Source organism: Sphingopyxis sp. LARHCG72, assembly GCF_052871675.1.
This window is the reverse complement of the sequence record NZ_JBIXJU010000003.1, coordinates 1-107729: the sequence shown is the minus strand read 5'-3', so window position 1 is coordinate 107729 and position 107729 is coordinate 1. Positions and strand designations below refer to the sequence as shown.

Below are 107729 nucleotides of genomic sequence, written 5' to 3'. Positions count from 1 at the left end.
GTTGATGACTTCGCTCGGGTGGTTGACGCGCTTGTAGCTCATGTCGGTGACATGGAGCAGGCCGTCGATGCCGCCGAGGTCGACGAACGCACCATAATCGGTGATGTTCTTGACGGCGCCTTCGATGATCTGACCTTCTTCCAGGTTCTGGATCAGGCCCGAGCGCTGTTCGGCGCGCGTTTCTTCGAGGATGGCACGGCGCGACACGACGATGTTGCCGCGGCGGCGATCCATCTTGAGGATCTGGAAGGGCTGCGGCAGGTCCATGAGCGGACCGACGTCGCGCACGGGGCGGATGTCGACCTGCGAACCGGGAAGGAACGCCACGGCGCCGCCGAGGTCGACGGTGAAGCCGCCCTTGACGCGGCCGAAGATGACGCCTTCGACGCGGGCTTCTTTGTTGAATTCTTCTTCGAGACGGTCCCAGGCGGCTTCGCGGCGAGCACGGTCGCGCGACAGCATGGTTTCGCCATTGGCGTTTTCGACGCGGTCGACATAGACTTCGACTTCGTCACCGACATTGATGTCGGCCTTCTGGCCCGGCATGGCGAATTCGCGAAGCGGCACGCGGCCTTCGCTCTTCAAACCAATGTCGATCACTGCCAGGTCGTTTTCGATCGCGGTCACGGTGCCCTTGACGACGCGGCCTTCAAAGCCGCCATCAGCACCACCCAGCGATTCGTCAAGCATCGCGGCGAAATCGTCGCGCGACGGAAAAGCCGTAGAGGCCATAGAGAGTTTCCTTACTTCATTTGTTCCGGCCAAGCGGTTGGTTCCGCTGGTCTTGTGGCCGATCCGTCCTGCCCGCCGGATGCGGAGCAAGACATCCTCCGGACGCTTCACGGGGCAAGGCATGGGCAAAGCAAAATGGGCGCGGCGGGTGTGTCCCGTCACGCCCGACGCCCGGTTTTGGGCGGCGGTTTGTCCGTGCCTCGACCGGCAAAAAACCCGTCGGACGGCGCGCGTATAGTCGCGAAGCCCGGCCGAAGCAAGGCGGAAACCGCGGTAAACCGCGTGGTAAGACCTTGCTTGTAGATTCTCCCACGCAATCGAGAGGGGTCTCCATGCAAGTGATGTCGCACGGCCAGTTCGCCGACCCGGCGGTCGAGGCGCGTTTCCAGGAAACGGCGCGCACGATGCGGCTGCCCTTCGTCCGCGTTTATGGCGTGCTCTTCATGCTTGTCGCGCTGGCCTATACGATCGCGAACCCGATGTTCGTCCATCCGCACGACACGGCGCGGCTGGCGCTGCTGCTCGGATGCACGCTGTTTCTCGCCGGCGCCTATATCGCCTCGACCTTCTGGTCCCAATATGTCGCGCAGCCGGCGCTCGATTTCGCCGCCTTGCTCGGCATCGTGTTCCTTGTCGGGCACATCAACCTGATCCTGTTCGACGAGCTGATCGACATGCAGGAGGAAATGCACGCGGTCGGGGTGATCAACCGGCTGGCGGTCAGCGCCTTTGCCGCGGTCGCGCTCGCGGGCCGTCCGCGACTGTTCCTGCTGTGGATGGCGCTCGATTTCACCGTGTTCCTCGCGACCGTGCTGCCGGTGCAGAGCCACGGCGCGGGGCTGTGGTACGCGCTGCTGAGCTATACGAGCGGGGCGGCGATCATGCTGGCGATCAACGTCGCGATCGACCGGTCGAGCCGCGGCGCTTTCGCACTGGCCGAAGCGCTGGAGGCCGAGCGCGCGAAGAATGAGGCGCTCGTCTACAATATGCTGCCGCATGCGGCGGTCGAACGCATCCGCGACGGGCGCGTCGTCGCCGACAGCTATGCCGACGCAAGCGTGATCTTTATCGACATGGTCGGCTTCACCCGGCTGGCGCAGCGCGTGTCGCCGGGGCATCTGGTCGAACTGCTCAACAATTTCTTCAACCATGCCGACCGCTGCGCCGCCGAGCATGGGGTGGAGAAGGTCAAGACGATCGGCGACGCCTATCTGGCGATTGCGGGCGGCAATGTCGTGAGCGGAAACAGCGCAGACGCGGCAATCGCCTTTGCACGCGCCGTGCTCGAAGGTGTGGGCGAGTTGCAACGCATCGCCGGGACCGATGTCGGGCTGCGCGTCGGCATCCACAGCGGGCCGGTGGTCGGCGGCGTGATCGGCGCGACGCGCATGGCGTATGACTATTGGGGTGAGACGGTGAACATGGCGGCGCGGCTGGAAAGCACCGCGCCCGTCAACGGCATCGCGATTTCGGAAAGCACCTGGCTGCGCACGACCGACCGCGCGGCCTTCGGGCCGCCGCATGACGAGATGTTGAAGGGGGTCGGCGAAACCTGCGTCTATCACGCCGCACCGGCGGCAGAGGTGGCCGATCTGACCGCGGTCAGCCGGGTCGCCTGACCTTTTCCTCGACGAAGGCGATCGTGGCGGCGAGCGCGGCGTCCCTGTCCATGTCGGTATTGTCGAGCAGCATCGCGTCGGGCGCGCGGACGAGGGGCGCGTCGGCGCGGCCGGTGTCGCGCGCATCGCGGGCGTGGACGTCGGCGAGCACGGCGTCGTAGCTGATTTCGACGCCGCGCCCGAGCATCTCGGCATGGCGGCGGCGCGCGCGCTCTTCGGGGCTGGCGGTCACGAACAGCTTGGCGTCGGCGTGCGGCGCGATGACGGTGCCGATGTCGCGCCCGTCGAGCACCGCGCCGCCCGGCTGGTTGGCGAAATCGACCTGCCGCTGGAACAGCGCCTTGCGCACCGCGGGATGGATCGAGGCGCGGCTGGCGAGGCTGCCGGTGCTTTCGAAGCGCAGTGCGGGGTCGTCCAGCAGGCTGTCGGGGAAATTGCACGCCGCGAGCGCGTCGGCGGCGTTGTCGGGGTCGCCATGGTTAAGCTGCGTCTGGTAGCCGACCGCGCGATAGAGGAGGCCGGTGTCGAGCACCGGCAGGCCGAAATGCGCCGCGAGCGCCTTCGCGATCGTGCCCTTGCCCGATGCGGTGGGGCCGTCGACCGCGATGATCATTGCTGAAGCCCGGCGAGCAACGCCTCGAAATTGGGGAAGCTCGTCGCGACGGGGGCGATGTCGTCGATCGTCACCGGCGCCTTGCTGACGAGGCCGGCGACCGCAAAGCTCATGCAGATGCGGTGGTCGAGGTGACCCGCGATGATGGCGCCGCCGGGCAGCGGGTCGCCGCCGGTGCCGTCGATGATCAGGCCGTCTTCGTTTTCCTCGACGCGCGCGCCGATCGCCTCGAGGCCGGTCGCCATCACCGCGATGCGGTCGCTTTCCTTGACGCGCAACTCGTCGAGCCCGGTCGTGACGGTGCGTCCCTCGGCCAATGCCGCGGCGACGAAGAGGATCGGGAATTCGTCGACCATGCTCGGTACGACGGCGGGGTCGACGGCGATGCCCTTGAGCGCGCTGTGGCGGACGCGAAGGTCGGCGACGGGTTCGCCGCCGACGGTGCGGGCGTTCATAAGGGTGATGTCGCCGCCCATCTGTTGCAGCACCTCGACCAGACCGGCGCGCGTCGGGTTGAGCCCGACATTGGCGATGGTGATGTCCGAGCCGGGAACGATCAGCGCCGCGACGATGAAGAAGGCGGCCGACGACGGATCGCCGGGAACGACGATCGTCTGCGGTTTCAGCTCGGCCTCGCCGGCAAGGCGGATGTGGCGCGTGCCGTCGCTGTCGGTCTCGACCGTCAGCTCGGCGCCGAAACCGCGGAGCATCCGTTCGCTATGGTCGCGCGTCGGCACCGGTTCGATCACTTCGGTGATGCCCGGCGTATTGAGCCCGGCGAGCAGCACCGCGCTCTTTACCTGCGCCGATGCCATCGGCAGGCGGTAGGCGAGGGGGATGGCGGCGGCGAGGCCGCGGACCATGAGGGGAAGGCGGCCGCCGGGCGATGCGCTGATGTCGGCGCCCATCTGCGACAGCGGATCGATCACGCGGCCCATCGGGCGGCCCGACAGGCTGGCGTCGCCGATGAATGTGACGGTGATCGGGTGGCTCGCGACGAGGCCCATGAGGAGGCGCGTCGAGGTGCCGCTGTTGCCCATGTCGAGCGCTTCGCGCGGCTGGAGCAGCCCGCCGACCCCGACGCCGTGGATGCGCCATTCGCCGTCGTCGCGGCGCTCGATGGTCGCACCCATCGCGCGCATGGCGGCGGCGGTAGCGAGCACGTCGTGCCCCTCGAGCAACCCCGTCACGCGGCTTTCGCCGACGGCGAGGGCGGAGAGCATCAGCGAGCGGTGCGAGATGCTCTTGTCTCCCGGAATCGCGATCCCACCTTTGAGCGGAACGGAAGCGGAAAAGCTGCGCGGCGTGGCGGTTTGATCGGTCATGGCGTGCGGCTTTTGACAGCGGCCTTGCAATCTGGCAAGGCGCTCGCCGATCTGACGGATAGCTATTCAGCTTCCGTCGCTTTTCCGATATTTTTATCCTGTTTCCAAAGGGTTACGAGGCATATATGATCAAGGCTGAATGGGGCACGAAGCGTAGCTGCCCGAAATGCGCAACCCGATTCTATGATTTGACCAAGGACGATCCGATCAGCTGCATCAACTGCGGCTATAACTGGATCCCGGAATCGGTGCTGAAATCGAAGCAGCCGATGCCGTTCGAAGAAGCCGAAAAGCCGGGCAAGGTCGTCAAGGAAGAGGTCGTCGCCGACGAGGATCTGGATCTGGACGTCGACGTCGACGAGGACAGCGATTCGCCCGACAACGACGTCGATCTGGGCGGCGACGACGACCTGGGCGTCGCGACGGGCGACGACGAGGACGACGAGGGCTGATTTTCCAGCGCGGGGCCAAAAAAGCATCGAAAGATGATTTGGCCCCTTGCATCACCCGATGGCGCTGCTAAAGGCGGCGTCCCGGTCGCAGCAGCCAAGGCAATTGGCGAGAGCGACACCGAAATGGCACGGGGCCTTAGCTCAGCTGGGAGAGCGCCTGCATGGCATGCAGGAGGTCAGCGGTTCGATCCCGCTAGGCTCCACCATTTCACAAAAAGGCCCGCGAAAGCGGGCCTTTTTTGTTGCGCGAAACCTTTTCTGCGTGCGCGGCCGGCTATTCGGCCGCCTCGTCCTTTTCGAACAAAGGCTCCATCTTGATCGGATCGGCGAGCGTGATGCGGTCGAGGATCGCCGCGGTATCGTCGCGGACCTTCAACATCAGGCTGCGCATCCGGCATTCGGCTTCGGGCAGGCAGTTCTTGCAATGCTCGTGCGCGTTGCGCGCGGCGCAGGGGACGAGCGCGAGCGAGCCGCGCGTCAGGCGGACGAGGTCGCCATAGCTGATGTCGATCGGGGGCAGCGCGAGCTGGTAGCCGCCGTCGCGCCCGCGCTGCGAGATGAGCAGCCCCTCGCGCGCCATTTCCGACAGGATCACGGTCAGGAATTTGGGCGGGATATTCTGCGCCTCCGCAATATCCGCGAGCTGGACCTGCCCCTTGCCCCAATGGTCGGCAAGATGCTGGAACGCACGGATCGTATAGCGGGTTTTCTGCGATAGCATGGCGGCGTTAGTGAGACATATTCAGCCTTAATTCAACCTGTCTGGATGACATAAGTTGCACGGTTGATGAAAATCACAGCGGGTGGCATGAACCGCGCATAATATGGGTCGCAGGCCAGCCCGGTTTCGGGCGCGACAAGGGTGGATATGATGATGCGTAAAATATTGGCGACCCCGACCGTTCTGGCGGCCTGTCTGCTCGCGGTGGCTCCCGCGCAAGCGCAGTTCGGGAGCTTGCTCCGCAAGGTGACGACCCCCGCGCCGAAGCCGAGCGAAGAAGGCAATGGCGGCTGTCCCAAGGGCAAGAAGGGCAGCAGCATCGGCCGGAATATCCTCGGCAATGTGATCAACGACGCGGTCGGCGACGCGGCGAGCAAGGCGGGCGTTTACAGCTATGTGCCGATTTCGGAGGTCAGCGGGACGCTGACCGACGCGATCGCGTGCCGGCTCGACCCCGCCGAGCAGGTCCAGGCCGCCGCGGCGACCGAGGAAGTGACACGCGGCGAAGAGGTCGGCGCGACCGCGAACTGGACGAGCGAAACGCGCGCGAACGTTAGCGGATCGTCGACCATCGCGGCGAAGAACGAGCTCGCCGACGGCACCCAGTGCATGAACGTCACCGACATCGTCATCGTCGAGGGCGAAGAAACGCGCGTGTCGAAGCGGATGTGCAAGGGACCGGGCCAGGCGCGCTATGTCCTTGCGGCGTAAGCTTGCCCGTATCGGGGTCGCGGCGGGACTGATCGCTTGCCTGACCGGCGCGGCAAAGCCCGCGGTCGACCCCGCGAACCCGACATGCCCGCTCAATCCCGACTGGTCGGCCAATCCGACGATGAAGCTCACGCCGGTCGCGAAGAAGGGCGGGAAGGTGCTGCTCGCCGAAGGGCGGATCGACGGCGGGCTGCCCGATCGGCTGAAAGCCGCGCTGGCCGCCAACCCCGACGTCAGCGAAATCTGGCTGCGCTCGCCGGGCGGCGACGCGCGCGCGGGCAATGCGGCGGGGCGGGTCATCCGATCGAACTTTGGCCTCGTCACGCGCATCCCGGCGGGCTGGGCCTGTTTCAGCGCGTGCAATTTCATCTTCATGGGCGGCCAGCCGCGCGTGATCGATCCGGGCGGGCTGTTCATCGTCCATATGTTCACGCGCACCGGCGACCGCAGCGCGATCGACATGAGCGTCGCGATGGGAACCGATGCGACCAAGGAACTGATCGGCGACATCGAACAGGATGCGGCGCTGCTCGCGAGCGAGGATAATGATTTCCTGATCCGCATGGGCGTGTCGCGCAAGCTGTTGACCGAGGTCATGTACCAGCAAAAGGCGCTGGCGAATGCCGAGGATAAATCGACGCGGCGTTGCCTGACGCAGGACGAGGTCAGGACCTATAACGTTGCAAATAACAACGAATAGGATAGGCTCGCTCTCAAATACAGGAGAGGCTGCCATGAACGAGATGACGCACGACCATGCGACGTTCCGGTCGATGATCGACGGGACGCAGGAAGATTGGGACATTATCGCGCGCGAGCAAAAGGAGTTCGCGCCGAACAATGGCAAGCGCATCCTCGACCATCTGAAGCTGCTCGGCGGCGATTACGGCGGCTTCCCGGTCGACCGGCTCGAACATTGCCTGCAAACCGCGACCAGGGCTCACAGGGATGGCCGCGACGAGGAATATGTCGTGATGGCGCTGCTCCACGACATCGGCGACACGCTCGGCGCGTTCAATCATCCCGACGTCGCGGCGGCGATCCTGAAGCCCTTCCTGTCAGAGGAAAATCTCTGGATCGTGCAGCATCACGGCATCTTCCAGGGTCATTATTTCTTCCACTATCTCGGGCTCGACCGCGACATGCGCGACCAGTTCCGCGATAGCCCGCACTATGCGGCGTGCGCCGAATTCTGCGAGAAATATGACGCGCCGGCGTTCGACCCCGATTATGAGAGCGAGCCTCTCGAATTTTTCGAGCCGATGGTGATGCGCCTCTGCTCCTATCCGCGCACGAGCATCTACAAGAAGGTGATGGTCGAGGAAGCGGCGGAGTAGGGGGGGGCGCGTGTTATCGTGATCCCAGCGAAAGCCGGGATCGATCGCGTCCGGAATGAGCGATAGCGGCCCCAGCTTCCGCTGGGGCGACGCCTTGGCTACTTCCCCTTGAACTCGGTCTTGCGCTTCTGCTGGAACGCCATGATGCCTTCCATCGCGTCGGCGCTGTTGCCCGCGATGAACTGGCCCTTCGCCTCGGCGTCGAGCGTGTCCGAATAGCTTTGCGACAGGCCGTCGCGCAGGATCTTGCGCATCGTGCCGAGCGCGAGGGTCGGGCCGTTCGCGAGGCGCGCCGCGAGCGCCTTTGCCTCGGTCATCAGGTCGGCATCCTCGACGCATTTATAGATGAGGCCCCAGTCGGCGGCCTGCTCGGCGCCGATCTTTTCGCCCAGCATCATCATTTGCGTCGCGCGCGGCAGGCCGATCAGGCGCGGCAACAGCCACGACGATCCGCCGTCGGGGACCAGCCCGATGTTGACGAACGCCTGAAGGAAATAAGCGCTCTTGCCCGCGATGGTGAAGTCGCCCGACAGGCCGAAGCTGCATCCGACGCCGGCGGCGGGACCGTTGACCGCGGTGACGACGGGGATGTCGAGGTTCGCGAGTGCGAGCAGCATCGGGTTATAATGGTTGCGCAGCGCCTTGCGGCTGTTGGCGCCGCCGCCGACCGCCGACCCGCTGCGATCGCCCGCAAGGTCCGCACCCGAACAGAAGCCGCGGCCCTCGCCGGTGATCAGCAGCGCGCGCGCACCCAGCACCGGCAGATAGTCGAGCGCCGCGCGGATATCGTCGGCCATCGCGGGCGGCATCGAATTCAGCCGGTCGGGGCGATTGAGCGTGATCGTCGCGACATGGTCGGTGACGTCGAACTTGATCGTGTCGAAGCTGGGAACATCGGTCATGGGGAAGAATCCTCTGCGCTCTCGTTGGTCTTTACCTTTACGTTCACGTAAAGTTGTGACCGATTTGCCGGGGGAGTGCAAGAGGCTTGGGCCGACGCCGGACGGAAGGGGAGAGGGGCATCGGTCGGCGGGCATCGCCCTCGGGGTGCCGTGCCTCAATAGTCGACGGTGTGGCCCCTTTCGGGCGGTTTGGGGTTCATATCGATCCAGAATGCCTCGACGAAAAGCGCGGTGAGGGGGAGGCAGAGCATGACGACCGGAATGATGGCGCGCTTGGCCCAAAAGGCCGGATTCTCGCTCCTGAGAACAGCGATGAGCACATAGGACAGCGAGAAAGAGATCGAAAGCATCGCCATCACGCCCAGGTAAATGCCATCGTCCCAGACCCGTCCATTCGCCCTGAGCGCGCCGATCCATATGAGCATGAATCCGAGCGTGCTGATCGCGCCGGCGGCCGAGAACAGCGCGAAGAGAAAGAAAATGACGCGTTCGAAACGCGAGATCCGTTCCCAATATGTTTGATATGCCATCGCGATCCCCCACTTGGTTGTGGAATGATATATCATAAATTGATCGCGGTCCATGCGCGACATGAGGTCGGCGCGCGCCGGCCGGTTCGCGGACCGGAACCGCTATTCCACGCCCAGCCGCACGAACCGCATACGGCCCTCGGTGCGGTGCAGAGTGAGTCCGCGCTCGGTCTTTTCCGCGCAGGCGCCGTCGAAATCGACGACGCCGATATCGTTGGGCTTGATGATCACGCGTAGCTTGCCACCGTCGGCTTCGGTCAGTTCGAAGGGCGGGGCGGTGATGCCATAGATGGGTTCGCGCACCTCGATCCGGCGCGGGATCCGCTTGTCGTCGTCGGGCATCGTCCAGCCATCGGTCTGGGTGTAGTCGTCGAGGGGGTCGCCGCTGTCGAACCAGATGGTGAAATCGACGCCGGCGATGGCGCGTCCGTTCGGCCAGGTGACCGCGATCGTGGGCACCGCGCCGTCGATTTCGCCGAGCGGGCCTTTCTCCATCGCCGGCGGCACCGGTTTTGGATCGGTGGTCAGGCAGACCATGTCGCCGCGCGCTTCCCAGCGGCCCTCGGCGCGCTCGTCGAGCGCGCCCGCGGCGAGAATATATCGAAAGCGTCCGTCGTCCCGGATCAGCAAGCCGCCGCCGACGTCGGGGCCTTCGGCGAGGCTATATTCGCCGACGAAGGGCGAATCCTGTGCGGCGGCGGGGGCGGTGAGCGCCGCGATCAGCGCGGCGGCGAGGAAGAAGGATCGCATGGCGGCGATCATGCGTCTGCGGGGGCCGCGATGCCAGCCCTTTCCACTTGCCCTGCCACCTGCTAACCGCCCGCGCCATGTCCCAGAACCGCCCCGACCGCCGCACCTTCGCCATCATCTCGCATCCCGACGCGGGCAAGACGACGCTGACCGAGAAGTTGCTCGTCGCGGGCGGCGCGATCCATATCGCGGGCGAGGTCAAGGCGCGCGGCGCCGCGCGGCGCGCGCGCTCCGACTGGATGAAGATCGAACAGCAGCGCGGGATTTCGGTCACCTCGTCGGTGATGACGTTCGAGCATCAGGGGCTGGTCTTCAACCTGCTCGACACACCGGGACACGAGGATTTCAGCGAGGATACCTATCGCACGCTGACCGCAGTCGACAGCGCGGTGATGGTGATCGACGCCGCGAAGGGCATCGAGCCGCAGACGCTGAAGCTGTTCGAGGTGTGCCGCCTTCGTTCGGTACCGATCATCACCTTCGTCAACAAGGTCGACCGCGAGGGCTTGCCGCCGTTCGAGCTGCTCGACGAGGTCGCCGACCGGCTCGCGCTCGACGTCTGCCCGATGAACTGGCCCGCGGGCATGGGCGGTCAATTCAAGGGGATTTACGATCTCGTCGAACCGGCGATCATGAAGCCCGGCGGCGATGCGTCGCGCATGTATGAGGGTGACCGGATTGCGGTCGAAGGGCTCGGCGATCCCGCGCTCGCCGCCGAGCTCGGCGCCGATGCGCTCGCGCACCTCAAGGAAGAAACCGAGCTGGCGTCGGCCTGCTATGCGGAGTTCGACGCCGCGGCGTACCGCAATGGCGACCTGACGCCGGTCTATTTCGGGTCGGCGCTGAAGGAATTCGGTGTCGTCGATCTGCTGTCGGCGCTCGCCAACCACGCACCCGGGCCGCAACCGCAGCCCGCCGAACCCGCGCCGGTGCAGCCGGGCGACGCTGCCGTGACCGGCTTTGTGTTCAAGGTGCAGGCGAATATGAACCCCGCGCACCGTGACCGCATTGCCTTCATGCGGCTCTGCTCAGGCAAGTTCGAGCGCGGGATGCGCCTGATGCAGGGCGGGACGGGCAAGGCGATCGCGATCAGCCGCCCGATGCTGTTCCTCGCGCAGGACCGTGAAATGGCCGAGGAGGCCTGGCCTGGCGATATCATCGGCATCCCGAACCATGGTACGCTGCGCGTCGGCGATACGCTGTCCGAACGCACCGACATCACGATCACGGGCCTCCCGAACTTTGCGCCCGAACTGCTGCGCCGCGTCGCGCTCGTCGATCCGACCAAGACCAAGCAGCTCAGGAAAGCGCTCGACGACATGGCCGAGGAGGGGATCATCCAGGTCTTTTATCCCGAGATCGGGTCGAACATGATCGTCGGGGTCGTCGGCCAGCTCCAGCTCGAAGTGCTGATCAGCCGGCTCGAGGCCGAATATAAGGTCGAGGCGAAGCTCGAACAGTCGCCGTGGGATACCGCGCGCTGGATCGCGAGCGACGATCCGGCCGCCTTGAAGGCGTTCCAGGCCGACCATCGCGGCGCGAGCGCGACCGACCGCGACGGCGCGCCGGTGTTCATGGCGAAGGACGCGTGGGAAGTCGGCTATGTGACGCAGCGCCACCCGGCGATCCGCTTTACCGCGACCAAGGAGCGCCGGTTCGCCGACGCGGGTTGATCGCATCGGCGATCTCCGTCACCATGACCGCCGGGTCGATCAGGGTGGGGGTATCGATGCGCAGATGGATTTTGGCACTCGCGGCGATCGCGGGCAGTGCGCCGGCAGCGGCGCAAGCGGTAGCGCTTCCGGTCGCGCCGGGTTTCTGGACGAACGACACGGAGAAATGCGCGACCGTCCATCACGGTTACGTCTTCGACGGAAAGCGTTGGGGCGCGCTCTATTATTACGGGCCGGGCGGTTCGATGGGACCGTCTGCCGAGCTCGAACCGATCACGCAGGCGCGGGTCGTGGCGGGCGGCTTCACCCAGATGCAGTTCGGCGGTTATGACGGCGCGGGCTATCTGCGGATCAAGTCGCTCGGCACCGACCGGGCGCTGTACCGGGTGGGGGCGCCGTTCCGCGACGAAATCCAGGAGACCGACGAGACGCTGGTCCGTTGCAGCCTCGCTTCGCTGTCGCCGAAGATGAAGGCGGCGATCAAACGTTTCGCACCCGCAGTCGTCAAATAGGACTGGGCGGATCGGCGCACGCGTCCCCGATCCGATGCCAAGGGATTGATCGCGCTCTGCGATTTTTCTACCGTCGCCCGGGTTTCGAAGGGGAGGGTGTCGATGCGCGGACCGGGATGGCTGCTTGTTGCCGGGATCGGGGTGATGGCGTCGCCGGCCATGGCGCAAAAGGATATCAGCCTGCCGATACCGCAGGGCTTATGGACCGCGGCGATCGATCCGTGCCACAGCACGACGCATCTGAACGTCTATGACGGCAAGCGCTGGGGCAGCGTCTATTATTATGGCGACAAGGATGAGCTGGGGCCGGAGGCGGCGTTCGACGATATCATTGAAACGCGTCCGGCGACCCACGATTATACCGAAATGCGCTTCGGCTTTTCGGGGGGTGCCTCCTATATCCATGTCAAACCGTTCCGCCGCGACGGCATGATCTATCGGACGGGAGGTCCGACCGCCGCGGGGTTCGTCGTGAAGGACGAGACCCTCTATCTGTGCGACTATTCGAAGCTGTCGAAAAAGATGCAGAAGGCCGTGAAGAGTCACGCGCCCGCGTTCGCCGCCGCGAAAAAATAAGCGCGGTCGACCCGTTCGAACCGGTTAAATCAGGCTGAGGAGGTCGGCGGGCGCCGCGTCCTCCTCTTCGTCATCTTCCTCCCCCTCGAACTTGCTCAAGGTCACGCCGAGCAGCCGGATGCCCTGTTCGGTGGGAAGCAGGGGCGCGAGGATCGCTTCGCCCGCGGCGAGCAGCGAGTTGCCGTCGAGGATCGGCGACGGCACCGATTTCGCGCGCGTGATCGTGCGAAAGTCGGCGTAGCGGAGTTTCAGCGTTACCGTGCGGCCGCGTGCGCCCTTCTTCGCGGCGCGATCCCACACCACGGTACAGACATGCGCGAGCGCCTCGCGGATTTCGGTGTCGGTGATCAGGTCGTTGAAGAAGGTGCGCTCACCGCCCAGGGATTTCAGCGGCCGGTTCGACTTGACGCGGCGATGATCGATCCCGCGCGCGAGGTTGTGGAGCCATTCGGCGCTGTTGCCGAAGTGGGTCGCGAGCCACATCGCGTCCTTGTCGGCGAGATCGGCGCCCGAAAAGACACCGAGCCCTTCCATCTTTGCCGCGGTCACCGGGCCGATGCCGTGGAAGCGGCGGATCGACAGCGTCTGGACGAACGCCGCGCCCTTGCCGGGCGGAATGACGGTGAGCCCGTCGGGCTTGTTCTGGTCCGAGGCGAGCTTGGCGATGAACTTGTTGTACGAAACCCCGGCGGACGCGGTGAGGCCGGTTTCCTCGCGGATGCGGCGGCGGATCAGCCGCGCGGTGGCGGTTGCGCTGCCGAGCCCGGCCCTGTCGGCGCTGACGTCGAGATAGGCTTCGTCGAGCGAGAGCGGTTCGACCTCGTCGGCATAGTCGCGGAAGATCGCGCGGATCTGGTGCGAGATATCGCGATAGACCTCGAAGCGCGGCGGTACGAAGATAAGCCCGGGGCACTGGCGCTTCGCGGTGATGCTCGGCATCGCCGAGCGGACGCCGAACTTGCGCGCTTCGTAAGAGGCGGCGGCGACTACGCCGCGGCGCGACGAGCCGCCGACCGCGACGGGAAGCCCGCGCAGCGCCGGGTCGTCGCGCTGCTCGACCGAGGCATAGAAGGCATCCATGTCGACGTGGATGATCTTGCGGACGGGGGTGTCCGCCATGTCATCGGGTCCATGGTCGTCGGCGTCTGGCACGCCGCATCTTAGCATGTTGCCAAGATGTTCTCAATGATGCGCTTGACGGCGGGCGGGCAAACTGGCAATCGCCGCCGACCTTGGAGACGCGGGTATAGCATAGTGGTAATGCTCTAGCCTTCCAAGCTAGCTAGGCGGGTTCGATTCCCGCTACCCGCTCCACTATCCCCTCACATTTTCGGCCACCTGTCGCGCGGGGCAGCCCATCGCGGCTTCGCTTGCCCCTGTTTTGGCACGCGGCCCGGGCTATAGGCTTGGCGATCGGGCCGAATTGTGGCTAACCGTTCGCATGTTTGAACAGACTTTCAAGAATCTCGACGATATTCTCCGCAAGGAAGCGGGCTGCGCATCCGAACTCGACTATACCGAACAGACAAGCTGGCTGCTCTTCCTCAAATATCTCGACGATCTGGAAGCAAGGCGCGCCACCGAAGCCGAGCTTCGCGGGCACGCCTATACCCCGATCATCGACGCCGCGCATCGCTGGGGCCTGTGGGCCGCGCCAAAGGATGCCGCCGGCAAGCTCGATCACAACCGCGCAAAGACCGGGCCGGACCTGATAGCCTATGTGAACCGCGAGCTGTTTCCTTATCTGGAGGGGTTCAAGGGCCGCGCCGCCAGCGTGGACACGATCGAATACAAGATCGGGGAGATTTTCGGCGAAATCCGCAACAAGTTCCAGTCGGGCTATTCGCTGCGCGACGCGATCGACGCGATCGACGAGCTGTCCTTCGGCAGCCAGGTCCAGAAGCACGAGCTTTCGGAACTGTACGAAGCCAAGATCAAGAATATGGGCAACGCCGGGCGCAACGGCGGCGAATATTACACCCCGCGCCCGCTGATCCGCGCGATGATCCGGGTGGTGAAGCCGACGCTGAACGATACGATCTACGACGGCGCGGCCGGGTCCTGCGGCTTCCTGTGCGAAGCCTATGACTATCTCCTGCCGCTGGCGAAGACGACGGCAGATCGCGAACGGCTCCAGAAACACACCTTCTTCGCCAAGGAGAAGAAGAGCCTCGCCTATGTCATCGGTACGATGAACATGATCCTGCACGGGATCGAAGCGCCCAACATCGTGCACACCAACACGCTGGCCGAACCGGTGCTGGACATTCAGGAGAAGGACCGCTTCGACGTCATCCTCGCGAACCCGCCCTTCGGCGGCAAGGAGCGGCCGGAAATCCAGCAGAACTTCCCGATCAAGACCGGGGAGACCGCCTATCTGTTCCTCCAGCACTTCATCAAGTCGCTGCGCGCGGGGGGCCAAAATGGACCGGGGCGCGCGGCGGTGGTGATCAAGAACACCTTCCTGTCGAACACCGACAATGCCAGCGTCGCGCTGCGCCGCGAGCTGCTCGAAAGCTGCAACCTGCATACCATCCTCGACATGCCCGGCGGCACCTTTCAGGGCGCGGGCGTCAAGACCGTGGTGCTGTTCTTCGACAAGGGCGAGCCGACGCGCAGCATCTGGTATTACCGGCTCGATCCCGGCCGCAACATGGGCAAGACCAACCCGCTGAACGATGCCGACATGGCGGATTTCATCGAGCGGCAGGCGAGCTTCGCCGACGGGCCGAACAGCTGGAGCGTCGCCGCCGACACGCTCGACCCCGCGACCTTCGACCTGACCGTGCGCAACCCCAATGCACCCGAAGCCGAAGCGCTTCGCAGCCCGCAGGAGATACTCGACGAGATTGCCGCGCTGGATGCCGAGAGTGCGGAGATTCTGGCGCGGGTGAGGGAATTGCTGTGACCATGACAGAGGTTGCGGCCCTTGGCGCGGTGGCTCGGTTTTGCGGCGGTGGGACTCCGTCGAAATCGCAGGCGTCTTTTTGGAACGGCGACATACCTTGGGTTTCACCCAAGGACATGTGGGTAGACGAGGTCACGACCGCAGAAGACAAGATTACTGCTGAAGCCGTTCGGAAGAGCGCGACCAACCTTGTTCCCACCCAGTCAATCTTGTGCGTCGTGCGCTCCGGTATTCTTGCGCGCAAATTTCCCGTGGCCCTTACCGGCAGAGAGGTGGCGATCAATCAGGACATCAAAGCAATCATCCCCGGCAAGAAGCTGGATGCTCGCTATCTGTTCTACTTTCTGAGAGCGTCAGAACCGGGCATTCTGGCGAGTGTCACAACAGGGGCGACAGTGCACCGAGTTGGCACGGACGCGCTGAAGGCCTTGGAAATCCCTCTGCCACCCCTCGAAGAACAGCGACGGATTGTAGCATTGCTGGATGAAGTTTTCGCCGCTATTGCTATTGCAACGGCCAACGCCGAAAAGAACCTTGCCAATGCGCATGAGCTATTTGATTCAGAACTCAACACCACATTTGGAAAGGCGCACCCAGATTGGCGGCGGTGTCTTCTGTCAGACCTGATGGACATCACGCATGGATTTGCATTCAAAGGTGAGGACTTCGAAGCCTCTGATGATGAAACCAAACCCATTGTACTTACCCCCGGCAATTACACTGAGAATGCAGAAATTTCATACTCGCCTCGCAATACGAAGCGCTTGGTTCACGGAGCGCCGCCTTCCGCGTTTAGATTTAGAGCAGGAGATTTGACGGTCGTCATGACCGACCTCTCTTCGAAAATGAAAATTTTAGGCCGTCCGGCATTTGTCGACGACGAAAATATCCTACACAATCAACGAATTGGGAAGGTTGTTTTTCGGGACAGCTCCATTGAGCCGCGTCTAATTTATTACGCGATGCAGACTTCAGCCTCACTATCGCGCATCCGGGACACCGCGACAGGTACGATGGTGAGGCATACTGCGCCGAAGCGGATTTTAGCCAATAGGATAGCCTATCCCCCGAATACTGGCGATCAGCGCGTCTTGGTCGAGCGTCTCGATGGAGTGCGTTTGCAGGCTAAAGCCCTGCGCGAGCTTCAGTTGGCGAAGATCAAGACGCTTGCCGCTTTAAAGGCATCCCTCCTGCACCGTGCCTTCACCGGCGAGTTAACCGCCACCGTGTCGGAAAACATCGCTGCATGAACGAAGCCGAGACCCGCGCCGAATTGATCGACCCCGCGCTGCGCGAGGCCGGTTGGGGTGTGGTCGATGGCAGCCGCACGAGGCGCGAGGTGATCGCGCCCGGCCGGATCATGGGCAAGGGCAAGCGCGCCCGCGCGCTGTCCTGCGATTATGTGCTGGTCTATCGCAACACCAAGCTGGCGACGCTCGAAGCCAAGGCGGCGACCAAAAGCTATACCGAGGGCGTCGGGCAGGCGAAGGACTATGCCGCTCGCCTCCAATGCCGCTTCGCCTATGCCAGCAACGGCCGGCAGATTTACCGCATCGACATGGCAACCGGCGCCGAAGCGCTGGTCGATCGCTATCCCACGCCGCAGGAACTGTGGGACGCCACCTTTGCCGATGCCAACCGCTGGCGCGACCGCTTCGCCGCCGTCGCATATGAAACCGGCGGCGGGCGCTTCGAGCCGCGCTATTATCAGCATAACGCCATCGAGCGGGTGCTGGAGGCGATTGCCGGCAATCGGGACCGCATCCTGCTGACGCTCGCCACCGGCACCGGCAAGACCGCCGTCGCGTTTCAGGTCGCGTGGAAGCTGTTCCATGCTCGCTGGAACCTCTCCGACTGGAAAGCGGCCGGCGAGACGCCCGGGGAGACCGGCGAACGCCATCCGCGCATCCTGTTCCTCGCCGATCGCAACATCCTCGCCGATCAGGCCTACAACAGCTTTTCTGCTTTCGACGACGGCGCGCTCGCGCGGATCACGCCGGGCGACATCAGGAAGAAAGGCGCGGTGCCGAAGAACGCCAGCATCTTCTTCACCATCTTCCAGACCTTCACCAGCGGCACCGATGAGAATGGGGATCCCGCGCCGTACTTCGGCGATTATCCGCCCGACTTCTTCGACTGCATCATCATCGACGAGTGCCATCGCGGCGGCGCGAAGGACGAAAGCGAATGGCGCGCGATTCTCGACTATTTCGCGCCCGCCGTGCAGATCGGCCTGACCGCCACGCCCAGGCGCAGGAACAACGCCGACACCTATGCCTATTTCGGCCAGCCGGTTTACACCTATTCGCTGAAAGAGGGGATCAACGACGGCTATCTGACGCCGTTCAAGGTCCGCCAGATCGGCACGACGATCGACGAATATGTCTATACGTCCGACGATGCCGTGGTCGAGGGCGAGGTTGAGGACGGCAAGCGCTACACCGAAGGCGATTTCAACCGTACGATCGAAATCCGTGCGCGCGAGGCCTATCGCGTCCGCACCTTCATGGACATGATCGACCAGCGCGAAAAGACGATCGTGTTCTGCGCGACACAGGAACATGCCGGGATCGTGCGCGACCTGATCAATCAGGTAAAAACCAGCACAAACCCCAATTATTGCGTGCGCGTCACTGCGTCGGACGGCGCGATCGGCGACCAGTGGCTGCGCACCTTTCAGGACAATGACAAGACCATCCCGACGATCCTGACGACCTCACAGAAGCTGTCCACCGGCGTCGATGCGCGCAACGTCCGCAACATCGTGCTGATGCGTCCGGTGGGTTCGATGATCGAGTTCAAGCAGATCATCGGGCGTGGAACGCGGCTATTCGACGGCAAGGATTATTTCACGATCCTCGATTTCGTGAAGGCCTATGAGCACTTCAACGATCCCGAGTGGGACGGCGAACCGCTAGAGCCGGACCCCCCGGGCGAGCCGCGCCCGCCGAAGCCCGAAGGCGAGCCACCCGAACCGCCGGTCATTGGAGAGCCGGAGCCTCCTAAGACCAAGTTGGTTATCAAACTGGCAGACGGGAAAGAGCGCAGTTTCCAGCATATCAGCGCGACGACGTTCTGGAGCGTCGATGGGAAGCCGGTGTCGGCGCGGCAGTTCATCGAAGACCTGTTCGGGAAATTGCCAGAACTATTCCGGGACGAAGACGAATTGCGCCGCCTCTGGAGCCAGCCTGATACCCGGCGCAAGCTGGTGGAGGGGCTGGCCGAACGCGGCTTTGTCGGGGAAACGCTCGCTGAAATCCGCCGTGCGGTGGATGGTCAGGACATGGATCTGTTCGACGTGCTGGCTTACATCGCCTACACGAAGCCGCCGCTGAGACGCGCGGAACGGGTGGAAGCCAATCGCGGTGAGATATTGGCACGCTATGAGGCCAAGCAGCAAGAGTTCATCGATTTCGTCCTGAGCCAATATGTCGAAGTGGGCGAAAGCGAACTGGACGGCGACAAGCTCCCCGCTCTGCTTCAGCTCAAATATGGTTCGCCGATGGACGCCATCGACAAGCTTGGCACGGTTGCCGATATTCGGCGCACCTTCAGCGGATTTCAAAGCGACCTATACCGGAAATAGCGCTGCCAAACTCAGGGTCGCAAAAGCTTCTGGGGGCCATTTTGGGGGCCATTTGAAAACCGCACTGATCTGGATTAGCGTAAAACAGCAATTTATCAGGTATTTTGCGGTTCCCGCTACCCCACCGATATCAGACATCGCTGACCCAAGGACCGGCGGGGTTCGATTGGCGGCCGCTTCGCTCTGGCCGTCTCCGGCTGCGCCCTCCGACTCCCCGCTACCCGCTCCAGGCTTCTCCAAAATCAGCCCGCAGGCGTGACGGCCAGCAATTCGACCGTGAACAACAGGGTCGCCCCGCCGGGGATCGGGCCCTTGCCGTCGGGGCCATAGGCGAGCTGCCAGGGGATCGCGAGTTCGACCTTGTCGCCGACGCCCATCAGCGCGACGCCTTCCTGCCAGCCGTCGATCACGCGATTGAGTGGGAAGGTCGTGGGCTCGCCGCGGCGCACCGAGCTGTCGAATTCGGCGCCGTCGGCAAAGGTGCCGACATAATGGACGGTGACGTCGTCGGTGGGGCCGGGGCGGGCGCCGCTGCCGTCGCCTGCGATCCGGCGCCAGCGCAGCCCGCTCAGCGTCACGCGCCAGCCGTCGGCGCCGTTGCGCTGGGCGAGCGCCGCCATCTGCTTGTTGAGGTAAGCGGTGCCCTGCGTCGGGGAGGCACCCGCGTCCTGCGCCGCGGCGGCGGCAGGCAGGCAAAAGGCAAAGGCGGCCGCGGCGAGCAGCCGGACGTGTGAAGACATGTGCATGAAAACTCCCTCGATCGTCCGTGCTTAAACGCATCGCGCACCCGATTGGCAAGCGCTTATCGGTCGGCGCCGCCGCCGGCAGCAGGAACTTTCCTCCGCGTCCGTCGTTTCGCTTTCGTACGCAACAATCAGAGACTTGAGGCGCGGCGATCGGTCGCTTCCCCCTCGAAAGCCGTTGGTTTTCGATGCCGGTGCCGCGCGCATTGAAGGAGATTCCAGATGTTCAAATGGGCCTTGATCTTCGCGGTGATCGCACTCGTCGCCGCGGTGCTCGGTTTTGGCGGCGTCGCCGGCGCTGCGGCCGGGATCGCCAAGATTCTGTTTTTCGTCGGCCTTGCTCTCGTCGTGCTGTTCCTGATCCTGGGGTCGGCGGCGGCGCGCAAGATTACATAAAAAATCGGGCGCGGCGGGAACCATCCGCGATCCGCCGCGTTTCACTTACCTGCTTGATCGAAAGAAAGAGTGGATATGACTTCTGTCTTCGGACGAAGTCTAGGGAGCCCCGCCGCAGAAATGCGACGGGGCTTACTCGTTTCGGCTCCTGTTTTGGGGCGTAAAAGCCGCGCGGACGTGGCTGTCTGGCATTCCCTGGCTTCAGTACCTTGGCGAACGAGAGACCGCTCGTGCGTCGGCTGACCCGCCGCGCATCCACGACGAACGCCCCGAACCGGCTGGATCGATCGCGGCGCACCGCACGTTGTTCGGCTCGGGTAGGGAGACGTTCCAGCAAATGGAGAATGACATGCGCATGCTCAAAAAGGCGGCAATATCGCTTGCGGCTCTCTCGGTCGTCGCGGCCCCTGTCGCGGCTTCGGCCGCGTCGGCGGCAGGCGGCGCCAGCGCCGTTTCGGTGACCGATGGTGAAAACGGCCTCGAAGGCAATTCGAGCTGGCTGATCGGCCTCCTCGGCCTGCTCGTCGGTGTCGGTGCGATCATCCTGATCGCCGACGACGATGACGACGCGCCCGTCAGCCCGTAATATCCTGTGAGCAGGAGGGTGGTCGGACGAGTTCCGGGTTGCCCTCCTGCTGCTTTCTATCGCCCTGCCGCGCTGCCCGAACGGCCTGGCCGTTCGTCCGGCCGGCGTCCTTGCCAGCCCGCTGCCGATTGCGGATTGGCAGAGCTTCCGGGACGGGCGATGGAGATTCGACAGGGATGACAGGGGGATATCGGACGGCAGCTGCGCTGGGCGTGGCGCTGCTTTGGGGATGTAGCGGGGCGGTCACAGGACAGGGCGAGGGTGCGGCGATCGCCGCGCAGGTCGCGCAGGAGGGGCAAGGAAAGCCTTACGCCCTGCTGGGCAGCGAGGTGTGGGATGTGCCCGATCCGGTGTCGGGGCGCGACTATCAGGTCTTCATCAGCCTGCCGCCATCCTATGCGAAGGATCCACAGCGCGCCTATCCGGTGCTCTATGTCACCGATGCCGACTATGCTTTTCCGGTGGTGCGGCAGATTGCGCGGCGGCTCAACGTCGAAGGTCCGAAGGTGCAGGATTTCATCCTCGTCGGGCTATCCTATGCCAAGGACGACGATCCGGTACGGAGCCGGCGGCGCGACTATACGCCGACCGCCGATGGCCCGAGCGACACGCCCGCTGGCACGGTGCATGGCGGGGGTGCGGCGTACCAGACCTATTTGCGCGATCACGTCCTGCCCTTTGTCGCGCGCCGCTATCGCACCGACCCGCGGCAGAAGATCCTGCTCGGCCATTCCTACGGCGCGCTGCTGGGCGCGCAGATATTGTTCACCGAACCCGGGATGTTCAGCGGTTACATCCTCGGAAGCCCGTCGCTGTGGTTCGGCAAGCGGCACATGTTCGCGCTGGAAAAGGCCTATGCCGCCGCGCACCGCGACCTGCCCGCGAACGTCTATGTCTATACCGGTGAATATGAGGGCGCGCGTGCGGCCGACCCGCGTTTCAACAAGACGGTGGATATGGTCGGCGACAGCGAGGCATTGGTCGCCACGCTCAAGGCGCGCGGCTATCCGGGGCTGCAGATCCGCGGGGATGTGCTGAACGACGAGGATCACGTCTCGGTGGCGCCGCGCGGCTTCACCAAGGGGCTACTCCACTTGCTGCCGGTGCCGCTTGCCGCCAAATGAACGGCGCGGCGTTTCTGCGACAATTTGCGACAATTTTGCGTCCATCCGGCACGGGGCTGGGACAAATCGCGCCTAGAAGGCTTTCATCGGGACCGGAACTTTCCCCCAAGAAGGTCCCATGAAGGAGTTCTTCAGGTGAACAAGAAGATCATATTTTTGACGCTGGGCGCCGCGTTGGTCGCCGCGCCCGTGCTCGCCGCCCCCGGCGGCGGCGCCAAGGGCGATGCCGACGGCAATGGCGTACTGACCCGCGCCGAAGCGCAGGCCCATGCGACGCAGATGTTCGCGAAAATGGATGCGAACAAGGACGGCAAGCTCGACGCCGCCGATCGCGCCGCGCGGCACGCCGAGATGCAGGCGAAGATGTTCGAGCGTCTCGATGCCAATAAGGACGGCAGCATCAGCAAGGCCGAATGGGACCAGCATGGTGCCGACCGTGCCGCGAAACGTGCCGAACGCGGTGACAAGCGCGCCGATGCGGGCGAAGGCAAGCGCGACGGCATGCGCGGCCATCACGGCAAGCGCGGCGGTCATCGCGGCATGATGTCGGGCAAGGCCGACACCAACGGCGACAAGGCGATCAGCCAGGCCGAATTCCAGACCGCAGCGCTCGCGCGCTTCGATGCGGCCGACGCGAACAAGGATGGTCAGGTGACCGCCGAGGAGCGTCAGGCGCAGCGCGGTGCATGGCGCGCCAAGCGCGGTGCGCCCTCGGCGGCGCCCGCCGGCGAATAAGCCATTTGGCAGGGGCCGGCGGTTACAAGCAGGCCATCCCCCCTCCCGGCATTGCCTTTGCGGCCGGTCCCTGTCAGCTATCGCCCACCGGTCCCCGCGGCCGGTGGGCGAACCAGTTTTGATGTGGATATCCGATGACCGATAGCGACACGCCCCGCATCCTGCTGATCGACGACGAACCGTCGATCCGCGAACCGCTGGGCGAATATCTGACCGCGCAGGGCTTTGCGGTGACCGACGCCGCGAGCGCCGCCGAGGCGCGCTCGGTGCTGCGCGCCCAGACGGTCGATCTCGTCGTCAGCGATATCATGATGCCCGGCGAGGACGGCCTGTCGCTCACGCGCCATCTGCGCGAGACGAGCAATATTCCCGTGATCCTGCTGACCGCGCGCGCGGAGGATACCGAACGGATCATCGGGCTGGAAATCGGCGCCGACGATTATGTCGTCAAACCCTTCAATCCGCGCGAGCTGGTCGCGCGCATCCGCACCGTGCTGCGCCGGACGCAGCAGGGCGGCCGCGCGCTCGACCCGGGCGGCACCTGCTACGCCTTTGGCGACTGGGTGCTGCGCGAGGTCGAGCGGGTGCTCGTCGATGCCGAGGGCAATGAGGTCGCGCTGTCGTCGGGCGAATATCACCTGCTCCACGCGCTGGTGCGCCATCCGCGGCAGGTGATGAGCCGCGACCGCCTGCTCGATCTTGTGCGCGGACGCGAGGCCGATATTTTCGACCGTGCGATCGACAATCTGGTCAGCCGCCTGCGCAAGAAGATCGAGGTCGACGCCGCGCATCCGCAGATCGTCAAGACCGTGTGGGGCGGGGGCTATACGCTCGCGTGCGAAGTCAAGCGCATCGGGCCCGCCGCATGAAGCTGCGCCTGTGGCCCCGCAGCCTGATCGGCCAGCTGGTTTTCGCGGTCGCGGTGGTGCTATTCGTCGCGCAGGCGGTCAACTTCGCGCTGCTCGCGCGCGGCCAGAAACAGCAATCGCTCGCGCATGGCGGCGGCATGGCGGTCGCGCGGATCATCGATGCGATGGACCGGCAGGAGCGCGCGCAAACCGACGTCGAGGCACGACGCAAGGACCGGCGCCGATCGCGCCACGAACCGAAGGTCTGGATCGATACCGTGCCGCCGCCGGTGCCCGGCCGTTCTGTCGCGCTTCCCGACCTCGCGGGCTATGTCGGCAATCTGCTGGCCGAGGCGAATATATCTTCGAAAGGCGTGCAGGCGTGGGCCTTGCCGCAGCCGCCGCGTATCGGGCGGACGCAATTGCCGGGGCGCACCGTGCTCGTCGTTGCCGAGATCGACGGGCGCTTTTACGGCGTGCGCAGCCGCATGCCGGGCGGCGGCAACCGCCTGCAGGGATTCCTGATCTGGCAGACGCTGTCGCTCTATTTCCTGCTTCTGGTTCCGGTCATGCTGATCGCCTGGCGCGCCGCGCGGCCGCTGCGCGACCTGACGCGCGCGGCGCGCGCGAACCCCGCGCTTCGCGATACCACACCGCTCGATGAGGAAGGGCCGTCGGACGTTCGCGACCTGATCAGCGCGTTCAACGCCTATCGCGCGCGCATCGCCGCCATGCTGTCGGACAAGGACCGGATGCTCGGCGCGGTCGGGCACGACCTGCGCACCCCGCTTGCGAGCCTGCGCGTGCGGGTCGAGGGCGTCGAGGACGACCGGCTGCGTGAAAAGATGGTCGCGAGCATCGACGAAATGACCGCGATGCTGAGCGACATATTGGCGCTCGCGCGGTCGGGGTCGGGAACCGAACCACAGGAGCGCGTCCCGCTTCGCGAACTGATCGGCGAGCTTGCAGCCGAATATGCGGAACGCGGCAAGGATGTGACTGCGGTCGGCGTTGCCGACGTCATGGTGCTGGTGCGCCCGATGCTGCTCAAACGCGCGCTGCGCAACCTCGCCGACAATGCGCTCGCCTATGGGCAGCGCGGCCGGCTTTCGGTGACAGCCGAGGCAGGGCGCGCGCGGATAATCGTTTCCGACGACGGGCCGGGCCTGACCGACGAACAGATACGGACCCTCGTCGAACCCTTCGCGCGCGGCGAACAGTCGCGCAACCGCGCGACCGGCGGCGCCGGGTTGGGCCTGTCGATCGCGCGCGAGATCGCCGAAGGCGAGGGCGGGGCGCTGACGCTCAGCAACCGCGCCGGCGGCGGGCTCGATGCGGTGATCGCGCTGCCCGTTCAGGCGTAGATGGCGATCGCCTGGCTGCCGCTGAGCACCGGCTCGCCGGCGCGGTTCCAAAGCATCATATCCTGCACCGACAGGCCGTTGCGCGCATAGCCGGTCTTCGCCGACAGGAGCCACCAGCCGTCGTCGGTTTCGGGCGTGCCGGTGAGCATGTTGACCGTCCAGTTCATCGAGCTGATCGGCCCGAATTCGCTGAACAGCGCCATCGCGGCGGGCGGCAATGCGTCGCCCATCGCGAGCAGCGCGACCGCGGGGTGACAGGCGGGTTCTTCGACGAAGCGCACCCAGGTCAGATATTCGCCGACCTCGCTTTTCCACGCGAAGCGCGGGCCGGTGGTCGGGCGCATGTCGAAATGGCGCGTGAAGCTGGGCCGCGCGTGATGGTCGGGAACCGGCGCGAGCGTTTCAGGATCGGGCGCGTCGGGCATGGCGAGGCGGTTGTGGTCGACGTGGCTCTTGCGGTCGCCCGAAAAGGCGAAGACCGCAGCGGTGCCGAAGCCCTGATCGCTCGACACGCCGGCGTCGATGAACAGCGAGGATTTCGACTGGCGCAACACGCGCGTCTCGACCGTGCAATCGCCGCCGACGGGGCCGACGAAGCTGATCTGCGCATAGCGCAGCGGGGTTTCGGTCGGGTGGAGCGCCATCGTGCCCGCGAGCGCGACCGCCGAGCTGATCCCGCCATAGGCGGTGCGGCCCTGCATCCATCCTTCGTCGATATGCGCCTTCGCTACGCCCTCTTCGGTGCGCAGCGTCGAAAGCAGCGCGTCGAGCGCGCTGGGAGAGGTCGTCATTGGTCTCTTATTCCTCGATCTGGAAAGTCAGTCCGGCGTTGGCGGTCAGCCGTTCGATCAGCGCATCGCCGAGCAATGCGCCCGGCGTCCACACGCCGCCTTCGCCCTTGTTCTCGAGCAGCGCGATACCCGTTTCGGCGAGCATCTTCGACGTCGAGCCATAGCCGGGATCGCGGTCACCCTGGACGCTGGCGCGCACCGATGTGCCGTCCTCATATTCGCCGATGAAGAGGATGTCGTAAAAACCATTCTCGCGCTGTTCCTTGCTCGGCCCTTCGCCGGGCTTGAGCTGCGCATCGCCGAACGGGTTCGCCTTTGCCATCGCCTCGGCCATCGCCTTTCCGGCGTCGCCGATCGTCGTCATCACCATCTCGTCATAGACGAGGTCCGCGCCCCATCGATGGCCGAGCAGGAAATTGGTGCGGTGGACATTCTTGGTGTTGATCGGCGCCATCACGAAGGGCGCGGTCCATGTGCCCGTCGCGCTGTCATATTCGGGGATCAGTCCGGTCGGTTGCGACGGTCCCTCGAAGCCCGGGGTCAGCGCGAAGGAGGATTTGAGCAGCAGCGCGAGCGACGGCTTTTTCGCGATGGCTTTCAGCGTTTCGGTGAGGCTGGCGACCGTGCCGCCCGATGCGCCGCCGGCCATCTTGCGGACGCGGCCCTTGACGCGCGGCGCGGGCTTGCCGTGGCGCTTCACCGCTTCGGCTTGCAGGAACAGCACGCCGAGGTCGAAGGGGATCGAGTCGAACCCGCAGCTGAAGGTGATGCGCGCACCCGACGCTTTTGCGGCGTCCTGATGTTCGTCGATCATCTCGCGCATCCAGCCGGGTTCGCCGCAAAGGTCGGCATAGGCAGTGCCCGCGCGGACGCAGGCGGCGACGAGTTCGCTGCCGTAAAGCTGGTACGGGCCGACGGTGGTGAGCACGACCTGCGTGCTCGCAGCCATCGTGTCGAGGCTTGCGGGGTCGCTCGCGTCGGCGACGATCAGCGGTGTTTCTTCGCTGGCGCCGATCAGGTCGCGCACCTCGGCGAGCTTGTCGAGGCTGCGCCCCGCCATCGCCCATTTGGGCGCATCCTTGCGATCCTTGTAGTGATGCGCGAGATATTCGGCGACGAGGCGTCCGGTGAAGCCGGTCGCGCCATAGACGATGATATCGAGATCGCGGTTCCCCGCCATGGCCATCCTCCCTTTACGTAAACGTCAAGGAGAGGCTAGCGCAGGCGGAGAAGCTTGCCAAGCACGAAGGCCTAACGGCGCCAGAAGGGACGTTTTTCGACCACATCGGGGGTTCCGATCGCTTCCGCACGGCCCTCGGCGCGCGCGGCGCGGAGTTCGGCGTCGGTCGCATGCTGCTGTGCGCGGTGCGCGGCAAGCTCGTCGCGGCGACGCGCACGCAGCGCGTCGTAGCTCCAGCGCGTGTGGCCATAGCCGAACAGGCAGAGCAGGCCGCCGGCGATCGCCAGATTCTTCATCGCCGCCATCGCCTGCACCGGGTCGGTGAACTCACGGTGGAAGAAAAGGATCGTGGCGAGCACGAAGCCGGCGAGCAGGATCGAAACGAGGCGGACGGCGATTCCGAGCGCGATGCAGACGCCCGCGACCAGTTCGAACAGCCCGACCGGGATGGCGAGCCCGCCGGGCAGGCCGCTGGCGGAAATCATCGCGCTGGTGTCGCTGACATGGATCAGCTTGTTGATTCCCGACACGACGAAAATCACCGCGATGAAGAGGCGGCCGATGAAGACGGCGATCATGGACATGGGCATTCCTTTCCCTGGCGCGCCCCGTCCGCTTGTGCAGACAGGACGCGCGGGAAGGCGGTCGGGTTCCGCCTAGCGCGGTGTGAAGGTCAGCGACGCCACCTCGCAACCGCCGCAATCGAGCGCGCGGAGCGTTGCGGTGCCGGGCCCGGCGGGCAGGTCGATATCGGCGAGTCTGACCTCCTGCCACGCCGCGCCGGCGGGGATCGCGACGCCGCGCTCGTCGATGCCGATGCGGCCGCCTTTTGCCGAGCGGACGCGCGCGGAGACGGTCCAGCGGCCGGCCTTTGCGACATTCGCGCTGTAGCGCATGAACTCGCCGGTGACGAAGTCGCTGACATAGGGGGTGCCGTCCGCGGCGCGCGCGATGTCAACACCATCGTTGCGATAGGTCGTGCCGTTGTTCCACGGCGTGCGTTCGCCGCCGGTCGCGACGTGATAATTGGCGTCTACGCTGTCGTGGTAGGCGACACCCGGCGCGCCGAGGTCGTAATCGGCGGCGGCGATGGTCAGCGGTTTTGCGTCCAGCGCGCGCGCGACAAACGGCTTGTAGCGCGCGTCGTGCGGCTGGCGGAGCATTGCATCGATAACGTCGGGTTTGGGGATGTTCCGGTCAAAGCGGGTGTTCTCTGCGAGTTGCATCATGGCGGCGAAGGCTTCGTCGGCGCCGGGTTTCGGGCCCTTGCCGGTCATCCATGCCACGATCTGCATCCAGCCGTCGCCGGCGACGATTTCGAGCGGTTGGTTGAAGCCGATTTTCTTCCATGGCCAGAAATTCCAGCCGATGCCGTCGCCCTCGACGAGCGCGATCGCGTCGCGATACCAGCCATTGCTGTTCTCGCCCGACTCGCCGAGCCAGATCGGGCGGTTGGTGCGGGTGCGCAGCGCCTTGATCTCGGCGATGCTCGCTTCGTCGTTGCGGTTCCAGTATTTATGAAAGCTCAGCACCATATTGGCGTCCCACACGGGCGGCAGTCCCTTGTAATTATTGCCCCAGCAATTGCCCTCGATGATCACGATATGCTGCTTGTCGACCTTGCGGATCGCGGCGGTGATCCGCTGTTGCAGGCTCCAGACCGCCTTATTCTCGGTCTCGTCGCAGCCATTACCCTTGCCGGGCGTGGCGAAGCTCCAGTTCGGCTCGTTGATGAGGTCGTAGGCGCCGATCCACGGCTCGTCCTTGTAGCGCGCGGCGAGTTTGCCCCACAGCGCGACCGTCTTGCGCTGATTCTCTTCGCTTTCCCACAGCGATGGTTTTGCCGGATCGCGGTCGGAGATGGCGAGATCGTTGCCCTGACCGCCGGGCGCGGCGTGGAGGTCGAGGATCAGGTAGATGCGGTGCGCCTTGCTCCATGCGAGCAGGCGGTCGATGCGCGCGAAGCCTTCTTCGTGCCATGTGTCTTCCCCGGCCTTCGGCTCCTTGTCGGCGGGCAGGGTGAGCTGGTCGAAATGGATCGGCAGGCGCACCGAGTTGAAGCCCCATTTCGCCATCGCGGCGATGTCGGCCCCGGTCGTATGATTGTCGAGCCAGGCGCGATAGAATTGCGCCGTGCGCTCCTCGCCGACGAGTTCGACCAGCTTCGCGCGAATCCTGTGCTGCTGCCCGACCTCGCCGAGCTTCAGCATATAGCCTTCCTGCAACATCCAGCCGCCGAGCCCCATGCCGCGCAGGATTACGGGTTTTCCCGAGGCATCGACGATCTGCGTCCCGTCGACTTTCAGCCAGCCTTCGGCGTGTGTAGTGGTCGAGGAAAATAGCGCGGCTAGCGCGAACGCGGCGGTGCGGAGTTTCATGACCTCATCCCCATTTTGCTATTTATGGGAACGTTATCAATTTTGACTGTCAGGGCAAGCGCGATAGCGTCTGTTGCGGGATCAAAGCTTGGGCAGCGTCACGCCCTTTTGCCCCATATATTTACCCGCGCGGTCGGCGTAGCTCGTCTCGCACGGCTCGTTGCCCTGCAGGAAGAGGAACTGGCACGCGCCCTCGTTCGCGTAAATCTTCGCGGGCAGGGGGGTGGTGTTCGAAAATTCGAGCGTCACATGGCCTTCCCAGCCGGGTTCGAGCGGGGTGACGTTCACGATGATGCCGCAGCGCGCATAGGTCGACTTGCCGAGGCAGATGACGAGCACGTCGCGCGGGATGCGGAAATATTCGACCGTGCGCGCCAAGGCAAAACTGTTCGGCGGGATGATGCAGACGTCGGTTTCGCGGTCGACGAAATTCTTGGGGTCGAAATCCTTGGGGTCGACGATCGTCGAATCGACGTTGGTGAAAATCTTGAACTCGGGCGCGACGCGCGCGTCGTATCCGTAGGAGGAAAGGCCGTAGCTGATACAGCCGTCGCGGCGCTGCGCCTCGACAAAGGGTTCGATCATGCCCTGCGTCTGGGCGGCTTCGCGAATCCAGCGGTCGGAAAGAATGGCCATGGTGTCTCTTGTCGGTCCTGTGGGGGTTGCGCAAGCGGTCAGTCGACGAGACCGAGATCCTTGGGCCCGAAGGCTGCGGGAAGCAGCTCGCTGAGCTTGTAGGACTTGACCGCGCTGCCGTCGCCCGACGCGCAGTGGACGAGGATGTCGGTCTTCGACCGCTCGGCCGCTTCATTGAGAACCTGGCGGCAGCGGCCGCACGGGTTGACCGGGTCGCTGCCGATCAGCGCGTCGCCATCGGGGCGGCCGCCGACGATCGCGACCTCGGCGAGTTCGCCGATCCACCCCTCGTTGGCGATCTTCGCGACCGCCGCGGTTTCGGCGCAGAGGGTGAGGCCATAGCTGGCATTTTCTACATTGGCGCCGGTGACGACGTCCCCGTTTTTCAGGAGCAGCGCCGCGCCGACGTGGAAGCCCGAATAGGGGGCGTAGGCGCGGCGCGCCGCGTCGCGGGCGGCGTCGATCAGGGCGTCGCGGGTGTCGGTCATTGCATTTCTCCTTGCGGGCGCAGCACGTTCCAGCCGACGGTGCCGCTGGCGCCCGACAGGCGAACATAGTTGTTTGCCTGCCACATCGCCCAGGGGTGCGCGCCATAATCGGGCTCGAAGAAGTCGCGGCGCAGCCAGGTGGTGCGCGCAATGCCCTCGGTCACCCTGTAATCGCTCTCGAACGCCGGACCGGGGGCAATCAGGCTGCGCTTGCCCATATGCGCCTCGATCTGCGCAAGGAAGGTCGCGAGTTCGGAGAGCAGCAAGGCGCGCGTCGGCCGGTCGGGGCAGCGGTCGTCATAGTCGAGCCAAACGACCGCAGGCAGTGCATCGGCGCGGCGCGGTACATGGCGGATGAAGTTCGCCGCCTGGTCGGTCGCGAGCTGGCAGAGGCTGTAGCGGTGGATCGCGCCCGCCTGTACCCCGGCTTCGCGCGCGGCGGTCATGTTGCGGGTGAATTGCGGGTCGATGCCCGCCGAGCCGTCGGTCCCCATGATGTAGGCGAAGTCGGCGCCGGCCGCCTTGATCGAACCCCAATGGACATCGCCATTGCCGGCGTCGATCGTGACGCCTTGCGTCGGATAGAGCGCGCGGTCGGGAATCCAGCGTGCCGCCCACCAGAGCGCAAGGCCCGCGGCGAGAAGGAGCAAGGCGATGGCAGCACCGATCCGGCGCAGGGTGCGCGCGATCGCGGCGCGCCACGCGCCGGCGGTTTTCGCCGCCTTTCCGCCCCTGATTGCCCCCGTCGCCATCGTCAGCCCTTGATGTGCAGCACGCAGATAAGTGTGAACAGCCTTCGCGCGGTGTCGAAATCGACCGCGATCTTGCCGTCGAGCCGGTCCATCAGCATCTCGGCCGCCTCATTGTGCAGCCCGCGGCGTGCCATGTCGACGGTCTCGATCTGCTGCGCGGTCGAGGTCTTGATCGCCTGATAATAGCTGTCGCAGATCGCGAAATAGTCGCGGATCGGCCGGCGGAAACGGCCGAGGCCGAGGATGATCGCCTCCAGCGGTGAGCCATCTTCGCGCGATATTTCAAAGATCAGCCGACCTTCCTCGACACGCAACATGAGGCGATATGGCCCGGCATAGCCGTCGGGGTGCCCGCGCTGCGGGACGAACTTGTTATCCTCGATCAGGTCGAAGATCGCGACGCGGCGCTCCTGCTCGACATCGGGATTGCGCCAGACGATCGACCCCTCGTCGAGTTCGACCGAAATGATCCGTTGTTTGGAAGGGTCTGCGTCGCTCATGCTGCAAGTGCTTCTACTTGCACGCGCACGAAGGGCAAGGGGGCGACTTATTCACAGCAACCCACAGCTATGATAAGCTGTCGGGCATCGCCTGTTGCGCCGCCCGAAGCGGTACCCCATGAGGGTCGCCATGCCAGAGCTAGCCCTGATTCCGACCCCGGCCAACACCGGGGATGAGCGCCAATTACCCCGCAATATCGAGGCCGAGGCCGCGTTTCTGGGCGCGATCCTGATCGACAACCGAGTCGTCGAGGACCTGCCCGTCGCGCTCAACCCCGAGCATTTCTTCGAACCGCTGCACGGCCGCATCTTCCAGCAGACGATGGCGCTGATCGAGCGCAACAGCATCGCGACCCCGGTGACGCTCAAGCCCTATTTCGAGGCCGACGAGGCGATGAAGGCGGTCGGCGGGGTCGGGTACCTCGCGCAGCTCACCGGCAGCGGCGCCGGCCTGATCGGCGCGCGCGACTTTGCGCGGCAGATTTTCGACCTCGCGCTTCTTCGCGAACTCGCGGGCGTCGGGCGGTCGCTCGTCGACAATGCGCTCGACACCAGCGAACGCGTCGACCCGCAAGCGCAGATCGAAGAAGCCGAAACCGCGCTCTACCGCGTCGCGGGCGGCGAGGCCGAGATGGGGTCCGTCAAGAATTTCAGCCAGGCGAGCCTCGTGGCGTTGCAGGCGGCCGAGCGGGCGCTCAATTCGGGCGGTCACCTGTCGGGGATCACGACGGGTATTTCGAGCATGAACGCCAAGATCGGCGGTATGCACAATTCGGACTTGATGATCCTCGCGGGGCGTCCGGGCATGGGCAAGACCTCGCTCGCGACCAATATCGCGTATAACGCCGCCGAGCGTTTCCGCCGCGACGAGGACGACGGCATCCCGCCCGAAAAGAATATGGGCGCGAAGGTCGCCTTCTTCAGCCTCGAAATGTCCGCCGACCAGCTCGCGACGCGCGTGCTCGCCGAACAATCGGGGGTGTCGGGCGAGGCCCTGCGCATGGGCAAGATCAGCAAGGAGCAGTTCCAGCAACTGAGCCGCGCGGCGCAGCAGCTCCAGACCTTGCCCTTGTTCATCGACGACACGCCCGGCCTGACGATCGCCGGGCTGCGCACCCGCGCACGGCGTTTGCAGCGACGTCATGGCATCGGCTTCGTCATCGTCGACTATCTGCAATTGTTGCAGGGTTCGTCGAAGAGCGGCGACAATCGCGTGCAGGAAATTTCCGAAATTTCACGTGGTTTGAAGACGCTGGCGAAGGAACTTCATGTACCGGTGATGGCGCTGTCGCAGCTCAGCCGTGCGGTCGAAAGCCGCGAGGACAAACGCCCGCAGCTCTCCGACCTTCGCGAATCGGGCTCGATCGAACAGGACGCCGACATGGTGCTCTTTGTGTTCCGCGAGGATTATTATGTCGCGGCGCGCGAACCCAAGCGCCCGGTCGAGGGCGACGATGTGAAGATCCACGCGCAGCACGAGGAATGGGCGGCCGAAATGGAGCGCGTCTTCGGGCTCGCCGAAGTCATCGTCGCGAAATCGCGTCACGGTTCGACCGGCAAGGTGCGTCTGCACTTCGAGGCGAAGACCACGAAATTCAGCGACCTCGCCGACGACAGCATGGCGTTCGAGGATTATGAGTAATTAGCGGTGCCCCTGCGAAGGCAGGGGGCCATCACGAGCGCTCTCGGTCAGAACTGCTCTTTGCAGTACGGACTGGAGATGGGCCCCTGCCTTCGCAGGGGCACACGCCACGCTATATCAGAACGCCGGGTCGTTCGCCGGATCGTCGCCCAGCGGCGTCACTTCGGTGTGGATGCCACACTCGGTCTTGTCCCAGCCGCGCCAGCGGCCCGAGCGCGGGTCTTCGCCCGGCTTGACCTTCGACGTGCACGGCGAGCAGCCGATCGAGGGATAGCCTTCGGCCTCGAGCGGGTGGCGCGGCAGGTCGTGCGCCTCGAAATAGGCGTCGAGTTGGTCGCGCGTCCAGTTGGCGAGCGGATTGAACTTCAGGCGGCCAGTGGTGCCGTCGAGCTCGAAGCGCGCGAGACCCTGCCGCGTCGACGACTGGAAGCCCTTGCGGCCGGTGATCGAGGTGTCGAAATCGGTGAGCGCCTTTTCGAGCGGCTTGACCTTGCGGATTTCGCAGCAGCCGTCGGGGTCGTACGACCAGCGGAGTTCGGTCGCGTCCTTCGCCGCCAGATCTTCGGGATCGGGCGTCAGGTTGACGATGTTGAGCTTCAGCTTCGCCGCCAGTTCGTCGCGATAGGCCAAAGTTTCAGGGAAATGCTTGCCGGTGTCGAGGAACAGCACCGGCATGTCGGGCGCGGCCTGCGCCACAAGGTGGAGCAGCACCGCGCTTTCGGCGCCGAAGCTCGACACGATCGCGCTCTCGCCGAGCAATCCCGCGCCGATCACGCTCGCGACGACCTCGGCCGCGTCCTGGCCGCGAAACAGGTTGTTGAGGCGGATGACGTCGGCCTGCGTGAAGCGCGGCGCGACGTCGATCCGGTCGCGGGTGCGATCTTCGCCGCCTTTGGGGGAAAAGGCGGTCACCTCAGCCATGCCTCAGCTTCCAGATCGGCACCGCGCCGTCGGCGGCGCCCTGATAATGTTCGGGCCAGCGCGACAGCGCCGCTTCGACATCGGCCGGGTTCAGCGCCTTTTCGGCCGCGAACGTGTCGAAGCCGCAGCGTTTCATATAGGCGATCTGGTCGACGAGGACGTCGCCCTGCGCACGCAGCTCGCCCGTGTAGCCCGCCTCGCGCAGGATGCGCGCCGAGGAATAGCCGCGGCCGTCGCGAAACTTGGGGAAGGCGACCTCGATCAACGCGAGCCGGTCGAGATGCGGGATCAGCGCGCGCGCGTCCTCGTCGGGTTCGAGCCGCACTGCGGTCGCGTTCGATTGCGACAGGAAGGCATCGAGGGTGACCGCGGGCTCTTCGCCGTCGCTGTGAATATGCTCAACCATAGATCGCCTCCTTGAAGGGGGCCATGCCGACGCGGCGGAAGGTGTCGACGAAGCGCTCGCCCTCGGCGCGTGTTTCGAGATATTTATCGGTGACGCGCTCGATCGCATCGACGACGCCATCCTCGTCGAAGCCGGGGCCGGTGATCGTACCGAGGCTGACGTCCTCGGCGCCCGATCCACCGAGCGAAAGCTGGTAGTTTTCGGTGCCTTTACGATCGACGCCAAGGATGCCGATGTGGCCGGCGTGGTGGTGCCCGCAGGCGTTTATGCAGCCCGAAATCTTGAGCTTGAGTTCACCCAGTTCCTTCTGGCGGCCAAGGTCAGAGAAGCGCGTCGCGATCTTCTGCGCGACCGGGATCGAGCGCGCGTTGGCGAGGCTGCAATAGTCGAGCCCCGGGCAGGCGATGATATCGCTGATCAGGTCGAGGTTCGGCGTCGCGAGCCCTGCGGCGTCGAGCGCCTGCCAGACGGCGTAGAGATCGGTTTTGCGAACGTGCGGCAGCACGATGTTCTGCGCATGAGTGACGCGCAGTTCATCGTGGCTGTATTTTTCGGCGAGGTCGGCCATCAGGTCGATCTGCGCCGAACTGGCGTCGCCGGGGATGCCGCCGACGGGTTTCAGGCTGATGTTGACGATCGCATGGCCCGAAACCTTGTGCTTCGCGACATTCTGGTCGAGCCAGACGGCGAAGTCGGGATCGCTGCGGTCGATGTCGTCGGGCGCCGATGCATCGAGCGGCGGCGGCGCGAACTGCGCGGCGATGCGGTCGAACTCGGCCTTCGGCGGGTCGATGCCGAGCGACTTCACATGCTTGAATTCTTCCTCGACCTGGCGGCGATATTCGTCGGCGCCGAGTTCGTGGATCAGGATCTTGATCCGCGCCTTGTAGATATTGTCGCGGCGGCCATAGCGGTTGTAGACGCGCAGGCACGCCTCGGCGTAGCTCAGCATGTCGTCGAGCGGCACGAAACCCTTGATCAGCGGCGCGATCATCGGGGTGCGGCCCATGCCGCCGCCGACGTAGAAGGCGGCGCCGTGCTGCCCGTCCTTCTCGACGATCTGGATGCCGATATCGTGGAGGCGCATCGCGGCGCGATCCTCGTCGGCGGCGATCACCGCGATCTTGAACTTGCGCGGCAGGTAGCTGAATTCGGGGTGAAAGCTCGACCATTGGCGGAGCAGTTCGGCCCACGGACGCGGGTCGGTGATCTCGTCGGCGGCGGCACCCGCCCACTGGTCCGAGCTGATGTTGCGGATGCAATTGCCGCTCGTCTGGATCGCGTGCATCTCGACCGAGGCGAGGTCTTCGAGGATCGCGGGCGCATCTTCCAGCTTGATCCAGTTATACTGGATATTCTGGCGCGTGGTGAAATGGCCGTAATCGCGGTCGTACTTGCGTGCGATATGCGCGAGCATGTGCATCTGGCGGCTGTCGAGCGTGCCATAGGGCACCGCGACGCGCAGCATATAGGCGTGGAGCTGGAGGTAGAGGCCGTTCATCAGCCGCAGCGGCTTGAACTGGTCCTCGGTGATCTCGCCCGCGAGGCGGCGCTTCACCTGATCCGAAAATTCGGCGACACGGGCGGCGACCATCGCATGGTCATATTCGTCATATTTATACATGTCAGATCACCCAGTCGCCGGCCGCAGGATCGGCGGGTTTCAATGTCAGGTCGGGGCGCACGGTCGGACCCAATGCGCGGATGCGGTCCTTGATATGCGCGGGGCGCGGGCCGTCGGGGGTCGCCTCGCCCGCGATGATATAGGGCGCGTTGACGCGGCGCGCGCCTTCCTCGGCGGCAAGGATTGCCTCGCCCGCCTCGCCGACGTCGGCGGCGTCCTCGATGTGCAGCGACCAGTCGGCCCCCGTCCACCAGGTGACAAATCCTGTTTTCAGGTCGTGGCCCGTGAGCAGCTTCATGTGAAATCCCTTATTTGAGCGGCGACGCCCGGCGTGCCGAGGCAGTCGAGCGCGTCGGCGCGCGCCGCGACCTTGCCGACGATGATGAGCGCGGGGCTTTGGACTTTCTCGCGTGCGACAAGGTCGCCGAGATCGGTCAGGAGCGTGCGGAGAACGCGGGCGTCGGCGGTGGTGCCGCGCTCGACGACCGCGACGGGCAGATCGGGAGAAACGCCGTCGGCGATCAGCTTGTCGGCGATCGCGGTGGCGGTTGCGAGACCCATGTAGATGACGAGGGTGCGGCCGTGGCCTGCGAGCCCCGACCAGTCCTGATCGGTGAGGTCCTTGCACTGGCCGGCGACGAAGCTGACCGCGCTTGCATCCTCACGGTGGGTGAGGGGGAGGCCCGCCTGTGCGGCGCAGCCCGCCGCCGCGGTGATGCCGGGGACGACCTCGCAGGCGACGCCCGCTTCACGCGCGGCATCGAGTTCCTCGCCGCCGCGGCCGAAGATGAAGGGGTCGCCGCCCTTGAGGCGCACGACCTGCTTGCCGGCGAGCGTTTCGCGCACGAGCAGTTCGTTGATCAGTTCCTGCTTCATCGTGTGGCGGCTGCGCTGCTTCGCGACGCTGATCCGCTCGACATGCGGCGGGATCAGCGCGAGCACGCCGTCGCCGACGAGCCCGTCATGGACGACGAGATCGGCCGATTCCAGGAGTCGCGCGGCGCGCAGCGTCAGCAGGTCGGGATCACCGGGACCGGCGCCGACGAGCCACAATTTGCCCGCAGGAGGGAGAGTCTTTTCCATCGAGCGTAGATGGGCCGGGGCCGCCCGCATGGCAAAGCAGGCTTTTTTGACACCGGTGAAGGTAAAATTGGGGTGGCTTAAAGATACTTCTTCGTCACGAGTTGCGAGCCCTCGGGATCACGCAATCCGACGCCGATCGATGCGCGCATCGCGTCGCTTTCCGAGCTTGCGACGGGATAGGCGCAATAGTCGGCGGCGTAGAAGGCGCTCGGCCGGTGATTGCCCGAAAGGCCGATGCCGCCGAAGGGCGCGGCCGACGAGGCGCCGTTCGTGGGGCGGTTCCAGTTGATTACGCCCGCGCGGGCATTGGCCCAGAACTGGTCATAAAGCTGCGGCGTGCCGCCGATCAGCGACGCCGACAGGCCGAAGGCGGTGTTGTTCGCCTCGGCGATCGCGGCCTCGAATGTGTCCACGCGGATGACCTGGAGCAGCGGGCCGAACAGCTCGATATCGGGGCGTTCGGGCATCGCGGTGACGTCGATGATACCGGGCGTCAGGAACGGGCGGCCCGCGACCGGGCGCGTCATGTGGCGGATCACCTGACCGCCGTTCGACATCAGGATCAGGAAGCTTTCGGTCAGCCCGTCGGCGGCTTCATTGTCGATCACCGGCCCCATATAGGGTGCGGGATCGGCGTGGGGATGATCGACGATCAGCCGGTTCGCGAGGTCGCGGACCTCCTCGATCAGCTTGTCGGCGAGGGTGTCACGGACGATCAGGCGGCGGGCGTTGCTGCACCGTTGCCCGGCGCTGAGGAAGGCCGACTGGACGACGAGCACCGCGGCGGTGCGGATGTCGGCGGTGTCCCACACGACGATCGGGTTGTTGCCGCCCATTTCGAGCGCGAGCATCTTGCCCGGCTGGCCCGCGAATTGCCGGTTGAGCGCGAGCCCGGTGCGCGCCGATCCGGTGAAGAGCAGCCCGTCGATGCCCGGGTGGCCCGCAAGCGCCTTGCCGGTTTCGGGGCCGCCGATGACGAGGCGGAGCACCTCTTCGGGCACGCCGGCGCTGTGAAACAGTTCGACGAGCCTGGCACCCACCGCGGGGGTCTTTTCCGACGGTTTGAAGACGACCGAATTGCCGGCGATCAGCGCCGGGACGATATGGCCGTTCGGCAGGTGCGCAGGGAAATTATAAGGGCCAAGAACCGCGAGCGCGCCGTGCGGTTTGTGGCGCACCGCGTTGCGCAGCCCCATCGCGCCTTCGATCCGCCGGTTCGGGGTACGCTCGGCATAGGCGGTGACCGAAATATTGACCTTGTTCGCGACCGATTCGACCTCGGTGCGCGCTTCCCACAGCGGCTTCCCGGTCTCGCGCGCGATCAGGTCGGCCAGCGCTTCGCCCTCGGCCTTCACCCGGTCGACGAAGCGGCGCAGCGTTTCGGTGCGGAAGGTGACGGGCTTTGCCGCCCATTCGGGCCATGCGCGACGGGCGATCTCCACCTCGGCATCGACGTCGCTGACCGGCCCGCGCCACAGCTCTTCGCCGGTTGCGGGTTCGAAGGAAATCAGGGGCTCGCTCATGGTCGTCCGCGTCTTATCGGCGAAAGCGGGCAGGGGCAACCTGCGCCGCGCCCGCGCCACGGATTGCTTGCGCCGCGCGGCGTCGTTGGCGATAGACAGCGGCGAGTCCCGCGTGCGGGATATGATCGATATGCTAAGCAAGGGGACCCGCCATTCTGGCAAAGCAGGACAGCCGCCGCGACTGGTCGGACCAATATTGGTGGTCGTCCGACGGCGTCCGGCTGCACGCGCGCGTCTATGCGGGCCCCGACGGCAGCGAAGAGGCGCCGCCGATCCTGTGCATGCCCGGTCTCGCGCGCAATGCCCGCGATTTCGAGGCGCTGGCGCCGCATGTCGCGCAATATCGCAAGGTGATCGTGATCGAATTTCGCGGCCGCGGCGAAAGCGCCTATGCCAAGGATCCGATGACCTATGTCCCGCTGACCTATGTGCAGGATGTCGTCGCGCTGCTCGACGAGATGGAGATCGAACGGTTCGCGGCGATCGGCACCTCGCTTGGCGGGCTCGTCGCGATGCTGATGGCAGCGACGCTGCCGGGGCGGCTCGTCGGCGCGGTGCTCAACGATGTCGGGCCCGAACTCCAGGCGTCCGGGCTCGAACGGATCCGCGATTATATCGGCGCGGGCGGCAGCCAACCGACTTGGATGCACGCCGCGCGCGCCTTTGCCGAACTCAACGGTGCGGTCTATCCGGGCTATGGCCTTCACGACTGGCTGCGGCTGACCAAGCGCACGCACAAGCTGACCCCCGAGGGACGCATCGTCACCGATTATGACAAGCAGATCGCGGCGCCGCTGCGCGTGCCGAACGGCGGCGATGCCGGGGTCGACCTGTGGCCGGCGTACCGTGCGCTCGGCGACGTGCCGCTGCTGATCCTGCGCGGCGCGCTTTCGGACATTCTCGCGCGAGCGGCGGGCGAGAAGATGGCGGCCGAACTTCCCCGTGCGCGGCTGATCGAGGTGCCGGGCGTCGGCCATGCGCCGACGATGGACGAACCCGAAGCGCGCGCCGCGATCGACGCGTGGGTCGCGGAGCTTCCGCGAGCGTGAGCGCCGACGAGCCCGAGACGCCCTGGCCGATCCGCATCCTGCACCTCCATTCGAGTTTCTCGCTCGGCGGCAAGGAGGCGCGCGCGGTCCGGCTGATGAATTTGATGGGCGACCGGGCGCATCACACGATCCTGTCGGCGATGCCCGAAGCGCTCGGCGCGCGCGACGCGATCGACCCCGGGATTGTCGTCGATTTCCCGAAGGACGCGCCGCCGCTCCACGGCAAGCCTTCGCTTGGCCGTTATCGCAAGCTCGCCGACTATATGACACGGTTCGAACTGGTACTCAGCTATAATTGGGGCGCGATGGACGGGGTGATGGCGCGCCGGGTTCATGTTTCGCGCCTGTGGCACAGCATGCCCTCGCTGATCCATCATGAGGATGGCTTCAACGAGGACGAGAGTGTCCGCCGTAACTGGAAGCGCAACCTCTTCCGGCGCGTCGGGCTGCGCACCGCGCAGTCGGTGATCGTGCCGTCGACGCTGCTCCAGCGGATCGCGACCACGGAATGGGGGGCGGGCGATCGCACCCACCTGATCCGGAACGGAATCGACGTCGCGGCCTATGCGAATGGCCCCTCGGTACCGATCCCGGGCTTCGAACGCCGCGAAGGTGAGGTGGTGATCGGTACCGTCGCGGGGCTGCGCAAGGTCAAGGATCTGCCGCGGCTCGTTCGCGCGGTTGCAAGCCTGCCGCAAAATGTCCGCCTGGTGATCGTCGGCGAGGGCCCCGAACGCGAAGCGATCCGCGCCGGGGCGGCCGCGTGCGGCCTCGCCGATCGCCTTGTGATGCCCGGTTTCATGGCCGAACCCGCGCGCTGGATCGGTCATTTCGATATGCTCGCGCTCTCGTCGCTCAGCGAACAGGCGCCGATCGCGGTGATCGAGGCGATGGCGGCGGGGCTTCCGGTGGTGAGCCCCGCGGTCGGCGATGTCGCGGCGATGGTGTCCGACGCGAACCGGGCGTTCGTGGCGCCCGACGAGGCTGCCTTCCGCGCAGCGCTGGCGCAAATGGCCGAAAGCGCCGCCCTGCGGGCCGATGTCGGAGCCGCCAACCGGCGTGTCGCCGTGGAACGGTTCGACGAATCAAATATGGTCGCCGCTTATGAAAAGCTCTATGCTCGCGGGCTTGAAGGTTATGGGCCGTTTAGCGGCGGATGGGTCGGCTTCGATTGACAAGCGGGCCGAATTTCCGCTTACGCAAGCGGCAATGGGGGCCGGTTCGCAGGCGCGAAGCGGCGGAGAGAGAGAAGGTCTAGAGTGTTCAAAGGTTTGAAGCCCATCCTTTATGGCGGGCGTGAAGTCTGGCCGCTGGTCGAGGGTGGCAAGGGCGTGTCGGCGACCAACCATATGTCGAGCGGCGCCTGGGCCGCCGCGGGCGGTATCGGCACCGTGTCGGCGGTGAACGCCGACAGCTATGACGCCGAAGGCAAGATCATTCCGCAAATCTATCGCGCGCTGACGCGCAAGGAGCGCCACGAGGAACTGATCCAGTACGGGATCGAGGGCGCGGTCGCGCAGGTCAAGCGCGCGTATGACGTGTCGGGCGGCAAGGGCGCGATCAACATCAACGTGCTCTGGGAAATGGGCGGCGCGCAGCAGATCCTCGAAGGTGTGCTCGAACGCACCAAGGGCCTTGTCGCGGGCGTCACCTGCGGCGCGGGCATGCCGTATAAATTGAGCGAAATCGCCGCGCGGCACAATGTCCTCTACCTGCCGATCATCAGCTCGGCGCGCGCCTTCCGCGCGCTGTGGAAGCGCGCCTACAGCAAGGTCCCGCACCTGCTGGGCGCGGTGGTGTATGAAGATCCCTGGCTGGCCGGCGGCCACAACGGCCTTTCGAACGCCGAAGATCCGCTCGTTCCGCAGGATCCCTATCCGCGCGTCGCCGCGGTGCGCGAAACGATGCGCGCCGAGGGGATCGCGGACGAGGTGCCGATCGTGATGGCGGGCGGCGTCTGGTACCTGCGCGACTGGGAAAACTGGATCGACAATCCCGAACTCGGCCAGATCGTCTTCCAGTACGGCACGCGCCCGCTGCTGACCGAGGAAAGCCCGATCCCGCAGCAGTGGAAGGACCGCCTCCGCACGCTCGACGACGGCGACGTGCTGCTCCACCGCTTCTCGCCGACCGGCTTTTATTCGAGTGCGGTGCGCAACCCGTTCCTGCGCGATCTTGAAGCGCGTTCGGAGCGCCAGATCCCCTATTCGAAGCAGGAAGCGGGCGACCATATCGTCCAGCTCGACGTCGGGGTGAAGGGCAAGAATTTCTGGGTCACCCCGCACGACCGCGCCCGCGCGCGCGACTGGTTCGCCGAAGGCTATACCGAGGCGCTGAAGACCCCCGACAACACGGTGGTGTTCGTGACCGAAGCCGACAAGGCCGTGATCCGCAAGGACCAGACCGATTGCATGGGCTGCCTGTCGCATTGCGGCTTTTCGTCGTGGAAGGACCATGACGATTACACCACCGGCTACCTCGCCGATCCGCGCAGCTTCTGCATCCAGAAGACGCTGCAGGACATCGCGCACGGCGGCGATGTCGAGCAGAATCTGATGTTCGCGGGGCATGCCGCGTTCAACTTCAAGACCGATCCCTTTTACTCGAACAACTTCACCCCGACGGTGAAGCAGCTCGTCGACCGGATTCTGACGGGGGATTGATCGCACGATGCCCGGCGAGCTGCCGGCCTATACCGACGCGCATATCAAGGCGGCGCTGCTCGCCGCGGGCGCGTCGGGTACGATCTATTCGCTGGTGATGCCCGAGTCCGAAGCGGCGCTGGCCGCGATCGTCGATGATCGCGACCGCCATTTCGACATGTATCGCGAGCCATGGTCGCAGAAGCAGGACGACATGCACGTCGCCTATTTCGACACATGGACCCGGTGGTCGCGTCCCGTCGTCGATTTTCCGGCCGAGCTGTTTCCCTTCCGCTACCCGACTGCGGGGGCGAGCGAAGGGATTTTCAAGATCATGGCCGAATATCTGGCCACCAGCCGGCGTGACGGCTTCGATCCCTCGATCCATATTTTCGATGGCGAATATGAAGGCTTTCCGGCCTATGCCGCGTCGCTCGGGATAAAGGTCGCCCGTCATGACCGGCAGGAGTGGCGGACCGTGCCGTCCGCCGTGCCCGAAGGGGCCATGTTCTGGATCAGCCAGCCATCGGCGATCGACGGCATGGTCTGGTCGGATTTCCCCGATTTTATCGACCTGATGGCGGCCGAATGCCCCGATGTGTCAGTCATCCCCGACCTGACCTATGTCGGCAGCGTTGCGCGGGCCTTTACCGTCGACCTTCATGCCCCGAACATTCCCGCCTTCGTCATCAGCCACAGCAAGCCCTTCGGCGGCTATTACCACCGGGTGGGCGGCGTCTTTTCGCGGACCGAGCTGTCGTCGCTGTTCGGCAACAAATGGTTCAAGAATCTCCAGTCGCTGGCATGGGCGACGGCGATGATGATGCGTCACGGCGTGTTCGACCTACCGCGGAAATATCGTGCGGTTCAGGAAGAGGCCGCGCGGCGTGTCGGCAGCGCGCTCGGCGTTCCCGCGCTCGCGCCTGCCGACGTGATGCTGCTCGGGATCGCGCCGGCCGACGAAGGACAGAGCGATCTGGTGAAGCAAGTCTTCCGTGGAAGCCGCACGCAACGGGTCGTGCGGTTGTGCCTCACGCCCGGCATGACGTGCCTGATCGATCCCGCCATGGCGCCGATCACCGGGCCGTCGCTGCTGGAATCATGGGCGAATGACGGAGGCGTGGCAGGGTGAAGACCGACACCATTCAATTGCTCGTCGGACCCGATGAAATCCATGACTATGTGAAGCGTCTGTGGTCCGACGGGCCGATCCGCCGGTCGCACGAAAGCGGCGGCGCCGTGTTTCGGCTGATCGAGCGCTTTGCCCGCGTGCCGCGCCTTTTCTATGAAGCATCGAACGAAAAGGCCGAGTGGACGCATTTTTCGGCGTGGTGGGGCGGCATATTGCTGTGCGACTATGCCAATCCGGCGATCCGCGACCTGCGTTACCTGCACGAAATCTATCACGCCGCGAACATGCCGCACATCGCGGGCATCAATCTCGCGACGCTCGAAGCGAAGAATTTCCGGAACGAGCGCGAGGCGAGCACCTATACCGAGATGGCGGTATATCTGGAATTTCCCGAGCTGCGGCCGCTGACCTTCGACCATCCGATCTTCGTCGACCGCTTTCTTTTTCCGGAGGGCGACTATCATAATCCCGATGCGCAGATGCTCGACCGGTGGAAACGCGAACCCGATCAATTGTTTCAGGAGCTTCTCTACGCGCGGATCAGGGTGGTGCTCGCGGCGCCGCACGAAATCGATCCCGACGACCCGCAGATCGTCTGGCTGCGCCGCTATGGCGAGCAGGGCGAGAATTGGCTGAGAGTCTGGAGCAAGCGGTATCAACTCGTCGAGGATGCGATGATCGCGCTCAAACATGATACCGCCCGCGGCGACCGCGAGGGGGCGGCCGCGCGCCACCTCGACTGGTTGCTGTCGGATGCGATTGCCGAACGAAGCGGTATTCCGTTCGCGCAGGAAGCTCTCGCGTTCCGGGCCAAGTTCGACGAACTGATCGCGCTTTATGACAACGCGATGGAAAAGGCGGACCAGACGGCGGTGAAGAACAAGTCGCTGGGCTGACGCCTTTCGGTCAGGCCCAACCCTCCAGCACCTGGTCGGGCGGGCGGTGACCGTCGCACCAGGCGCGGATGTTGGCGATGACCTTTTCGCCCGAGGCTTCGCGGCCCTCGATCGTCGCCGAACCGAGGTGCGGCAGCAGCACGACATTGTCGAGCGCGAGCAGCGCGGGGTCGACCGCGGGTTCGTGCGTATAGACGTCGAGTCCCGCGCCCGCGATGCGGCCGGTCTGGAGCGCCGCGACCAGCGCCTTTTCGTCGACGATCTCGCCGCGGGCGGTGTTGATCAGATAGGCCGTCGGCTTCATCGCGGCGATGCGCGCGGCGTTGACCATCTCATGCGTCTCGCTGGTGTGCGGGCAGTGGATCGTCACGACGTCGCTGATGCGCAGCAGCGTGTCGACGCTCGCGTGATAGCTTGCGCCCAATTCCTCCTCGATCGCTTCGGGAAGGCGACGGCGGTTGTGATAGTGGATCGACAGGCCGAAGGCGCGTGCGCGGCGCGCGACAGCGAGGCCGATGCGTCCCATGCCGACGATGCCGAGCAATTTGCCGCCGACGCGGTGACCGAGCATCGCGCTCGGCGCCCAGCCGGCCCATTGGCCCGAGCGCATCAATTTCTCGCCCTCGGCGAGGCGGCGCGGGACGCTGAGGATCAACGCCATCGTCATGTCGGCGGTGTCCTCGGTAAAGACGCCCGGCGTGTTCGACACCATGATGCCCTTTGCGCGCGCCGCGGCGAGATCGATATGGTCGACCCCGGCGCCGAAATTGGCGATCAGCTTGAGCCGGTCGCCCGCCGCCGCGAGCACATCGGCGTCGATCTGGTCGGTCACCGTCGGCACGAAGACGTCGCAGTCGGCAACCGCGGCCTTCAGTTGTTCGGTCGAAAAAGCCTCGTCGCGCGCCGACAGCGATACGTCGAACAATTCGGCCATCCGCCCCTCGACATGCGGCATCAGCTGGCGGGTGACGATGACGCGCGGGCGTTTCGGACGGGATGAATCGGGCATGGCCGCCGATAGAGCGCGCCGCGGCACTGCGGTCAAGAGCGAGGGGAGCGAAAGAACCGGGAAAAGCTGGGGATGAACGCAGCCTTTTGCGCGGTGAGCGGTTGAAATGCGGATATGAGTTTGACAAGGCAGAGAGATGACCAGCCGCCAGATATTAGCCGCCGCCGCGTTGATGGCCACCGTGGGACCCGCCGCCGCACAATCCGATGTCGCACTGCCTTACTGGGCATCGATCAACGTCGACGAGGCGCGGATGCGCAAGGGGCCGTCGCCCGACGTTCCGGTGATCTGGGAATATCGGCGCAAGGACCTGCCGGTAAAGGTCGTCGCGCGCTTCGAGACCTGGCGAAAGATCGAGGATCCCGACGGGACGCAGGGCTGGATGGCGGCGCGGCTTTTGAGCCGCACGCGCACCGCGATCGTCACCGGCGAAATCCGCCCGATGCGCGAGGATGCCAGCGTGTCGGCCGCCGTCGCCTATCGCGCCGAACCCGGCGTCGTCGGGCGGATCACCGACTGCAAGAACGGCTGGTGCCTGTTCGATGTCAAGGGCCGCAAGGGCTGGGTCCAGACCGACCATATCTGGGGCGACTGATTTCGCCCTGGCGATCGGCCGGTCGGAATCCTGTCGCCGGGTCAGCTCTTCTTCGGCGTAACCGTCACAGCGGTTCCGTCGGGCGCGGTGGCGGTGAAGCTGCCATCCGCGGCGACGGGTGACAGCGCCCAGCACGCCTCGGCTTCTTCGCCGTCGGGATCGAAGCAATCCTTGCCGTCCTTGTGCGCGAACTTGCCCTTTTTGACGGTCTTTCCTGCAGCATCGAGGTCGGCATAGGTTCCGTCGGCGTTGATAATCGTCGAAGCCGCCGTGCCGTCGGCCATTTTGACGTCGTAGGTGCCCGGTGCGGTTCCCGGATTGGCAGCCGGCGCGGGCGCTGCCGTTTCGGTCGGCGCCGCGGTGGCATCCTTCGACTCTTCGGCTTTTTGCGAACAGGCCGACAGGGCGGCGAGCGCGGCAAGCAGAACCAGCTTTTTCATGTCGATTTCTCCCGACAACAAGGGGCGCAGGTTATGCCTTTCGCGAGGGGGCAGCAACGACAATCGCGGGGCGGCAAAAAGGGCCGATGGTTGCCCACCGACCCTCTTTGAAACGAAAGGATATTATCGCTTAGCGCCGCCAGTTGAAGTGGTTGCGATAGACCTTCACCACCCGGCCGTTGCGTTCGTTGACGAGCAGCAGGTCGTTATAGTGGCGGACATAGGTCAAGTTGCGACCGGCGCGCGGCACACCCCAGCGGCTGTCCCAGGCCGGGCGATAGCTGGGGGCGTAATAGTTCGGGCGGAGCGTCGCGCCGACACGGAACTGCTGATAGCGGAACGGCGCGCGATAGTTCGAATAGCGGCGATCCTGGCGCCAGTCGCGCTGGCTTTCGCGCAGGTCCTGACGTGCGTCGCGGACGTCGCGCTGGGCATCGCGAACATCGCCACGGTCGCCGCGGCGCTGGGCGTCGCGAAGGTCGCGCTGCTCTTCACGCAGTTCCTTGCGGTCGTTGCGGATCTCGCGGGTCTGTGCCTGCGCCACGGCAGGGACCATCATCGCGGCGATCAGGCCGGCGGTGAGAAATTTGCTCTTCATGTTGCCATTCCTTTCAATCGGTCAGGGGGGAGGGGATCTGCCCGATGACAAGAATGGAATAGGCGAGGCCGTTTGAACGGAGGCGGAATGCGCCGTTTATTTTCAGGACATTAGTGTCGCAATTTGTCGCCGCTGAACGACGAAACGGCGCCGTCTTGCGACGGCGCCGTGCAACTTTTCCGGTTTTGAGCCTTAAACCAGCTCGACAGCCACTGCGGTCGCTTCGCCGCCGCCGATGCAGAGGCTCGCGATGCCGCGCGTCTTGCCGTGGCGCTGGAGCGCCGCGATCAGCGTCGTGATGATGCGCGTGCCGCTGGCGCCGATCGGGTGGCCGAGCGCGGTCGCGCCGCCGTGGACGTTGATCTTCTCATGCGGGATGCCAAGGTCGTGCATCGCGAACATCGCGACGCACGCGAAGGCTTCGTTGACTTCGAACAGGTCGACGTCGGCGATGCTCCAGCCGGCCTTGGCCAGCACCTTGTTGATCGCGCCGACAGGGGCGACGGTGAAGTCCTTGGGTTCCTGCGCGTGCGCGGCGTGCGCGACGAGCTTCGCGACGGGCTTCGCGCCCTTCGCCTCGGCGACCGACTGGCGGCTCAGCACGACCGCGGCGGCGCCGTCCGAAATCGACGAGCTGGTCGCGGCCGTGATCGTGCCGTCCTTGGCAAAAGCGGGCTTCAGCGTCGGGATCTTGTCGGGCATCGCCTTGCTGGGGGCTTCGTCGGTGTCGACGACGACATCGCCCTTGCGCCCCGAAATCGTCACCGGTGCGATCTCGTTGGCGAAGGCGCCGTCGGCGATCGCACTCTTCGCGCGGCTCAGCGATTCGAGCGTATAGTCGTCCTGCGACTGGCGGCTGAGCTGGTACGCGTCGGCGGTGTCCTGCGCGAAGGTGCCCATCGCGCGGCCGGCCTCATAGGCGTCTTCGAGGCCGTCGAGGAACATATGGTCATAGGCGGTGTCGTGACCGATGCGCGCACCCGAACGGTGCTTCTTGAGCAGGTACGGCGCGTTGGTCATCGATTCCATGCCGCCCGCGACGATCAGGTCGACGCTGCCCGCGGCGAGTGCTTCGGCGCCCATGATCACGGTCTGCATGCCCGAACCGCACACCTTGTTGACCGTGGTCGCCTGCACCGACTTGGGCAGGCCCGCCTTGATCGCGGCCTGGCGCGCCGGCGCCTGGCCGAGGCCGGCGGGAAGCACGCAGCCCATATAGATGCGCTCGATATCGTCGCCCGACACGCCCGCGCGCTCGACCGCCGCCTTGACCGCGGTCGCGCCGAGATCGGTCGCACTCGCGTCCGACAGGCTGCCCTGCATGCTGCCCATCGGGGTGCGCGCATAGGAAAGGAAAACGACGGGATCGGTGGCGGTCATATCGAGAGACTCCGTAGGGGAAAGATACGTCGGCGGGTCGCTTAGCGGTTTTGCTGCACTTGCGAAAGAGGCCGGGAAGAGATGGGTAGCCGGTTTCAACTTGCAACCCGCCGCGTGGCGTGAAAAAACGGCCGCCACACAAGGGATAGGGGAGACGGGTCATGGCGACGGCGATCAAGGATGTTGCGGGCGAAACCGCGCGGATGCACGAGATACTCGCGGCGCAGAAAGCGAGCTTTACCGCGGCGATGCCCGAAAGCCTTGCCGTGCGCACCGACCGCATCGACCGCGCGATCGCGCTGCTCGTCGACAATGCCGAGGATTTCGCCAAGGCGGTGAGCGAGGATTTCGGTCACCGCAGCCGCGAACAGACGCTGATGACCGACATCATGCCGTCGGTGAGCGCGCTCAAACATGCGAAGAAGCATATGGCCGCCTGGTCGAAGGGCGAGAAGCGCAAGCCGACCTTTCCGCTCGGGCTGCTCGGTGCGAAGGCAGAGGTCGTCTACCAGCCGAAGGGCGTCGTCGGCGTCGTCAGCCCGTGGAATTTCCCTGTCGGCATGGTCTTCGTTCCGATGGCGGGCATCCTCGCCGCGGGTAACCGCGCGATGATCAAGCCGAGCGAGTTTACCGAGAATGTGTCGGCGCTGATGGCGCGGCTGGTGCCCGACTATTTCGACGAGAGCGAGATGGCGGTGTTCACCGGCGACGCCGAGGTCGGGGTCGCCTTCTCGAAACTCGCCTTCGACCATATGATCTTCACGGGCGCCACCAGCGTCGGCAAGCATATCATGCGCGCCGCCGCCGATAACCTTGTTCCCGTCACGCTCGAGCTCGGCGGCAAGTCGCCGACCTTCATCGGGCGAAGCGCGAACAAGGACCTCGTCGGCCAGCGCGTCGCGCTCGGCAAGATGATGAATGCGGGCCAGATCTGCCTCGCGCCCGATTACCTTCTTGTCGCCGAGGATCAGGAAGGCGAGGTGATCGACAGCGTCACCAAGGGCGCGGCGGCGCTGTATCCGACCCTGCTCGCCAACGACGATTACACGTCGGTGGTGAACACGCGCAATTACGACCGGCTGCAATCCTATCTCGCCGACGCACGCGCGAAGGGCGCCGAGGTGATCGAGGTCAATCCGGGTGGTGAGGATTTCGCGAGTTCGAACGGCCACAAGATGCCGCTCCATATCGTCCGCAACCCGACCGACGACATGAAGGTGATGCAGGAGGAAATCTTCGGCCCGATCCTGCCGGTGAAAACCTACAAGACGATCGACGATGCGATCGATTATGTGAACGCGAACGACCGCCCGCTCGGCCTTTATTATTTCGGGCAGGACAAGAGCGAGGAGGACCGCGTGCTCACGCGCACCATCTCGGGCGGCGTGACGGTCAATGATGTGCTGTTCCACAATGCGATGGAGGATCTGCCCTTTGGCGGGGTCGGCCCGTCGGGGATGGGCAATTATCACGGCGTCGACGGTTTCCGCACCTTCAGCCACGCACGCGCCGTCTATCGCCAGCCGAAGCTCGATGTCGCGGGGCTTGCGGGCTTCAAGCCGCCCTATGGCAAGGCGACCGCCAAGACGCTGGCGAAAGAACTCAAGAAATAGTCCGCGAAGGACGCGCCGCGATCGACTGGACCGGACATCTTGCGATCGACGATTTCGTCGCGTGCTGGACCGGGTCGGTGGGCGATTCCGTGCTGCACCGGCATTTCGCCGCGCAGGCGGTGTTTACGCCGACGCCCGCCATGGTCCGCTATGCCGACGGGCGGGTGGCCGAAGGGCGCTGCCTGCTTATCGAGCCGAATGTCGCGCACCGGCTGGAGGCCTGCGGGCAGGCGGAGATATTTTTCGTCGAACCGACCGGACGCGCGCAACCGTCGCGGCCCTTGCGCGAACGCATATGTGCCGCCCTTCCGCCGGGGCGGATCGGGCCGGGCTTCTGGCGCGACTGGATCGACAGGCCGGGACAGCGGCCCATCGATCCCCGGATTGCGCTGGCGGCTGCGTCGCTCGATGCGCGCCTCGCCGGCGGCGCCGTCCGGCTGGCGGATATCGCCGGGCAGACCGGCCTGTCCGTAGGGCGGCTGCGCCATCTTTTTGCCGCCGAGTTCGGCACGCCATTCCGGCGCTATGTGCTCTGGCGACGCCTTCGCGCGGCGATCATGGCGCTGCAGGCCGGCGAGGGGCTGACCGGCGCGGCACACGACGCGGGCTTCGCCGACGCCGCGCATCTGGCGCGCACGATCAAGCGAATGTTCGGCATCCGGGCCGGCGACGCCTTCTAACGATATCCGCAGCCGCTTCGTTCAATCGCCGCGGGGTTCATGCCGCTAGAACAGGCGCATGACGACGACATCGAAGGATTTCGTGCCCGCGCTCGGCAGGGCTGGCAATATCGATCGCTATGATCGGGTCATCGCGCTGATGACCCGGGAAAGGCGGTGGCGCGGCGCGTTGATCGAGCTGATCGACCCGCAGCCCGGCGAACGGATCGTCGATATCGGCTGCGGAACGGGGACGCTGGCCATCGCGCTCTGGCAAAAGATGCCGGACGCAGGGGTGACCGGCGTCGATCCCGACCCCGACGTGCTGGCGATCGCCCGGGCAAAGGCCGCGGCGGCGGCCGCGCCGGTAAGCTGGATCCATGCGATGGGCGATGCACTCGACGATATTCCGCATCTCGCCGGGTGCGACCGCATCACGTCCAGCCTTGTGCTCCATCAGTGCCCGGTCGCAGTGAAATCGTCGATCCTTCGCCAGAAATGGCGACTGCTTCGGCCCGGCGGGCAAATGTTCATTGCCGATTATGGCGAGCAGCGCTCCGCCCTGATGCGCCTGCTGTTCCGTCAGGTGCAGATGATCGACGGCTTCGAACTAACCGAGCCCAATGCCAAGGGCTGTTTGCCGGGCCTGATCGAAGCAGCAGGATTCGAGGCGGTCTCCGAGCGGTCGGTGATCGCCACCCCGACTGGCTCGATATCGCTCTACAGCGCCGTAAAGCCCGGCTGACGAAGAAATTGCTTGGCAAGATGCGGCGCTTCGCCCTAGGGGAAGCGCCGCGCTTTTCGCGCCCGTGATTTTGTGCCCCTGTGGTGAAATTGGTAGACGCGCTCGACTCAAAATCGAGTTCCGCAAGGAGTGCTGGTTCGAGTCCGGCCAGGGGCACCACCCACCCTGAAACAATCATAAGCCCGCGCCGTTAGCGCAATATTTTCTGATAGCGCGGGTCGAGATTGATCGCTCGGCTTTCGTCGGCTTCCGCGCGTCGAAGGTCGCCATTCTCGCGCAGGATGAGGCTGCGGTTATAATAAGCGCGCGCCGATTTCGGGGCATATTTCACCGCCTGGTCGAGGTCGGCGATCGCGCGTGCGCGGTCGCCCTGCCGCTCGTAGGCGATGCCGCGGTTGAGATAGGCGACCGACAGATCGGGCGCGAGGGCGATTGCGCGATCGAATGCGGCGATCGCTTCGTCGAAATTGCCGGCCCACGCCTCTTTCAGGCCGTCGGCGAGATGGGCGTCGGCGCGGCTCTGGACATCCTTTGTGCCTTTGTTCGCCATCTTCCGGCACCGCGTCAGCGTCTGGCTGGGGTCGTTGACGGTGCAGGCGTTCCAGTCACCGCGCGCCGGCTTGCCCCGCGGTGCGATCATGGCGCCGGTCACGACGATCGATCCGGCCTCGTCGCGCGGCGCCTCTTCGGCCGAGAAGGCGGTAACGGGGGAGGCCTGCTCGAGCGCGGGGCGCGGGACGCGGGCGCCGGACACCACCAGTTCGCCGTCGGACCGGGCTGAGCGCCCGGCGACCATCGGCGAAGGCGGGGGCGGCGGGGGCGCGGGCGGGGCGAGCCGGGCGGGTTCCGCAGGACGGGGCGCGGGGACGGTCCCTGCCTCGGGCACCGCGGTGGACGTCGAAACAGCCCGGGCGACAGCGGGCGGCGGCGAAGGCGTCGTCGCGGTATCGGTTGGGGCGGCCGCTTCGGCGGTGGCAGGCGGCGCAGCGTCGCGCGGGGCAGGGGTGGCCTGTTCGGCGGGGGCGTCGGGCCGGAAATCGATTGTCCACGCGACGGGAAGGCCGATCGCGGCGACGAGCGCGGCGGTAACGAGCGCGGTCGCCTGCGGACGGCGTATGTTCGCCCACCAGCCGGTGGGCCGCGCGGCCGGTTGTGCCGCGCGATCAGGCGCGGCCTGGCCGGCGCCGCCGAAACGCGCCATCGCTTCGCCGATCGCGGCCTCACGGCGCTTCGGTGACGGCGGGGGCGGATGCGGCAGCGCAGCCATGATATCGTCGTCGGGCATCGGCATGTCTTATACGCACAAAATCGTGCCGGTCGAATGGCACGATGATGGTCTGTCATATTCGGCGGGGGACGGCCGCGCGGTGTCGGCGCGCCGCCGTCCCTCCTCGCCGGGTCAGCGGTTCAGCCGCGCCATCGCGCCCGCGCTCTTGGCGGCGCGCACGAGTTGGACCAGCTCGTTGCGATAGCCGAAATCGTCTGTGCCGCGCGATGCGCCGACGATGGTCAGCACATCGTCATAGGTCATCGATCCGTTGTGGCGCCCGCCGCGAAGCAGCTCGGCAAAGGCCGCGACCCCGGTCGCGAAGCGCGCGTCCTGCGGCGCGTCGGCAAAGCGCGCAAACTCGACGCGGCGGTCGATCAGCGTCGAGATCAGCTCGCTGCGATCCGATTTCGGCAATTTGTACCGGATCTTCACAAAGCCATATTCGCTCGACAGCGCGGCGGCGCCGGAACGCGGCGCGGGGGTGCTGTAGCGGAGGTCGCCCATCGTGCGCGCGCCACCGACCGGAACGATCTCGTATAGCGCGGTGACCGTCTGGCCCGACCCGACATCGCCCGCGTCGACCTTGTCATTGTCGAAGTCGTCGCGATTGAGCATCCGCGTTTCATAGCCGATCAGCCGGTATTCGGCGACCGTTGCGGGGTTGAACTCGACCTGAATCTTCACATCCTTGGCGATCGGAAACAGCGTCGAGGTCGCTTCGGTGACCAGCGTCTTGCGCGCCTCGCCCAGCGTGTCGATGTAAGCCGCCGCGCCATTGCCATTCTGCGCCAGCGTCTGCATCAGCGCGTCATTGTAATTGCCCATGCCGAAGCCGAGGACCGAGAGGAAAATGCCCTTGCCGCGCTGGCGTTCTATATAGCCCTTGAGTTCGTCCTGGTTGGTGATGCCGACGTTGAAGTCGCCGTCGGTCGCCAGCAGGACGCGGTTGACGCCGTTCGGGTCGAGATTCTGCTCGGCCAGCGCATAGGCCTGACGAATGCCCTCGGCGCCCGCGGTGCTGCCGCCCGCGCCGAGCTGGTCGATCACCGACAAGATCCTGGTCTTCTGGCTGGCGGGCGTCGGTTCGAGCGCAGTACCCGCGCTTCCAGCATAGGTCACGATCGCCACCCGGTCGTCGCCGTCGAGCTGGTCGAGCAGCAGCGCCAGCGACTGCTTGACCAGCGGCAGCTTGTTCGGCGCGTCCATCGAACCCGACGTGTCGATCAGGAAAACGAGGTTGGCGCGCGACCGCGCCGCACGCTCGACCGAATAGCCCTTGATCCCGACGCGGACAAGTTTGCGCCCCGCCGACCAGGGGCTGGGGAAGACCGCGACATTCGATGTGAAAGGCTGTTGCGCGGTACGCGGCGCGGCATAGTCATAGGGGAAATAGTTGATCAGCTCTTCGGTCCGTACCGCGGCAGGTTGCGGCAGGACATTGCGGTTCAACGAAGCGCGGACGAAGGAATAGGAGGCGGTGTCGACGTCGATCGAAAAGGTCGAAACCGGCTCGTCGCGCGCGATCCGGAACGGATTTTCCTGCGTCGCAGTGAATTTGTCGCGGCCGACGTCCTGATAATAGGGGCGCTGGAGGTCGGGGTGCGGCGCGCGAACGAGGGTTCCCGTGACGACCCTCGGCGAGGGCGGCGGCGGCGGTGCGGCGATCTCGTCCGAGCTGAACGCGGTGATCGCCAATGGCGTGTCGTACTGCGGCTGGGGAACGCGTGTGGCGGTGACGACGATCGACGAATCCGCCTCGGCGGCTTCGGCGCGTTGCCCGGTCGCACCGGTTTCGGACGATGGCGATGCGACATCGGGGCTGGCGGGCTGCGAGCAGGCGGCGACGAGTGTGATCGACAGCCCTGTGGTGAGCGTCAGGCAGAAACGGGACATGGAGGCCTCCCTGGAAAACAGCGGTGCAAGATCGCCCGCATGTTACTGGGATGCGCGTCGCGGGATTTTCCTTGGCGGCCTTACGAAAAAAAGTTCACGCAGGCCCGATCCTCAGTCGGTTGTCTCCGTTCTGGCGCCGAGCAAGCGGCGCACCTCGTGCATCCGCCACGACACGGTCGCTTCGGCGATGCCCAGTATTTCGGCGGCTTCGGCGTGCGTCAGCTGCTGGTCCGCGACGAGGATCGCGGTGTCGCGCAGGTCGGGCTTCAGCCGCGATATGGCGCTCCTGATCCAGACTTCGTCGTAAAGGTCGCGGCCGTCGGGTGACCGCATCAGCCCGGCCATTACCGCCAGCCGGTCGGTGAAGGCCGAAAAGGTGCGGCGGCGACGCCGCGATGCGCGGCAGGCGTTGAAGACGATGCTGCAAAGCCAGGTCGAGAATTTGGCGTCGCCGCGAAAATCGGCGAGCTTTTCGGCGAGGACGCAGCAGACATCCTGCGCGATGTCGTCGGCGTCGGTTCGCGATCCGGTCATCTGCCAGGCGAGGCCGTGGATGCGATCATAATGCCGCCGCAAAAGCCGTTCGAACGCGCCGCGATCGCCCGCGATCGCCGCCCGAACATCGGCTTGATCATCGTCGGCCATCGGTCAGGATCGGGCGCGCGTGATATCGGGAAACTCTTGCGGCCGGGGCGTGTGCAGAATGTCCTTCCCCCGACAAGCCGATCCTCCATATCCCGCCATTGCGATGGTTTGTGCCTCATTTGACCGGCGAACACCATCGCATAGTGCCGCCGATCGCGGGTGGCGGCGCCCGCTTTCCGACGCCTCGTGCCACCGGTTCGATTTCATCCTTAATGCCGGCGCTACGACGTCGTTAAATTACGCAAAATGCGAAACTTGTCCGCGCTTCGGCCGAAGTCGGCCGGGGGTTCGAGAAACGACGGTTGAGGCCATGTTAACGATCGCGTGCGACATGATTGAATAATAAGCATAATTCTGCTATCCGGTTTGAATAGATTTTGAGTATTTTGCAGTATTTTTCGGGACATACTGCTCCGTACGACGCTGCTTCGATAAGGTAGACGACATGAACCAACATCGCCTCTCCGATCCGGCAGGGGAGCAGGAGGCCGCCGCCGATCGCCGCGGCGGCGATCGTTATCGCACCGTATGGCGGATCGCCAAGGTCGTGCGGAACGGCGATGCGGGCCTGTGGCGCGTGCGCAATATGTCCGACCGCGGCATGATGCTGGCGGCCGATGTCCCGATCACCGTCGGCGAAAAGCTGGAGATCGCGCTGTCCGATACGGTGGTGATCCGCGGCGAGGTCGTGTGGTCGGAGGCCGGACGGTGCGGCGTCGCGTTCGAAGAGGAAGTCGATGTCGCCGATGTCCTGAAGCAACTCGCGGCCGAGCAGCGTGCCACGGGTTATCGCCAGCCGCGGCTGCCCGTCCGGACGCAGGCGCAGGCGGTAACCGACGAAAACACGAGCAGCATCGAACTCGTCGATATGTCACAGAACGGCGCGGGTTTTATCCACGATGGCCACCTGGAAGTCGGGAAAGAATTCGACCTCGTCCTCGCGGGCGGGATCAAGCGCCGGGCGATCGTGCGCTGGTCGCGTGCCGGGCGCGGCGGCCTGTGGCTGACCCAGCCGCTCGACCGCGCCGACCTCGAAAGCATCCACCGCTTCGAAAGCTGACCTTATGATGCGCCGCGGACGATCTTTGCCCAGGGGTTGAGATCGGGTTCGGCGATTTTCGTCAGCCGGTTGTGGTCGCGGTGTTGGAACAATTCGTCGCGGCCCTTCACCATCAGCATCGTGTCGGAGATATAGCTCCACGATCCGTCGTCGTGGAAGTCGACCGTCAATTCGTAACTGTCGGTGCGGAAGGCGAGGTCGAGGAAGGTCGTCGAGCAGATGCCATATTCGGTTTGCCCGCGCTCCGCCTTCACGACGAGCTTTTTGTCACCCGGTTTGGCGTGTCCTGCCGCGATCGCGATCTGTCCGCGCGGGATCGCCAGCGTCTGGAGGATCAGTCCGGTCGCCGCTTCATAGAGCCAGTAACCGACCTGGTCGTGGAAGGTGATATCTTCCTCGCGCGTGTTGATGTGGACGTGATAGCGCAGCCCGTAGAATAGCTGCGGCCCGTTCGCCTGCGGGTCGATCGGCTGCATTTCGATCCGCTCATAATATTTGCGCGTTTCGGGGCCGTCGGCCTTCGGGTTCACATCGACGCCGCGTTCGCCTTCCCAAACACCGGCGAGGCGCAGCAGCGGGCCGAGGTTGGCGAGCGTTTCGGGATCGACGTCTTCGGGTTCGGTGAAGATGTCGTCGGGTAGTTCCATGTTTCGCCCCCAGTTTCCTGTCAGATATCCTCGACGAGCCGCCCGTAAAGCTGCGGCCGGCGATCGCGAAAGAAGCCCATCCCCGCGCGGTGCTTCGCCGCGCGATCGAGGTCGATCGTCGCGACGAGCACCCCCGTTTCGCTTGCGCCGAACGCCTGCGTCATATCGCCCCATTCGTCGGTGATGAAGCTGTGGCCATAGAAATGGGCGTCGCCCTCGGTCCCGATGCGGTTCGACGCGATCACCGGCATGCAGTTCGACACCGCATGGCCCTGCATCGCGCGGCGCCACATGCGGCTGGTGTCGAGATCGGCGTCATAGGGTTCGGACCCGATCGCGGTCGGGTAGAAGAGCAGCTCGGCGCCCATCAGCGCCATCGCGCGCGCGCATTCGGGATACCATTGATCCCAGCAGACGCCGACGCCGATCCGCGTGCCGAAGACGTCCCAGACCTTGAAGCCGGTGTTGCCGGGACGGAAATAATATTTTTCCTCATAGCCGGGGCCGTCGGGAATATGGCTCTTGCGGTAGGTCCCCATGATCGCGCCGTCGGCGCCGATCATCGCGAGCGTATTGTAATAATGCGGTCCGTCCTTCTCGAAATAGCTCGTCGGGATCGCGACCTTCAGCTTCGCGGCGAGCGCCTGCATCGCGACGACACTCGGATGCTCGGCGGTCGGGCGGGCGCTGGCGAACAGCTCCTCGTCCTCGACCTGGCAGAAATAGGGACCTTCGAACAGTTCGGGCGGCAGGATCACCTGCGCCCCCTTTGCAGCCGCTTCCTCGACGAGCGCGGTGACGGCATCGATATTCGGCTGGACGGGGCCGGGCAGGGGAAGCTGCAACGCGGCGACGGTGATGGTGCGGGTCATATCAGTGGGTCTCAAACAGGTTCAGTCAGGCATACGCCAACGAACGCGATTCGCGTAATAGAACTCCTTGGGCTTGCCGGATTCATCCTTTGCAGGATTGAACCGAGCCCGCCTCATAATGAGGTCGCAGGTCGCCGTATCAAGGGCCGGATGCCCCGCTGATTTGGTGACACGGCATTCCTTCGGTTTGCCGTCGGTCCCCACCAAAACGCTGAACTCGGCGTCACCCTGCGCTCCGACTCTTCGGGCGGCGTCAGGATAATCATCGTTGGTTTCCCATCTCTGGGCCATTGCAAAGGTCGGCATCAGCGAGAAGGTGACGACAGCGACGATGCAGGCGGCGGGGTTCAACTTTCGCATCATTTCGGCATCTGCTGGCTCGAGCAATGGAAGCTGCCGCCGCCGACGATGATCCCGCGCGCGCGCACGCCAACCGCGCGGCGATCGGGGAAGAGCGCGGCGAGCGTATCGACCGCCGCCTGATCGTTCGCGGCGCCATAAGTCGGGACGACGACCGTGCTGTTGCCGATATAGAAGTTCATATAGCTCGCCGCCGCGATCTCGCCGTCGATCTCGATGCGGCCGGGCGAGGGGAGGTCGACGATCTCGACCCCGCCGAACGCCGCGGTGCGCGCGCGGGCGTCGGCGTAGATATGCGCATTGGGGTCGTCCGGGCCCGCCGCGACGGGCAGCGCAAGGCGCCCTTCGCCGACGAAGCGCGCGAGATTGTCGACATGGCCGTCGGTATGGTCGCCGACGAGGCCGTCCCCAAGCCACAGCAGCCGGTCGATGCCGAGCGACTGGTGAAGCCGCACCGCAATATCCTCGCGCGTCAGCGTCGGGTTGCGGTTCACGTTGAGCAGGCACTCTTCGGTGGTGACGCAGAGGCCGGTGCCGTCGACGTCGATCCCGCCGCCTTCGAGCACCCAGTCCTGATCGTCGACCGGCAGGCCGCTTTCGCGTGCGAGTGCGGCGCCGACTTCCTGGTCGCCCGGCATGACGAATTTCTCGCCCCACCAGTTGAATTCGAAATTGCGCGCGCGGCGGGCGGCGCCCGTCCCGGCGATGATCGGCCCGGTGTCGCGCAGCCAGATGTCGCCGAGCGGCTGGACGAGGATGCGCACGCCGGGGTCGACGAGCTTCGCGGCGACGTCGGCTTGCCGTTCATCGTTGACGACAAGCCGCACCTCTTCGCCGCGGCCGCCGTCATGGACGGCGTTGGCGAAAGCGGCGACGTCGCGCCGCCCGGCATCGATCTGTCCCGACCATTCCTCGGCGAGGTGCGGGAAACCGATCCAGACGGCGTCGTGCGGCGCCCATTCTGCGGGCATTCTAAGCGTCATGGGCGCCGTTCCGGTTACTTTGCGGCGCGCGACTTGTCGCGGGCGGCGCGAAATTCGTCGCCCTCGACCCAGTTCGGCCACGCATCGGTCATCGCGAGCATGCGGCCCGCGGCGTAATAGAGGCGCAGGTCGGACATCATGCCGCCCCAGTTGGTGATCGCCTCATATTCGTCGCCGGGCGCGTGATAGCGGTTCTTTTCATAGTCTTCCGCGGCCTTCTTTCCGGCTTCGACGCCGCCCTCGACCAGGTCGTCGCCGCTGCCGAAGTTGAACATCGGTACGCCGAGCTTGGCGAAGCTGAAGTGATCCGAACGATAGTAGAAACCCTTCTCGGGGGTCGGCTCGTCCTTGATTACGCGCTTTTCCATCTGGGCGAGCTTCGCGACATAGGCGTCGAGTTCGGACTTGCCGCGGCCGACGACGACGATGTCCTTCGCCGGGCCGATTGCGTTCAGCGCGTCCATGTTCACCCCGCCGACCGTCTGCGCGAGCGGGAAGACCGGGTTTTCGGCGTAATATTTCGAACCGAGTAGGCCCGATTCCTCGGCGGTGACGGCGAGGAAGACGATGCTGCGGTCAGGGGCGCCCGCCTTGTGGAAGGCCTGCGCCAGCGTCACGAGACCCGCGATGCCGCTCGCATTGTCGACCGCACCGTTGCAGATGTCGTCGCCCGCAACGGGGGTGCAGCGGCCGAGGTGATCCCAGTGGCCGGTGTAGAGCACATATTCGTCGGGGCGCTTGGCGCCCGGCAGCACACCGATGACGTTGCGCGACATCTTCTTCGAGATTTCATTGTCGAAGCCAAAATTCGCCTTCACGCCCGTCAGCGCGACGGGCTTGAAGCCCTTCTTTTTCGCGGCATCGCGGAGCTTGTCGAAATCCTGCCCGGCGCTGGCGAAGAGTTCCTTTGCCTTGGGAAGCTGGATCCAGCCGTTGGCGACGGTTTCCTTTGCGCCGCCATCCTTGGTTTCGGCGAGGTAATTGGTGCCGGTGTTGCTCGATTCGACGACGTTCCAGCCATAGGCGGCGGGTTCGGTGTCGTGGACGATCAGCACGGCGGCTGCGCCCTGGCGTGCGGCTTCCTCATATTTATACGACCAGCGGCCATAATAGGTCATCGCGCGGCCGTTGAATTCGCCCTTGGCTTCCTTGGTCTGCCAGTCGGGGTCGTTGACGAGGACGACGACGGTCTTCCCCTTCACATCGAGCCCGGCGTAGTCGTTCCAGCCCTTTTCGGGCGCGTTGATGCCGTAGCCGACGAAGACGACGTCGCTGTCCTTGACCTCGGTCTTCGGCTGGACGCGATAGCTGAACGCGACATAGTCCTTCGCATATTGCGCGGTGACCGGCGTCTTGCCGCCGGTGAAGGTGAGCGGCGTCGCATTTTTCGCGGTGATTTCGACCAGCGGCACGTCCTGCGTCCACTTGCCGTTGTTGCCGGGCTTCAGCCCCGCTTCCTCGTACTTCTTGATGATATAGGCGACGGTCTTTTCTTCGCCCGGGGTGCCGGGCGCGCGACCCTCATAAGAGTCCGACGACAGTTCCTTCGTGACTTCCTGAAGCGTCGCGAGCGACAGTTCGGGGATCTGGACGTCGGGAATGGCGGTCGCGGACGTCGCGGCCTTGTCGGACGTGTTGCACGCGGCAACGGTCAAAAGGACCGCAAGGGCTGCGGATGTGCGGGGGAAACGAAGCATGGAAAATCCTCGGAAAGTTTCAATTGCGACGAGCGGGCTTGTGCCAGCCGCGACGCGCCGATGCAAGAAGGGCGGCCCTTTCGGACCGCCCTTCTGAAATCGTTTCGGTGGAAACCGGATCAGCGCGAATAGAATTCGACGACCAGGTTCGGTTCCATCTTCACCGGATAGGGGACTTCGTCGAGCGTGGGCACGCGGACGTAGGTCGTCTTGGTGCCGTCGACCGCCAGATATTCGGGCAGGTCGCGCTCGGGCAGGCTCTGCGCTTCGGCGACCAGCGCCATTTCCTGCGCCTTCTTGCCGAGGGTGATTTCGTCGCCCGGCTTCACGAGGCGGCTCGCGACGTTGCACTTCACGCCGTTCACATAGACGTGGCCGTGGCTGACGAGCTGGCGTGCCGAGAAGATCGTCGGGGTGAACTTCGAGCGGTAGACGACGGCGTCGAGGCGGCGCTCGAGCAGGCCGATCAGGTTCTGGCCGGTGTCACCCTTCATGCGCGACGCTTCGAAATAGTTCTTCTTGAACTGCTTTTCGGTGATGTCGCCGTAATAGCCCTTCAGCTTCTGCTTCGCGCGGAGCTGGATGCCGAAGTCCGACATCTTGCCCTTGCGGCGCTGGCCGTGCTGGCCGGGGCCGTACTCGCGACGGTTGACCGGGCTCTTCGGGCGACCCCAGATGTTTTCACCCATCCGGCGGTCGAGTTTATACTTGGCGCTCTGGCGCTTCGACATATGTCGTCTCCAATATGCTGTGTGCCGAAGGATTTCGGCTTGTTCCCGGGTCGCACCATATGGAGATTTCCATATGCGACCGCCGCTTCACCGGGGTGCGGGGTCCATTGCGAAGGCGCGCGGTTAGACGGCGAGGGGCGCAAAGTCAAGCGCCCAAGCCCCGGCTCGACAGAATGGAAAAAGCCGCTAAAGGCTGCGCGCATGACCGCTGTCAAAATCCCCGAACAATGCCAGACGATGACCGAGGTGCGTGCCGGGGTCGACCAGGTCGACCGCGAACTCGTCGCGCTGCTCGTCCGCCGTTTCGGCTACATGGATGCCGCCGCGCGGATCAAGACCGACCGCGGCACCGTCCGCGACGAGGCGCGCAAGGCGGAGGTGCTCGACAATGTCGCGCGAGAGGCAGCGGCGGCGGGATTGGACCCGCAGCGGCTGCGCGCGGTGTGGGACGTTCTGGTCGAAGAGTCGATCGCCCATGAATATGGGCAATGGGACCGAAGCCGGGGGTTTTAGTTTACCGGAGCGTCAGCCTGCGTTTCCACCGGTCTTCGCCCTGACATCGTCCTTCATACTCCGGTTCATTGCGTCCCATTCTTCCTGGGTCTTGCAGATGCGCGATTTCAACCGGCTGCCCGTTGTCCCGTCGGCGCGGCAGATTTTCTTGGGTTTTTCGGGCTTCGCCGCCACCGGCGTGGTCGGTGTCGCCACGACAGAATCGGCCGGTGCAGCCGAAAGGGCAAGCGATAGAATGAGGGTCAGCATAGGATTCTCCGGAGGGGAAACCCGTGTTATCGCGATCGGGCTGTTCTGCCAAGCGCGGTAACGATACCGTGCATCATGCGGATGTCGTTGTGCGACCAGCCCGTCTTGGTGAGCGCCGTGCGCAAGGTGCGCAGCGTCGCGTCGCGGCGGTCGGCGGGGAAGAAATAGCCTGCGCTATCGAGATCGCGGACGAAATGCTGGATCAATTCCTCCATCTCGGCATGCGGCGCGGGCGGGGCGAGCGGCACGTCGGGCGGGCTCGCGAGTGCGACCCCCTTCGACCATTCATAGGCGAGCAGGATCACCGCCTGCGCGAGGTTCAGCGAGCCGAATCCGGGGTTGATCGGTACCGTGACGATCTTGTGGGCAACCGCGACATCGTCGGTCTCGAGGCCCGAGCGTTCGGGGCCGAAGATATAGGCCGACCGTCCCGCGCTGGCGTGCACTTCGCGCGCCGCGGCTTCGGGGGTCAGCACGGGCTTTGACACCCCGCGCTTGCGCACCGTGGTGGCATAGATCGTCGTGCAATCGGCGACGGCGTCGGCGAGGCTGTCGAAGACCTGCGCCTCGGCGAGCACGATATCGGCGCCCGAAGCCGCCGGACCCGCGTCGGGATTGGGCCAGCCGTCGCGCGGGGCGACGAGGCGCAGCTCGGTCAGCCCGAAATTGAGCATCGCGCGCGCCGCCTTGCCGATATTCTCACCAAGCTGCGGACGGACGAGGACGATGACAGGAGGCGGAGCGGCCGCGGTCATTTGATCGGCCGTGCCGCCTCGGTGATGGAGGAGGCGAACTCCTCGAAATCCTTGGCTTCGGTAAATTCGCGATAGACGCTGGCGAAGCGGATATAGGCGACATTGTCGAAGCCCTTCAGCGCTTCCATCACCATCGCGCCGATCTGCTGCGCCTTGACCTCATTCTCGCCGGAGGTTTCGAGCTGGCGCTGGATACCCGACACCAGCCGCTCGATGCGTGCGCCGTCGATCGGCCGCTTGCGACACGCGATCTGGATGCTGCGCATCAGTTTTTCGCGGTCGAAGGGCTCGCGCCCGCCGTCGGCCTTGAGCACGCCGACTTCGCGAAGCTGGATCCGTTCGAACGTCGTGAAGCGCGCGCCGCAATCCTCGCACTGCCGCCGGCGGCGAATCGCCGCGCCGTCCTCGGTCGGACGGCTGTCCTTCACCTGGCTGTCTTCATGGCCGCAGTACGGACAACGCATGGGTCAGCGTTTCACCCGCGAATAGAGCGCGATCGCGGCGCCCGCGAGCAGTCCGACCGGCCACGAGACGACGGGCAGCACGGCACCGACGACGGCGCCGACCGCGCCGCCGGTCAGCACCGGGCGCGTTGAGGGATGGGCGAGCCCTTGCTTGCCCATCGCCTTGACCTCTTCGATCGTCACCTCGACCAGCGTCGGTTCCTCGGGATGTTGGCGCGCCATCGTCTTCAGCCTTGATAGATGGGGAAGCGTTCGCACAGCGCGCGAACGCGGCCGCGAACGTCGGCTTCGACGTCGGCGTCGCCATGCTCACCCTTGTCGCGCAGCGCTTCGAGCACGTCGGCGACCATATCGCCGATTTCCTCGAACTCGGCAATGCCGAAGCCGCGCGTCGTGCCTGCGGGCGAGCCGACGCGGATGCCGCTGGTCTTCACCGGCGGCAGCGGGTCGAAGGGGACGCCGTTCTTGTTGCAGGTGATCGCGCTGCGTTCGAGCGCCTCGTCGGCGTCGCGGCCGGTGATGCCCAGCGGACGCAGGTCGATCAGCGCGAGGTGCGTGTCGGTGCCGCCCGCGACGACATCGGCGCCGCGCGCCTTGAGGCGGTTTGCGAGTGCCTGTGCGTTGGCGATCGTCGCCTTCGCATAGTCCTTGAACTCGGGACGCAGCGCCTCGCCGAAGGCCACGGCTTTTGCGGCAATCACGTGCATCAGCGGGCCGCCTTGAAGGCCGGGGAAGACCGCCGAATTGATGCGCTTGGCGATCGCTTCGTCATTGGTCAGGATCATGCCGCCGCGCGGACCGCGCAGCGTCTTGTGCGTCGTCGTGGTGACGACATGCGCATGTTCCATCGGCGACGGGTGCGCGCCGCCGGCGACGAGGCCGGCAAAGTGGGCCATGTCGACCATCAGCAGCGCGCCGACATCGTCGGCGATCTTGCGGAAGCGCGCGAAGTCGAGCGTGCGCGGATAGGCCGAGCCGCCCGCGATGATCAGCGTCGGGCGATGTTCTTTCGCCAGCGCCTCGACCTGGTCGAAATCGACGAGATGGTCGTCGGGGCGCACGCCGTACTGCACCGCATTATACCATTTGCCCGACATCGCCGGCGCCGCGCCGTGGGTCAGGTGGCCGCCGGCATCGAGGCTCATGCCCATGATCGTCGCGCCGGGCTTGGTCAGCGCGAGCATGACCGCACCGTTCGCCTGCGCGCCCGAGTGCGGCTGGACATTGGCATAGCCGCAATCGAAAAGCTGCTTCGCGCGGTCGATGGCGAGCGTCTCGACCTCGTCCGACGGGGCGCAGCCTTGGTAATAGCGGCGGCCGGGATAGCCTTCGGCATATTTGTTGGTGAAGACCGAACCCTGCGCCTCGAGCACCGCCTTCGAGACGATATTCTCCGATGCGATCAGTTCGATCTGGTAGCGTTCGCGTTCCAGCTCATGCTTCATCGCCGCGGCAACGGCGGGGTCGACCGTGTCGACGCCGTCGGTAAAATAGCCGGCCGATTTGATGGGCTTGTCGAGCGTGTCTGTGGTCATCGGCTGGTCTCCAGTTGGGGCGGGTTGGAAAGCTTGTCGACGCGGCGCGCGTGGCGGTCGCCGGCGAATTCGGTGGTGAGAAAGGCGTCGAGGCACGCCTTGGCCATGTCGATGCCGGTCAGGCGCGCGCCCATCGCGATGACGTTCGCGTCATTATGCTCGCGCGACAGCTTCGCCGACAGCGGTTCGGATACCAGCGCGCAGCGCGCGGCGGGGTTGCGATTGACCGAAATCGAGATGCCGATCCCCGATCCGCAGAGCGCGACGCCGCGTGTCGCGCGGCCTTCGGCGATCGCTTCGGCGAGGCGGTAGCCATAATCGGGATAATCGACGCTGTCGGGGCCGTTGGTGCCGAGGTCCTCGACTTCGTGGCCGGCTTCGCGCAGCCAGTCGGCAAGCGCGGCTTTCAGCTCGTAAGCGGCGTGATCGGAGGCGATGGCGATGCGCATGGTGCGGCTCCCGCGGGGTCTAAGGGAATCGATGTCGGCCCTTTAGGCGAAGCCGCACGGATTGGCCATAAGCGAGGTGGCAAATTTGTGACGGCGCCGATAAAGCCGCCCCATGTCCGACACGATCATGTCCATCCTGATGCTCACCGGCGTGCTGCTGACCGGCGGCGCCGTCTATGTTTTTCGCAAGGGCGACCGCCGCCGCGCGCTGCTGATGCTCGTCGCGGCGCTGGTGATGTTCGCGAATGTCGCGATCTGGCTGGTGCCGGTGAAATAATCCTCCCCACCGCGCGGCGACGGGGAGGAGCGTTTCGTCAGCGGATCGGCGAATCGGGCGCGAGCCGCATATCCAGATAGTTATCGAGCGACTTCATCAACTGGTCGAGCTCATGCTCGAAGAAGTGGTTCGCGCGCGGAATCTCGTCGTGATGGATCGTGATGCCCTTTTGCGTGCGCAGCTTGTCGACCAGCTTCTGCACCGCGCTCGGCGGCACGATCTCGTCCTGGCCGCCCGCGACGATGATGCCCGACGAGGGGCAGGGCGCGAGGAAGCTGAAGTCGTACATGTTCGCCGGCGGCGCGACCGACAGGAAGCCGCGGATTTCGGGGCGGCGCATCAGAAGCTGCATGCCGATCCACGCGCCGAAGCTGAAGCCCGCGATCCACGTCGTCTGCGCCTCGGGATGGATCGACTGGACCCAGTCGAGCGCCGACGCGGCATCGCTGAGCTCGCCGATGCCGTTGTCGAACGTGCCCTGGCTGCGGCCGACGCCGCGGAAGTTGAAGCGGAGCACCGCGAAACCGCGCGCGACGAAGCTCTTGTACATCGCCTGCGTGATGCGGTCGTTCATCGTGCCGCCCCCCTGCGGGTGCGGGTGGAGGATCAGCGCGACCGGCGCGCGCGGACGCGGCGGGGGCGAGAAACGGCCTTCGATGCGGCCCTCGGGGCCGGGGAAAATAACGTCGGGCATGGGCGCACCTTCTATGTCTCGTGGGCTTGCCAGTGATTCGCCGAGGGGCGGGGTGGCGGAGCGAAGATGGCGCCTATATAGAAAATAGGTCTCAACATGCAACTTTTGCGAATCGTTCGCAACAAGGACACTCGCGCCGGATGATTTACCTCGATTACCAAGCCACTACGCCGCTCGCTCCCGAGGCGCGCGAAGCAATGCTGCGCTGGCTTGAGGGAGCCGGAGAGGGCGACGGTTACGCGAATCCGTCGAGCACGCACAAGGCCGGGCGCGCCGCCGCCGCCGCGGTCGAAGTCGCGCGCGACCAGGTCGCGGCACTGCTGCCGAAGGGCGGGCGCGTCTTCTTTACCTCGGGCGCGACCGAGGCGCTAAACTGGGCGCTGCTGCGCGGCGCCGAAGCGATGCCCGGCGGTGTCGCGGGGCTCAGCATCGAACATGCCGCGTCGCTGCAATGCCTCGAGCGACTGAACGCGACGATTTTGCCGGTCGATGGCGAGGGGGTCGCGTTACCGCCCGAAGCTACGCTGATACCCGAAGGCGGGATCGTCGCGACGATGCTGGTGAACAACGAGGTCGGGACGATCCAGCCCATCGCCGATTTCGCCGCGGCGGCGCATGCGAAGAACAGCCTGCTGCTGTGCGACGCCGTGCAGGGCTATGGCCGCGTCGCGATCCCCGACGGTGCCGACCTGATCGCGCTGTCGGCGCACAAGATCCACGGGCCGAAGGGGATCGGCGCACTGTGGGTGAAGGACGGGGTGGACCTCCCGCCGCTGATGTTCGGCGGGGCGCAGGAGCAGGGGATGCGCTCGGGCACCGTCTCGCCCGCGCTCTGCGCGGGTTTCGGCGCTGCGGCAGCACTCGCCGCCGAACGCTTCGACGCCGACGCGGAGCATGTCGAGCGGCTCTGGTCGCTCGCGCTCGACCTGCTCCCCGAATGGACGATCAACGGCGATGCGAACCGCCGTTATCACGGCAATCTCAACGTCCGGCGCGAGGGCGTGAACGGCCTGCGCCTGATGTCCGACGCGCGAGACGTCGCCTTTTCGCTCGGCAGCGCGTGCGGCAGCGGGTCGGGCAAGGTCAGCCATGTCCTTCGCGCGATGGGGGTGAGCGAAGCCGACGCGCGCGCCTCGATCCGCCTCGGCTGGGGACGCTACACCAGCGAACAGGAGCTCCGTGACGGGCTTCAGGCGATCAAAGATGCTGCGCGATTGCAGGGAGTGAACTGATGCGGGTGACTTTCGTCCAGGCCGACGGCAAGGAGCGCACCGAGGTCGAGGCCGAACCGGGCTCGATCCTGCTCGACGTCGCGCAGGCGCACCTGATGCCGCTCGAAGGCACATGCGAGGGCCAGATGGCGTGCTCGACCTGCCATGTCATCGTCGCCAAGGAGGATTTCGACCGCCTGCCGCCGGCAAGCGAGATGGAAGAGGATATGCTCGACCTTGCCGCGGGCGCGCGGCGGACGAGCCGGCTGTCGTGCCAGATCCTGCTGACCGCGGACCTCGACGGGCTGACCGTGCATATCCCGGCCGAGAGCCGCAACATGCAGGGGCCGCGCTGATGCGGATGCTGCTTGCGGCCGCGCTGCTCGCAACTTCGGCCTGCGCGACATCGCCGCGCGAGGCGACGGGCGATTCGGTGATCCTCGCGCAGGCGGTGACGGCGATCGAGCAGCGCAGCGGCGGCCGGCTCGGCGTTGCGGTCACCGATGCGCGCGGCGCTTTGCTGTTCGGCCACCGCGCCGACGAACGCTTCGCGATGTGCTCGACCTTCAAGCTGCTGCTCGCGGGACAGGTGCTCGCGCGCGCAGCCGACGGCGTGGCGCTGCGCACCCCGTTGCCGTTCACGCGCGCCGACCTCGTGACCTATTCGCCCGGTACCGAAAAGCTGCTCGGCGCGGACGGGCGCGGCGAACAGCGGCTTGGCTTTGCCGCACGCGACGCGGTGGTGCTGAGCGACAACACGGCTGCCAACCTGATCCTCGCGCATATCGGCGGTCCCGCGGCGTTCACCGCCGAAATGCACCGGCGCGGCGACCGGGTCACGCGGCTCGATCGCAACGAGCCGACACTCAACGAAAATGCGCCCGGCGACGTGCGCGACACGACGAGCCCGATGGCGATCGCGAAGAGCGCGGCAGGCTATATCTATGGCGACTGGCTGGCCGCCGCGCATCGCGCAACGCTTCGCGGCTGGATGATCGAGAGCGAAACCGGGCTCAAACGCATCCGTGGCGGGTTGCCGCAGGGCTGGGTCGCTGGCGACAAGACGGGAACATGCGGCACCGCCTATAACGACGTCGCGTTCGTCGAAGAGCCCGGCGGCGGAAAATATATGATCGCGGTCTATCTCGACCGACCCGCGGTCAAGGGCGATGACGCCAGCGCGGTGATTGCCGACGTCGCGCGGGCGGTGGTGCAGGGCCTGCCTTAGGCGCCCTTGCATTTCGGCTTCGTCCCCGCCATATGCGCCGCGGGAGTCGGGCGGACGCAGTCTTCGCCAACCCGGTCAGGTCCGGAAGGAAGCAGCCGCAACGAATTCGCTGCGGGTCGTTCCGGCTCCCACCCATTTCCCCCTTCGACAACGGCGCGAGTGCCCCCTAAGACGGGGCCATGAGCGATTCCGCCGACGACGAAACCCCGATGCTGGGAATGGACCTGCCCGAGACCGCGCCGCAGCCGTCATCCGGCCCGTACCGCGTCCTTGCCCGCAAATATCGCCCGCAAACCTTCGCCGAACTCATCGGTCAGGACGCGATGGTGCGCACACTCGGCAACGCGATTGCGCGCGACCGGCTGGCGCATGCGTTCCTGATGACGGGGGTGCGCGGGGTCGGCAAGACGTCGACCGCGCGCCTGATCGCGAAGGCGCTCAATTGCATCGGCCCCGACGGGCAGGGCGGGCCGACGATCGATCCGTGCGGGGTGTGCGAACCGTGCCGCGCGATCACCGAGGGGCGCCATATCGACGTGATCGAGATGGACGCCGCGTCGAATACCGGCGTTGACGATGTGCGCGAAATTATCGAGGCGGTGCGCTATGCCGCGGTCTCGGCGCGTTACAAGATCTACATCATCGACGAAGTGCACATGTTGTCGCGTAACGCCTTCAATGCACTGTTGAAAACGCTCGAAGAGCCGCCGCCGCACGTCAAATTCCTGTTCGCGACCACCGAAGTGAACAAGGTGCCGGTGACGGTGCTGTCGCGCTGCCAGCGCTTCGACCTGCGCCGCATCACCCCCGACATGCTGTTCGCGCATTTCAGCGCGATCCTGCAAAAGGAAGGCGTCGAGGCCGAGGCGCCGGCGATCTGGCTGATCGCCAATGCTGCCGAGGGTTCGGTGCGCGACGGGCTGTCGATCCTCGATCAGGCGATCGCCCACGCCGACCTCGATGGCGGCGGCCGGATCGGGGCCGACCAGGTCCGCGTGATGCTTGGCCTTTCGGACCGCACATCGATCGCGCAATTGATGGCCACGATCCTCGATGGCGATGCCGGCGCGGCGATCGACCTCGCCCGCGCCCAATATGCGCTCGGGATCGAACCCGTCGCGATGGTGCGTGGGCTGATGGACCTGACGCACGCGATCACCCTCGCCAAAGTGTCGCGCCACGACGACCCCGCGCTGGCCGACGCCGACCGCGAGCGCATCGGCGACTGGGCGCAAAAGCTGGGTTTCGCCCCGCTCAACCGGCTGTGGCAGTTGCTGCTCAAGGGGCACGACGAGGTGCTGCGCGCGAACAATCCGCTCGAACATCTCGAAATGCTGCTGTTGCGCGTGATTTATGCCGCGTCGATGCCCGACCCCGGCGAGCTTGCGAAGCTGCTCGAAAAGGGCGGGGTACCGACGATGCCGCTTGCGGCGCCGACAGCGCCCGCCGGACAGGAGAGCATGGCGGCCGTGCCGGTCGCCGCAGTCGAAGCACCGGCTGCGACCGGCGCCGAAACGCCCGCCTCGGCGTTGACGGTCGCGCAGATCCACCAGCTCCTCGAAAGCACAGGAAATCATCGGCTTGCAGTCGATGTCTACGATCATATGCGAATCCTCGATCTGGAGCCCGGCAACCTCGTTTTCGCGCCGGTCGCCGCGCTCGGTGCGTCGTTCGCGCGCGATCTGGGCGACGCGCTGCTCGCCGCGACCGGCAGCCGCTGGCAAGTGCGGGAGGGCGAGGGGGAAGGGCGGCCGAGCCTCGGCCAGATCCGCGCCGCGACGCTCGCCGACAATGACGCGCGGATCCGCGAACTGCCCGTTGTGAAGGCCGCCCTGGCGGCTTTTCCCGACGCAAGGCTTGTCGAGGACGACGACAATCGCCATAGGTCCAACCCATGAAATCGATCGAAGAAATGATGAAGGCGGCGCAGGAAGCCGCCGCCACCGTGCAGGCGCAGATGCAGGAGGCGCAGGCGAAGCTCGACAGCGTCGAGGTTGAGGGTGTGTCCGGGGGCGGGTTGGTAAAGATCACCGCGACCGCGAAAGGCCGGATCAAGGCGATCCACATCGACGACAGCCTGATGGTTCCCTCGGACAAGCAGATGCTCGAAGACCTGCTCGCCGCCGCGTTCAACGATGCGCGCGAAAAGGCCGACGCGGCGAGCAACGAGGAAATGGGCAAGATGACGAGCGGCCTGCCGCTCCCCCCGGGCTTCAAGCTGCCGTTCTGAGCCGGCCCAAGCCCGGCTCAGGCCCCGCTGTTCAGCACAGCGACATTGAATGCGTGCGAAGTTACGCCATATTAGCGAAGAACCACCTATAAGAAGGGCGGTGCGCCCGGTCGCGGGGCCCGTCCAGGAGCCGTAATGACGCAATCTTATCCCCTTCTTCCGCTGCGTGACATCGTCGTTTTCCCGCACATGATCGTGCCGCTGTTCGTCGGCCGCGACCGTTCGGTCGCCGCGCTCGAGACCGCGATGGAAAGCGACAAGGAAATCTTCCTCGTCGCGCAGCTCGACCCGGGCGAGGACGATCCGCAGCGCGACGATCTGTACGATGTTGGCGTGATCGCCACCGTGCTCCAGCTCCTGAAGCTGCCCGACGGCACTGTCCGCGTGCTCGTCGAGGGCAAGGAGCGCGCAAAGCTGCTCGCGCTCACCAATGAAGACAAGACGGTGATGGCGAGCGTGAAGCCGATCGGCGACACGGTCGACGACAGCGTCGATACCGCCGCGCTGATGCGCTCGGTCGTCGACCAGTTCGAAAATTACGCCAAGCTCAACAAGAAGATGCCCGCCGAAACCGCGGTTCAGCTGTCGCAGATCGAGGATGCCTCGCGCCTCGCCGACTCGGTCGCCGGCAATCTCAACATCAAGGTCTCCGACAAGCAGGCGCTGCTCGTCGAGGATGCGCCGTCGAAGCGGCTCGAAATGGTCTTTGCCTTCATGGAAGGCGAACTCGGCGTGCTGCAGGTCGAAAAGAAGATCCGCGGCCGCGTGAAGCGCCAGATGGAAAAGAGCCAGCGCGAATATTATCTCAACGAGCAGTTGAAGGCGATCCAGCGCGAGCTCGGCAACGACAATGGCGAGGGCGGCGATGACCTCGCCGAGTTGCAGCTCAAGATCGACAGCCTCAAAATGTCGAAGGAAGCCAAGGCGAAGGCGAACGCCGAGCTCAAGAAGCTGCGCGCGATGGCGCCGATGTCGGCCGAGGCGACTGTTGTCCGCAACTATCTCGACACGCTGATCGGCCTGCCGTGGGGCAAGAAGTCGAAGCTCAAGAAGGACATCGCCAAAGCACAAGCCGTCCTCGACGACGACCATTATGCGCTCGAAAAGGTCAAGGACCGGATCGTCGAATATCTCGCGGTGCAGGCGCGCACGAACAAGCTGAAGGGGCCGATCCTGTGCCTCGTCGGCCCTCCGGGCGTCGGCAAGACCTCGCTCGGCCGTTCGATCGCGAAGGCGACGGGGCGCGAGTTCGTGCGCCAGTCGCTGGGCGGCGTGCGCGACGAGGCTGAAATCCGCGGCCACCGCCGTACGTACATCGGCTCGCTGCCGGGCAAGATCGTGACCAACCTCAAAAAGGCCGGCACGATGAACCCGCTGTTCCTGCTCGACGAGATCGACAAGCTCGGCCAGGATTTCCGCGGCGATCCAGCGTCGGCGCTGCTCGAGGTGCTCGACCCCGAACAGAATGGCAAGTTCCAGGACCATTATCTGGAGGTCGACGTCGACCTCAGCGACGTGATGTTCGTGACCACCGCGAACTCGCTGAACCTGCCGCAGCCTTTGCTCGACCGCATGGAGATCATCCGGCTCGAAGGCTATACCGAGGACGAGAAGGTCGAAATCGCCAAGCTGCACCTGATCGCGAAGCAGGTCGAAGCGCACGGATTGAAGGCCGGCGAGTTCGAGCTGACCGAGGAAGGCCTGCGCGACCTCATCCGCTATTACACCCGCGAAGCCGGAGTCCGCACGCTCGAGCGCGAGATTGCGCGTCTGGCGCGCAAGGCGCTGCGCCGCATCCTCGAGGGTAAGGCGGAAAGCGTCACCGTGACGCCCGAGAATCTCTCCGAATTCGCGGGCGTGCGCAAGTTCCGCCACGGGATGGGCGACCTCGAAGACCAGGTCGGCGCCGTCACCGGGCTCGCGTGGACCGAGGTCGGCGGCGAATTGCTGACGATCGAGGCGGTCACCGCGTCGGGCAAGGGGCAGGTCCGCACCACAGGCAAGCTCGGCGAAGTGATGACCGAGTCGGTGCAGGCGGCTCTGTCGTTCGTGAAGGCGCGCGCCCCCGCTTATGGCATCAAGCCCAGCCTGTTCGCGCGCAAGGACATCCATATCCACCTGCCCGAAGGCGCGGTGCCGAAGGATGGCCCGTCGGCGGGCGTCGGCATGGTCACCGCGATGATTTCGACGCTGACCGGGATCGCGGTGCGCCGCGATGTCGCGATGACCGGCGAAGTCACGCTGCGCGGGCGCGTTCTCGCGATCGGCGGCCTCAAGGAAAAGCTGCTCGCGGCGCTGCGTGGCGGCATCAAGACCGTGCTGATCCCGGAAGAAAACGAGAAGGACCTCGTTGAAATTCCGGCGAATATCACGAGCGGGCTGAAGATCATCCCGGTCAGCCACGTCGACCAGGTGCTCGCCGAAGCGCTGGTCTCGCCGGTCGTCCCGATCGAATGGACCGAGGCCGACGAACTCGCCGCATCGCCGCCGATCGCGGCCGGAAGCGACCCCGAAACGACGATTCGCCACTGAGTCGGACCCGCTCCACGGCAATTCGCCCCAAATTCGTCGCAAAATCGACGTTTTGGGGCGTTTTTCTCCCTTTTTTGCTTTGACAAGCCGGGGCGAAACATCGTTAGTGGCGCGCCATGGCTTCGGGCCATGAGAATCATTAAACCAACCACATTGCAGGGGTTCCTTAGGCATGAACAAACAAGACCTGATCGCCGCCGTCGCTGACTCGAGCGGCCTGACCAAGGGTGATGCGAGCAAGGCGGTTGAAGCCGTGTTCGACGCGATCACCGGTTCGCTGAAGAAGGGCGGCGAAGTCCGTCTCGTCGGCTTCGGCACCTTCGCGGTCAGCAAGCGCAAGGCATCGACCGGCCGCAACCCGCGCACCGGCGAAACGATGACCATCGCGGCGTCGAACCAGCCGAAGTTCAAGGCCGGCAAGGCCCTCAAGGACGCCGTCAACTAAGTTCGACGGCACCTTTTGGTGAAAAACATCTCGGGCCGCGGTGAAAGCCGCGGCCCGATTTGTTTAAGCCGGTCATTTCGATGAAATGTCCGTTGCAATCACCGTCGCAACGGCTATGGACGTCCGGCTTTCGGACGCCGGGCTTCGGCCCGTACCGGAACGGGCGCGTAGCTCAGCGGTAGAGCACACCCTTCACACGGGTGGGGTCACAGGTTCAATCCCTGTCGCGCCCACCATCCGCCGGCCGGTCGACGGTCAATATGCGGGTGGATTGACCGGATTCAGGATGCGCCACGGCTCCTGCCGGTACCATTTCGTGATGATATGCTTGATCCCGCGTTTCACCGGCATGCCGGCGTGCAGCGTGTTGAGGTTCGGACGCCCGTTGGCATCCATATTGTTCCACAGGATCAGCGTCCCCGCCTGTTGGCGCAGCGCGATGCCCAGCCGCGGGAAATCGGTCTCGCCGCCCTCTCCGGGTTCGGTCAGCGACACCATCGCGGTCCAGGTCCGCTGCCCGCCGCGCTCGGCCTCATATTGCCAATAGCCTTCACCCGTCGGGAAGAAGTCGTAGTGATGGCGATATTGCTGGCCCACCTGGTACCGCTGACCTTGCATCGCCTCCGAATAGTCGTTGTCGATCCCGATCAGCTCGGAAATATAGGCTTCGACATCGACCGTCAGCGGATCGTCGCGGTCGAAATGATGCGTAAAGCTGGTGCGCATGCCCGGCCGGTCGGCACCGCGGTATAGGGTCGAGGGGACGGCGCGGCTGTTGATGACCTGCGCGATCGCCTTGCAGTCGCGGCGGGTCAGGAAGCCGGGGACGACGAACATGTCGGCGCCCGGCACGTCGACGCGGTCGACGCCGGGCATCGCGGAAAGCCGCTGGCGCACCATCATCCCGACATAGGCGAGCGTTTTCGGGTCGCAATATCGGTCGAGCGGCCCTCCGGCTGCGTCTTTCAGTTCTTCGTCGCTCATCGCCCGCCGCGATAGCATATCGCGATTAAAATTGGATGCATCGCGCTCGCCAGGCGTTATGGGCAAAGGCGGGGGCTGGATAAACAAAGGTTGACCCGGCTATTCATCGGCTATTCAATGCGCAGGGCCTATCGTTCGACCATGATCCGCACGACCATCTTTGCTTTGACCGCCGCGCTGCTCGTCGCCGCGCCTGCGGCCGCCCGCGGCGACCGCGACCAGGACAATCTCCGCGAAGCCGCCGCGCAGGGGCAGGTGATCCCGCTCAACCGGCTGGTCGCCGACATCCGCTCGCGTCCCCCGTACAGCGAGATGACCTATCTCGGCGGGCCGCAGTTCGACGCGGGCCGGATGATCTATGCGCTGAAATTCATGGACGGCAACCAGGTGGTCGTCGTCTATGTCGACGCCCGCACCGGCCGGATCGTCGGACGCAAACCCTGACATTCCCGTGAACCGGACTTTCGTCGCAACGAGATTTTGCGATGATCGTCCGGACTTGATACACAGTCGAAACATGCGGCCGGCCCTGTCCGGCGCGCAACGGAAAGGCGCCTGAATGCGGATTTTGATTGTCGAAGACGAACCCACGCTGGGACCGCAGCTCAAGGCGACGCTGGAGGGGGCGGGCTATGCCGTCGACCTCGCGACCGACGGCGAGGACGGCCATTTCCTCGGCTCGACCGAAAATTACGACGCCGCGATCCTCGACCTCGGCCTGCCCGAAATCGACGGGCTGACGGTGCTCGACCGCTGGCGCCGCGAAAAGCGCAATTTCCCGGTGCTCGTCCTGACCGCGCGCGACAGCTGGTCCGACAAGGTGGCGGGGCTCGATGCCGGCGCCGACGATTATCTTGCTAAGCCGTTCCAGACCGAAGAGCTTATCGCGCGCCTCCGCGCGCTGATCCGCCGCGCGGCGGGCAATGCGTCGAGTGAGCTGACGGCGGGGCCGGTGCGGCTCGACACGCGGTCGGGTCGCGTCACGCTCGCCGGCGAGCCGGTCAAGCTGACCGCACAGGAATATAAATTGCTGTCGTATCTGCTCCATCACAAGGGCAAGGTCGTGTCGCGTACCGAGCTGATCGAGCATATCTACGATCAGGATTTCGACCGCGATTCGAACACGATTGAGGTGTTCGTGACGCGCATCCGCAAGAAGCTCGGCGCAGACATCATCACCACCATCCGCGGTCTCGGCTACCAGCTCGACGATCCGCAGGGCTAGGGGCCAGCTCGGCATGGCCGAAGCGGATATCCCACCCGTTGACGGAACCGGCGCGGACGACGCGATCAAGCCCGCGGCGCTGACGAGCCGTATCACGGGCTCGCTCGCGCGGCGCATGATCGCGATCGCGGCGCTGTGGATTTCGGTTCTGCTGATCGGCGGCGGCTTCGCGCTCGACCGGGTGCTGACCGGGGCGATCACGCGCAATTTCGATTCGAGCCTCGAATATGTGCTGATCGCGATGATCCGTTCGTCCGAAATCGGTCCCGACGGCGAGGTGCGGCTGGTCGAGCCGCTCGGCGATCAGCGCTTCCTCGAGCCTTACAGCGGGCTTTACTGGCAGATCAGCGGCGGCAATCAGGAGCCCTATCGGTCGCGATCGCTTTGGGAACGCTCGTTGAAGGCGCCGGTGCCGCATATCGACAACCAGATCCACACCTATGACAGCAACCAGTTCCCCGACGAGGAACTGCGCATCCTCGAACGCAATGTTATCCTGCCGGGAAGCAAGACCAACTGGCGGTACCAGATCGCGCAGTCGCGCGAAGCGCTCGATGCACAGGTCGGCGCGGTGCGGCAGACGCTGATCCCCAGCCTCGCGCTGCTCGGCCTCGGCCTCATCATCCTCGCCGCGCTCCAGACCTTCTATGGCCTGTGGCCGCTGCGCCATATCCGGCGGGCGATCGCGGCGATGCGCGGCGGGCAGCACCGCCGTGTCACCGCGCCGCTGCCGCTCGAGGTGCAGCCGATGGTCGACGAACTCAACGCGCTGCTCGCGCATAACGAGAAACAGGCCGAAGAGGCGCGGCTGCACGCGGGCAACCTCGCGCATGCGCTCAAGACCCCGCTCACCGTGCTCGTCAACAGCGCGACCAGCTCGACATCGGAGCTGGCCGAAACGGTGCGGCGCGAGGCGGCGACGATGCAGCGGCAGGTCGATCACCATCTGGCGCGCGCGCGCGCGGTCGGGCGGCGCGGTGCGGCACAGGCGCGCGCCGTGGTGTGGGACAGCGTGAGCAGCGTGTCGCGCGCAGTCGCGGCGCTCTATCCCGATGCGCGGCTCGACGCCGCGGGCGACAAGGAACTGGTCGTGCGCGTCGAGCGGCAGGACCTCGACGAACTGGTCGGAAACCTGCTCGAAAACGCCGCCAAATATGGCGGCGGCAGCGTCTTCGTGACGATCCAGCGCGACGGCGCGATGGCGGAGATCCTGATCGAGGACGATGGAGCAGGCATTTCGCCCGCCGACCGCGACCGCGTCATCGATCGCGGCGTGCGCCTCGACAGCGGCAAGCCCGGTACCGGGCTGGGGCTCGCGATTGTTCGCGACGTCGCCGAAATCTATGGCGGCAGCATCGCGCTCGAAGAGAGCGAGGATCTGGGCGGATTGCTCGTGCGGCTCAGGTTGCCGGCTGGCTAAGCCGGAAGACCGTTATCGGTGGGACGCGGCGGTTCGCGAGCCTTCTTTCGTCATCCCGGACCTGATCCGGGATCCATAGCCGCACTGTCGTCGTGGACCCCGGATCAAGTCCGGCGTGACGATGATGGATAGGGGTGCAACTGGTCGAACATTGCCCATCGCTCTTACGCCGCCGTCACTTCCAGCCCGCGCTGCACAGCCGGTCGCGCCAGCCCGGCATCGAGCCAGCGCTGGACATGGGCAAAGCGGTCGAAGCCGACGATCTCGCGCGCGTCGTAAAAACCGATCAGGTTGCGCACCCAGCCGAGAAGCGAAATGTCGGCGATGCTGTAATCTTCGCCCATCACCCATTCGCGTTCCGCCAGCCGCGCATCGAGCACGCCGAGCAGGCGTGCGGACTCCGCCGCGTAGCGGTCGCGCGGGCGCTTGTCCTCATAGTCGCGGCCAGCGAATTTGTGGAAGAAGCCGAGCTGGCCGAACATCGGGCCGACGCCGCCCATCTGCCACATCACCCACTGGATCGTCTCGTAACGCGCGTTCGGATCGGAGGGCAGGAACTGGCCGCTCTTGTCGGCGAGATAGATCAGGATCGCGCCCGATTCGAACAAGGCGAGCGGTTTGCCGTTCGGCCCTTCCGGATCGTAGATCGCCGGAATCTTGCCATTGGGGTTGAGCGCGAGGAAGGCGGGGTCATGGCTTTCGTTCGCCATGATGTCGATCCGGTGCGCTTCATAGGGAAGGCCGGTTTCCTCGAGCATGATCCCGACCTTCACGCCGTTGGGCGTCGGGGCGGAGAAAAGCTGGAGGCGGTCCGGGTGCTGCGCGGGCCAGCGCGCGAAAATGGGGTGGGCCGCGGTCATGCGCCCTGCTCGCGCTTCGCTTGCTGGTGGTGGCGGATCACCTCGTTGATGATGAAGCGCAGGAATTTCTCGGTGAAATCGGGGTCGAGGTCGGCGTCGCGGGCGAGTTCGCGCAGCCGTTCGATCTGCCATTCCTCGCGGCCCGGATCGGCGGGGGGCAGGCCTTCGCGCGCCTTGAGCTCGCCGACCGCCTTGGTCACCTTGAACCGTTCGGCGAGCATATAGACGAGCGCCGCGTCGATATTGTCGATGCTCTGGCGAAAGCGGCTCAGTTGGTCGTCCATGGGTGCGCGGCTCCTCTTGTGCCCGGCACGCTTGGCACCGGGCGGGGCCTCAAAGCAAGCCGAAAGTCGTTGCAAAATCGTGGGCACGGCGCCAAGGCTCGCCGCATTATGACTGCGGAAATTCATCAGCTCCACGGCGACCGGCCGCCCTCGCTCGACCCGATGATGGCGCTCGTCGCCGCCGACATGAACGAGGTGAATGCGGTCATCCTCGACCGGATGCAGTCCGAAGTGCCGCTGATCCCCGAGCTCGCCGGCCACCTGATCGCGGGCGGGGGCAAGCGGATGCGCCCGATGCTGACGCTCGCGTGCGGCAAGCTGCTCGATTATCCGGGCCGCCGCCATTGCAAGCTCGCCGCCGCGGTCGAGTTCATCCACACCGCGACCTTGCTCCACGACGATGTCGTCGACAAATCGGACCTGCGCCGCGGCCGCAAGACCGCGAACATCATCTGGGGTAACAGCGCCTCGGTGCTCGTCGGCGATTTCCTGTTCAGCCGCGCGTTCGAGGTGATGGTCGAGGACGGCTCGCTCAAGGTGCTCAAGATCCTGTCGCGCGCTTCGGCGGTGATCGCGGAGGGTGAGGTCAACCAGCTCTCCGCGCAGCGCCGGATCGAGACGAGCGAGGACCAGTATCTCGCGATCATCAACGCCAAGACCGCCGAGCTGTTCGCCGCGGCGTGCAAGATCGCCGCGGTCGTCGCCGAGCGCGACGACGCGACCGAAGCCGCGCTCGACGCTTATGGCCGCAACCTCGGCATCGCGTTCCAGCTCGTCGACGACGCGATCGACTATGTCTCGGACGCCGAAACGATGGGCAAGGGCGTCGGCGACGATTTCCGCGACGGCAAGGTCACGCTGCCCGTCATCCTCGCCTATGCGCGCGGCAGTTCCGAAGAACGCGACTTCTGGAAGCAGGCGATCGTCGGGCACCGCACGTCGGACGAGGATCTCGCCTATGCGACCTCGCTGCTCCACAAGCATGACACGATCGCCGACACGCTGGCGCGCGCGCGCCACTATGGCCAGCGCGCGGTCGACGCGATCGGCGGATTTCGCGCGAGCCAGGCAAAGTCGGCATTGACCGAAGCGGTCGCCTTTGCGGTCGCGCGCGCCTATTGAGGGGAACGGGCCATGGCGATGATGGGTCCGGCCGCCGAGAGCCCTGACGCCTATATCGCCGCGCTTTCGGGCTGGCAGCGCGAACGCTGCGAGATGATGCGCGCCGCGATCCTGGCGGCCGCACGCTTCGACGAGACGATCAAATGGACCAACCTCGTCTTCATGGCGAACGGTCCGTGCATCCTGATCCGCGCCGAAGAGCATCGCGTGCTGCTCGGCTTCTGGCGCGGCAAAAGGCTGCGCGAGGTCGACCCGCGCATCAAGGCGAGCGGCAAATATGAACTCGGCAATCTGGTCATGACCGAGGCGACCGAAGTGACGGCCGGCGAGGTGTCGCGCCTGGCCGCCGAAGCCTTTCGCCTCAACATCGAACTGGGCAATCCCGCGGCGCGGACATGATGCAGCCGCTGCCGATCGATGCCGTGCTGCCCGATATCATGGCGGCGCTGCTGCTGAAGCCCAACGCCGTGGTCGTCGCGCCGCCGGGCGCGGGCAAGACGACACGCGTCGCGCCCGAAATATTGAAACAGCCATGGTGCAAGGGCGCGGTGTGGCTGCTTTCGCCCCGCCGCCTCGCTGCACGCGGCGCAGCCGAGCGGGTCGCCGAGGAAATGGGCGAGGCGGTCGGCGGCACGGTCGGCTATGCGACGCGCCTCGACAGCAGGCAGTCGGCGGCGACGCGGCTGCTGGTGATGACCCCCGGCCTGTTCCGCAACCGCATCCTCGCCGACCCCGAACTGTCGGGCGTGTCGGCGGTGCTGTTCGACGAAGTCCACGAACGTAGCCTCGACGGCGATTTTGCGCTCGCGCTAGCGATCGACGCGCAGCAGGGCCTCCGCGACGACCTCCGCCTCGTCGCGATGTCGGCGACGCTCGACGGCGCGCGCTTCGGGGCGTTGCTCGGCGACGCGCCCGTCGTAAAAAGCGAGGGCAAGATCTGGCCGCTCGATTTGCGCCATATCGGGCGCCGCGCCGAGGACCGGCTCGAAGCGTCGGTGCTGGGCGCGGTGCGGCAGACACTGACCGACGAGCCCGAGGGCGACATGCTCGCCTTCCTGCCCGGCGCCGCCGACATCGAACGCGCCGCGACCGCGGTCGAGGATTCGCGCCTGCCGCTCGCGGTCCACCGGCTGCACGGCCAGATCGATCCGGCGCTGCAGCGCAAGGCGCTCGTCCGCGACCCCGACGGGCGGCGCAAACTCATCCTCGCGACGAGCATCGCCGAGACCAGCCTGACGATCGACGGCGTGCGCATCGTCATCGACGCCGGGCTGTCGCGCCGCCCGCGTTTCGACAAGGCGGCGGGGATCGCCCGCCTCGTCACCGAACGCGCGAGCCAGGCGTCGGCGACGCAGCGCGCGGGGCGCGCGGCGCGGCAGGGACCAGGGGTCGCCTATCGATTGTGGGAAGCCGCGGCGACTGCGGGCATGCCGCCCTTCGATCCGCCCGAAATTCACGAGAATGACCTGATGCCCGTCGTGCTCGACTGTGCGAGCTGGGGCATCATCGACCCGCGCCAATTGGGCTGGCTCGACCCGCCGTCGCCCGCGGCGATTGCGGAAGCGAAGACGCGATTGCAGGCGATCGGCGCGCTCGCCGACGATGGCCGCATCACCGCGCACGGCAAGGCGCTTGCGGCGATCCCGTTGCCGGTGCCGCTTGCGCATATGCTGCTCGACGCAGCGCGCGCGGGGGAGGCAGAGATGGCGGGGCGGCTCGCGGTCTTGCTTACCGAACCCGGCCTCGGCGGGCGCGGCGTCGATGTCGAGGCGCGGCTGGGACGCTGGCGCGGGCAGAAGGGCGACCGGTCCGAAGGCGCGGGACGCCTCGCGCGGCGGCTCGCGACGATCGGCGAAAGACTGGCGGCGGGGGTGGGTGACCTTGCACCGCGCTCGATCGGCGGCTGGATCGCGACTGCCTGGCCCGACCGTGTCGCCCGCCAGCGCGCCGGACAGCGCGGCGAATATCTGAGCGTCGGCGGCCGCGCCTATCGCATCGACCCGGTCGATCCGCTCGCGAACAGCGAATGGCTCGCGATCGCCGATGCACAGGGCCACGCCGCGGGGGTGCGCATCCTCGCCGCGGCGCCGATCGCGCAGGCCGAGATCGAGGCGCTGTTCGAAGGGCGCGTCGTCCAGCATTCGGCGAGCCGTTACGACAGCGCGAACGACCGTGTCGACCATCGCCGCGAACGGCGGCTCGGCGCGATCGCGCTGGCGAGCGGGCAGGCGGGACGCGGCGACAACGCCGGGGATGACGTTTCGGTGCGGATGGCCGCGGTACGCGACAAGGGACTGGGGTTGATCGGCTGGGGGCCTGCGTCGCAGGCGCTGCGCCAGCGCGCGTCCTTCGCCGGTATCGACACGTTGTCGACCGGCGCGCTCGCCGACAGTCTCGAAATCTGGCTCGAGCCATTGCTCCCCGCGTGCCGCGGCCTCCGCGACATCGGCGATCGCAGGCTGGCCGACGCGCTCACGGGGCTGCTCGACTGGCCGGCGCGGCAGCTGCTCGAAAAACATGCGCCCGCGGATTATACGACGCCCGTCGGCAGCCGCCATGCCATCGACTATGGCGCCGACGGCGGGCCGACGGTCAGCGTGCGCGTGCAGGAATTGTTCGGACTCGCACGCCATCCGACGATCGGCGATCCGCCGGTACCGCTGGTGCTCGCGTTGACCTCTCCCGCGCACCGGCCGATCCAGACGACGCGCGACCTCGCGTCCTTCTGGGGCGGAAGCTGGCACGACGTCGCGCGTGAGATGCGCGGGCGCTATCCCAAGCACAACTGGCCCGTCGATCCGGCGAAGGCCCGCCCAAGCTTGATGACCAAAGCGGCACAAGCGCGGCGCGATGCGCAATAGCCCTCTTTCCGCACGCGTCGCTTGGCGCTAAGGCGGCGGCACAGGCCCCGGTTACACAGGACGACCCCGATGAAAGCGCGTATTTTCCAGAAGCCCAAGAATGCCATGCAGTCGGGGCGTGCCGGGACGCAGCGCTGGGTGCTGGAGTTCGCCCCCGCCGAGGCGCGCAAGGCCGATCCGCTGATGGGCTGGGCGGGCAGCGGCGACACGCAGCGCCAGCTTCGCCTCGGCTTTGCGAGCCGCGAAGAAGCGGTCGCCTATGCGGAGCGCGAAGGGATCGACGTGGAGATCACGCCGACGCCGGTGCGTACCCTGAAGATCCAGGCCTACGCCGACAATTTCCGCTGATAAAAAGACGGCCCCGAAGGGCCGTCGAATTCGGATTATTCCGCGTCGGGCTGCAACAGCTTGTGCAGGTGGACGACGACATATTTCATTTCGGCGTCGTCGACGGTGCGCTGCGCAGCGCTGCGCCACGCCTTTTCGGCCGCCTTATAGTCGGGGAACAGGCCGACGACGTCGAGATTGTGCAGGTCGACGAAGTCGAGACCCTGCGGATCGGCGACGCGTCCGCCGAACACGAGATGCAATTTGCTCATGGCTGCTTTCCTTGCGGGCTAGCACTGGGGAGGGGAGAAGCCGCGCCCCCTACCAGCGCTTGGCCCTTACGGCAAGTGCGGCTCAATCCTCGCCCTTACGGCCCTTCGGCAGCAGCGATCCGAACAGGGCGCCGATCGCGGCCGCACCTGCGACGAGCGCGAGCGGCTGCTTCTCTGCAACGTCCTTGAGCTTGCTGTTCGCGCGCTTGGCCTGCGCCTTGCCCTTTTCGAACGCTTCGCCGGCGGCTTCGCGTGCGACGCCGGCCTGTTCGCTGGCCTTGGCTGCGAGGTCCTCGGTCGCGGCGCGGGCGCGGCCATAGCCGTCCTGGATGCGCGCCTTGGCCGCCTCGGCGGTCAGCCGCGCATTTTCCGCGGTTTTCTCTGCAAGTTCACTCGCTTTGGCACGCGTCTCGCGCGCGGTTTCACCGAACGGCTTCATCGTCTTCCTCCAATATTTCGATTTCGTCGTCTTCGTCCGCCGGTTCGTCGGCGGAGCGGAAATGATCGGCGACGTCCGCCGCCAAGTCCTGGATTTTCTGCACCAGCCGCGGCGCATGTTCCTTGATCGGTTCGCGCAGCAGCCAGGCGATGCCCGCTGCCGCCGCGATCGCGATCGGCAGGCGGTTGTTGCGAAACTGCTCCTGCACCACATGTGCCGCGTCGTCGACCTTCTCGCCGATCCGGTATTTGCCGCGGTCGACGAGCGCGCCGGGCTTGAGCGCGGCTTTCGCAACGTCGAGGCGGCGATGAAGTTCGGCGCGCTGGAGCATCGAGCGGCGCGCGGCGGCGATCAGGCGATTACGCGTCCGCGGCATCGGGATCGATTCCTTCGTTCGTCAGGTCGCGGCGCAGCGCGGTGCGAATGTCGCCATAGCTGTGCTGCGCGCGCCAGCCGGCAAAGCCGGCAACCGCGAGCAGGATCGCCACGACGATCAGCGTTGCAACGAACGGCCCGACATGCGGCGCCAGCGCGAGGATCGCCCCGAAGGCGAGCGCCAGCATCGCGATACCCACCGCACACGCCGCGATCGTGCCCCATGCCGCGGTCCAGCTGGCGCCGTGCAGCGCCAGTTCGCCGCGCGCTTCGAGCAGCGCCAGTTCCGCCCGCGCGGTCGCCGACAGATTGTCGACGACATCCCCGACGATCTTTTCGAGCGGGACCGGCGGTGCGGTCTCGGGGCGCCCGTCGGGCGCGTAGCCGTGGCTTACGCCGTCAAAGCGGCGCCCGTCGGGCGCGGGGGTGTTCGGATCGGGTGATGACAAGGTCCGGTCAATCGTTCGAGCTGCCCTTGAGCATACGGGCGAGCACGAAACCGATCACCGTGGCGGCGCCGACGGCGATCGCCGGGTTCTTCTTGACCATGTCGCGGGTCGAGGCGGCGAGCTCGTCGAGATCCTTCTTGTCGAGCGTCGTCGCAAGGCCGGCGACGGTCGTCGCGGCCGAGCGGGCATAGTCGCCATATTGCTTGCCGAACTTGCTGTCGACGGTACCGGCGCTGTCCTCGAGCAGCTTGGCGAGGCTGCCGACGGCTTCGGCGGCCTTGTCCTTGCCCTTGGTCGCGGCGTCGCGCGCCTTGGCCGACGCCTGATTCTTCAGCGTCGTCGCTTCGTCCTTCAACGAGGCTGCCTTTTTCGAGGCTTCGGATTTGATCGTGTCGCGCGTCGCGGCGAGCTGGTCGCGGATCGGGTGATCCTTGGCGGCCTTTACGGTCGCGGGCTTGCGCGCGGGCGCAGCCTTGGTGGCGGCGGCCTTTGCGGGCGCCTTGGGACGGGGAGCGGCAACTTTCTTCGTCGCGGGAGTAGCGGCTTTGGCCATCGGCGTTGTCCTCTTCTTCTTTTGTCGGGCGCCGCATCAGCGAACGTCCCCTTTGGTCCTGCCTGAATATATAGCAAGGCGAGCCGAATGGTTCCATCCCTCCGCAAAATTCCTATGCAGCGGTTGCACTAACGTCACCCTCTCGATAACAGGCGGGCGCCTTTCCCTACCGCCCTGCCGACAGGGCTTCAGCAGGACAAAATCCATGACCGCCATCATCGACATCCACGGCCGCGAAATCCTCGACAGCCGCGGCAATCCGACCGTCGAAGTCGATGTCCTGCTCGAAGACGGCAGCTTCGGCCGCGCCGCGGTGCCCTCGGGCGCTTCGACCGGCGCGCATGAAGCGGTCGAGCTGCGCGACGGCGACAAGAGCCGTTACCTCGGCAAGGGTGTGACGAAAGCCGTGGCCGCGGTGAACGGCGATATCGCCGAAGCGCTGATTGGCCTTGATGCCGAGGACCAGCGCGAACTCGACCAGGCGATGATCGACCTCGACGGCACGCCGAACAAGAGCCGCCTTGGCGCCAACGCAATCCTCGGCGTCAGCCTTGCCGCCGCTAAAGCAGCAGCGGACGCGCGCGGCCTGCCGCTCTATCGTTATGTCGGGGGCGTCTCGGCGCGCACGCTTCCCGTCCCGATGATGAACATCATCAACGGCGGCGAACATGCCGACAACCCGATCGACGTGCAGGAATTCATGATCATGCCCGTCGGCGCCGGCAGCATCGCCGAAGCGGTGCGCTGGGGCAGCGAGATTTTCCACACGCTGAAGAAGGGCCTCTCGGCGAAGGGTCTCGCGACCGCGGTCGGCGACGAGGGCGGTTTCGCCCCGAACCTCGCTTCCACGCGTGCAGCGTTGGACTTCATCGCCGCGTCGGTCGACCAGGCGGGCTTCAAGCTCGGCACCGACGTCGTGCTCGCGCTCGATTGCGCCGCGACCGAATTCTTCAAGAACGGCAAGTACGAAATCAGCGGCGAAGGCCTTTCGCTGAGCCCCGAACAGATGGCCGAATATCTCGCCGCGCTCGTCAACGACTATCCGATCAAGTCGATCGAGGACGGGATGAGCGAAGATGACTTCACGGGCTGGAAGGCGCTCACCGACCTCGTCGGCGACAAGTGCCAGCTCGTCGGCGACGACCTGTTCGTGACCAACCCGGCGCGCCTCGAACAGGGCATCAAGGACGGCCTCGCCAACTCGCTGCTCGTCAAGGTCAACCAGATCGGCACGCTCAGTGAAACGCTCGATGCGGTCGATATGGCCCACCGCGCGCGTTACACCGCCGTGATGTCGCACCGTTCGGGCGAGACCGAGGATTCGACGATCGCCGACCTCGCGGTCGCGACCAACTGCGGTCAGATCAAGACCGGCAGCCTCGCGCGCTCGGACCGGCTTGCGAAATACAACCAGCTCATCCGCATCGAGGAAGAGCTGGGCGACATGGCGCGCTATCCGGGGGCGTCGATTTTCGCCTGATATGTGATCCCCGGCGAAAGCCGGGGCCGCATGCCGCGCGCCGGGAAATCTGCGCCCCGGCTTTGGCCGGGGATCACAACCTGCGCGCGCTCACTCCCCCTTCAGATATTTGTCGAACCAGCCGATCGTGCGGCGCAGCGCGTCGAGCTGCGTCTCGCGCTTCTGGAAGCCGTGGCCTTCGGCGGGATAGAAGACGGTCTCGACGATGTTCCCCTTGGCTTTCAATATATCCTCGACCTCCTGCGCCTGGCCGCGCGGAACGCGGATGTCGTTCTCGCCCTGCAGGCTCAGCAACGGTGCCTTGGCGGCCTTCATATAGGTAAGCGGCGACGAGGCGTCGTATACGTCGGGATTGTCTTCGGGCGTGCCGAGCAGCGTGCGCTGATAGGCTTTCAGAAACTCGTCCTGATCGCGATACATTGTGCGCCAGTTGATGATGCCGAACCATTGCACCGCAGCGGCAAACTCGTCGGGGGTACGGCCGATCGCCATCAGTGTCATGAAGCCGCCGTACGAGCCGCCGAAGATGCCGACGCGTTTCGGATCGACATAGCCTGACTGGACGAGGAAATTCTTGGCCGCGACCGTATCCTTGAGGTCGCCGCCGCCCAGATCCTTGAAATTCGCTTCCTGGAATGCCTTGCCATATCCGGTCGAACCCCGGAAATTGGGCTGGATCACGATATAGCCGCGTGTCGCGAAGGCGGTCGCGTAGCGCGAGAAGCCGTCCTGCGACTGGCCGGTCGGGCCGCCATGCGGCATGACGATCGCGGGCGTTCTGCCGTCGCGCGTCAGGTTGAACGGCGTTGTGACGATTGCGCTGATCAGCGTCCCATCGAAACTCTTGTAAGTGACAACCTGCGATTTGGGGAGCAGCGCCGGCGTCAGGCTGGCCATGGCAAGCGGCACGATCGCTGCCGTCTTGTTGGCGGCGAGGTCATAGGCATAGAGCATCGTCGGCGAATCCGCGCCGCTGCGCGTGACGAACATACGCTTTCCGTCGGGCGAAATGGCGGTAAGGCCGGGGATCGAATTGCGGCCGGGATCGAGCGCGAGGTCGGTCTTCGCCATCGAGGCCAGGTCGACCCGCGACAGCGTCGAGCGCCCGTCATTATTCGTGCGCACGAACATCGCCTTGCCGTCGGGGGTGACGATGTCGCTCGTTTCCTCCCACGGCGTCTTGGGCAGCCACTGCCACTTTTTCGTGGCGACGGTGTAGGCGCCTGCGTGCGGCTGGCCGGTGCCCTCGTCGGTCGTCACCGCGAGCACCGCCCCGTCGGGAGTCGCGCCGCTCGCCGAATAGATGGTCTTCGCCTTTCCGAGCAGCATCGTTGCGGTGCCGCTGGCCACCTCGACCTTCCATATTTCGCTGGCCGAGCTGTCGACGAGGCTGCGGTTGGCGATGATCGCCTTGCCGCCGTCGACCCACGCGACCGCCGACCAGCTGAAGGCCGGATCCTTTTCCGCGGTGAGGTTGCGGACCTTGCCGGCCGCATCCATCACCGCGAGGTTGCTCTGGCCCTCGCTTTTGAGCTTGGTCGACAGCGCGACGAGGCCACCGGCGGGGCCAGCGAGCAAGCCGCTTTCGCTACGCTCGGGCGTGTTCGTCAGATTTTCGGTCGCGCCACCGTTGGTCGGCACGCGGTATACGTCATAATATTCGTTTCCGCCCGCATCCTGCGTGAAATACAGCCATCGGCCGTCGCGCGATGTCGCGAGCCCCGCCTGCGCTTCGTCCGACTGGGTGAGCTGTACCGGCCAGCTGCCGCCTGCATCCATGCGCCAGATGTTGACGCGGCCGGTGAGGTCGGTGGCGACGAAGATCGTCTTGCCGTCGGCGCTCCACACGGCGTCGTAGAGCGACCGCGTGACGCCGATGTCGTCGAGCGGCACCGGGCGCGCCGCAGGGTTGGCGGGCGACACGATCGACCCGGGATCGGTCACGGGCCGGTCGGGCGAGGCGACCTGCGCGGCAAGCGGTGATGTGGTGGCAAGCAGGATGGCGGTGAAGATCAGTCGCATAGGGCCCCCCAGGAAATGACTGGGGGACTGTGGCAGAGCGAAACCCGATCGGCCAGAATAGAATATGGTGTGGAAAAGCGCGGCATCGGCGCTTGACCCCGGGAATCACTTGTGATTCAAGGGCCGGAATGACGCAGCGCCACAAATTCCGCAAATCGATGAGCCGGGCGACCGGTCCGGCGCTCGCAGTGATCGCGGTGCTGGCGATGCTCGGCTATGCGATCTTCGGGCCGACCGGGCTTTACGCCTGGGGCGAATATGGCCAGTCGGTCGAAAAGAAGCGCGTCGTGCTGAGCGAGCTGGCGAAGAAGGAGCATGAGCTCCAGAATCGCGTCAACCTGCTCGACCGCCGGCGCGTCGATCCCGACCTCGCCGAGGAATATGTCCGCGAGAAGCTTGGCGCCTATCACCCGGACGAGGTGATCATCCCGATGGAACCCGAAGCGAAGCGCTGAGCGCCGTTCGGCGCCGCGTTACTGCGCCTTTTGCTGCATACGTAGCTTGGTCCGCGCGATGCCGATGGTGGGCGTTGCCAAGTGCGGCGCGGCTCTCCTATAGGGGGCCTTGCCGTAACGGCTAAATGCAAAGGAAACCTCCCTTGGCCAAAGCTCCCGCGCGCGCATCCGCCGCGCCGAAAAAGACTGCTTCCACCCCGGCCGCCGCGACCAACCGCGAGCAACCGCGCGATCCCGTTCCCTATGACGCGACGCCCGAAGAGCTGGAAAAATTCTATCGCGAAATGCTGCTCATCCGCCGCTTCGAGGAAAAGGCGGGGCAGCTTTACGGCCTCGGCCTGATCGGCGGTTTCTGCCACCTCTACATCGGTCAGGAAGCCGTTGCGGTGGGCCTCCAGTCGGCGCTTGACGGTGACAAGGACAGCGTCATCACCGGTTATCGCGACCATGGTCATATGCTCGCTTACGGCATCGATCCCAAGGTCATCATGGCCGAACTCACCGGCCGCGCCGCGGGCATTTCGCGCGGCAAGGGCGGTTCGATGCACATGTTCAGCGTCGAGCATAAATTCTATGGCGGCCACGGCATCGTCGGCGCGCAGGTGTCGCTCGGCACCGGCCTCGCCTTCGCGCATAAATATCGCGGCGACGGCGGGGTGGCGATGGCCTATTTCGGCGACGGCGCCTCGAACCAGGGGCAGGTCTACGAAAGCTTCAACATGGCCGAGCTGTGGAAGCTGCCGATCATCTTCGTGATCGAGAACAACCAGTACGCGATGGGGACCTCGGTCAACCGATCGTCGGCGGAGGATCAGCTCTATCGCCGCGGCGAAAGCTTCCGCATCCCCGGCATGCAGGTCGACGGCATGGACGTGCTCGCGGTGCGCGGCGCCGCCGAAGCGGCGCTCGAATGGGTGCGCGCGGGCAAGGGCCCGGTGTTGATGGAGCTCAAGACCTATCGCTATCGCGGCCACTCGATGTCCGACCCGGCCAAATATCGCAGCCGCGAGGAAGTGCAGGCGGTGCGCGACAAGTCGGACGCGATCGAGCACCTCAAGAAGCTGATGGAAGAGGCCGGGATCGGCGAGGACAAGATCAAGGATATCGACAAGGAAATCCGTCAGATCGTTGCGGAATCGGCCGACTTTGCGGAAAGCGCGCCCGAACCCGAACTTCATGAACTGTATACCGACGTGCTGGTGGAGCAATATTGAGATGGCCATCGAATTGAAGATGCCGGCGCTGTCGCCGACGATGGAAGAGGGCACGCTCGCCAAGTGGCTCGTCAAGGAAGGCGACACGGTGAAGTCGGGCGATATCCTTGCCGAGATCGAAACCGACAAGGCGACGATGGAGTTCGAAGCCATCGACGAGGGCACGATCGGCCAGATCCTCGTTGCCGAGGGCACCGACAATGTGAAGGTCGGCACCGTGATCGCGACGATCACGGGCGAGGGCGAAGAGGCGGCCGCACCGGCTGCTCCGGCGCCGGCTCCCGCAGCAGCGCCGGAACCGAAGGCAGAAGCTCCGGCACCAGCGCCTGCGGCGGCTCCGGCTGCGGCCCCCGCCGCCGCCGAGCGCGCATCGGACCCCGCGATCCCCGCAGGCACCGCGATGGTCCGCCTGACGGTGCGCGAGGCGCTGCGCGATGCGATGGCCGAGGAAATGCGCGCCGACGACCGCGTCTTCGTGATGGGCGAGGAAGTCGCCGAATATCAGGGCGCGTACAAGGTGACGCAGGGCCTGCTCGAGGAATTCGGCGCGCAGCGCGTCGTCGACACGCCGATCACCGAATATGGTTTCGCCGGTCTCGGCGCGGGCGCGGCGATGGGCGGCCTCAAGCCGATCATCGAGTTCATGACCTTCAACTTCGCGATGCAGGCGATCGACCACATCATCAACTCGGCCGCGAAGACCAACTATATGTCGGGCGGCCAGATGCGTTGTCCGATCGTGTTCCGTGGCCCGAACGGCGCCGCGGCGCGCGTCGGCGCGCAGCACAGCCAGAATTATGCGCCCTGGTACGCGAACGTCCCCGGCCTGATCGTGATCGCGCCCTATGACGCCGCCGATGCCAAGGGGCTGATGAAGGCTGCGATCCGCACCGAGGATCCCGTCGTCTTCCTCGAAAACGAGTTGCTTTACGGCCGCAGCTTCGACGTTCCCGACCTTGCCGACCATGTCCTGCCGATCGGCAAGGCACGCGTCATGCGTCAGGGTGGCGACGTGACGATCGTCAGCTATTCGATCGGCGTCGGGCTGGCGCTCGAAGCCGCCGACAGCCTTGCCGGCGAGGGCATCGACGCCGAGGTCATCGATCTGCGCACGCTGCGCCCGCTCGACACCGCGACGGTGCTCGCCAGCCTCAAGAAGACGAACCATCTGGTCGTCGTCGAGGAAGGCTGGCCCGTCTGCTCGATCGCCAGCGAGCTCGCGATGGTCGCGATGGAGCATGGCTTCGACGATCTCGATGCGCCCGTCATGCGCGTGTGCAACGAGGATGTGCCGCTGCCCTATGCGCACAATCTCGAAAAGGCCGCGCTCGTCGATACGCCGCGCGTGATCGCGGCCGTGAAGGCGGTCCGCAATCGCGCCTGACGATCCGGAGACGGCTTTCTATCCCGACATGCGCGATCCGCGCGTCATGGTCGGCGTGCCGCAACCGCGGCGCGCGGCCATGGCGGCGCTCTGGGGGCTCGCGGCGCGGCTGACCAAGCTGCTGATCGACGCGCGCGAGCCGCTGATCGGGCAGATCAAGCTCGCCTGGTGGCGCGACATGGCGGCGATCATCGCGAGCGATCCCGATGCGCTGCCGAAGGGCGAGCCGCTGCTGGCCGAGTTGCAGGCGACATGGGCAGGGCAGGGCGGTCTCGACGCGCTGGTCGATGCTGCCGAAGCGATGCTGCTTGCCGACAGTGACGACGAACGCCGCGCCGCATCCCAAAGCTTCGGCGGTCACCTCTTTGCGCTGTCCGACGGCGATGCGGCGAGCGCGAAGCGCTGGGGCCTTGTCTGGGGTGCCGGCGTTGTCGAGGCCGAACCCGAGGCGCGCCGCCTTCTGGGGGACGCCAAAAATTCCAGCGCGCCGTCCCGCCGCGATTTCGGCGCAAACCGGCCGCTCCTGATGCTCGATCGCTGGGCCGCGGCGATTGCCGGCCACGACGGCGAGCGGCACTTGCGCGGCGAAGGCCTGCTGCTGCTGCGCATCGGCCTTTTCGGCCGCTGACGACTAAATATGCGCCGGGGGTGGAAATGGCGCGCCCGAACATCTATCTTGTCCGGTACAAAATAGGGTCGCAGGGGACATTGAATGTTCAACGGGCTGATCGCCTATCTCGATTCGATCAAGGCGCGCGATCCGGCGCCGCGGTCGCGTTGGGAAATCCTACTCTATCCGGGCCTGCTCGCGGTCGGCATGCACCGCATCGCGCACTGGCTGTTCGAGGCGCGGCTGTTCTTCCTCGCGCGCTTCGTCAATCACCTGTCGCGTTTCCTGACTGCGATCGACATCCACCCCGGCGCGACGATCGGCCGGCACCTGTTCATCGACCATGGTTTTGGCGTCGTGATCGGCGAGACCGCCGAGATCGGTGACAATGTCTCCATCTATCAGGGCGTCACGCTCGGCGGCACCGACCCCGCGAACGGCATCGGCGGCAAGCGCCACCCGACGCTGGCCGACGATGTCATCGTCGGTTCGGGCGCCCAGATTCTCGGCCCCGTCACCGTCAATGCGCGCGCGCGCGTCGGTGCCAATGCGGTGGTGACCAAGGATGTTCCCGAAGGCGCGGTGATGGTCGGCATCCCGGCGCGCTCGACCCTGCTCGACGCAACCGAATATGCGCGCGAGTTCGTGCCCTATGGCACGCCGTGCAGCGAAACCTTCGATCCCGCGACGCAAAAGGTCGAACTGCTGCAATGCCAGCTCGAACAGATGCAGAAGCAGCTGAAGGCATTGCTCGAGGAACGCGAACTCGCCGCCGTCGACGATGAAGCGCCGCGGCGCAAGGGGAGCCGGACCGGCGCCTGATGGGCACCGTGACACCCTTGCCGTTCGCAGGCCGGACGGTACCGCAGCAAACCGGTTTCGAGCGTCCCGAACTGATGCGCATCCTCGACCTCTACGGCCGCATGGTCGCGGCGGGGCACTGGCGCGACTATGCGATGGATTTCCACCGCGAGGCCGCGATCTTCTCGGCCTTTCGCCGTGCCGCCGAACGTCCCGAATATCGCATAGAAAAACGCCCCGCCTTGCGGAGCCGGCAGGGCATGTGGGCCCTTGTCTCCGAAGCCGGGGCGATCTTGAAACGCGGGGACGAGCTTTCGAATGTGCTCGCCCCCGTCGAACGCAAGCTTATGAAGCTGGTTGGGGACTGATGACCCGTACCGTCGCCGGCAGCTGGTCGGCGACGTTTGGCGGCAGGAAGCCGACGACTACCGCGCGGGCATTCTGCCAGAAGGCCGAGAGCAGCAGCAGCGCCGAACCGATCACGAACGCCGTCAGCGCGACATTGAGTTCGACCGCGCCGAAGGTGTTGAAGAGCTGCGTCATCGCGAACAGCACATAGGCGAGCGCCGAGACGAGCAGCGCGCGGCGGTCGATCGCGAGTGCGATCAGCCCGAAGACGACATAGATGCCGACCACCATCAGGGCGGCACCGCTGCCGATATCGTCGCCGCGCGTGACGCCGAGCAGATGGAAGACCGGGTGCGCGATCATCGGGGCGGCGAGCAGGTGGAGCCAGAAGGCGACGTCGCTGCGGCGCGTCTGGCGCACACGGTCGCTGCGGTCCCACCACATCGCGAGGGTGAAGACGCCGAGTCCGGCGACCAGCACGAGGATCATCGGCAGCGTCCCGTCGGGGCTCGGTACGCCGGTGATGGCGAGGACGAGCGCGACCGCGGTCGCGGCGAGCGCAGCGGTCCCGGCGGCGACGGTGATCGGTACCATGAAGCGTTTCCAGTGCGCCCAGGTCGCCGCGGCGGTAACCAGCGCCATCGATCCGACCAGGATCGCTCCGACGGTTTCATTGGGGCTGTTGCCGAAAATGGATTCGCCATGTTTGACGAGGAAGCCGACCATTGTCGCGAAGACGCCGCCCGAAAAGGCGAGGACGAGCACGATGCTGGGCAGCGCCATGCGGCGCCGCCGCGTGAAATATTCGGCGAGGAACCAAGCCGACGCGGCGACGAACGCGCCGCCGAGCGCGGGGTGGATCGAGGCGCCGATCCAGCCGACCGCGACGAGCAGGATCACTGCCGCGATGCTGACGAAAATATCGTTGAAACCGGTGATGAGGCGGAAGGATTCTTCATCCGCTCCGGGGGCGGCGCGCACCGATGCGATATGCGAGCGGAAAGCCAGCGCGGCCTCCGGCGTCAGTACCTTTGCATCGACCGCAGCTTGCAGGTCGCTTTCACTATACATCGGGGTCGTCCTTCTGTCCGATCCCCTTGCCCCGCACCGCTTCTAGCAGGGCTGTATTGGTGATGCAATACAATAAGTCAGGAGAAGATTTGTGCCGAGGTGAGCCGATCGCGCTGCGCCGTCGTGATGCGATCGACGAGCCGGTACGCCGCGGGATAGAGCGCAAGGCTGACGAGCGCGGCGAAGATGCCGATCTGGAGGCCCGTCTGGAGCTCTTCGGGCGAGGCGGGGTTGAAAGTGAGGCGAAACGAGATGTTCGACGCGATGTTCGAGAGAAGCCAGGTGCCCCACCAGATTGCAAGCAGCCCCTCGGGCTGTTCGAGCTGGTCGCCCTGTCCGCCATGGCTGGCGTTCCAGATTTGCCGCATCGCGGCATGGGGTTTGAACAGGTTGGCGATCGGGATGAAGAACCAGCCGACCGCCCAGCCGGGCGTATAGTCGAAGCCGACGGTCCCCGCGGCGACGATGTTCGCGGCCGCGCGGTAAATCCACATGCTGAAGAAGATAATCGTGACGAGCGTGAGCAAGGCGTCGGTGAGCCCGACGGCGGCATAGAGCGCCGCGGCGCCGGTCAGTTCGGCGCTCTCGTCGAGCGAAACGGCACCTTGCAGTTCGGCGACCTGTCCGGCCAGCGTCGCCATGATCACCACGAATCCGGCAGTCAGCAATATCTTCACGAGCTTCGCCCGCTGTCCCAGCAGGTCGATGCCGTCGGCCAGGCCCATGTCCGCCATGATGCTTCCCCTTGCCGGGGGCGCCGCCCCGGCGCCCCCTTGCGAAGGATGCTATCAGGGTCAGCCCAGTGCCATCAACGCTTTCATGACGTTCATCGACTGTTCGCTGCCCGACTGCGGGACGGTCTCGCCATTGCGGTCGATGATCTTTTCCCACGCTGCGGCGACGCCCTCGGGGGTGCGTTCGCCTTCGGGCAGCGCGACGCCCGGGGTCATGGTGACATAGGCGGCGTGGAACGCGCCTGCGCCTGCGCCAACGATCATGTTGGTCGGCGCGTCTTCGCTGACCAGATAGAGCGCGGCGGGAACGACGTTTTCTGGCGTGAACTTTTCGAACAGTTCGGCGGGGAAGATGTCCTCGGTCATGCGCGTGCCCGCGACCGGCGCGATCGTGTTGCAGCGGATGTTATATTTCGCGCCCTCGAGGTGCAGCGTCTTGGTGAGGCCGGCGAGGCCGAGCTTTGCCGCGCCATAATTGGCCTGGCCGAAATTGCCGTAGAGGCCGGTCGACGACGCGGTCATCAGGATGCGGCCATAGGCCTGTTCGCGCATCAGGTCCCAGCACGCCTTGGTGACGTTTGCGCTGCCGCTGACATGCACCTTCAGCACCAGGTCGAAATCGTCAGGGGTCATCTTGGCGAAGCTCTTGTCGCGCAGGATGCCGGCGTTGTTGATCAGGACGTGGACGCCGCCCCATTCTTCCTTCGCCTTGGCGACCATTTCGACCATCTGGTCATATTCGGTGACGCTGCCGCCGTTCGAGATCGCGGTGCCGCCCGCGGCGCGGATTTCCTCGACGACCTGCAACGCGGCGTCCGAATGGCCGGTGCCGTCGCGCGATCCGCCGAGGTCGTTGACGACGACCTTTGCCCCGCGCCGCGCGAGTTCGAGCGCATAGGCGCGGCCGAGGCCGCCGCCGGCGCCGGTAACAATAGCAACGCGGCCGTCAAATTTGATCGTCATGATGGTCTCCCGGAAAGGGCTACCCCCGCAAGAAAGGTTGCCCGAAAAAACTGGAACGTCCTTAGCCGTTCGCGCCTTGCTGGCAAGGGGGTGAAAAAATGACGATTGAAACAAAAATGTCATGCAAATGACGTGCATCTGTCACGCAAGCGTCATAGCAGCGCCCCGAGTTTGTCACCTTTCGCAACGGAGCAATTCCCTCATGCGCCATGCCCTGACCGCCGCCCTGCTCGCGACGTCGATTTTCAGCCTGCCGACCGCCGCTCATGCCCAGGCGATGACGGCCGAAGAGGCTGCGCAGCTCCGCGCCGAACTCGCGGCGCTGAAGGCGAAGGTGCAGACGCTCGAAACGCGGCTCGACGCGGCCACGGTGCAGCCGACGCCTGCACCAGCGCCCGTGACGACGCCCGCACCGCCGTCGGTCACCGCCAAGCCCGCTACCGAGATCAGCTGGAAGGGCGCCCCCGAGGTCAAGACCGCCGACGGCTGGAGCTTCAAGCCGCGCGGGCGCATCCAGCTCGACGTGGCGAGCATCGACGCGCCTGCGGGCGCCACCGGCATCCGCGGCGGCACGGCGACCGAATTCCGCCGCGTCTACCTGGGCGTCGACGGCAAGATCCCGGGCGGCTTTTCCTATCGCGTCGAGGCGGACATCGCGAACAGCGAGGTCGAGCTGACCGACATCTATATGACCTATGGCACCGGGCCGTTTTCGGTCACTGCGGGCCAGATCAAGCCCTTCTGGTCGCTCGACGACCTGACGAGCGACCTGTTCACCAGCTTCACCGAGCGTGCAGCCTTTACGCAGGCGTTCGGTTTCGAGCGCCGTGTCGGCCTGTCGGCGCAATATAAGGGCAAGGCGCTGCTCGTGCAGGGAGGGGTGTTCGGCGACAACGCGCGCGACCTGACCGACAGCAATCACAGTCTCAGCGTCGACGGGCGCGTCGTGTTCATGCCGAAGTTCGGCGACACGCAGCTTCACCTCGGCGCATCGGGCCATTATCGCGATCCGAACGATCCCGCGGCGACGAACCGTTACCGCGCGCGGCCCTTCGTCCACACGACCGACGTCCGGCTCGTCGATACCGGGCTGCTCGACATTTCGAGCGAGCGCGGTCTTGGCCTCGAAGGCGCGGTGCTCGCCGGGCCGTTCCACGCCGCGGGTGAAGCCTATTGGCAGACGGTCAAGCGCAGCACCTCCGCCGACCCGACCTTCTTCGGCGGTTATGCCGAGGTCGGCATGGTGCTGACGCCCGGCGATACCCGCGGTTACAAGGATGGCGCGTTCGACCGGCTGAAGCCGTCGAAGCCGATCAACGCCGGCGGGATCGGCGCGATCGAGGTCAATGCGCGCTACGACTATCTCGACCTCAACGATGCCGGCATCGTCGGCGGGCAGCAGAAGACTGCGCTGATCGGGCTCGTCTGGGCGCCGATCGACTATATCCGGGTCACCGCCAATTACGGCAAGGTCTGGGTCGACGATGCGCGCGTCGCGGCGGCGAACGGCGACCGCAGCTATTCGGCGGATACCTTCGGGCTACGCACGCAGGTCGATTTCTGACGCGAGCGTATCCGGCGATCAGTGCGCCGTGCTGTTCGAAAATCCGTTCATCACCACCACGCCCGCGATGATCAGCGCCATGCCGACCATCGCGGGCGTGTCGAGCTTCTGGCCCTGGAACACCCACGCGATGGCGGCGATCAGGACGATCCCAACGCCGGACCAGATTGCGTAGGCGATTCCCGTGGGCAGGGTCCGCAGCGTCAGCGACAGGAAATAGAAGGCGACGATATATCCGCCGGCGGTGATCAGCGACGGGACGAGCTTCGTGAAGCCTTCCGATTGCTTCATGAAACTGGTCGCGATGACCTCCGCAACGATGGCGATGCTAAGATAGATATATTGCACGGGCGTACTCCGTCGTCGGTAGCGCCGGGGCGGCGGGGCGGCGGCTGTCGCTCACCGCCCCCCGCCGCAAGGGCTTGGTCGGCGCCGTGGCGGAGAAGAACCCGCGGGGGCGGGCGCAGGAGATACCAGCCTGCTACTCTATTCTCGGCAGGCCGGATTTACCCGGCCTGCCGACGAAATTCAACTTCGACCGGAGTCGTGTCAGACGCTCTTGCCCGCATCGAGCGCATAGCCCGCTGAGCGCACGGTGCGGATGATGTCGCTCGTGCCGGGCAGGTTGATCGCCTTGCGCAGGCGGCGGATATGAACGTCGACCGTGCGCAGCTCGATGTCGCTGTCCTGGCCCCACACGCTGTCGAGCAGCTGCCCGCGTGAGAAGACGCGGCCCGGATGCTCCATGAAATGGCGCAGCAGGCGGAATTCGGTCGGCCCCATCGCGACGGTCTGGCTGCCCCGCACGACCTTGTGCGCGACCGAATCGAGCTCGATATCGGCATAGGTCAGCATCTCGCCCGCGAGCGCGGGGCGCAGGCGGCGGAGCACCGCCTGGACGCGCGCGACGAGTTCGCGCGGGCTGAACGGCTTGGTGACATAATCGTCGGCGCCGGTTTCGAGGCCGCGAATGCGGTCTTCCTCCTCGCCGCGCGCGGTGAGCATGATGATCGGGACGTTCGCCGATTTCGGGTTGCGGCGCAGGCGCCGGCAAACCTCGATGCCCGGCAGGCTCTCGATCATCCAGTCGAGCAGGACGATATCGGGCACGCGTTCCTCGACGAGGACGAGCGCCTGTTCGCCGTCGGGGGTCTGGCGGACCGAAAAGCCTTCGCGTGCGAAATGCCAGACGATGAGTTCGGCGATCGCCTCGTCATCCTCGATCAGCAGCAGGTCGGGCTGCGGCATCAGCCTTGCTCCTGCTCCGCGGCGCCATCTTCGGGCTGTTCGCCGCGCTCGCGTTCCTCCATCCGTTCGCCGGTCACGACATAATAGACCATCTCGGCGATGTTCGTCGCATGGTCGCCCATGCGCTCGAGGTTTTTGGCGACGAACAGCAGGTGCGCGCTTTCCGAGATATATTTCGGATTTTCCATCATGAAGGTGACGAGCGTGCGGAAGATGCTGTTGTAGAAATCGTCGACATTCTTGTCGCGGACGGTCACCCGCACCGCGAGTTCGGCGTCGCGGGCGGCGAAGCTGTCGAGCGCGTCGTGGATCAATTCCACAACGATATTCGACATCGACATCAAGAGCGGGATCGCCTCGATCGAGCGCGTCTGGTCCATCAGCGCGACGCGCTTCGCGATATTCTTCGCATAGTCGCCGATGCGTTCGACGACCGAGACGATCTTCAATGCCGCGATCATCTCGCGCAAATCGTCGGCCATCGGGGCGCGGAGCGCGATCGTCTGGACCGCGAGCTGTTCGACTTCGGCTTCGAGCGCGTCGATCTTCTTGTCGTCGCGCACGACCTGCGCCGCGAGGTCGAGGTCGCCCTTGCTGAGTGCGGTCATCGCCTGGAGCAGCGCCTGTTCGGCGCGGCCGCCCATCTCGCTGATCAGCCCGCGCAGGCGGTTCAGATCCTCGTCGAAGGCCTTGACCGTATGATCGTTCGTTAGTGCCATCGTTGTCGTCCTATTGCGCTACGGATCAACCGTAGCGGCCGGTGATATAGTCCTTGGTGCGTTCCTGCTTCGGGTTGGTGAAGATGTCGGTGGTCTTGCCATATTCGACCAGCGTCCCGAGGTGGAAAAAGGCGGTGCGCTGCGACACGCGGGCCGCCTGCTGCATATTGTGCGTGACGATAACGATCGCATATTTGCCGCGCAGCTCGTGGATCAGCTCCTCGATCTTCGCGGTCGCGATCGGGTCAAGCGCCGAGCAGGGCTCGTCCATCAGGATGACTTCGGGGTCGACCGCGATCGCGCGTGCGATGCACAGGCGCTGCTGCTGGCCGCCCGACAAGGCGGTGCCGCTTTCGGCGAGCCTGTCCTTGACCTCGTCCCACAGGCCCGCACGCACCAGCGCGCGCTCGACGATGACGTCGAGGTCGGCCTTGTTCGGCGCGAGGCCGTGGATCCGCGGGCCATAGCCGACATTGTCATAGATCGACTTGGGGAAGGGGTTCGGTTTCTGGAACACCATGCCGACACGCGCGCGCAGCTGCACCACGTCCATCGACGGGGCGTAGATGTCCTCGCCGTCGAGTTCGATCCGGCCCGTGACCTTTGCACTCGCCACCGTGTCGTTCATGCGATTGAGCGAGCGCAGGAAGGTCGACTTGCCGCAGCCCGACGGACCGATGAAGGCGGTGACGAGGTCGGTGCCGACGTCGATCGACACGTCGTTGATCGCCTGTTTCTCGCCATAGAAGACGTTGACGCCGTGCGCCTTCATCTTGGGGTCGGTAATGGTCAGGTCGTCTTGGGTCATGATCACCAGCGTTTTTCGAATTTGTTGCGAAGATAGATCGCAAAGGCGTTCATCGACAGCAGCACGATAAGCAGCACGATGATCGCGGCGGAGGTTTTCTCGACAAAGCCCCGGTCGACTTCGTCCGACCAGAGGAAGATCTGCATCGGCAGCACGGTCGAGGGCGAGCAGATGCCGCCCGGAACGTCGCCGATAAAGGCGCGCATGCCGACGAGGAGCAGCGGGGCGGTTTCGCCCAGCGCGCGCGCCATGCCGATGATGGTGCCGGTGAGGATGCCGGGGAGGGCGAGCGGCAGGACATGGTGGAACACCACCTGCACCGGGCTCGCGCCCACACCCAGCGCGGCATCGCGGATCGACGGCGGCACCGACTTGATCGCGTTGCGGCTGGCGATCACGATCACCGGCATCGTCATCAGCGCAAGCGTCAGCCCGCCGACGAGCGGGCTCGCCTGGCAGAGACCGAACCAGTTGATGAACACCGCGAGCGCAAGCAGGCCGAAGATGATCGAGGGCACCGCGGCGAGGTTGTTGATCGACACTTCAATAAGGTCGGTCCAGCGGTTCTTCGGCGCATATTCTTCGAGATAGAGAGCGGCCAGCACCCCGGTCGGGAAAGCGATCAGGAAGGCGATGAAGATCGTCAGCACCGAACCCTTGAGCGCGCCCCAGATGCCCGCGACCGCGGGATCGGTGGCATCGGCGTTCTTGAAGAAGGGCCAGTGGATGCCGGTCGACAGCTTGCCGTCCTTCTCCAGCGCATCGACCTTGGCGCCGAGTTCGCCGCGCGAACCCTCCTTGGCCATGATGTCGACTTCGCTGGACGCGGGCAGTTCGAACACCGTCTTGCCATTCAGCAATTCGGGATCGTCCTTGATCGCGCTGCGCACCTCTTTCCAGGCATTCTCGGAAATCAGCTTCGATCCGTCGGGTCCCAGCGCCTCGTCGGCGGCAAAGGCGACGATGTCGGCGAGCCCCGCGTTCGCGATCACTTGGTCGGCGTCGGCATCGCCGAGCCGCGCCTTGTCGATCGTCAGCGGCATCGCCTTGAAATCGACGGGCACTTCGACATGCGTGTACATGAACCCGCGTGCGCCGTTGCCGACCATCACGAAGAGCAGGAAGGCGAGGAATGCGCCCGAGAGCAGCACCGCGCCCAGCCCCATCAGCTTGAAGCGGCGTTCGGCGGCGTAGCGCTTCGCGATGCGCGACTGCATCACGGAGCCTTTCCAGTCGGTGGGGGCGGTCTGCCTATTCATAAGCTTCACGATACTTTTTGACGATGCGCAGCGCGACGATGTTGAGCAGCAGCGTAACGATGAAGAGGACGAGGCCGAGCGCGAAGGCGGCGAGCGTTTTCGCGCTGTCGAACTCCTGGTCGCCGGTGAGCAGTTTCACGATCTGCGCCGTCACCGTGGTGACGCTGGCAAAGGGGTTGGCGGTCATGTTGGCGGAGAGGCCCGCCGCCATCACCACGATCATCGTCTCGCCGATCGCGCGGCTGACCGCGAGCAATATGCCCCCCATCACGCCCGGAAGCGCGGCGGGGATCAGCACCTGACGGATCGTCTCGTTCGGCGTTGCGCCGAGTGCCAGCGATCCGTCGCGCATCGCCTGCGGCACCGCGTTGATGCTGTCGTCGGCCATCGAGGAGACGAAGGGGATGATCATCACGCCCATCACGATACCCGCGGCGAGCGCGCTTTCGGTCGAGGCGTTGGGGATGCCCAGCATCACCGCGAATTCGCGCAAGGCAGGCGCAACCGTCAGCGCGGCGAAATAGCCGTAGACGACCGTGGGCACGCCCGCGAGGATCTCGAGCAGCGGCTTCACCCATTTGCGCACCGCCGGCGCCGCATATTGGGTGAGATAGACCGCGGTCATCATCCCGATGGGAATGGCGACGATCATCGCGATGATCGCGCCGATCAGGATCGTGCCCCAGAAGAGCGGGATGCCGCCAAAGGTGCCGGGCTGCGGCGCGCCGCTCGTCGGCGCCCATTCGGTCCCGAACAGCAATTCGGCGGGCGAGACGAGGCGGAAGAAGCGGATCGATTCAAACAGCAGCGAGAGCACGATGCCGAAGGTCGTGAGGATCGCGACGAGCGACGCGAGCAACAGGAACAGCATCACGATCTTTTCGACGCGCGTGCGCGCCCGGAAATCGGGGCGAATGCGCGTGAAGGCGTATAGCCCGCCCGCGAGTGCCAGTGCGAGCATCGCGGCGATGCCGATCCACGCATATTTGTGGCTCGCGTCGGCATAGGGCTTCACGAGCGGCGCTGCGGCGGGCAGCCGCACCGCGGCCTGCTTGCCCTGCGCGACGGCGCGCGCGTCCGACAGGATCGCGCCGCGCTCGAACCCGAATTCGGGCAGGCTCTGCGCCGCCTCGGTCGCGACCACCTGGTTGGTGATCAGCCCGGGCGAGACCGCCGACCAGACCGCGAGGAACAGCGCCGCGGGGGCGAAGAGCCACAGCGCGACATACCAGCCATGATATTGCGGGCGCGAATGGAGCTTTTCGCCGGCGCGGCCGGCGAGCAGGTTCGACCGCGCACGGCCGGCAAGCCAGCCGATCAGGGCTAAGCCTGCGATCAAAAGCAAAAGGGCGGCGGCGTTGAAGGTCACGTCGCTATGTCCGTCCTCAGAAAGTCGAAAAAGCGGCGGCCGGGAAGGGCGAACCCGCCCCGGCCGCTAGCGGGAGGAAACTTACTTGAGCTCGGCGCCGTTCAGCGCGGTCATCGCCTTGCCGTTCGACGCCGCAAGGTCGGCGATCGCCTTCGGCGACACGATCAGGCCCTTGGCGTTGAGGTAACCGCCGTCGCCCGCGCCCTTCAGGAATTCGGCGACATATTCGGCGAGTCCGGGGACGACGCCGACATGCGCCTTCTTCACATAGATAAAGAGCGGGCGCGAACCGGGGTAGCTGCCGTCGGCGATGGCGGCATAGGTCGGCGAAACGCCCTGCACCGGAACCGCCTTGATCTTGTCCTTGTTGGCGTCGAGATAGCTGAAGCCGAAGATGCCGAGGCTCGTCGGGTTCTTGTCGAGCTTCGAGATGATTAGGTTATCATTCTCGCCCTGCTCGACATAGTAAGGCGCGCCGCGCAGCGTGGTGCAGGTCGCCTCGTGCTTTTCCTTGTCGCTGTCCTTCAGCGCCTTCATCTCCGCATTGGCGTCGCAGCCCTTGCCGAGGATCAGCTCCTTGAACGCATCATAGGTGCCGCTGGTCGACGGCGGGCCAAAGACCGAGATCGCGACCGCGGGAAGCGCGGGGTTCACGTCCTTCCACGTCTTCGCGGTGTTCGGCTTGCCATAGGGGTTCGCCGCCAGCGCCTTGTAGACATCTTCTTCCGACAGCTTGAAGCCGGGGCCACGCTGCGCTTCGCCGAGCGCGATGCCGTCGATGCCGATCTGGACTTCGACAATGTCCTTCACGCCATTCTTGGCGCAGGTGTCGAATTCCTTCTTCTTGATGCGGCGCGATGCGTTCGCGATGTCGGGGGTGTCGCCGCCGACGCCGGCGCAGAAGCGTTCGAAACCGCCGCCGGTGCCCGTGCTGTCGATCTTGGGGGTCTTGTTGCCCGTCGCTTCGGCGAACTTTTCGCCGACCGCGGTGGCAAAGGGATAGACGGTCGACGAGCCGACCGCGCTGATATAATCGCGCGCGCCGCCACCCGAAGACGCCTGATCCTGGCACGCGGAAAGCGCCAGCGCGCACGTCGCGGCACCAGCGATAAGGGCGAATTTCTGCAGCATGGAATTGATCCTGTCGGGGGCCGTTACCAAACCAAGCCGCCACCCCCGCGGCGACTCGCTGAGGGCCATTTGGGGGTTTTGTGTGACGTGTATGTGACAGCGAGTGTCATATAAGTGTCATGGTGCCTTGGGGAGCCTGCCCATTTATGTTGCCTCTCGCCTATTCTTTATGCAACACGACATGTAGAGGGGCGTTATTGATGAATGAAGAAGATCAAAAGAGACGACCGGACTTGTATGTTGGGTTTGTGTGCGCGGCGGGCACTGACTTAACTGAGATTAAGGCTCAGTTTGAGGCACAGCTTTCTGTCGTGGGATACAGCAAGAAGGACGTAAAGGTCAGCCAGCTCATTAAGAGCGTATTGGAAATCGCTGATCAGGATAGCGAATTTGAGCGAATGAAGGCTTTGATGGCCGGTGGCGACAAGCTCCGTCGACATTCTCAAAGCCACCAAGGTGTCGCGTCTCTTACTATCTCTGAAATTCGGAGGCTTCGAGGGGGCGAGGACGACCTCCCATCCTCGACCGTGTATCTGATAGATTCGCTTAAGAATCCAGCGGAAGTAGAGCTTCTCGACAGGATTTATGGGCGAAACTTCTATACGATTTCCGTGTACGTCCCAAAGGAGGAGCGGACGGAAAATCTTAAGAACAAGATCGCGAAAAGCCTGCACGAGCCTCCGGGAGAGGCTCATCAAGCATTGGCGGCGGAACTGATAGATGAAGACGAAAAGGGTGCGGAGAAGGCTGATCAGGACGTTCAAGGAACGTTTCCTCTGGCCGATTTTTTCATAAACTCCAAAATCGATGTCAAATCTCAGATTACTAGGTTCGTGCAACTGGTGTTTGGCGAGCCCTTTGCCACGCCGACACGCGATGAATATTTTATGTTTCTCGCAAAGGCTACAGCGCTTCGGTCCTGTGATCTTTCTAGGCAGGTCGGTGCGGTAATTGCGGATGAGCGTGGCTGGGTATTGGCCACAGGCTGTAACGAAGTTCCCTTACCAGGCGGTGGATTCTACGATGAATCGGTGGCTTCAATCGAAGATAATCGAGATAAGAAGAAGCAATATGATCCAAATTATATTGAGATTCAAAGGTCTCTCATCGAATTCATTGGAGTATTGAAGAAAGCAAAGTTCGTTGATGAAAATGAGAGCGATTCCAATATCGTTGATCGTCTCCTGCATGGTGAATTTAAGGAGCTGATGTCAAACGCTCGGGTCCGAAACCTGATCGAATTTGGGCGAGTGGTGCATGCCGAAATGCATGCCCTATCGCAAGCGGCTGCGGCGGGCCGGGCGGTCCAGGATGCAACGTTGTATTGCACAACGTTTCCCTGCCACGGGTGCGCCCGGCATTTGATAGCGGCGGGTATTAAAGAGGTCATTTACATTGAGCCTTACCCCAAGAGCCTGACCCTCCATCTCTATGACAAGGAAATCGTGATCGCACATTCGCCAGCAGGTGAGCACGAGGTGCGAGCAAGGCAGCCAGTTTCATTCCGGGCCTTCCATGGGATTTCTCCAACGCTCTATCAACGAGTGTTTGCTTATCGGCCGAGGAAGGATAACATGGGGACGATCGCTGAATGGAAGCCGCGTATTGCGATTCCTGTGGGCGCTGCATTCGGGGTTGAGCGTCCGCAGGCTGAGGTGGCAGCTTCACAGGCTATTGCTAAAATTCTCGAATCAATTAAACTCGAAGCAGACAACGAAAAGGCGGAGAACGAAAATGCCTCAGCCACTAGCCAAGGGTCTTAACGAGTTGCCTATTTTAGAGCAAATCATGAAAGATAAGATGGCTTTTCTTGCCTACTCGTCGTGTCAGCAGCAGAATTTATTGCGAGAAATGAACGCGTGGAGATATTATGTTTCCATGTACTCGTTTGAGAGCGAGGCCAGGTCAATCAATAGTGATTGTTCCGACGGCTTGAGCGTCGCACGCTAGCCTTTTTTGATCCACGGGCACGTTGATGATCCTCATCACCGGCCACGTCATCCTCACCCCCGCGCATCGCGAGCGCATGATCGCGCTTGGCGCCGAACATAGCGCGCGGTCGCGGGCCGAGCCGGGGTGTCTGGCGCATAATTGCCATATCGATGTCGAAAACCCCGACCGGCTGATGTTCGTCGAGGAGTGGGAGAGCGTCGATGCGGTCCGCGCCCATTTCGCGCTGCCCGCTTCGCGCGCCTTCGTCGCTGACATGCGCGCGCTGTCGCCCGCGTCGCCGGTGATCCGCATCCATGCGGCGGAGGATATCACTGCGACGCTGATGGGGTAGCGGCTTTCAATCCGTTCCGATCGATGCGTGCGGTCGATTTTTCTCTCGTCATGCCGGACTTGATCCGGCATCCATTCGCGCCAGTGTAGCGGGGCCCCGGATCAAGTCCGGGGTGACGAAGTGTGGATGTGCGGGGGCATATGAGCGGGTTCGAATTCATCTTTTCGCTGTTCGGGCTGATCCTCGGCCTTGCGCTCGCCGAGGGGCTTGGCGGGCTCGCGAGGGCGATGAAGGCGAGCCACAAGGTGCGGATCGGCTGGCCGACCGCGCTGCTCGGCCTCTTCGTGTCGTGCGACGTCGTGACCTTCTGGATGTATGGCTGGGGGATGCGCGACCTGTTGCCGCTGAGCTGGCCGGTGCTGTTCGGTGGCTTCCTCGTCACCGCCATCTATTTCATCGCGGCGAGCCTCGTCTTTCCCGACGATCCCGAGGCGTGGGACGACCTCGGCGCCCATTTCGACAAACATTATCGCAAGGTGCTCGGCGGCATCCTGCTGTGCAATGTCGCGCTGGTCGCGACCGTCGCGGCGCTCGCGAAATTCCCGCCGCTCGACGCGCGCAACATCGTGATCACCTGGAGCTTTTTCCCCGTCGCGCTGCTCGCGATCGCGGCGAAGGACCGGCGCATCGTGTGCGCGTTCCTCGTCTGGCTGATCGCGCTCTACCCGCTCTCGGCGGTGTGGCACTGACCCTATTGGACGGCAGTGGTCTTGGCGACGACCCGCCACCCGGCATCGGTGCGATAGAGCAGGAACTGGTCGATATAGCGGTCGCCGCCGAAGTGGAGTTCATAGGTGACCGCTGACGTGCTCCCCTGAAATGTGACCGAATTTGAGTAGAGTCCGACGCGAAGGAGTCGGACAGAATGAAGCGAAGCAGGTTCAGCGAAGAGCAGATCATCGCGATATTGAAGGAGCATGAGGCGGGGA

Annotated in this window: 118 protein-coding genes, 4 tRNA genes and 1 other RNA gene (1 of these 123 running past the window's edge); 60 read left to right on the top strand and 63 right to left on the bottom strand. The window is 65.1% G+C overall.

Features of this window, described 5'->3' with window-relative positions:
• A protein-coding gene (rpsA, locus tag ACIPPQ_RS08190) for a 30S ribosomal protein S1 (RefSeq protein ID WP_327450659.1) crosses the window boundary here: on the bottom strand, positions 1 to 732 show its 5' portion. It extends 981 nt beyond the left edge of the window; the window shows 732 of its 1713 coding nt (coding positions 1-732); the start codon lies at positions 730 to 732; its stop codon lies off the left edge, out of view.
• Positions 733 to 1064: 332 nt separating this feature from the next.
• On the opposite strand from rpsA, the gene ACIPPQ_RS08185 reads away from it, so the two are divergent.
• On the top strand, positions 1065 to 2351 hold the full coding sequence (locus ACIPPQ_RS08185; protein WP_446543630.1) for an adenylate/guanylate cyclase domain-containing protein: 1287 nt from the start codon (positions 1065 to 1067) through the stop codon (positions 2349 to 2351).
• Here the strand turns inward: ACIPPQ_RS08185 and ACIPPQ_RS08180 are convergent.
• Both ACIPPQ_RS08180 and aroA read right to left on the bottom strand, forming a co-directional pair.
• Complete coding sequence (locus ACIPPQ_RS08180; RefSeq protein ID WP_446543629.1) at positions 2335 to 2964, bottom strand: (d)CMP kinase; 630 nt, start codon at positions 2962 to 2964, stop codon at positions 2335 to 2337. The genes ACIPPQ_RS08185 and ACIPPQ_RS08180 overlap by 17 nt on opposite strands.
• Positions 2961 to 4289 carry a 3-phosphoshikimate 1-carboxyvinyltransferase gene (gene aroA / locus ACIPPQ_RS08175; RefSeq protein ID WP_446543628.1) on the bottom strand — a complete coding sequence of 443 codons (1329 nt, stop codon included), beginning with the start codon at positions 4287 to 4289 and terminating at the stop codon, positions 2961 to 2963. Before aroA ends, ACIPPQ_RS08180 begins: the two co-directional genes overlap by 4 nt.
• Positions 4290 to 4414: 125 nt before the next feature.
• Between aroA and ACIPPQ_RS08170 the strand changes: the two genes are divergently transcribed.
• A complete protein-coding gene (locus ACIPPQ_RS08170) occupies positions 4415 to 4741 on the top strand; it encodes a TIGR02300 family protein (RefSeq protein ID WP_446543627.1) in 327 nt (108 codons plus the stop codon).
• A 130-nt stretch (positions 4742 to 4871) separates the two neighbouring features.
• Positions 4872 to 4947, top strand: a tRNA-Ala gene (locus tag ACIPPQ_RS08165).
• A 68-nt stretch (positions 4948 to 5015) separates the two neighbouring features.
• Here the strand turns inward: ACIPPQ_RS08165 and ACIPPQ_RS08160 are convergent.
• Positions 5016 to 5462, bottom strand: a complete 447-nt coding sequence (locus ACIPPQ_RS08160; protein ID WP_446543626.1) for an RrF2 family transcriptional regulator — start codon at positions 5460 to 5462, stop codon at positions 5016 to 5018.
• A 147-nt stretch (positions 5463 to 5609) separates the two neighbouring features.
• Here ACIPPQ_RS08160 and ACIPPQ_RS08155 point away from each other — a divergent pair, with 147 nt between their 5' ends.
• The 3 genes from ACIPPQ_RS08155 to ACIPPQ_RS08145 are packed head-to-tail and all read left to right on the top strand — an operon-like array spanning position 5610 to position 7510.
• On the top strand, positions 5610 to 6173 hold the full coding sequence (locus ACIPPQ_RS08155; protein ID WP_446543625.1) for a hypothetical protein: 564 nt from the start codon (positions 5610 to 5612) through the stop codon (positions 6171 to 6173).
• Positions 6157 to 6873: a hypothetical protein gene (locus ACIPPQ_RS08150; protein WP_446543624.1), complete on the top strand. Its 717-nt coding sequence runs from the start codon at positions 6157 to 6159 to the stop codon at positions 6871 to 6873. The genes ACIPPQ_RS08155 and ACIPPQ_RS08150 overlap by 17 nt, the downstream gene beginning before the upstream one ends.
• Positions 6874 to 6907: 34 nt before the next feature.
• Positions 6908 to 7510, top strand: a complete 603-nt coding sequence (locus ACIPPQ_RS08145; RefSeq protein WP_327450677.1) for an HD domain-containing protein — start codon at positions 6908 to 6910, stop codon at positions 7508 to 7510.
• A 98-nt stretch (positions 7511 to 7608) separates the two neighbouring features.
• Here the strand turns inward: ACIPPQ_RS08145 and ACIPPQ_RS08140 are convergent, their stop codons facing one another.
• The 3 genes from ACIPPQ_RS08140 to ACIPPQ_RS08130 form a co-directional block, all read right to left on the bottom strand.
• Positions 7609 to 8412, bottom strand: a complete 804-nt coding sequence (locus ACIPPQ_RS08140) for an enoyl-CoA hydratase-related protein (RefSeq protein ID WP_446543623.1) — start codon at positions 8410 to 8412, stop codon at positions 7609 to 7611.
• Positions 8413 to 8567: 155 nt separating this feature from the next.
• Complete coding sequence (locus tag ACIPPQ_RS08135) at positions 8568 to 9005, bottom strand: hypothetical protein (RefSeq protein WP_446543622.1); 438 nt, start codon at positions 9003 to 9005, stop codon at positions 8568 to 8570.
• A 39-nt stretch (positions 9006 to 9044) separates the two neighbouring features.
• On the bottom strand, positions 9045 to 9692 hold the full coding sequence (locus tag ACIPPQ_RS08130; protein WP_446543621.1) for a hypothetical protein: 648 nt from the start codon (positions 9690 to 9692) through the stop codon (positions 9045 to 9047).
• 77 nt (positions 9693 to 9769) lie between these two features.
• On the opposite strand from ACIPPQ_RS08130, the gene ACIPPQ_RS08125 reads away from it, so the two are divergent.
• The 3 genes from ACIPPQ_RS08125 (at position 9770) to ACIPPQ_RS08115 (ending at position 12453) form a co-directional block, all read left to right on the top strand.
• Positions 9770 to 11365, top strand: a complete 1596-nt coding sequence (locus tag ACIPPQ_RS08125) for a peptide chain release factor 3 (RefSeq protein WP_446543620.1) — start codon at positions 9770 to 9772, stop codon at positions 11363 to 11365.
• A 56-nt stretch (positions 11366 to 11421) separates the two neighbouring features.
• Positions 11422 to 11877, top strand: coding sequence for a hypothetical protein (locus ACIPPQ_RS08120; RefSeq protein WP_446543619.1), 456 nt, complete (start codon positions 11422 to 11424; stop codon positions 11875 to 11877).
• Positions 11878 to 11979: 102 nt separating this feature from the next.
• A complete protein-coding gene (locus ACIPPQ_RS08115) occupies positions 11980 to 12453 on the top strand; it encodes a hypothetical protein (protein ID WP_446543618.1) in 474 nt (157 codons plus the stop codon).
• 24 nt (positions 12454 to 12477) lie between these two features.
• Here the strand turns inward: ACIPPQ_RS08115 and dinB are convergent, their stop codons facing one another.
• Positions 12478 to 13572: a DNA polymerase IV gene (gene dinB / locus ACIPPQ_RS08110; protein WP_446543617.1), complete on the bottom strand. Its 1095-nt coding sequence runs from the start codon at positions 13570 to 13572 to the stop codon at positions 12478 to 12480.
• 121 nt (positions 13573 to 13693) lie between these two features.
• Between dinB and ACIPPQ_RS08105 the strand changes: the two genes are divergently transcribed.
• The 4 genes from ACIPPQ_RS08105 (at position 13694) to hsdR (ending at position 18947) form a co-directional block, all read left to right on the top strand.
• Positions 13694 to 13767: transfer RNA gene (locus ACIPPQ_RS08105), tRNA-Gly, on the top strand.
• Positions 13768 to 13894: 127 nt separating this feature from the next.
• Positions 13895 to 15361: an N-6 DNA methylase gene (locus ACIPPQ_RS08100; RefSeq protein ID WP_446543616.1), complete on the top strand. Its 1467-nt coding sequence runs from the start codon at positions 13895 to 13897 to the stop codon at positions 15359 to 15361.
• 2 nt (positions 15362 to 15363) lie between these two features.
• Positions 15364 to 16611, top strand: coding sequence for a restriction endonuclease subunit S (locus tag ACIPPQ_RS08095; RefSeq protein ID WP_446543975.1), 1248 nt, complete (start codon positions 15364 to 15366; stop codon positions 16609 to 16611).
• A complete protein-coding gene (gene hsdR / locus ACIPPQ_RS08090; RefSeq protein ID WP_446543615.1) occupies positions 16608 to 18947 on the top strand; it encodes an EcoAI/FtnUII family type I restriction enzme subunit R in 2340 nt (779 codons plus the stop codon). Before ACIPPQ_RS08095 ends, hsdR begins: the two co-directional genes overlap by 4 nt.
• A gap of 242 nt (positions 18948 to 19189) precedes the next feature.
• On the opposite strand, the gene ACIPPQ_RS08085 is transcribed toward hsdR, so the two are convergent.
• The gene (locus tag ACIPPQ_RS08085; protein ID WP_446543614.1) at positions 19190 to 19693 is read right to left on the bottom strand and encodes an FKBP-type peptidyl-prolyl cis-trans isomerase; all 504 of its coding nucleotides are present in this window, start codon (positions 19691 to 19693) and stop codon (positions 19190 to 19192) included.
• 219 nt (positions 19694 to 19912) lie between these two features.
• On the opposite strand from ACIPPQ_RS08085, the gene ACIPPQ_RS08080 reads away from it, so the two are divergent.
• The 6 genes from ACIPPQ_RS08080 to ACIPPQ_RS08055 all read left to right on the top strand — a co-directional run bounded on the left by ACIPPQ_RS08080 (position 19913) and on the right by ACIPPQ_RS08055 (position 24743).
• Positions 19913 to 20086 (top strand): DUF1328 domain-containing protein, encoded by a 174-nt coding sequence (locus tag ACIPPQ_RS08080; protein WP_082521313.1) that lies wholly within the window; start codon positions 19913 to 19915, stop codon positions 20084 to 20086.
• 349 nt (positions 20087 to 20435) lie between these two features.
• The gene (locus ACIPPQ_RS08075; RefSeq protein WP_327450429.1) at positions 20436 to 20672 is read left to right on the top strand and encodes a hypothetical protein; all 237 of its coding nucleotides are present in this window, start codon (positions 20436 to 20438) and stop codon (positions 20670 to 20672) included.
• Positions 20673 to 20848: 176 nt separating this feature from the next.
• The gene (locus ACIPPQ_RS08070) at positions 20849 to 21796 is read left to right on the top strand and encodes an alpha/beta hydrolase (protein ID WP_446543613.1); all 948 of its coding nucleotides are present in this window, start codon (positions 20849 to 20851) and stop codon (positions 21794 to 21796) included.
• A gap of 135 nt (positions 21797 to 21931) precedes the next feature.
• Entirely contained in the window at positions 21932 to 22531 is a 600-nt protein-coding gene (locus tag ACIPPQ_RS08065; protein ID WP_446543612.1) for an EF-hand domain-containing protein, read from the top strand.
• 134 nt (positions 22532 to 22665) lie between these two features.
• Entirely contained in the window at positions 22666 to 23400 is a 735-nt protein-coding gene (locus ACIPPQ_RS08060; RefSeq protein WP_446543611.1) for a response regulator, read from the top strand.
• Entirely contained in the window at positions 23397 to 24743 is a 1347-nt protein-coding gene (locus tag ACIPPQ_RS08055; protein WP_446543610.1) for an ATP-binding protein, read from the top strand. Before ACIPPQ_RS08060 ends, ACIPPQ_RS08055 begins: the two co-directional genes overlap by 4 nt.
• Here ACIPPQ_RS08055 and ACIPPQ_RS08050 read toward each other — a convergent pair.
• The 8 genes from ACIPPQ_RS08050 to ACIPPQ_RS08015 all read right to left on the bottom strand — a co-directional run bounded on the left by ACIPPQ_RS08050 (position 24734) and on the right by ACIPPQ_RS08015 (position 31468).
• Positions 24734 to 25534, bottom strand: coding sequence for an acyl-CoA thioesterase (locus ACIPPQ_RS08050; RefSeq protein WP_446543609.1), 801 nt, complete (start codon positions 25532 to 25534; stop codon positions 24734 to 24736). The genes ACIPPQ_RS08055 and ACIPPQ_RS08050 overlap by 10 nt on opposite strands.
• Positions 25535 to 25541: 7 nt before the next feature.
• Positions 25542 to 26714 (bottom strand): saccharopine dehydrogenase family protein, encoded by a 1173-nt coding sequence (locus ACIPPQ_RS08045; RefSeq protein WP_446543608.1) that lies wholly within the window; start codon positions 26712 to 26714, stop codon positions 25542 to 25544.
• Between the two features lie 71 nt (positions 26715 to 26785).
• Entirely contained in the window at positions 26786 to 27298 is a 513-nt protein-coding gene (locus ACIPPQ_RS08040; RefSeq protein ID WP_446543607.1) for a DoxX family protein, read from the bottom strand.
• Positions 27299 to 27370: 72 nt separating this feature from the next.
• Positions 27371 to 29092, bottom strand: a complete 1722-nt coding sequence (locus ACIPPQ_RS08035; RefSeq protein ID WP_446543606.1) for a cellulase family glycosylhydrolase — start codon at positions 29090 to 29092, stop codon at positions 27371 to 27373.
• A gap of 81 nt (positions 29093 to 29173) precedes the next feature.
• Positions 29174 to 29728: a dCTP deaminase gene (dcd, locus tag ACIPPQ_RS08030; protein ID WP_093512738.1), complete on the bottom strand. Its 555-nt coding sequence runs from the start codon at positions 29726 to 29728 to the stop codon at positions 29174 to 29176.
• 38 nt (positions 29729 to 29766) lie between these two features.
• Complete coding sequence (locus tag ACIPPQ_RS08025) at positions 29767 to 30216, bottom strand: cytidine deaminase (RefSeq protein ID WP_446543605.1); 450 nt, start codon at positions 30214 to 30216, stop codon at positions 29767 to 29769.
• Positions 30213 to 30968, bottom strand: coding sequence for a glycoside hydrolase family 25 protein (locus tag ACIPPQ_RS08020; protein ID WP_446543604.1), 756 nt, complete (start codon positions 30966 to 30968; stop codon positions 30213 to 30215). Before ACIPPQ_RS08020 ends, ACIPPQ_RS08025 begins: the two co-directional genes overlap by 4 nt.
• Positions 30969 to 30970: 2 nt before the next feature.
• The gene (locus ACIPPQ_RS08015; protein WP_327450408.1) at positions 30971 to 31468 is read right to left on the bottom strand and encodes a UPF0262 family protein; all 498 of its coding nucleotides are present in this window, start codon (positions 31466 to 31468) and stop codon (positions 30971 to 30973) included.
• 130 nt (positions 31469 to 31598) lie between these two features.
• On the opposite strand from ACIPPQ_RS08015, the gene ACIPPQ_RS08010 reads away from it, so the two are divergent.
• Positions 31599 to 33110: a replicative DNA helicase gene (locus ACIPPQ_RS08010; protein WP_446543603.1), complete on the top strand. Its 1512-nt coding sequence runs from the start codon at positions 31599 to 31601 to the stop codon at positions 33108 to 33110.
• 117 nt (positions 33111 to 33227) lie between these two features.
• Here ACIPPQ_RS08010 and ACIPPQ_RS08005 read toward each other — a convergent pair whose 3' ends face one another.
• The 6 genes from ACIPPQ_RS08005 to astD all read right to left on the bottom strand — a co-directional run bounded on the left by ACIPPQ_RS08005 (position 33228) and on the right by astD (position 38667).
• The gene (locus ACIPPQ_RS08005; RefSeq protein WP_446543602.1) at positions 33228 to 34031 is read right to left on the bottom strand and encodes a phosphoadenylyl-sulfate reductase; all 804 of its coding nucleotides are present in this window, start codon (positions 34029 to 34031) and stop codon (positions 33228 to 33230) included.
• The gene (locus ACIPPQ_RS08000) at positions 34024 to 34437 is read right to left on the bottom strand and encodes a DUF934 domain-containing protein (RefSeq protein WP_446543601.1); all 414 of its coding nucleotides are present in this window, start codon (positions 34435 to 34437) and stop codon (positions 34024 to 34026) included. The genes ACIPPQ_RS08005 and ACIPPQ_RS08000 overlap by 8 nt, the downstream gene beginning before the upstream one ends.
• Positions 34430 to 36061, bottom strand: coding sequence for a nitrite/sulfite reductase (locus ACIPPQ_RS07995; protein WP_446543600.1), 1632 nt, complete (start codon positions 36059 to 36061; stop codon positions 34430 to 34432). The genes ACIPPQ_RS08000 and ACIPPQ_RS07995 overlap by 8 nt, the downstream gene beginning before the upstream one ends.
• 1 nt (position 36062) lies before the next feature.
• Positions 36063 to 36359, bottom strand: coding sequence for a DUF2849 domain-containing protein (locus ACIPPQ_RS07990; RefSeq protein ID WP_446543599.1), 297 nt, complete (start codon positions 36357 to 36359; stop codon positions 36063 to 36065).
• Entirely contained in the window at positions 36356 to 37144 is a 789-nt protein-coding gene (gene cobA, locus ACIPPQ_RS07985) for a uroporphyrinogen-III C-methyltransferase (protein ID WP_446543598.1), read from the bottom strand. The genes ACIPPQ_RS07990 and cobA overlap by 4 nt, the downstream gene beginning before the upstream one ends.
• Before the next feature lie 77 nt (positions 37145 to 37221).
• A complete protein-coding gene (gene astD, locus ACIPPQ_RS07980; RefSeq protein ID WP_446543597.1) occupies positions 37222 to 38667 on the bottom strand; it encodes a succinylglutamate-semialdehyde dehydrogenase in 1446 nt (481 codons plus the stop codon).
• A 155-nt stretch (positions 38668 to 38822) separates the two neighbouring features.
• Here astD and ACIPPQ_RS07975 point away from each other — a divergent pair, with 155 nt between their 5' ends.
• The 5 genes from ACIPPQ_RS07975 to ACIPPQ_RS07955 all read left to right on the top strand — a co-directional run bounded on the left by ACIPPQ_RS07975 (position 38823) and on the right by ACIPPQ_RS07955 (position 44386).
• Entirely contained in the window at positions 38823 to 39716 is an 894-nt protein-coding gene (locus ACIPPQ_RS07975; protein ID WP_446543974.1) for an alpha/beta fold hydrolase, read from the top strand.
• Positions 39713 to 40891, top strand: coding sequence for a glycosyltransferase family 4 protein (locus tag ACIPPQ_RS07970; RefSeq protein ID WP_446543596.1), 1179 nt, complete (start codon positions 39713 to 39715; stop codon positions 40889 to 40891). The genes ACIPPQ_RS07975 and ACIPPQ_RS07970 overlap by 4 nt, the downstream gene beginning before the upstream one ends.
• Positions 40892 to 40975: 84 nt before the next feature.
• Complete coding sequence (locus ACIPPQ_RS07965) at positions 40976 to 42379, top strand: NAD(P)H-dependent flavin oxidoreductase (RefSeq protein ID WP_446543595.1); 1404 nt, start codon at positions 40976 to 40978, stop codon at positions 42377 to 42379.
• 7 nt (positions 42380 to 42386) lie between these two features.
• Positions 42387 to 43490 (top strand): hypothetical protein, encoded by a 1104-nt coding sequence (locus tag ACIPPQ_RS07960; RefSeq protein WP_446543594.1) that lies wholly within the window; start codon positions 42387 to 42389, stop codon positions 43488 to 43490.
• A complete protein-coding gene (locus tag ACIPPQ_RS07955; RefSeq protein WP_446543593.1) occupies positions 43487 to 44386 on the top strand; it encodes a hypothetical protein in 900 nt (299 codons plus the stop codon). The genes ACIPPQ_RS07960 and ACIPPQ_RS07955 overlap by 4 nt, the downstream gene beginning before the upstream one ends.
• A 10-nt stretch (positions 44387 to 44396) precedes the next feature.
• On the opposite strand, the gene ACIPPQ_RS07950 is transcribed toward ACIPPQ_RS07955, so the two are convergent.
• On the bottom strand, positions 44397 to 45395 hold the full coding sequence (locus ACIPPQ_RS07950; RefSeq protein WP_446543592.1) for a 2-hydroxyacid dehydrogenase: 999 nt from the start codon (positions 45393 to 45395) through the stop codon (positions 44397 to 44399).
• A 136-nt stretch (positions 45396 to 45531) separates the two neighbouring features.
• On the opposite strand from ACIPPQ_RS07950, the gene ACIPPQ_RS07945 reads away from it, so the two are divergent.
• Positions 45532 to 45990 (top strand): SH3 domain-containing protein, encoded by a 459-nt coding sequence (locus ACIPPQ_RS07945; protein WP_446543591.1) that lies wholly within the window; start codon positions 45532 to 45534, stop codon positions 45988 to 45990.
• Positions 45991 to 46031: 41 nt separating this feature from the next.
• Here the strand turns inward: ACIPPQ_RS07945 and ACIPPQ_RS07940 are convergent, their stop codons facing one another.
• The 3 genes from ACIPPQ_RS07940 to ACIPPQ_RS07930 all read right to left on the bottom strand — a co-directional run bounded on the left by ACIPPQ_RS07940 (position 46032) and on the right by ACIPPQ_RS07930 (position 48408).
• On the bottom strand, positions 46032 to 46430 hold the full coding sequence (locus ACIPPQ_RS07940; RefSeq protein WP_446543590.1) for a hypothetical protein: 399 nt from the start codon (positions 46428 to 46430) through the stop codon (positions 46032 to 46034).
• A gap of 130 nt (positions 46431 to 46560) precedes the next feature.
• Complete coding sequence (locus tag ACIPPQ_RS07935; RefSeq protein ID WP_446543589.1) at positions 46561 to 47028, bottom strand: hypothetical protein; 468 nt, start codon at positions 47026 to 47028, stop codon at positions 46561 to 46563.
• Between the two features lie 192 nt (positions 47029 to 47220).
• A complete protein-coding gene (locus ACIPPQ_RS07930) occupies positions 47221 to 48408 on the bottom strand; it encodes an acetyl-CoA C-acyltransferase (protein WP_446543588.1) in 1188 nt (395 codons plus the stop codon).
• Between the two features lie 161 nt (positions 48409 to 48569).
• Here ACIPPQ_RS07930 and ACIPPQ_RS07925 point away from each other — a divergent pair, with 161 nt between their 5' ends.
• From ACIPPQ_RS07925 to ACIPPQ_RS07910, 4 genes are all read left to right on the top strand, one after another.
• Positions 48570 to 50021 carry a coniferyl aldehyde dehydrogenase gene (locus tag ACIPPQ_RS07925; RefSeq protein WP_446543587.1) on the top strand — a complete coding sequence of 484 codons (1452 nt, stop codon included), beginning with the start codon at positions 48570 to 48572 and terminating at the stop codon, positions 50019 to 50021.
• Positions 50022 to 50098: 77 nt separating this feature from the next.
• Entirely contained in the window at positions 50099 to 50701 is a 603-nt protein-coding gene (locus ACIPPQ_RS07920) for a helix-turn-helix transcriptional regulator (protein WP_446543586.1), read from the top strand.
• A 58-nt stretch (positions 50702 to 50759) separates the two neighbouring features.
• A complete protein-coding gene (locus tag ACIPPQ_RS07915) occupies positions 50760 to 51425 on the top strand; it encodes a class I SAM-dependent methyltransferase (protein WP_446543585.1) in 666 nt (221 codons plus the stop codon).
• Between the two features lie 74 nt (positions 51426 to 51499).
• Positions 51500 to 51584 (top strand) — tRNA-Leu (locus ACIPPQ_RS07910).
• A 31-nt stretch (positions 51585 to 51615) separates the two neighbouring features.
• Here ACIPPQ_RS07910 and ACIPPQ_RS07905 read toward each other — a convergent pair.
• The 3 genes from ACIPPQ_RS07905 to ACIPPQ_RS07895 form a co-directional block, all read right to left on the bottom strand.
• A complete protein-coding gene (locus tag ACIPPQ_RS07905) occupies positions 51616 to 52710 on the bottom strand; it encodes a tetratricopeptide repeat protein (RefSeq protein ID WP_446543584.1) in 1095 nt (364 codons plus the stop codon).
• A 114-nt stretch (positions 52711 to 52824) separates the two neighbouring features.
• A complete protein-coding gene (locus ACIPPQ_RS07900) occupies positions 52825 to 54588 on the bottom strand; it encodes a vWA domain-containing protein (protein WP_446543583.1) in 1764 nt (587 codons plus the stop codon).
• 111 nt (positions 54589 to 54699) lie between these two features.
• Complete coding sequence (locus tag ACIPPQ_RS07895) at positions 54700 to 55233, bottom strand: RNA polymerase sigma factor (protein WP_446543582.1); 534 nt, start codon at positions 55231 to 55233, stop codon at positions 54700 to 54702.
• A gap of 445 nt (positions 55234 to 55678) precedes the next feature.
• On the opposite strand from ACIPPQ_RS07895, the gene ACIPPQ_RS07890 reads away from it, so the two are divergent.
• Positions 55679 to 56293, top strand: a complete 615-nt coding sequence (locus ACIPPQ_RS07890; RefSeq protein WP_446543581.1) for a PilZ domain-containing protein — start codon at positions 55679 to 55681, stop codon at positions 56291 to 56293.
• Positions 56294 to 56295: 2 nt separating this feature from the next.
• Here the strand turns inward: ACIPPQ_RS07890 and ACIPPQ_RS07885 are convergent, their stop codons facing one another.
• The 6 genes from ACIPPQ_RS07885 to rpsD all read right to left on the bottom strand — a co-directional run bounded on the left by ACIPPQ_RS07885 (position 56296) and on the right by rpsD (position 61583).
• Positions 56296 to 56940, bottom strand: a complete 645-nt coding sequence (locus ACIPPQ_RS07885) for an FABP family protein (RefSeq protein WP_446543580.1) — start codon at positions 56938 to 56940, stop codon at positions 56296 to 56298.
• A gap of 20 nt (positions 56941 to 56960) precedes the next feature.
• Positions 56961 to 57812, bottom strand: a complete 852-nt coding sequence (gene aguB / locus ACIPPQ_RS07880) for an N-carbamoylputrescine amidase (protein ID WP_446543579.1) — start codon at positions 57810 to 57812, stop codon at positions 56961 to 56963.
• 21 nt (positions 57813 to 57833) lie between these two features.
• Positions 57834 to 58163, bottom strand: a complete 330-nt coding sequence (locus tag ACIPPQ_RS07875; protein WP_446543578.1) for an energy transducer TonB — start codon at positions 58161 to 58163, stop codon at positions 57834 to 57836.
• An 8-nt stretch (positions 58164 to 58171) separates the two neighbouring features.
• Positions 58172 to 59155, bottom strand: a complete 984-nt coding sequence (locus ACIPPQ_RS07870) for an agmatine deiminase family protein (protein ID WP_446543577.1) — start codon at positions 59153 to 59155, stop codon at positions 58172 to 58174.
• A 14-nt stretch (positions 59156 to 59169) separates the two neighbouring features.
• Positions 59170 to 60852, bottom strand: coding sequence for a M28 family metallopeptidase (locus ACIPPQ_RS07865; protein ID WP_446543576.1), 1683 nt, complete (start codon positions 60850 to 60852; stop codon positions 59170 to 59172).
• A 119-nt stretch (positions 60853 to 60971) separates the two neighbouring features.
• Complete coding sequence (gene rpsD / locus ACIPPQ_RS07860) at positions 60972 to 61583, bottom strand: 30S ribosomal protein S4 (RefSeq protein WP_058803739.1); 612 nt, start codon at positions 61581 to 61583, stop codon at positions 60972 to 60974.
• A gap of 201 nt (positions 61584 to 61784) precedes the next feature.
• On the opposite strand from rpsD, the gene ACIPPQ_RS07855 reads away from it, so the two are divergent.
• Positions 61785 to 62096, top strand: a complete 312-nt coding sequence (locus ACIPPQ_RS07855) for a chorismate mutase (protein ID WP_446543575.1) — start codon at positions 61785 to 61787, stop codon at positions 62094 to 62096.
• Positions 62097 to 62108: 12 nt separating this feature from the next.
• Here ACIPPQ_RS07855 and ACIPPQ_RS07850 read toward each other — a convergent pair whose 3' ends face one another.
• Genes ACIPPQ_RS07850 through rpiB form a run of 6 tightly spaced genes read right to left on the bottom strand, consistent with a single transcriptional unit; the run spans position 62109 to position 65548 of the window.
• The gene (locus tag ACIPPQ_RS07850; protein WP_446543574.1) at positions 62109 to 62345 is read right to left on the bottom strand and encodes a hypothetical protein; all 237 of its coding nucleotides are present in this window, start codon (positions 62343 to 62345) and stop codon (positions 62109 to 62111) included.
• A gap of 26 nt (positions 62346 to 62371) precedes the next feature.
• Entirely contained in the window at positions 62372 to 63100 is a 729-nt protein-coding gene (locus tag ACIPPQ_RS07845; RefSeq protein WP_446543573.1) for an RNA methyltransferase, read from the bottom strand.
• Positions 63097 to 63564: a transcriptional regulator NrdR gene (gene nrdR / locus ACIPPQ_RS07840; RefSeq protein ID WP_327450345.1), complete on the bottom strand. Its 468-nt coding sequence runs from the start codon at positions 63562 to 63564 to the stop codon at positions 63097 to 63099. Before nrdR ends, ACIPPQ_RS07845 begins: the two co-directional genes overlap by 4 nt.
• 3 nt (positions 63565 to 63567) lie before the next feature.
• Positions 63568 to 63786, bottom strand: a complete 219-nt coding sequence (locus ACIPPQ_RS07835; RefSeq protein ID WP_327450343.1) for a hypothetical protein — start codon at positions 63784 to 63786, stop codon at positions 63568 to 63570.
• 5 nt (positions 63787 to 63791) lie between these two features.
• Entirely contained in the window at positions 63792 to 65099 is a 1308-nt protein-coding gene (gene glyA, locus ACIPPQ_RS07830) for a serine hydroxymethyltransferase (RefSeq protein ID WP_327450341.1), read from the bottom strand.
• On the bottom strand, positions 65096 to 65548 hold the full coding sequence (gene rpiB / locus ACIPPQ_RS07825; RefSeq protein ID WP_327450339.1) for a ribose 5-phosphate isomerase B: 453 nt from the start codon (positions 65546 to 65548) through the stop codon (positions 65096 to 65098). Before rpiB ends, glyA begins: the two co-directional genes overlap by 4 nt.
• A 112-nt stretch (positions 65549 to 65660) precedes the next feature.
• Between rpiB and ACIPPQ_RS07820 the strand changes: the two genes are divergently transcribed.
• On the top strand, positions 65661 to 65825 hold the full coding sequence (locus tag ACIPPQ_RS07820; RefSeq protein ID WP_446543572.1) for a hypothetical protein: 165 nt from the start codon (positions 65661 to 65663) through the stop codon (positions 65823 to 65825).
• A 37-nt stretch (positions 65826 to 65862) separates the two neighbouring features.
• Here the strand turns inward: ACIPPQ_RS07820 and ACIPPQ_RS07815 are convergent, their stop codons facing one another.
• Positions 65863 to 66519, bottom strand: coding sequence for an alpha/beta hydrolase (locus ACIPPQ_RS07815; protein WP_037510410.1), 657 nt, complete (start codon positions 66517 to 66519; stop codon positions 65863 to 65865).
• Positions 66520 to 66659: 140 nt separating this feature from the next.
• Here ACIPPQ_RS07815 and ACIPPQ_RS07810 point away from each other — a divergent pair, with 140 nt between their 5' ends.
• The 9 genes from ACIPPQ_RS07810 (at position 66660) to ACIPPQ_RS07770 (ending at position 74401) form a co-directional block, all read left to right on the top strand.
• Positions 66660 to 67751: a cysteine desulfurase family protein gene (locus ACIPPQ_RS07810; protein ID WP_446543571.1), complete on the top strand. Its 1092-nt coding sequence runs from the start codon at positions 66660 to 66662 to the stop codon at positions 67749 to 67751.
• Positions 67748 to 68086, top strand: coding sequence for a 2Fe-2S iron-sulfur cluster-binding protein (locus tag ACIPPQ_RS07805; RefSeq protein WP_446543973.1), 339 nt, complete (start codon positions 67748 to 67750; stop codon positions 68084 to 68086). The genes ACIPPQ_RS07810 and ACIPPQ_RS07805 overlap by 4 nt, the downstream gene beginning before the upstream one ends.
• Positions 68086 to 68958, top strand: coding sequence for a class A beta-lactamase (gene bla / locus ACIPPQ_RS07800; protein ID WP_446543570.1), 873 nt, complete (start codon positions 68086 to 68088; stop codon positions 68956 to 68958). The genes ACIPPQ_RS07805 and bla overlap by 1 nt, the downstream gene beginning before the upstream one ends.
• 38 nt (positions 68959 to 68996) lie before the next feature.
• Positions 68997 to 69094: signal recognition particle sRNA small type (ffs, locus tag ACIPPQ_RS07795), an RNA gene on the top strand.
• 43 nt (positions 69095 to 69137) lie between these two features.
• Positions 69138 to 70856 (top strand): DNA polymerase III subunit gamma/tau, encoded by a 1719-nt coding sequence (locus tag ACIPPQ_RS07790; protein WP_446543569.1) that lies wholly within the window; start codon positions 69138 to 69140, stop codon positions 70854 to 70856.
• Complete coding sequence (locus tag ACIPPQ_RS07785) at positions 70853 to 71188, top strand: YbaB/EbfC family nucleoid-associated protein (RefSeq protein ID WP_062181825.1); 336 nt, start codon at positions 70853 to 70855, stop codon at positions 71186 to 71188. Before ACIPPQ_RS07790 ends, ACIPPQ_RS07785 begins: the two co-directional genes overlap by 4 nt.
• Positions 71189 to 71323: 135 nt before the next feature.
• Positions 71324 to 73720, top strand: a complete 2397-nt coding sequence (lon, locus tag ACIPPQ_RS07780; protein WP_446543568.1) for an endopeptidase La — start codon at positions 71324 to 71326, stop codon at positions 73718 to 73720.
• Positions 73721 to 73892: 172 nt separating this feature from the next.
• Positions 73893 to 74165 carry an HU family DNA-binding protein gene (locus ACIPPQ_RS07775; protein ID WP_037510426.1) on the top strand — a complete coding sequence of 91 codons (273 nt, stop codon included), beginning with the start codon at positions 73893 to 73895 and terminating at the stop codon, positions 74163 to 74165.
• A gap of 161 nt (positions 74166 to 74326) precedes the next feature.
• Positions 74327 to 74401 (top strand) — tRNA-Val (locus ACIPPQ_RS07770).
• A 19-nt stretch (positions 74402 to 74420) separates the two neighbouring features.
• Here ACIPPQ_RS07770 and ACIPPQ_RS07765 read toward each other — a convergent pair.
• Entirely contained in the window at positions 74421 to 75149 is a 729-nt protein-coding gene (locus tag ACIPPQ_RS07765) for a prolyl hydroxylase family protein (RefSeq protein WP_446543567.1), read from the bottom strand.
• A 90-nt stretch (positions 75150 to 75239) separates the two neighbouring features.
• Here ACIPPQ_RS07765 and ACIPPQ_RS07760 point away from each other — a divergent pair, with 90 nt between their 5' ends.
• The 3 genes from ACIPPQ_RS07760 to ACIPPQ_RS07750 all read left to right on the top strand — a co-directional run bounded on the left by ACIPPQ_RS07760 (position 75240) and on the right by ACIPPQ_RS07750 (position 77794).
• Positions 75240 to 75593: a PepSY domain-containing protein gene (locus ACIPPQ_RS07760; protein ID WP_446543566.1), complete on the top strand. Its 354-nt coding sequence runs from the start codon at positions 75240 to 75242 to the stop codon at positions 75591 to 75593.
• A gap of 115 nt (positions 75594 to 75708) precedes the next feature.
• Positions 75709 to 76374: a response regulator transcription factor gene (locus ACIPPQ_RS07755; protein WP_327450321.1), complete on the top strand. Its 666-nt coding sequence runs from the start codon at positions 75709 to 75711 to the stop codon at positions 76372 to 76374.
• A gap of 115 nt (positions 76375 to 76489) precedes the next feature.
• Positions 76490 to 77794 (top strand): sensor histidine kinase, encoded by a 1305-nt coding sequence (locus tag ACIPPQ_RS07750; protein WP_446543972.1) that lies wholly within the window; start codon positions 76490 to 76492, stop codon positions 77792 to 77794.
• A gap of 164 nt (positions 77795 to 77958) precedes the next feature.
• On the opposite strand, the gene ACIPPQ_RS07745 is transcribed toward ACIPPQ_RS07750, so the two are convergent.
• A complete protein-coding gene (locus ACIPPQ_RS07745) occupies positions 77959 to 78654 on the bottom strand; it encodes a glutathione S-transferase N-terminal domain-containing protein (protein WP_446543565.1) in 696 nt (231 codons plus the stop codon).
• Complete coding sequence (locus tag ACIPPQ_RS07740; RefSeq protein WP_446543564.1) at positions 78651 to 78938, bottom strand: chorismate mutase; 288 nt, start codon at positions 78936 to 78938, stop codon at positions 78651 to 78653. Before ACIPPQ_RS07740 ends, ACIPPQ_RS07745 begins: the two co-directional genes overlap by 4 nt.
• A 108-nt stretch (positions 78939 to 79046) precedes the next feature.
• On the opposite strand from ACIPPQ_RS07740, the gene ACIPPQ_RS07735 reads away from it, so the two are divergent.
• The 4 genes from ACIPPQ_RS07735 to ACIPPQ_RS07720 all read left to right on the top strand — a co-directional run bounded on the left by ACIPPQ_RS07735 (position 79047) and on the right by ACIPPQ_RS07720 (position 83269).
• Entirely contained in the window at positions 79047 to 80060 is a 1014-nt protein-coding gene (locus ACIPPQ_RS07735; RefSeq protein WP_446543563.1) for a polyprenyl synthetase family protein, read from the top strand.
• Between the two features lie 12 nt (positions 80061 to 80072).
• Entirely contained in the window at positions 80073 to 80459 is a 387-nt protein-coding gene (locus ACIPPQ_RS07730; protein ID WP_446543562.1) for a DUF1801 domain-containing protein, read from the top strand.
• A complete protein-coding gene (gene hrpB, locus ACIPPQ_RS07725) occupies positions 80459 to 82921 on the top strand; it encodes an ATP-dependent helicase HrpB (RefSeq protein ID WP_446543971.1) in 2463 nt (820 codons plus the stop codon). Before ACIPPQ_RS07730 ends, hrpB begins: the two co-directional genes overlap by 1 nt.
• A 69-nt stretch (positions 82922 to 82990) precedes the next feature.
• Positions 82991 to 83269: an ETC complex I subunit gene (locus tag ACIPPQ_RS07720; protein ID WP_446543561.1), complete on the top strand. Its 279-nt coding sequence runs from the start codon at positions 82991 to 82993 to the stop codon at positions 83267 to 83269.
• Between the two features lie 35 nt (positions 83270 to 83304).
• On the opposite strand, the gene ACIPPQ_RS07715 is transcribed toward ACIPPQ_RS07720, so the two are convergent.
• From ACIPPQ_RS07715 to ACIPPQ_RS07695, 5 genes are all read right to left on the bottom strand, one after another.
• Positions 83305 to 83520: a DUF4170 domain-containing protein gene (locus ACIPPQ_RS07715; RefSeq protein ID WP_327450305.1), complete on the bottom strand. Its 216-nt coding sequence runs from the start codon at positions 83518 to 83520 to the stop codon at positions 83305 to 83307.
• A gap of 82 nt (positions 83521 to 83602) precedes the next feature.
• A complete protein-coding gene (locus ACIPPQ_RS07710) occupies positions 83603 to 83959 on the bottom strand; it encodes a hypothetical protein (protein ID WP_446543560.1) in 357 nt (118 codons plus the stop codon).
• The gene (locus ACIPPQ_RS07705; protein ID WP_446543559.1) at positions 83943 to 84335 is read right to left on the bottom strand and encodes a hypothetical protein; all 393 of its coding nucleotides are present in this window, start codon (positions 84333 to 84335) and stop codon (positions 83943 to 83945) included. The genes ACIPPQ_RS07710 and ACIPPQ_RS07705 overlap by 17 nt, the downstream gene beginning before the upstream one ends.
• The gene (locus ACIPPQ_RS07700; protein ID WP_446543558.1) at positions 84319 to 84783 is read right to left on the bottom strand and encodes a phage holin family protein; all 465 of its coding nucleotides are present in this window, start codon (positions 84781 to 84783) and stop codon (positions 84319 to 84321) included. Before ACIPPQ_RS07700 ends, ACIPPQ_RS07705 begins: the two co-directional genes overlap by 17 nt.
• A gap of 7 nt (positions 84784 to 84790) precedes the next feature.
• Positions 84791 to 85336 carry a hypothetical protein gene (locus tag ACIPPQ_RS07695; RefSeq protein WP_446543557.1) on the bottom strand — a complete coding sequence of 182 codons (546 nt, stop codon included), beginning with the start codon at positions 85334 to 85336 and terminating at the stop codon, positions 84791 to 84793.
• Positions 85337 to 85541: 205 nt separating this feature from the next.
• On the opposite strand from ACIPPQ_RS07695, the gene eno reads away from it, so the two are divergent.
• Positions 85542 to 86816: a phosphopyruvate hydratase gene (eno, locus tag ACIPPQ_RS07690; protein ID WP_446543556.1), complete on the top strand. Its 1275-nt coding sequence runs from the start codon at positions 85542 to 85544 to the stop codon at positions 86814 to 86816.
• Positions 86817 to 86906: 90 nt separating this feature from the next.
• Here the strand turns inward: eno and ACIPPQ_RS07685 are convergent, their stop codons facing one another.
• A complete protein-coding gene (locus ACIPPQ_RS07685; protein WP_446543555.1) occupies positions 86907 to 88838 on the bottom strand; it encodes a S9 family peptidase in 1932 nt (643 codons plus the stop codon).
• Positions 88839 to 88966: 128 nt separating this feature from the next.
• Between ACIPPQ_RS07685 and ACIPPQ_RS07680 the strand changes: the two genes are divergently transcribed.
• From ACIPPQ_RS07680 to ACIPPQ_RS07655, 6 genes are all read left to right on the top strand, one after another.
• Positions 88967 to 89293 (top strand): FtsB family cell division protein, encoded by a 327-nt coding sequence (locus ACIPPQ_RS07680; RefSeq protein ID WP_446543554.1) that lies wholly within the window; start codon positions 88967 to 88969, stop codon positions 89291 to 89293.
• Positions 89294 to 89418: 125 nt separating this feature from the next.
• Complete coding sequence (gene pdhA / locus ACIPPQ_RS07675) at positions 89419 to 90507, top strand: pyruvate dehydrogenase (acetyl-transferring) E1 component subunit alpha (protein ID WP_446543553.1); 1089 nt, start codon at positions 89419 to 89421, stop codon at positions 90505 to 90507.
• Between the two features lies 1 nt (position 90508).
• The gene (locus ACIPPQ_RS07670) at positions 90509 to 91891 is read left to right on the top strand and encodes a pyruvate dehydrogenase complex E1 component subunit beta (RefSeq protein ID WP_446543552.1); all 1383 of its coding nucleotides are present in this window, start codon (positions 90509 to 90511) and stop codon (positions 91889 to 91891) included.
• A gap of 28 nt (positions 91892 to 91919) precedes the next feature.
• Positions 91920 to 92519 (top strand): hypothetical protein, encoded by a 600-nt coding sequence (locus tag ACIPPQ_RS07665; protein ID WP_446543551.1) that lies wholly within the window; start codon positions 91920 to 91922, stop codon positions 92517 to 92519.
• A gap of 84 nt (positions 92520 to 92603) precedes the next feature.
• Positions 92604 to 93323: a serine O-acetyltransferase gene (gene cysE / locus ACIPPQ_RS07660; RefSeq protein ID WP_446543550.1), complete on the top strand. Its 720-nt coding sequence runs from the start codon at positions 92604 to 92606 to the stop codon at positions 93321 to 93323.
• Positions 93323 to 93670 carry a DUF2794 domain-containing protein gene (locus ACIPPQ_RS07655; RefSeq protein WP_446543549.1) on the top strand — a complete coding sequence of 116 codons (348 nt, stop codon included), beginning with the start codon at positions 93323 to 93325 and terminating at the stop codon, positions 93668 to 93670. Before cysE ends, ACIPPQ_RS07655 begins: the two co-directional genes overlap by 1 nt.
• Here ACIPPQ_RS07655 and ACIPPQ_RS07650 read toward each other — a convergent pair.
• The 3 genes from ACIPPQ_RS07650 to ACIPPQ_RS07640 all read right to left on the bottom strand — a co-directional run bounded on the left by ACIPPQ_RS07650 (position 93648) and on the right by ACIPPQ_RS07640 (position 96418).
• Positions 93648 to 94721, bottom strand: a complete 1074-nt coding sequence (locus ACIPPQ_RS07650; RefSeq protein WP_446543548.1) for a hypothetical protein — start codon at positions 94719 to 94721, stop codon at positions 93648 to 93650. The two genes, ACIPPQ_RS07655 and ACIPPQ_RS07650, sit on opposite strands and share 23 nt — an antisense overlap.
• A gap of 77 nt (positions 94722 to 94798) precedes the next feature.
• The gene (locus tag ACIPPQ_RS07645; protein ID WP_446543547.1) at positions 94799 to 95455 is read right to left on the bottom strand and encodes a DUF4328 domain-containing protein; all 657 of its coding nucleotides are present in this window, start codon (positions 95453 to 95455) and stop codon (positions 94799 to 94801) included.
• Between the two features lie 60 nt (positions 95456 to 95515).
• Positions 95516 to 96418, bottom strand: coding sequence for an SDR family oxidoreductase (locus ACIPPQ_RS07640; RefSeq protein WP_446543546.1), 903 nt, complete (start codon positions 96416 to 96418; stop codon positions 95516 to 95518).
• Between the two features lie 202 nt (positions 96419 to 96620).
• On the opposite strand from ACIPPQ_RS07640, the gene ACIPPQ_RS07635 reads away from it, so the two are divergent.
• The gene (locus tag ACIPPQ_RS07635; RefSeq protein WP_446543545.1) at positions 96621 to 97982 is read left to right on the top strand and encodes an OprO/OprP family phosphate-selective porin; all 1362 of its coding nucleotides are present in this window, start codon (positions 96621 to 96623) and stop codon (positions 97980 to 97982) included.
• 18 nt (positions 97983 to 98000) lie between these two features.
• Here the strand turns inward: ACIPPQ_RS07635 and ACIPPQ_RS07630 are convergent, their stop codons facing one another.
• The 7 genes from ACIPPQ_RS07630 to ACIPPQ_RS07600 all read right to left on the bottom strand — a co-directional run bounded on the left by ACIPPQ_RS07630 (position 98001) and on the right by ACIPPQ_RS07600 (position 104516).
• Positions 98001 to 98330, bottom strand: a complete 330-nt coding sequence (locus tag ACIPPQ_RS07630; protein ID WP_446543544.1) for a DMT family transporter — start codon at positions 98328 to 98330, stop codon at positions 98001 to 98003.
• 201 nt (positions 98331 to 98531) lie between these two features.
• The gene (gene phoB / locus ACIPPQ_RS07625; RefSeq protein ID WP_327450272.1) at positions 98532 to 99230 is read right to left on the bottom strand and encodes a phosphate regulon transcriptional regulator PhoB; all 699 of its coding nucleotides are present in this window, start codon (positions 99228 to 99230) and stop codon (positions 98532 to 98534) included.
• The gene (gene phoU / locus ACIPPQ_RS07620; protein ID WP_327450270.1) at positions 99230 to 99949 is read right to left on the bottom strand and encodes a phosphate signaling complex protein PhoU; all 720 of its coding nucleotides are present in this window, start codon (positions 99947 to 99949) and stop codon (positions 99230 to 99232) included. The genes phoB and phoU overlap by 1 nt, the downstream gene beginning before the upstream one ends.
• A 25-nt stretch (positions 99950 to 99974) precedes the next feature.
• Positions 99975 to 100757, bottom strand: coding sequence for a phosphate ABC transporter ATP-binding protein PstB (pstB, locus tag ACIPPQ_RS07615; protein ID WP_446543543.1), 783 nt, complete (start codon positions 100755 to 100757; stop codon positions 99975 to 99977).
• Positions 100758 to 100759: 2 nt separating this feature from the next.
• Complete coding sequence (gene pstA / locus ACIPPQ_RS07610) at positions 100760 to 102016, bottom strand: phosphate ABC transporter permease PstA (RefSeq protein WP_446543542.1); 1257 nt, start codon at positions 102014 to 102016, stop codon at positions 100760 to 100762.
• Positions 102009 to 103385 carry a phosphate ABC transporter permease subunit PstC gene (gene pstC, locus ACIPPQ_RS07605; protein ID WP_446543541.1) on the bottom strand — a complete coding sequence of 459 codons (1377 nt, stop codon included), beginning with the start codon at positions 103383 to 103385 and terminating at the stop codon, positions 102009 to 102011. Before pstC ends, pstA begins: the two co-directional genes overlap by 8 nt.
• An 81-nt stretch (positions 103386 to 103466) precedes the next feature.
• Positions 103467 to 104516: a substrate-binding domain-containing protein gene (locus ACIPPQ_RS07600; RefSeq protein WP_446543540.1), complete on the bottom strand. Its 1050-nt coding sequence runs from the start codon at positions 104514 to 104516 to the stop codon at positions 103467 to 103469.
• Between the two features lie 200 nt (positions 104517 to 104716).
• On the opposite strand from ACIPPQ_RS07600, the gene ACIPPQ_RS07595 reads away from it, so the two are divergent.
• The 3 genes from ACIPPQ_RS07595 to ACIPPQ_RS07585 all read left to right on the top strand — a co-directional run bounded on the left by ACIPPQ_RS07595 (position 104717) and on the right by ACIPPQ_RS07585 (position 107489).
• The gene (locus ACIPPQ_RS07595) at positions 104717 to 106279 is read left to right on the top strand and encodes an anti-phage dCTP deaminase (RefSeq protein ID WP_446543539.1); all 1563 of its coding nucleotides are present in this window, start codon (positions 104717 to 104719) and stop codon (positions 106277 to 106279) included.
• A gap of 212 nt (positions 106280 to 106491) precedes the next feature.
• Entirely contained in the window at positions 106492 to 106800 is a 309-nt protein-coding gene (locus ACIPPQ_RS07590; protein ID WP_446543538.1) for a putative quinol monooxygenase, read from the top strand.
• A 140-nt stretch (positions 106801 to 106940) separates the two neighbouring features.
• Entirely contained in the window at positions 106941 to 107489 is a 549-nt protein-coding gene (locus ACIPPQ_RS07585; RefSeq protein WP_446543537.1) for a hypothetical protein, read from the top strand.
• A 2-nt stretch (positions 107490 to 107491) separates the two neighbouring features.
• Here ACIPPQ_RS07585 and ACIPPQ_RS07580 read toward each other — a convergent pair whose 3' ends face one another.
• Entirely contained in the window at positions 107492 to 107695 is a 204-nt protein-coding gene (locus tag ACIPPQ_RS07580) for a nuclear transport factor 2 family protein (protein ID WP_446543970.1), read from the bottom strand.
• Between the last annotated feature and the right edge of the window lie 34 nt (positions 107696 to 107729).

Coding starts and splice junctions, on each gene's coding strand:
- ACIPPQ_RS08185 (WP_446543630.1), top strand. CDS start 1,065: ATGCAAGTGATGTCGCACGGCCAGTTCGCCGACCCGGCGGTCGAGGCG.
- ACIPPQ_RS08180 (WP_446543629.1), bottom strand. CDS start 2,964: ATGATCATCGCGGTCGACGGCCCCACCGCATCGGGCAAGGGCACGATC.
- aroA (WP_446543628.1), bottom strand. CDS start 4,289: ATGACCGATCAAACCGCCACGCCGCGCAGCTTTTCCGCTTCCGTTCCG.
- ACIPPQ_RS08170 (WP_446543627.1), top strand. CDS start 4,415: ATGATCAAGGCTGAATGGGGCACGAAGCGTAGCTGCCCGAAATGCGCA.
- ACIPPQ_RS08160 (WP_446543626.1), bottom strand. CDS start 5,462: ATGCTATCGCAGAAAACCCGCTATACGATCCGTGCGTTCCAGCATCTT.
- ACIPPQ_RS08155 (WP_446543625.1), top strand. CDS start 5,610: ATGATGATGCGTAAAATATTGGCGACCCCGACCGTTCTGGCGGCCTGT.
- ACIPPQ_RS08150 (WP_446543624.1), top strand. CDS start 6,157: ATGTCCTTGCGGCGTAAGCTTGCCCGTATCGGGGTCGCGGCGGGACTG.
- ACIPPQ_RS08145 (WP_327450677.1), top strand. CDS start 6,908: ATGAACGAGATGACGCACGACCATGCGACGTTCCGGTCGATGATCGAC.
- ACIPPQ_RS08140 (WP_446543623.1), bottom strand. CDS start 8,412: ATGACCGATGTTCCCAGCTTCGACACGATCAAGTTCGACGTCACCGAC.
- ACIPPQ_RS08135 (WP_446543622.1), bottom strand. CDS start 9,005: ATGTCGCGCATGGACCGCGATCAATTTATGATATATCATTCCACAACC.
- ACIPPQ_RS08130 (WP_446543621.1), bottom strand. CDS start 9,692: ATGCGATCCTTCTTCCTCGCCGCCGCGCTGATCGCGGCGCTCACCGCC.
- ACIPPQ_RS08125 (WP_446543620.1), top strand. CDS start 9,770: ATGTCCCAGAACCGCCCCGACCGCCGCACCTTCGCCATCATCTCGCAT.
- ACIPPQ_RS08120 (WP_446543619.1), top strand. CDS start 11,422: ATGCGCAGATGGATTTTGGCACTCGCGGCGATCGCGGGCAGTGCGCCG.
- ACIPPQ_RS08115 (WP_446543618.1), top strand. CDS start 11,980: ATGCGCGGACCGGGATGGCTGCTTGTTGCCGGGATCGGGGTGATGGCG.
- dinB (WP_446543617.1), bottom strand. CDS start 13,572: ATGGCGGACACCCCCGTCCGCAAGATCATCCACGTCGACATGGATGCC.
- ACIPPQ_RS08100 (WP_446543616.1), top strand. CDS start 13,895: ATGTTTGAACAGACTTTCAAGAATCTCGACGATATTCTCCGCAAGGAA.
- ACIPPQ_RS08095 (WP_446543975.1), top strand. CDS start 15,364: ATGACAGAGGTTGCGGCCCTTGGCGCGGTGGCTCGGTTTTGCGGCGGT.
- hsdR (WP_446543615.1), top strand. CDS start 16,608: ATGAACGAAGCCGAGACCCGCGCCGAATTGATCGACCCCGCGCTGCGC.
- ACIPPQ_RS08085 (WP_446543614.1), bottom strand. CDS start 19,693: ATGCACATGTCTTCACACGTCCGGCTGCTCGCCGCGGCCGCCTTTGCC.
- ACIPPQ_RS08080 (WP_082521313.1), top strand. CDS start 19,913: ATGTTCAAATGGGCCTTGATCTTCGCGGTGATCGCACTCGTCGCCGCG.
- ACIPPQ_RS08075 (WP_327450429.1), top strand. CDS start 20,436: ATGCGCATGCTCAAAAAGGCGGCAATATCGCTTGCGGCTCTCTCGGTC.
- ACIPPQ_RS08070 (WP_446543613.1), top strand. CDS start 20,849: ATGACAGGGGGATATCGGACGGCAGCTGCGCTGGGCGTGGCGCTGCTT.
- ACIPPQ_RS08060 (WP_446543611.1), top strand. CDS start 22,666: ATGACCGATAGCGACACGCCCCGCATCCTGCTGATCGACGACGAACCG.
- ACIPPQ_RS08055 (WP_446543610.1), top strand. CDS start 23,397: ATGAAGCTGCGCCTGTGGCCCCGCAGCCTGATCGGCCAGCTGGTTTTC.
- ACIPPQ_RS08050 (WP_446543609.1), bottom strand. CDS start 25,534: ATGACGACCTCTCCCAGCGCGCTCGACGCGCTGCTTTCGACGCTGCGC.
- ACIPPQ_RS08045 (WP_446543608.1), bottom strand. CDS start 26,714: ATGGCGGGGAACCGCGATCTCGATATCATCGTCTATGGCGCGACCGGC.
- ACIPPQ_RS08040 (WP_446543607.1), bottom strand. CDS start 27,298: ATGTCCATGATCGCCGTCTTCATCGGCCGCCTCTTCATCGCGGTGATT.
- ACIPPQ_RS08035 (WP_446543606.1), bottom strand. CDS start 29,092: ATGAAACTCCGCACCGCCGCGTTCGCGCTAGCCGCGCTATTTTCCTCG.
- dcd (WP_093512738.1), bottom strand. CDS start 29,728: ATGGCCATTCTTTCCGACCGCTGGATTCGCGAAGCCGCCCAGACGCAG.
- ACIPPQ_RS08025 (WP_446543605.1), bottom strand. CDS start 30,216: ATGACCGACACCCGCGACGCCCTGATCGACGCCGCCCGCGACGCGGCG.
- ACIPPQ_RS08020 (WP_446543604.1), bottom strand. CDS start 30,968: ATGGCGACGGGGGCAATCAGGGGCGGAAAGGCGGCGAAAACCGCCGGC.
- ACIPPQ_RS08015 (WP_327450408.1), bottom strand. CDS start 31,468: ATGAGCGACGCAGACCCTTCCAAACAACGGATCATTTCGGTCGAACTC.
- ACIPPQ_RS08010 (WP_446543603.1), top strand. CDS start 31,599: ATGCCAGAGCTAGCCCTGATTCCGACCCCGGCCAACACCGGGGATGAG.
- ACIPPQ_RS08005 (WP_446543602.1), bottom strand. CDS start 34,031: ATGGCTGAGGTGACCGCCTTTTCCCCCAAAGGCGGCGAAGATCGCACC.
- ACIPPQ_RS08000 (WP_446543601.1), bottom strand. CDS start 34,437: ATGGTTGAGCATATTCACAGCGACGGCGAAGAGCCCGCGGTCACCCTC.
- ACIPPQ_RS07995 (WP_446543600.1), bottom strand. CDS start 36,061: ATGTATAAATATGACGAATATGACCATGCGATGGTCGCCGCCCGTGTC.
- ACIPPQ_RS07990 (WP_446543599.1), bottom strand. CDS start 36,359: ATGAAGCTGCTCACGGGCCACGACCTGAAAACAGGATTTGTCACCTGG.
- cobA (WP_446543598.1), bottom strand. CDS start 37,144: ATGGAAAAGACTCTCCCTCCTGCGGGCAAATTGTGGCTCGTCGGCGCC.
- astD (WP_446543597.1), bottom strand. CDS start 38,667: ATGAGCGAGCCCCTGATTTCCTTCGAACCCGCAACCGGCGAAGAGCTG.
- ACIPPQ_RS07960 (WP_446543594.1), top strand. CDS start 42,387: ATGCCCGGCGAGCTGCCGGCCTATACCGACGCGCATATCAAGGCGGCG.
- ACIPPQ_RS07950 (WP_446543592.1), bottom strand. CDS start 45,395: ATGCCCGATTCATCCCGTCCGAAACGCCCGCGCGTCATCGTCACCCGC.
- ACIPPQ_RS07945 (WP_446543591.1), top strand. CDS start 45,532: ATGACCAGCCGCCAGATATTAGCCGCCGCCGCGTTGATGGCCACCGTG.
- ACIPPQ_RS07940 (WP_446543590.1), bottom strand. CDS start 46,430: ATGAAAAAGCTGGTTCTGCTTGCCGCGCTCGCCGCCCTGTCGGCCTGT.
- ACIPPQ_RS07935 (WP_446543589.1), bottom strand. CDS start 47,028: ATGAAGAGCAAATTTCTCACCGCCGGCCTGATCGCCGCGATGATGGTC.
- ACIPPQ_RS07930 (WP_446543588.1), bottom strand. CDS start 48,408: ATGACCGCCACCGATCCCGTCGTTTTCCTTTCCTATGCGCGCACCCCG.
- ACIPPQ_RS07925 (WP_446543587.1), top strand. CDS start 48,570: ATGGCGACGGCGATCAAGGATGTTGCGGGCGAAACCGCGCGGATGCAC.
- ACIPPQ_RS07915 (WP_446543585.1), top strand. CDS start 50,760: ATGACGACGACATCGAAGGATTTCGTGCCCGCGCTCGGCAGGGCTGGC.
- ACIPPQ_RS07905 (WP_446543584.1), bottom strand. CDS start 52,710: ATGCCCGACGACGATATCATGGCTGCGCTGCCGCATCCGCCCCCGCCG.
- ACIPPQ_RS07900 (WP_446543583.1), bottom strand. CDS start 54,588: ATGTCCCGTTTCTGCCTGACGCTCACCACAGGGCTGTCGATCACACTC.
- ACIPPQ_RS07895 (WP_446543582.1), bottom strand. CDS start 55,233: ATGGCCGACGATGATCAAGCCGATGTTCGGGCGGCGATCGCGGGCGAT.
- ACIPPQ_RS07890 (WP_446543581.1), top strand. CDS start 55,679: ATGAACCAACATCGCCTCTCCGATCCGGCAGGGGAGCAGGAGGCCGCC.
- ACIPPQ_RS07885 (WP_446543580.1), bottom strand. CDS start 56,940: ATGGAACTACCCGACGACATCTTCACCGAACCCGAAGACGTCGATCCC.
- aguB (WP_446543579.1), bottom strand. CDS start 57,812: ATGACCCGCACCATCACCGTCGCCGCGTTGCAGCTTCCCCTGCCCGGC.
- ACIPPQ_RS07870 (WP_446543577.1), bottom strand. CDS start 59,155: ATGACGCTTAGAATGCCCGCAGAATGGGCGCCGCACGACGCCGTCTGG.
- ACIPPQ_RS07865 (WP_446543576.1), bottom strand. CDS start 60,852: ATGCTTCGTTTCCCCCGCACATCCGCAGCCCTTGCGGTCCTTTTGACC.
- rpsD (WP_058803739.1), bottom strand. CDS start 61,583: ATGTCGAAGCGCCAGAGCGCCAAGTATAAACTCGACCGCCGGATGGGT.
- ACIPPQ_RS07855 (WP_446543575.1), top strand. CDS start 61,785: ATGACCGCTGTCAAAATCCCCGAACAATGCCAGACGATGACCGAGGTG.
- ACIPPQ_RS07850 (WP_446543574.1), bottom strand. CDS start 62,345: ATGCTGACCCTCATTCTATCGCTTGCCCTTTCGGCTGCACCGGCCGAT.
- ACIPPQ_RS07845 (WP_446543573.1), bottom strand. CDS start 63,100: ATGACCGCGGCCGCTCCGCCTCCTGTCATCGTCCTCGTCCGTCCGCAG.
- nrdR (WP_327450345.1), bottom strand. CDS start 63,564: ATGCGTTGTCCGTACTGCGGCCATGAAGACAGCCAGGTGAAGGACAGC.
- ACIPPQ_RS07835 (WP_327450343.1), bottom strand. CDS start 63,786: ATGGCGCGCCAACATCCCGAGGAACCGACGCTGGTCGAGGTGACGATC.
- glyA (WP_327450341.1), bottom strand. CDS start 65,099: ATGACCACAGACACGCTCGACAAGCCCATCAAATCGGCCGGCTATTTT.
- rpiB (WP_327450339.1), bottom strand. CDS start 65,548: ATGCGCATCGCCATCGCCTCCGATCACGCCGCTTACGAGCTGAAAGCC.
- ACIPPQ_RS07820 (WP_446543572.1), top strand. CDS start 65,661: ATGTCCGACACGATCATGTCCATCCTGATGCTCACCGGCGTGCTGCTG.
- ACIPPQ_RS07815 (WP_037510410.1), bottom strand. CDS start 66,519: ATGCCCGACGTTATTTTCCCCGGCCCCGAGGGCCGCATCGAAGGCCGT.
- ACIPPQ_RS07810 (WP_446543571.1), top strand. CDS start 66,660: ATGATTTACCTCGATTACCAAGCCACTACGCCGCTCGCTCCCGAGGCG.
- bla (WP_446543570.1), top strand. CDS start 68,086: ATGCGGATGCTGCTTGCGGCCGCGCTGCTCGCAACTTCGGCCTGCGCG.
- ACIPPQ_RS07790 (WP_446543569.1), top strand. CDS start 69,138: ATGAGCGATTCCGCCGACGACGAAACCCCGATGCTGGGAATGGACCTG.
- ACIPPQ_RS07785 (WP_062181825.1), top strand. CDS start 70,853: ATGAAATCGATCGAAGAAATGATGAAGGCGGCGCAGGAAGCCGCCGCC.
- lon (WP_446543568.1), top strand. CDS start 71,324: ATGACGCAATCTTATCCCCTTCTTCCGCTGCGTGACATCGTCGTTTTC.
- ACIPPQ_RS07775 (WP_037510426.1), top strand. CDS start 73,893: ATGAACAAACAAGACCTGATCGCCGCCGTCGCTGACTCGAGCGGCCTG.
- ACIPPQ_RS07765 (WP_446543567.1), bottom strand. CDS start 75,149: ATGAGCGACGAAGAACTGAAAGACGCAGCCGGAGGGCCGCTCGACCGA.
- ACIPPQ_RS07755 (WP_327450321.1), top strand. CDS start 75,709: ATGCGGATTTTGATTGTCGAAGACGAACCCACGCTGGGACCGCAGCTC.
- ACIPPQ_RS07750 (WP_446543972.1), top strand. CDS start 76,490: ATGATCGCGATCGCGGCGCTGTGGATTTCGGTTCTGCTGATCGGCGGC.
- ACIPPQ_RS07745 (WP_446543565.1), bottom strand. CDS start 78,654: ATGACCGCGGCCCACCCCATTTTCGCGCGCTGGCCCGCGCAGCACCCG.
- ACIPPQ_RS07740 (WP_446543564.1), bottom strand. CDS start 78,938: ATGGACGACCAACTGAGCCGCTTTCGCCAGAGCATCGACAATATCGAC.
- ACIPPQ_RS07735 (WP_446543563.1), top strand. CDS start 79,047: ATGACTGCGGAAATTCATCAGCTCCACGGCGACCGGCCGCCCTCGCTC.
- ACIPPQ_RS07730 (WP_446543562.1), top strand. CDS start 80,073: ATGGCGATGATGGGTCCGGCCGCCGAGAGCCCTGACGCCTATATCGCC.
- hrpB (WP_446543971.1), top strand. CDS start 80,459: ATGCAGCCGCTGCCGATCGATGCCGTGCTGCCCGATATCATGGCGGCG.
- ACIPPQ_RS07720 (WP_446543561.1), top strand. CDS start 82,991: ATGAAAGCGCGTATTTTCCAGAAGCCCAAGAATGCCATGCAGTCGGGG.
- ACIPPQ_RS07715 (WP_327450305.1), bottom strand. CDS start 83,520: ATGAGCAAATTGCATCTCGTGTTCGGCGGACGCGTCGCCGATCCGCAG.
- ACIPPQ_RS07710 (WP_446543560.1), bottom strand. CDS start 83,959: ATGAAGCCGTTCGGTGAAACCGCGCGCGAGACGCGTGCCAAAGCGAGT.
- ACIPPQ_RS07705 (WP_446543559.1), bottom strand. CDS start 84,335: ATGCCGCGGACGCGTAATCGCCTGATCGCCGCCGCGCGCCGCTCGATG.
- ACIPPQ_RS07695 (WP_446543557.1), bottom strand. CDS start 85,336: ATGGCCAAAGCCGCTACTCCCGCGACGAAGAAAGTTGCCGCTCCCCGT.
- eno (WP_446543556.1), top strand. CDS start 85,542: ATGACCGCCATCATCGACATCCACGGCCGCGAAATCCTCGACAGCCGC.
- ACIPPQ_RS07685 (WP_446543555.1), bottom strand. CDS start 88,838: ATGCGACTGATCTTCACCGCCATCCTGCTTGCCACCACATCACCGCTT.
- ACIPPQ_RS07680 (WP_446543554.1), top strand. CDS start 88,967: ATGACGCAGCGCCACAAATTCCGCAAATCGATGAGCCGGGCGACCGGT.
- pdhA (WP_446543553.1), top strand. CDS start 89,419: ATGCAAAGGAAACCTCCCTTGGCCAAAGCTCCCGCGCGCGCATCCGCC.
- ACIPPQ_RS07670 (WP_446543552.1), top strand. CDS start 90,509: ATGGCCATCGAATTGAAGATGCCGGCGCTGTCGCCGACGATGGAAGAG.
- ACIPPQ_RS07665 (WP_446543551.1), top strand. CDS start 91,920: ATGCGCGATCCGCGCGTCATGGTCGGCGTGCCGCAACCGCGGCGCGCG.
- cysE (WP_446543550.1), top strand. CDS start 92,604: ATGTTCAACGGGCTGATCGCCTATCTCGATTCGATCAAGGCGCGCGAT.
- ACIPPQ_RS07655 (WP_446543549.1), top strand. CDS start 93,323: ATGGGCACCGTGACACCCTTGCCGTTCGCAGGCCGGACGGTACCGCAG.
- ACIPPQ_RS07650 (WP_446543548.1), bottom strand. CDS start 94,721: ATGTATAGTGAAAGCGACCTGCAAGCTGCGGTCGATGCAAAGGTACTG.
- ACIPPQ_RS07645 (WP_446543547.1), bottom strand. CDS start 95,455: ATGGCGGACATGGGCCTGGCCGACGGCATCGACCTGCTGGGACAGCGG.
- ACIPPQ_RS07640 (WP_446543546.1), bottom strand. CDS start 96,418: ATGACGATCAAATTTGACGGCCGCGTTGCTATTGTTACCGGCGCCGGC.
- ACIPPQ_RS07635 (WP_446543545.1), top strand. CDS start 96,621: ATGCGCCATGCCCTGACCGCCGCCCTGCTCGCGACGTCGATTTTCAGC.
- phoB (WP_327450272.1), bottom strand. CDS start 99,230: ATGCCGCAGCCCGACCTGCTGCTGATCGAGGATGACGAGGCGATCGCC.
- phoU (WP_327450270.1), bottom strand. CDS start 99,949: ATGGCACTAACGAACGATCATACGGTCAAGGCCTTCGACGAGGATCTG.
- pstB (WP_446543543.1), bottom strand. CDS start 100,757: ATGACCCAAGACGACCTGACCATTACCGACCCCAAGATGAAGGCGCAC.
- pstA (WP_446543542.1), bottom strand. CDS start 102,016: ATGAATAGGCAGACCGCCCCCACCGACTGGAAAGGCTCCGTGATGCAG.
- ACIPPQ_RS07600 (WP_446543540.1), bottom strand. CDS start 104,516: ATGCTGCAGAAATTCGCCCTTATCGCTGGTGCCGCGACGTGCGCGCTG.
- ACIPPQ_RS07595 (WP_446543539.1), top strand. CDS start 104,717: ATGAATGAAGAAGATCAAAAGAGACGACCGGACTTGTATGTTGGGTTT.
- ACIPPQ_RS07590 (WP_446543538.1), top strand. CDS start 106,492: ATGATCCTCATCACCGGCCACGTCATCCTCACCCCCGCGCATCGCGAG.
- ACIPPQ_RS07585 (WP_446543537.1), top strand. CDS start 106,941: ATGAGCGGGTTCGAATTCATCTTTTCGCTGTTCGGGCTGATCCTCGGC.